104 protein-coding genes, 4 pseudogenes, 1 riboswitch and 3 other annotated features (2 of these 112 cut by a window edge) are annotated in these 115,343 nt (G+C 34.7%); of the genes and pseudogenes, 78 read left to right on the forward strand and 30 right to left on the reverse strand.

Annotation, left to right across the window (positions count from 1 at the left end):
• The 4 genes from KFD70_RS02165 to KFD70_RS02180 form a co-directional block, all read right to left on the reverse strand.
• On the reverse strand, positions 1-267 hold the beginning of the coding sequence (locus tag KFD70_RS02165; RefSeq protein ID WP_336451866.1) for a dienelactone hydrolase family protein. 336 nt of this gene lie to the left of the window's left edge; only the first 267 of its 603 coding nucleotides appear in the window; the start codon lies at positions 265-267; its stop codon lies off the left edge, out of view.
• Between the two features lie 3 nt (positions 268-270).
• Complete coding sequence (locus tag KFD70_RS02170; protein ID WP_336451867.1) at positions 271-606, reverse strand: antibiotic biosynthesis monooxygenase family protein; 336 nt, start codon at positions 604-606, stop codon at positions 271-273.
• A 242-nt stretch (positions 607-848) separates the two neighbouring features.
• Positions 849-1,028 (reverse strand): H-type small acid-soluble spore protein, encoded by a 180-nt coding sequence (locus KFD70_RS02175; protein WP_006094378.1) that lies wholly within the window; start codon positions 1,026-1,028, stop codon positions 849-851.
• A gap of 68 nt (positions 1,029-1,096) precedes the next feature.
• Positions 1,097-2,311, reverse strand: coding sequence for a helix-turn-helix domain-containing protein (locus KFD70_RS02180; protein WP_336451868.1), 1,215 nt, complete (start codon positions 2,309-2,311; stop codon positions 1,097-1,099).
• 117 nt (positions 2,312-2,428) lie between these two features.
• Here KFD70_RS02180 and KFD70_RS02185 point away from each other — a divergent pair, with 117 nt between their 5' ends.
• From KFD70_RS02185 to KFD70_RS02205, 5 genes are all read left to right on the forward strand, one after another.
• Positions 2,429-3,697, forward strand: coding sequence for an MFS transporter (locus tag KFD70_RS02185; RefSeq protein ID WP_336451869.1), 1,269 nt, complete (start codon positions 2,429-2,431; stop codon positions 3,695-3,697).
• A 177-nt stretch (positions 3,698-3,874) separates the two neighbouring features.
• Positions 3,875-4,399: a hypothetical protein gene (locus KFD70_RS02190; RefSeq protein ID WP_336451870.1), complete on the forward strand. Its 525-nt coding sequence runs from the start codon at positions 3,875-3,877 to the stop codon at positions 4,397-4,399.
• A gap of 159 nt (positions 4,400-4,558) precedes the next feature.
• Entirely contained in the window at positions 4,559-5,353 is a 795-nt protein-coding gene (ucpA, locus tag KFD70_RS02195) for an SDR family oxidoreductase UcpA (RefSeq protein ID WP_336451871.1), read from the forward strand.
• 168 nt (positions 5,354-5,521) lie between these two features.
• Entirely contained in the window at positions 5,522-5,683 is a 162-nt protein-coding gene (locus KFD70_RS02200; protein WP_241815458.1) for a peptidase, read from the forward strand.
• A 149-nt stretch (positions 5,684-5,832) separates the two neighbouring features.
• The gene (locus tag KFD70_RS02205; RefSeq protein WP_336451872.1) at positions 5,833-5,961 is read left to right on the forward strand and encodes a hypothetical protein; all 129 of its coding nucleotides are present in this window, start codon (positions 5,833-5,835) and stop codon (positions 5,959-5,961) included.
• Positions 5,962-6,081: 120 nt separating this feature from the next.
• Here the strand turns inward: KFD70_RS02205 and KFD70_RS02210 are convergent, their stop codons facing one another.
• Complete coding sequence (locus KFD70_RS02210) at positions 6,082-6,675, reverse strand: TetR/AcrR family transcriptional regulator (RefSeq protein WP_336451873.1); 594 nt, start codon at positions 6,673-6,675, stop codon at positions 6,082-6,084.
• Between the two features lie 308 nt (positions 6,676-6,983).
• Here KFD70_RS02210 and KFD70_RS02215 point away from each other — a divergent pair, with 308 nt between their 5' ends.
• The 4 genes from KFD70_RS02215 (at position 6,984) to KFD70_RS02230 (ending at position 11,153) form a co-directional block, all read left to right on the forward strand.
• A complete protein-coding gene (locus tag KFD70_RS02215; RefSeq protein WP_336451874.1) occupies positions 6,984-7,721 on the forward strand; it encodes an ABC transporter ATP-binding protein in 738 nt (245 codons plus the stop codon).
• Between the two features lie 315 nt (positions 7,722-8,036).
• Positions 8,037-9,911, forward strand: a complete 1,875-nt coding sequence (locus KFD70_RS02220; protein WP_336451875.1) for an ABC transporter permease — start codon at positions 8,037-8,039, stop codon at positions 9,909-9,911.
• A 169-nt stretch (positions 9,912-10,080) separates the two neighbouring features.
• A complete protein-coding gene (locus KFD70_RS02225; protein ID WP_336451876.1) occupies positions 10,081-10,647 on the forward strand; it encodes a histidine phosphatase family protein in 567 nt (188 codons plus the stop codon).
• Positions 10,648-10,763: 116 nt separating this feature from the next.
• Positions 10,764-11,153, forward strand: coding sequence for a hypothetical protein (locus tag KFD70_RS02230; RefSeq protein WP_336451877.1), 390 nt, complete (start codon positions 10,764-10,766; stop codon positions 11,151-11,153).
• Between the two features lie 42 nt (positions 11,154-11,195).
• Here the strand turns inward: KFD70_RS02230 and KFD70_RS02235 are convergent, their stop codons facing one another.
• Genes KFD70_RS02235 through KFD70_RS02245 form a run of 3 tightly spaced genes read right to left on the reverse strand, consistent with a single transcriptional unit; the run spans position 11,196 to position 12,861 of the window.
• Positions 11,196-12,125, reverse strand: coding sequence for an alpha/beta hydrolase (locus KFD70_RS02235; RefSeq protein ID WP_336451878.1), 930 nt, complete (start codon positions 12,123-12,125; stop codon positions 11,196-11,198).
• A gap of 12 nt (positions 12,126-12,137) precedes the next feature.
• On the reverse strand, positions 12,138-12,467 hold the full coding sequence (locus tag KFD70_RS02240; RefSeq protein ID WP_336451879.1) for a DUF3147 family protein: 330 nt from the start codon (positions 12,465-12,467) through the stop codon (positions 12,138-12,140).
• Positions 12,451-12,861: a MarR family winged helix-turn-helix transcriptional regulator gene (locus KFD70_RS02245; RefSeq protein ID WP_336451880.1), complete on the reverse strand. Its 411-nt coding sequence runs from the start codon at positions 12,859-12,861 to the stop codon at positions 12,451-12,453. Before KFD70_RS02245 ends, KFD70_RS02240 begins: the two co-directional genes overlap by 17 nt.
• Positions 12,862-13,020: 159 nt before the next feature.
• Here KFD70_RS02245 and KFD70_RS02250 point away from each other — a divergent pair, with 159 nt between their 5' ends.
• The gene (locus KFD70_RS02250; RefSeq protein WP_336451881.1) at positions 13,021-13,815 is read left to right on the forward strand and encodes a PP2C family serine/threonine-protein phosphatase; all 795 of its coding nucleotides are present in this window, start codon (positions 13,021-13,023) and stop codon (positions 13,813-13,815) included.
• Positions 13,816-13,866: 51 nt separating this feature from the next.
• Here the strand turns inward: KFD70_RS02250 and asnB are convergent, their stop codons facing one another.
• Positions 13,867-15,690, reverse strand: a complete 1,824-nt coding sequence (gene asnB / locus KFD70_RS02255; protein ID WP_431612884.1) for an asparagine synthase (glutamine-hydrolyzing) — start codon at positions 15,688-15,690, stop codon at positions 13,867-13,869.
• Between the two features lie 316 nt (positions 15,691-16,006).
• On the opposite strand from asnB, the pseudogene KFD70_RS02260 reads away from it, so the two are divergent.
• Positions 16,007-16,345 (forward strand): annotated as a pseudogene (locus tag KFD70_RS02260) (DUF4179 domain-containing protein); the annotation flags it as partial.
• Between the two features lie 271 nt (positions 16,346-16,616).
• Here KFD70_RS02260 and KFD70_RS02265 read toward each other — a convergent pair.
• Positions 16,617-17,690 carry a WD40/YVTN/BNR-like repeat-containing protein gene (locus tag KFD70_RS02265; RefSeq protein WP_336451884.1) on the reverse strand — a complete coding sequence of 358 codons (1,074 nt, stop codon included), beginning with the start codon at positions 17,688-17,690 and terminating at the stop codon, positions 16,617-16,619.
• 223 nt (positions 17,691-17,913) lie between these two features.
• Between KFD70_RS02265 and KFD70_RS02270 the strand changes: the two are divergent.
• Both KFD70_RS02270 and fbpA read left to right on the forward strand, forming a co-directional pair.
• A pseudogene (locus tag KFD70_RS02270) lies at positions 17,914-18,815 on the forward strand (cation diffusion facilitator family transporter).
• A gap of 193 nt (positions 18,816-19,008) precedes the next feature.
• Entirely contained in the window at positions 19,009-19,179 is a 171-nt protein-coding gene (fbpA, locus tag KFD70_RS02275) for a Fur-regulated basic protein FbpA (RefSeq protein ID WP_336451885.1), read from the forward strand.
• A 62-nt stretch (positions 19,180-19,241) separates the two neighbouring features.
• Here the strand turns inward: fbpA and KFD70_RS02280 are convergent, their stop codons facing one another.
• Positions 19,242-19,913 (reverse strand): GntR family transcriptional regulator, encoded by a 672-nt coding sequence (locus KFD70_RS02280; RefSeq protein ID WP_336451886.1) that lies wholly within the window; start codon positions 19,911-19,913, stop codon positions 19,242-19,244.
• Between the two features lie 16 nt (positions 19,914-19,929).
• Complete coding sequence (locus KFD70_RS02285; protein WP_431612885.1) at positions 19,930-20,895, reverse strand: DMT family transporter; 966 nt, start codon at positions 20,893-20,895, stop codon at positions 19,930-19,932.
• Between the two features lie 166 nt (positions 20,896-21,061).
• On the opposite strand from KFD70_RS02285, the gene KFD70_RS02290 reads away from it, so the two are divergent.
• A complete protein-coding gene (locus KFD70_RS02290; protein WP_336451888.1) occupies positions 21,062-21,370 on the forward strand; it encodes a DUF3784 domain-containing protein in 309 nt (102 codons plus the stop codon).
• Between the two features lie 54 nt (positions 21,371-21,424).
• On the opposite strand, the gene KFD70_RS02295 is transcribed toward KFD70_RS02290, so the two are convergent.
• Positions 21,425-22,612 carry a GTP-binding protein gene (locus KFD70_RS02295; protein ID WP_336451889.1) on the reverse strand — a complete coding sequence of 396 codons (1,188 nt, stop codon included), beginning with the start codon at positions 22,610-22,612 and terminating at the stop codon, positions 21,425-21,427.
• A gap of 172 nt (positions 22,613-22,784) precedes the next feature.
• Between KFD70_RS02295 and KFD70_RS02300 the strand changes: the two genes are divergently transcribed.
• The 5 genes from KFD70_RS02300 (at position 22,785) to fumC (ending at position 29,105) form a co-directional block, all read left to right on the forward strand.
• The gene (locus KFD70_RS02300; protein WP_336451984.1) at positions 22,785-23,777 is read left to right on the forward strand and encodes a permease; all 993 of its coding nucleotides are present in this window, start codon (positions 22,785-22,787) and stop codon (positions 23,775-23,777) included.
• A 12-nt stretch (positions 23,778-23,789) separates the two neighbouring features.
• The gene (locus tag KFD70_RS02305) at positions 23,790-24,656 is read left to right on the forward strand and encodes a TIGR03943 family putative permease subunit (RefSeq protein WP_336451890.1); all 867 of its coding nucleotides are present in this window, start codon (positions 23,790-23,792) and stop codon (positions 24,654-24,656) included.
• Positions 24,657-25,249: 593 nt separating this feature from the next.
• The gene (gene nhaC / locus KFD70_RS02310) at positions 25,250-26,653 is read left to right on the forward strand and encodes a Na+/H+ antiporter NhaC (RefSeq protein WP_336451891.1); all 1,404 of its coding nucleotides are present in this window, start codon (positions 25,250-25,252) and stop codon (positions 26,651-26,653) included.
• Positions 26,654-26,822: 169 nt separating this feature from the next.
• The gene (locus tag KFD70_RS02315) at positions 26,823-27,608 is read left to right on the forward strand and encodes a TerC family protein (protein ID WP_336451892.1); all 786 of its coding nucleotides are present in this window, start codon (positions 26,823-26,825) and stop codon (positions 27,606-27,608) included.
• Positions 27,609-27,716: 108 nt separating this feature from the next.
• Complete coding sequence (fumC, locus tag KFD70_RS02320) at positions 27,717-29,105, forward strand: class II fumarate hydratase (RefSeq protein ID WP_336451893.1); 1,389 nt, start codon at positions 27,717-27,719, stop codon at positions 29,103-29,105.
• 118 nt (positions 29,106-29,223) lie between these two features.
• Here the strand turns inward: fumC and KFD70_RS02325 are convergent, their stop codons facing one another.
• Complete coding sequence (locus tag KFD70_RS02325) at positions 29,224-29,844, reverse strand: hypothetical protein (RefSeq protein ID WP_336451894.1); 621 nt, start codon at positions 29,842-29,844, stop codon at positions 29,224-29,226.
• Between the two features lie 330 nt (positions 29,845-30,174).
• On the opposite strand from KFD70_RS02325, the gene KFD70_RS02330 reads away from it, so the two are divergent.
• From KFD70_RS02330 to KFD70_RS02340, 3 genes are read left to right on the forward strand one after another with little or no spacing between them, the layout of a single operon-like run.
• Positions 30,175-30,939, forward strand: a complete 765-nt coding sequence (locus KFD70_RS02330; protein WP_336451895.1) for a DUF2087 domain-containing protein — start codon at positions 30,175-30,177, stop codon at positions 30,937-30,939.
• A gap of 16 nt (positions 30,940-30,955) precedes the next feature.
• Positions 30,956-31,309: a GIY-YIG nuclease family protein gene (locus tag KFD70_RS02335; protein ID WP_431612886.1), complete on the forward strand. Its 354-nt coding sequence runs from the start codon at positions 30,956-30,958 to the stop codon at positions 31,307-31,309.
• Positions 31,310-31,327: 18 nt separating this feature from the next.
• Positions 31,328-32,737 (forward strand): MATE family efflux transporter, encoded by a 1,410-nt coding sequence (locus tag KFD70_RS02340; RefSeq protein WP_431612887.1) that lies wholly within the window; start codon positions 31,328-31,330, stop codon positions 32,735-32,737.
• Positions 32,738-32,803: 66 nt separating this feature from the next.
• Here KFD70_RS02340 and KFD70_RS02345 read toward each other — a convergent pair whose 3' ends face one another.
• Positions 32,804-33,502: a Type 1 glutamine amidotransferase-like domain-containing protein gene (locus tag KFD70_RS02345; protein ID WP_336451898.1), complete on the reverse strand. Its 699-nt coding sequence runs from the start codon at positions 33,500-33,502 to the stop codon at positions 32,804-32,806.
• A gap of 356 nt (positions 33,503-33,858) precedes the next feature.
• Here KFD70_RS02345 and KFD70_RS02350 point away from each other — a divergent pair, with 356 nt between their 5' ends.
• Genes KFD70_RS02350 through KFD70_RS02370 form a run of 5 tightly spaced genes read left to right on the forward strand, consistent with a single transcriptional unit; the run spans position 33,859 to position 37,129 of the window.
• The gene (locus KFD70_RS02350) at positions 33,859-34,272 is read left to right on the forward strand and encodes a BlaI/MecI/CopY family transcriptional regulator (RefSeq protein ID WP_336451899.1); all 414 of its coding nucleotides are present in this window, start codon (positions 33,859-33,861) and stop codon (positions 34,270-34,272) included.
• Positions 34,273-34,276: 4 nt separating this feature from the next.
• Positions 34,277-35,089, forward strand: a complete 813-nt coding sequence (locus KFD70_RS02355; protein ID WP_336451900.1) for a M56 family metallopeptidase — start codon at positions 34,277-34,279, stop codon at positions 35,087-35,089.
• A 55-nt stretch (positions 35,090-35,144) separates the two neighbouring features.
• Entirely contained in the window at positions 35,145-35,858 is a 714-nt protein-coding gene (locus KFD70_RS02360; RefSeq protein ID WP_336451901.1) for a cytochrome c biogenesis CcdA family protein, read from the forward strand.
• 18 nt (positions 35,859-35,876) lie between these two features.
• Positions 35,877-36,431: a TlpA family protein disulfide reductase gene (locus tag KFD70_RS02365; protein ID WP_336451902.1), complete on the forward strand. Its 555-nt coding sequence runs from the start codon at positions 35,877-35,879 to the stop codon at positions 36,429-36,431.
• 14 nt (positions 36,432-36,445) lie between these two features.
• The gene (locus KFD70_RS02370) at positions 36,446-37,129 is read left to right on the forward strand and encodes a prolipoprotein diacylglyceryl transferase family protein (protein WP_336451903.1); all 684 of its coding nucleotides are present in this window, start codon (positions 36,446-36,448) and stop codon (positions 37,127-37,129) included.
• Positions 37,130-37,295: 166 nt separating this feature from the next.
• Here KFD70_RS02370 and KFD70_RS02375 read toward each other — a convergent pair whose 3' ends face one another.
• Entirely contained in the window at positions 37,296-37,841 is a 546-nt protein-coding gene (locus KFD70_RS02375) for a helix-turn-helix domain-containing protein (RefSeq protein WP_336451904.1), read from the reverse strand.
• A gap of 147 nt (positions 37,842-37,988) precedes the next feature.
• Here KFD70_RS02375 and dsdA point away from each other — a divergent pair, with 147 nt between their 5' ends.
• The 8 genes from dsdA to KFD70_RS02415 all read left to right on the forward strand — a co-directional run bounded on the left by dsdA (position 37,989) and on the right by KFD70_RS02415 (position 47,814).
• Positions 37,989-39,335 carry a D-serine ammonia-lyase gene (dsdA, locus tag KFD70_RS02380; protein WP_336451905.1) on the forward strand — a complete coding sequence of 449 codons (1,347 nt, stop codon included), beginning with the start codon at positions 37,989-37,991 and terminating at the stop codon, positions 39,333-39,335.
• Between the two features lie 326 nt (positions 39,336-39,661).
• Positions 39,662-40,909 (forward strand): DUF445 domain-containing protein, encoded by a 1,248-nt coding sequence (locus KFD70_RS02385; protein ID WP_336451906.1) that lies wholly within the window; start codon positions 39,662-39,664, stop codon positions 40,907-40,909.
• Positions 40,910-41,379: 470 nt separating this feature from the next.
• Entirely contained in the window at positions 41,380-42,018 is a 639-nt protein-coding gene (locus KFD70_RS02390) for a response regulator (protein ID WP_336451907.1), read from the forward strand.
• Positions 42,019-42,022: 4 nt separating this feature from the next.
• Positions 42,023-43,126 (forward strand): sensor histidine kinase, encoded by a 1,104-nt coding sequence (locus KFD70_RS02395; protein ID WP_336451908.1) that lies wholly within the window; start codon positions 42,023-42,025, stop codon positions 43,124-43,126.
• A 132-nt stretch (positions 43,127-43,258) separates the two neighbouring features.
• A complete protein-coding gene (locus KFD70_RS02400) occupies positions 43,259-44,197 on the forward strand; it encodes an ABC transporter ATP-binding protein (protein WP_336451909.1) in 939 nt (312 codons plus the stop codon).
• 36 nt (positions 44,198-44,233) lie between these two features.
• Positions 44,234-45,343, forward strand: a complete 1,110-nt coding sequence (locus KFD70_RS02405) for an ABC transporter permease (protein ID WP_431612889.1) — start codon at positions 44,234-44,236, stop codon at positions 45,341-45,343.
• 1 nt (position 45,344) lies between these two features.
• Complete coding sequence (locus KFD70_RS02410; RefSeq protein WP_431612890.1) at positions 45,345-46,490, forward strand: ABC transporter permease; 1,146 nt, start codon at positions 45,345-45,347, stop codon at positions 46,488-46,490.
• A 112-nt stretch (positions 46,491-46,602) separates the two neighbouring features.
• Positions 46,603-47,814 (forward strand): phospholipase D-like domain-containing protein, encoded by a 1,212-nt coding sequence (locus KFD70_RS02415; protein ID WP_336451912.1) that lies wholly within the window; start codon positions 46,603-46,605, stop codon positions 47,812-47,814.
• A 91-nt stretch (positions 47,815-47,905) separates the two neighbouring features.
• Here KFD70_RS02415 and KFD70_RS02420 read toward each other — a convergent pair whose 3' ends face one another.
• Positions 47,906-48,337, reverse strand: coding sequence for a GNAT family N-acetyltransferase (locus tag KFD70_RS02420; protein WP_336451913.1), 432 nt, complete (start codon positions 48,335-48,337; stop codon positions 47,906-47,908).
• 353 nt (positions 48,338-48,690) lie between these two features.
• On the opposite strand from KFD70_RS02420, the gene KFD70_RS02425 reads away from it, so the two are divergent.
• On the forward strand, positions 48,691-49,359 hold the full coding sequence (locus KFD70_RS02425; protein ID WP_336451914.1) for a nucleoside/nucleotide kinase family protein: 669 nt from the start codon (positions 48,691-48,693) through the stop codon (positions 49,357-49,359).
• A 170-nt stretch (positions 49,360-49,529) separates the two neighbouring features.
• On the opposite strand, the gene pyrH is transcribed toward KFD70_RS02425, so the two are convergent.
• Entirely contained in the window at positions 49,530-50,273 is a 744-nt protein-coding gene (gene pyrH / locus KFD70_RS02430) for a UMP kinase (protein ID WP_336451915.1), read from the reverse strand.
• A gap of 670 nt (positions 50,274-50,943) precedes the next feature.
• Here pyrH and KFD70_RS02435 point away from each other — a divergent pair.
• From KFD70_RS02435 to KFD70_RS02460, 6 genes are all read left to right on the forward strand, one after another.
• Positions 50,944-52,215: a cation:dicarboxylate symporter family transporter gene (locus KFD70_RS02435; RefSeq protein ID WP_336451916.1), complete on the forward strand. Its 1,272-nt coding sequence runs from the start codon at positions 50,944-50,946 to the stop codon at positions 52,213-52,215.
• Between the two features lie 20 nt (positions 52,216-52,235).
• The gene (gene aspA, locus KFD70_RS02440; RefSeq protein ID WP_336451917.1) at positions 52,236-53,678 is read left to right on the forward strand and encodes an aspartate ammonia-lyase; all 1,443 of its coding nucleotides are present in this window, start codon (positions 52,236-52,238) and stop codon (positions 53,676-53,678) included.
• A gap of 52 nt (positions 53,679-53,730) precedes the next feature.
• Complete coding sequence (malS, locus tag KFD70_RS02445; RefSeq protein WP_431612905.1) at positions 53,731-55,464, forward strand: oxaloacetate-decarboxylating malate dehydrogenase; 1,734 nt, start codon at positions 53,731-53,733, stop codon at positions 55,462-55,464.
• A gap of 76 nt (positions 55,465-55,540) precedes the next feature.
• Positions 55,541-56,851 (forward strand): ATP-binding protein, encoded by a 1,311-nt coding sequence (locus KFD70_RS02450; protein WP_336451918.1) that lies wholly within the window; start codon positions 55,541-55,543, stop codon positions 56,849-56,851.
• Between the two features lie 4 nt (positions 56,852-56,855).
• A complete protein-coding gene (locus KFD70_RS02455) occupies positions 56,856-57,788 on the forward strand; it encodes a response regulator (RefSeq protein ID WP_336451919.1) in 933 nt (310 codons plus the stop codon).
• A 130-nt stretch (positions 57,789-57,918) separates the two neighbouring features.
• Positions 57,919-58,557 (forward strand): LysE family translocator, encoded by a 639-nt coding sequence (locus tag KFD70_RS02460; protein ID WP_336451920.1) that lies wholly within the window; start codon positions 57,919-57,921, stop codon positions 58,555-58,557.
• Between the two features lie 131 nt (positions 58,558-58,688).
• Here KFD70_RS02460 and KFD70_RS02465 read toward each other — a convergent pair whose 3' ends face one another.
• A complete protein-coding gene (locus KFD70_RS02465; protein WP_336451921.1) occupies positions 58,689-59,186 on the reverse strand; it encodes a YndM family protein in 498 nt (165 codons plus the stop codon).
• Between the two features lie 532 nt (positions 59,187-59,718).
• Here KFD70_RS02465 and KFD70_RS02470 point away from each other — a divergent pair.
• From KFD70_RS02470 to KFD70_RS02480, 3 genes are all read left to right on the forward strand, one after another.
• Positions 59,719-60,039 carry a WGxxGxxG family protein gene (locus KFD70_RS02470; protein WP_431612891.1) on the forward strand — a complete coding sequence of 107 codons (321 nt, stop codon included), beginning with the start codon at positions 59,719-59,721 and terminating at the stop codon, positions 60,037-60,039.
• Between the two features lie 316 nt (positions 60,040-60,355).
• Complete coding sequence (locus KFD70_RS02475; protein WP_336451923.1) at positions 60,356-62,029, forward strand: ribonuclease J; 1,674 nt, start codon at positions 60,356-60,358, stop codon at positions 62,027-62,029.
• 158 nt (positions 62,030-62,187) lie between these two features.
• A complete protein-coding gene (locus KFD70_RS02480; RefSeq protein WP_336451924.1) occupies positions 62,188-65,403 on the forward strand; it encodes an SNF2 helicase associated domain-containing protein in 3,216 nt (1,071 codons plus the stop codon).
• A 157-nt stretch (positions 65,404-65,560) separates the two neighbouring features.
• Here KFD70_RS02480 and KFD70_RS02485 read toward each other — a convergent pair whose 3' ends face one another.
• Positions 65,561-65,695, reverse strand: coding sequence for a DUF3934 family protein (locus tag KFD70_RS02485; protein WP_017152329.1), 135 nt, complete (start codon positions 65,693-65,695; stop codon positions 65,561-65,563).
• Between the two features lie 191 nt (positions 65,696-65,886).
• Between KFD70_RS02485 and KFD70_RS02490 the strand changes: the two genes are divergently transcribed.
• From KFD70_RS02490 to cyoE, 7 genes are all read left to right on the forward strand, one after another.
• Entirely contained in the window at positions 65,887-66,027 is a 141-nt protein-coding gene (locus KFD70_RS02490) for a hypothetical protein (RefSeq protein WP_336451925.1), read from the forward strand.
• A gap of 131 nt (positions 66,028-66,158) precedes the next feature.
• Positions 66,159-66,419, forward strand: a binding site (T-box leader).
• A gap of 70 nt (positions 66,420-66,489) precedes the next feature.
• On the forward strand, positions 66,490-67,473 hold the full coding sequence (asnA, locus tag KFD70_RS02495; RefSeq protein ID WP_336451926.1) for an aspartate--ammonia ligase: 984 nt from the start codon (positions 66,490-66,492) through the stop codon (positions 67,471-67,473).
• A gap of 376 nt (positions 67,474-67,849) precedes the next feature.
• A complete protein-coding gene (locus KFD70_RS02500) occupies positions 67,850-69,865 on the forward strand; it encodes a class I SAM-dependent methyltransferase (RefSeq protein ID WP_431612893.1) in 2,016 nt (671 codons plus the stop codon).
• 623 nt (positions 69,866-70,488) lie between these two features.
• Positions 70,489-71,379: an ABC transporter ATP-binding protein gene (locus KFD70_RS02505; protein WP_336451928.1), complete on the forward strand. Its 891-nt coding sequence runs from the start codon at positions 70,489-70,491 to the stop codon at positions 71,377-71,379.
• Positions 71,363-72,940, forward strand: coding sequence for a hypothetical protein (locus KFD70_RS02510; protein WP_336451929.1), 1,578 nt, complete (start codon positions 71,363-71,365; stop codon positions 72,938-72,940). Before KFD70_RS02505 ends, KFD70_RS02510 begins: the two co-directional genes overlap by 17 nt.
• A 12-nt stretch (positions 72,941-72,952) precedes the next feature.
• The gene (locus tag KFD70_RS02515) at positions 72,953-73,756 is read left to right on the forward strand and encodes a DUF4097 family beta strand repeat-containing protein (RefSeq protein ID WP_336451930.1); all 804 of its coding nucleotides are present in this window, start codon (positions 72,953-72,955) and stop codon (positions 73,754-73,756) included.
• A gap of 228 nt (positions 73,757-73,984) precedes the next feature.
• Positions 73,985-74,902, forward strand: a complete 918-nt coding sequence (cyoE, locus tag KFD70_RS02520) for a heme o synthase (RefSeq protein WP_336451931.1) — start codon at positions 73,985-73,987, stop codon at positions 74,900-74,902.
• Positions 74,903-75,004: 102 nt separating this feature from the next.
• On the opposite strand, the gene KFD70_RS02525 is transcribed toward cyoE, so the two are convergent.
• The 3 genes from KFD70_RS02525 to KFD70_RS02535 all read right to left on the reverse strand — a co-directional run bounded on the left by KFD70_RS02525 (position 75,005) and on the right by KFD70_RS02535 (position 78,189).
• Positions 75,005-76,096: a sensor histidine kinase gene (locus tag KFD70_RS02525; protein WP_336451932.1), complete on the reverse strand. Its 1,092-nt coding sequence runs from the start codon at positions 76,094-76,096 to the stop codon at positions 75,005-75,007.
• On the reverse strand, positions 76,093-76,812 hold the full coding sequence (locus KFD70_RS02530) for a response regulator transcription factor (RefSeq protein WP_336451933.1): 720 nt from the start codon (positions 76,810-76,812) through the stop codon (positions 76,093-76,095). Before KFD70_RS02530 ends, KFD70_RS02525 begins: the two co-directional genes overlap by 4 nt.
• Positions 76,813-76,959: 147 nt before the next feature.
• A complete protein-coding gene (locus KFD70_RS02535) occupies positions 76,960-78,189 on the reverse strand; it encodes an aspartate kinase (RefSeq protein ID WP_336451934.1) in 1,230 nt (409 codons plus the stop codon).
• A gap of 231 nt (positions 78,190-78,420) precedes the next feature.
• Positions 78,421-78,607, reverse strand: a riboswitch (Lysine riboswitch).
• Between the two features lie 199 nt (positions 78,608-78,806).
• Between KFD70_RS02535 and KFD70_RS02540 the strand changes: the two genes are divergently transcribed.
• The 4 genes from KFD70_RS02540 to KFD70_RS02555 all read left to right on the forward strand — a co-directional run bounded on the left by KFD70_RS02540 (position 78,807) and on the right by KFD70_RS02555 (position 83,321).
• Positions 78,807-79,715 (forward strand): DoxX-like family protein, encoded by a 909-nt coding sequence (locus KFD70_RS02540; RefSeq protein WP_336451935.1) that lies wholly within the window; start codon positions 78,807-78,809, stop codon positions 79,713-79,715.
• A gap of 4 nt (positions 79,716-79,719) precedes the next feature.
• Positions 79,720-80,331 carry a DUF4166 domain-containing protein gene (locus KFD70_RS02545; RefSeq protein ID WP_336451936.1) on the forward strand — a complete coding sequence of 204 codons (612 nt, stop codon included), beginning with the start codon at positions 79,720-79,722 and terminating at the stop codon, positions 80,329-80,331.
• 5 nt (positions 80,332-80,336) lie between these two features.
• Positions 80,337-81,953, forward strand: coding sequence for a YndJ family protein (locus tag KFD70_RS02550; RefSeq protein ID WP_336451937.1), 1,617 nt, complete (start codon positions 80,337-80,339; stop codon positions 81,951-81,953).
• Between the two features lie 105 nt (positions 81,954-82,058).
• Positions 82,059-83,321 (forward strand): MFS transporter, encoded by a 1,263-nt coding sequence (locus KFD70_RS02555; RefSeq protein ID WP_431612895.1) that lies wholly within the window; start codon positions 82,059-82,061, stop codon positions 83,319-83,321.
• A gap of 35 nt (positions 83,322-83,356) precedes the next feature.
• Here KFD70_RS02555 and KFD70_RS02560 read toward each other — a convergent pair whose 3' ends face one another.
• On the reverse strand, positions 83,357-83,818 hold the full coding sequence (locus KFD70_RS02560) for a hypothetical protein (protein WP_431612896.1): 462 nt from the start codon (positions 83,816-83,818) through the stop codon (positions 83,357-83,359).
• A gap of 566 nt (positions 83,819-84,384) precedes the next feature.
• Between KFD70_RS02560 and KFD70_RS02565 the strand changes: the two genes are divergently transcribed.
• The 6 genes from KFD70_RS02565 (at position 84,385) to KFD70_RS02590 (ending at position 90,885) form a co-directional block, all read left to right on the forward strand.
• Entirely contained in the window at positions 84,385-84,948 is a 564-nt protein-coding gene (locus KFD70_RS02565) for an undecaprenyl-diphosphatase (RefSeq protein WP_336451940.1), read from the forward strand.
• A gap of 178 nt (positions 84,949-85,126) precedes the next feature.
• Entirely contained in the window at positions 85,127-86,398 is a 1,272-nt protein-coding gene (locus tag KFD70_RS02570; RefSeq protein ID WP_336451941.1) for an MFS transporter, read from the forward strand.
• A gap of 475 nt (positions 86,399-86,873) precedes the next feature.
• Complete coding sequence (locus KFD70_RS02575; RefSeq protein ID WP_336451942.1) at positions 86,874-87,383, forward strand: DUF3995 domain-containing protein; 510 nt, start codon at positions 86,874-86,876, stop codon at positions 87,381-87,383.
• A gap of 936 nt (positions 87,384-88,319) precedes the next feature.
• Entirely contained in the window at positions 88,320-89,069 is a 750-nt protein-coding gene (locus tag KFD70_RS02580) for a metal ABC transporter ATP-binding protein (RefSeq protein ID WP_336451943.1), read from the forward strand.
• The gene (locus KFD70_RS02585) at positions 89,066-89,932 is read left to right on the forward strand and encodes a metal ABC transporter permease (protein WP_336451944.1); all 867 of its coding nucleotides are present in this window, start codon (positions 89,066-89,068) and stop codon (positions 89,930-89,932) included. Before KFD70_RS02580 ends, KFD70_RS02585 begins: the two co-directional genes overlap by 4 nt.
• Before the next feature lie 17 nt (positions 89,933-89,949).
• Complete coding sequence (locus tag KFD70_RS02590) at positions 89,950-90,885, forward strand: metal ABC transporter substrate-binding protein (protein ID WP_336451945.1); 936 nt, start codon at positions 89,950-89,952, stop codon at positions 90,883-90,885.
• Between the two features lie 97 nt (positions 90,886-90,982).
• On the opposite strand, the pseudogene KFD70_RS02595 reads toward KFD70_RS02590, so the two are convergent.
• Positions 90,983-91,099, reverse strand: a pseudogene (locus KFD70_RS02595) (arsenic resistance protein); the annotation flags it as partial.
• Between the two features lie 245 nt (positions 91,100-91,344).
• Between KFD70_RS02595 and KFD70_RS02600 the strand changes: the two are divergent.
• The 6 genes and pseudogenes from KFD70_RS02600 to cysK all read left to right on the forward strand — a co-directional run bounded on the left by KFD70_RS02600 (position 91,345) and on the right by cysK (position 98,186).
• The gene (locus tag KFD70_RS02600) at positions 91,345-91,473 is read left to right on the forward strand and encodes a hypothetical protein (protein ID WP_336451946.1); all 129 of its coding nucleotides are present in this window, start codon (positions 91,345-91,347) and stop codon (positions 91,471-91,473) included.
• A gap of 321 nt (positions 91,474-91,794) precedes the next feature.
• Positions 91,795-91,962: pseudogene (locus KFD70_RS02605) on the forward strand (UDP-galactose-lipid carrier transferase); the annotation flags it as partial.
• 522 nt (positions 91,963-92,484) lie between these two features.
• A complete protein-coding gene (hflX, locus tag KFD70_RS02610; RefSeq protein WP_336451947.1) occupies positions 92,485-93,744 on the forward strand; it encodes a GTPase HflX in 1,260 nt (419 codons plus the stop codon).
• 330 nt (positions 93,745-94,074) lie between these two features.
• Entirely contained in the window at positions 94,075-95,649 is a 1,575-nt protein-coding gene (locus KFD70_RS02615; protein WP_336451948.1) for a Vga family ABC-F type ribosomal protection protein, read from the forward strand.
• A 395-nt stretch (positions 95,650-96,044) separates the two neighbouring features.
• Complete coding sequence (locus KFD70_RS02620) at positions 96,045-97,253, forward strand: MFS transporter (protein ID WP_336451949.1); 1,209 nt, start codon at positions 96,045-96,047, stop codon at positions 97,251-97,253.
• A gap of 15 nt (positions 97,254-97,268) precedes the next feature.
• Positions 97,269-98,186 (forward strand): cysteine synthase A, encoded by a 918-nt coding sequence (cysK, locus tag KFD70_RS02625; protein WP_336451950.1) that lies wholly within the window; start codon positions 97,269-97,271, stop codon positions 98,184-98,186.
• 64 nt (positions 98,187-98,250) lie between these two features.
• Here cysK and KFD70_RS02630 read toward each other — a convergent pair whose 3' ends face one another.
• Together KFD70_RS02630 and KFD70_RS02635 are read right to left on the reverse strand one after the other, a co-directional pair.
• Complete coding sequence (locus tag KFD70_RS02630; protein ID WP_336451951.1) at positions 98,251-98,898, reverse strand: hypothetical protein; 648 nt, start codon at positions 98,896-98,898, stop codon at positions 98,251-98,253.
• 78 nt (positions 98,899-98,976) lie between these two features.
• Positions 98,977-100,611, reverse strand: a complete 1,635-nt coding sequence (locus KFD70_RS02635; RefSeq protein WP_336451952.1) for a putative polysaccharide biosynthesis protein — start codon at positions 100,609-100,611, stop codon at positions 98,977-98,979.
• Between the two features lie 228 nt (positions 100,612-100,839).
• Positions 100,840-101,064, forward strand: a binding site (T-box leader).
• A gap of 305 nt (positions 101,065-101,369) precedes the next feature.
• Here KFD70_RS02635 and KFD70_RS02640 point away from each other — a divergent pair.
• A complete protein-coding gene (locus KFD70_RS02640) occupies positions 101,370-102,707 on the forward strand; it encodes a sodium-dependent transporter (RefSeq protein WP_336451953.1) in 1,338 nt (445 codons plus the stop codon).
• 51 nt (positions 102,708-102,758) lie between these two features.
• Here the strand turns inward: KFD70_RS02640 and KFD70_RS02645 are convergent, their stop codons facing one another.
• Positions 102,759-103,457: a polysaccharide deacetylase family protein gene (locus tag KFD70_RS02645; protein ID WP_336451954.1), complete on the reverse strand. Its 699-nt coding sequence runs from the start codon at positions 103,455-103,457 to the stop codon at positions 102,759-102,761.
• Between the two features lie 329 nt (positions 103,458-103,786).
• On the opposite strand from KFD70_RS02645, the gene KFD70_RS02650 reads away from it, so the two are divergent.
• The 4 genes from KFD70_RS02650 to speB all read left to right on the forward strand — a co-directional run bounded on the left by KFD70_RS02650 (position 103,787) and on the right by speB (position 107,522).
• Positions 103,787-104,053 (forward strand): CD3324 family protein, encoded by a 267-nt coding sequence (locus tag KFD70_RS02650; RefSeq protein WP_336451955.1) that lies wholly within the window; start codon positions 103,787-103,789, stop codon positions 104,051-104,053.
• A 139-nt stretch (positions 104,054-104,192) separates the two neighbouring features.
• A complete protein-coding gene (locus tag KFD70_RS02655; protein WP_336451956.1) occupies positions 104,193-104,831 on the forward strand; it encodes a FusB/FusC family EF-G-binding protein in 639 nt (212 codons plus the stop codon).
• Positions 104,832-105,017: 186 nt separating this feature from the next.
• Positions 105,018-106,346, forward strand: a complete 1,329-nt coding sequence (locus KFD70_RS02660) for an MATE family efflux transporter (protein ID WP_420792343.1) — start codon at positions 105,018-105,020, stop codon at positions 106,344-106,346.
• Between the two features lie 231 nt (positions 106,347-106,577).
• Positions 106,578-107,522, forward strand: a complete 945-nt coding sequence (gene speB / locus KFD70_RS02665) for an agmatinase (protein WP_336451958.1) — start codon at positions 106,578-106,580, stop codon at positions 107,520-107,522.
• Positions 107,523-107,596: 74 nt separating this feature from the next.
• Here the strand turns inward: speB and msrA are convergent, their stop codons facing one another.
• Both msrA and KFD70_RS02675 read right to left on the reverse strand, forming a co-directional pair.
• On the reverse strand, positions 107,597-108,133 hold the full coding sequence (gene msrA / locus KFD70_RS02670; protein WP_336451959.1) for a peptide-methionine (S)-S-oxide reductase MsrA: 537 nt from the start codon (positions 108,131-108,133) through the stop codon (positions 107,597-107,599).
• Positions 108,134-108,223: 90 nt separating this feature from the next.
• Positions 108,224-108,982: an SDR family oxidoreductase gene (locus KFD70_RS02675; RefSeq protein WP_336451960.1), complete on the reverse strand. Its 759-nt coding sequence runs from the start codon at positions 108,980-108,982 to the stop codon at positions 108,224-108,226.
• Between the two features lie 238 nt (positions 108,983-109,220).
• Positions 109,221-109,466, forward strand: a binding site (T-box leader).
• Positions 109,467-109,930: 464 nt separating this feature from the next.
• On the opposite strand from KFD70_RS02675, the gene ilvE reads away from it, so the two are divergent.
• The 5 genes in view from ilvE to ilvD are tightly spaced (at most 35 nt apart) and all read left to right on the forward strand, a layout consistent with a single transcriptional unit that may run on beyond the window.
• Positions 109,931-110,830: a branched-chain-amino-acid transaminase gene (ilvE, locus tag KFD70_RS02680; protein WP_336451961.1), complete on the forward strand. Its 900-nt coding sequence runs from the start codon at positions 109,931-109,933 to the stop codon at positions 110,828-110,830.
• 24 nt (positions 110,831-110,854) lie between these two features.
• Positions 110,855-112,579, forward strand: coding sequence for an acetolactate synthase large subunit (gene ilvB, locus KFD70_RS02685; RefSeq protein ID WP_336451962.1), 1,725 nt, complete (start codon positions 110,855-110,857; stop codon positions 112,577-112,579).
• On the forward strand, positions 112,576-112,806 hold the full coding sequence (locus tag KFD70_RS02690) for an ACT domain-containing protein (protein ID WP_336451963.1): 231 nt from the start codon (positions 112,576-112,578) through the stop codon (positions 112,804-112,806). The genes ilvB and KFD70_RS02690 overlap by 4 nt, the downstream gene beginning before the upstream one ends.
• A 15-nt stretch (positions 112,807-112,821) precedes the next feature.
• A complete protein-coding gene (locus tag KFD70_RS02695) occupies positions 112,822-113,844 on the forward strand; it encodes a ketol-acid reductoisomerase (RefSeq protein WP_336451964.1) in 1,023 nt (340 codons plus the stop codon).
• A 35-nt stretch (positions 113,845-113,879) separates the two neighbouring features.
• Positions 113,880-115,343, forward strand: the 5' portion of a protein-coding gene (gene ilvD / locus KFD70_RS02700) for a dihydroxy-acid dehydratase (RefSeq protein ID WP_431612897.1). Its footprint extends 210 nt past the window's final position; 1,464 of the gene's 1,674 nt are visible here — the first part of the coding sequence; it begins with the start codon at positions 113,880-113,882; its stop codon lies off the right edge, out of view.

Consider the following 115,343-nt stretch of genomic DNA (forward strand, 5'->3'; position numbering starts at 1 on the left):
AAAACCTATGAGACCTATGTGTAGATAGTCTTTTGAAAGTGTTTGAATCATTTCTTCAATTTTCTCTTTTCCATGTTGAAATCCAACGTTTTTCATAAAATGGGAATAAGCTTTTTGTTCATCATAATGAAAAGGAGAATCTAGTTGTAAAAGATTCGGGCAGAATACATCAACCGATGTTGAAGAAAAACGTGATACTATATTCTGCATATGTTCATTTACGCCATATATTTCATGTACAACAATAAGAGCCACTTTTTGATTCATAAATTACACCCCTTTCCTATGAAAATCGTATTCTTTTTCAACACGGCAAATCCGCATATGGAACTGTTCATACCATTGTTCACGACCTCTTTGTCTTGCTATAGTATGTGCTGCATTTTCTCTCCATTGTTTAATTGCTTCAAGTGACTCCCAATATGAAATTGTAATCCCAAAGCCAGATGTATCCCGTATGCTTTCAACGTCTATAAACCCAGGTTGTTCTTTAGCGAGCTTCTCCATTTCCTCAGCTACATCGCTATAATCAGCCGTTTCTTGTGAAAGCTGGGAAGTGAATATGACTGCATAATAAGAGTTATTACTTTTCTTTGTATCCTTCATCGTATCCCTCCAAATATACTTATGGATTGTATCATATCATAAAGATTAAATCGTGTGTTTTTTGGGTATGAAAATGTTTTTTTGAAATATCACGTACCGTATTAGATGTGTATTAAAAAAATGAGGATTTATGCTGTTTGTGCAGTGATGGTAAAAAGATTTGGAAAGACAAATTAGTAGCCCTTCATTTCATACGGTACAAAAGAAAAATCCCACTTCAAATAAAACTGAAGTGGGGTCTCTTATATTTCTTCTAGGCTATTAACTGGAACGGTTAATTCGCGATCTGGATTCGTTGCATCATATATGCGGGCAGTTTCGTTACTTTCATCAACATGTTGAATCATAACAGGCATACCTTGAAAACTAACATGTGCTTGTTCTGATGACTCGGAAAGCTCTTTTGCACGTTGTACATTCATTCTTACATTCCTCCCATCTTTATTATTTTTGCTAAATAGGAGGAATAATATACCATTTTGAGATAAGTTTAAAGTTTTCGTATTATTTGTAATGTTTCTTTAATAAACGCAGTAAATGTCGAATCAGGGAACTCTTGTATCGCATGAAAGGCTTCTGTTGCTTCTTGAAGTGCTTTTTGATTATTTTGGAGCTCCATGTAACAAAGGGCACGATAAGCTCCTCCGGTTATGATCCATGCTTGATCTAGTGGATGGAACATATAATCTGGAATTGTTGCTTGTTCTAATGCTTTTAATGCTTCTTCGTATCGTTTGAGACCATATAAAGATTTTCCCTTTTCAACGTAGTATGCCCCATCTTCTCGGAACAGTTGTTCATCTTTGAGTTTTTTTCTGAACATTTCCAGATGTTCTAGGGCTAATGTGTATTCATTTGTAATTGTGTTATAGTAATAAGCTTTTAATATGTCTACAATCGCAAGGGATAAAGTGTTTTCCGTAAAAATAGCGAATTGCTCGGATTTTTTTATATAGTGTAAATATTTCTCTTTATCGGCTACTAGTACATTTTGATAAGAGAGAATTCGATAAAATTCGTCTGTTTTATAATACACTTGATTTTCTTTTGAGAAATCAAGGGCTTGTAAGATGATTTTTTCGCATCCCTCATAATTACCGTATGCGAGTAAAACTACTGCTTCACATAAGAAAAGTTCTATTTGTATAATCAAATCCATTTCTAATTGTTTTTCTTCATATTCCTTGCGAATAGAGGTAAGAAGTTTGAGGCATTCTTTGTATTTTTTCTGAACAAATAATAAATAACAAAGCTTTAAACTCGTTTGTGTACTCTCACGATATAAAGTATACTTTTGAAAAATTTCTACGGCTTTTTCAATATAGGAATGAATATTGTAATCTTTCATATGAAATGCAACGCTTATAAATTGTTTATATAAACGAGCTGTACTTAAAGTAGGTGGCAACTCTTTTTGAACAATGGGCAGTAGTATATGAAACACTTCTTCAAATTGATTGTTTTTTATAGCTTGTTCCATTTTGGGAATCAGCTTTGTTACTTCTTCATTGTCTTCCTCAAGTAAAAAACTTGCTTCACATTCAAGCTTACTAGCAAGATATTGTAATGTCTTCATGGAAGGCGTTGCTTTCCCATTTTCAATTTGACTCAGCATGCTTTTCGTCAATTCTGAGCCAGCTAATTCCGTTTGTGTCAGACGTTTTTCTTTTCGCAATGCTTTAATTTTTTCACCAAGAGTAGCCATGTAGTTGCTCCTTTATCACAAAAAGTTAAATACAATTAAACTTTTTGTTGTCAAAATTTGAAAAGTAATTATATAATAAGTTTAACACAATTTAACTTTTAAGGGGAGAGTGGCATAATGGCAGATGCAAGCATAAGTCAAAATGATTCAAGAATGAAAGTCGCAACAAGAAATATCATTTTGATGATGATTGGAAAAATGAGTTCTTTATTAGGAGCAGGTATTTATACGTTTGCAATGGGGTTATATGTTTTAAAAACAACAGGGTCAGGAGTTGGATTTGCAATTACACTTATTTGTGGTTCTGTTCCGAGGGTGGTATGTGGTCCAATTGCTGGAGCGGTAGCGGATCGTGTGAATCGGCGGTGGCTTATTATTGGTATGGACTTGTTAAGTAGTTTAACAATGATTACAATGTTTATTCTTTCTACTGTATTTGGAGCATCGCTTCTATTCATTTATATTTCGGCAGCATTATTATCTATTTATGCAAGTTTTTATTCTGTATCATTTACTTCCTCTATTCCAAGTTTAGTAGATGTAGGACGTATTCAAAAAGCGAGTGCTTTAAATCAGACAGCTGATTCATTATCAAGAATTTTGGCACCAATAATTGGTGGGATAATATTTGGATTATTTTCTATTACATCCTTTTTTCTTTTAAATGGAATTACATTTTTTTTAGCTGCTATTGTACAATTATTTATCGTATTTGATTTGTATAAAAAAGAAGTGGAAGAGGAGAAAGGAGATTTTTTTGCGAGTATAAAAGAAGGATTGTTATATGTGAAACAGCAGCATGAAATATATGGACTTATGAAGGTCGCTCTTTGGGTAAACTTTTTTTCTAGTGCACTTTTTGTTGCGCTTCCCTATATTATTGTGCAAAGCTTGCATTTAACTTCTAAGCAACTCGGCACTGTAGAAGGTATGTTAGCGGTTGGAATGTTAATTGGTGCAATTGTTTTATCTGTTCGTAAGGAAGTAAATAACCCGTTTCGATCTATTTATATTAGCTTGTTTTTGTTTGCAAGTTTAAGTTTATTTACTGTCTTTCCATTAATCGTTGAGATTCCAAAGGCAGCAAGTTTTATTTATTACATTGTTTTTATGCTTCTTAGTGGTATTTCAATGATGGCAGTAAATATTCCAATGCAAGTACATATTCAAAAAACAACAGATCCAGGATACTTAGGTCGTGTTTTTGGGCTACTTGAAACAATTGCTACTGCAATTGCCCCGCTTGGTATGATTTTGTTTGGTTTTTTATTGGATATGCTCCCAACGAGTATCGTAATGTTAATATTGGGAAGTGGGCTATTTTTAGTAGTTCTTGTAGGAATGAAGCAGTCTAGAATGAAAAAACAAGTAGATGTATCGGCTTAAATTATCGAATTAATCATTGTTTTAAGAGATAATATGAAAGGGAACTTGTAATTTCATTATTTATATGTAAAAAAATCATTCGGTTATATTTACTGGATGATTTTTTCTTTTTGAAAGTATGTTTTAGTTATGATACATTTAATAAAGTGTGTAACAAAGAAAGAGGAGAAAAACAGTATGAGAAAAATAAGTTTTGTTATGTTTTGTTTATTTTTTCTAATGACTGGCTGTAGTAACTACGATACGTATATTGAAACAGGCATGCAATCATTACAAGATGAAAAATATAGCGATGCAGTTATGTGGTTTGAAAAGGCTGAAGAGGAAAAATTTACGGAAGAGACAAAATCCTATAAGGACGTTGCTAAGCTGATGGATCACGGTGCATCGGCGTTAAAAGATGGTAAATATTTAGAGGCAAAAGATGATGCAAATCAAGTGTTGCAAGCGAAAAAGGATGCTATCCTCGAGAAAGCTGTAAAATCAAATGCAGAAAATATGCTTCAGAAGGCAAAGGACATTGAAGAAAAAGAAAAGGAAAGAGTTGCGAAGCAAAGAAAAGTGGATGAAGAAGGTATTGATAAAGTAATCAAAGCTGTAGATAATATTGATGAAGCAAGGGAAAAACAGAAAAAAGTTGGAGAAGCATTGGATAAGGCTGAAAATGCAAAAGAAAAAATAGAAGCGAAGAAAAATCAATAGAATAATAATTTAAAAGCTATGTATGAGCTGTCGTTTGTTACGACGGCTTTTCTTTTTGAACGTTTTTTGACAAATGGAACAATTTCAAGAATATCAGGTAATATTTGGTATGATGAGGTTGTTGAGAAACTTTTCTACAAATCATAAGGGGGCTATGAAATGGGAAAATTAGATGGAAAAGTAGCTTTTGTTACTGGTGCCGCAATGGGAAATGGCGCGGGAATTGCACATGTGTTTGCAGAGTTAGGAGCAAAAGTATTACTTGTTGATATTTCAGACAAGGTTCATGAGACGGCAAAAGAAATTATAAGTAAGGGGCTAGAAGCAGCTAGTTACCAAATAGATGTAACAGATTTTACAGCTGTAAAAGAAATCGCAAAAGATGCATACGAAAAGTATGGGAAAATTGATATATTAGTGAATAACGCAGGGGTTATCCGACTCGCTAATTTTTTAGATATGTCAGATGAGATGCGTGATTTTCAATTTCAAGTGAATATTAATGGTGTGTGGAACTTTTCTAAAGCTGTCTTGCCATACATGATTGAGAGAAATTATGGGAAAATCGTGAATATGTCTTCTGTAACAGGAACGCTAGTTGCAGATGAAGGAGAAACAGCCTATGCAACGACAAAAGCAGCAATTTGGGGATTTACAAAAGCGTTAGCTCGTGAAGTAGCGAAGCACCATATTACGGTGAATGCAATTTGTCCAGGTTATATTATGACGCCAATGGCAGAGCAAATTGCAAATGAATCTGATCCAAATGAACCGAATCATGTTATTGATGGAATCGCTTCAGGCGTTCCACTAGGACGTTTAGGAAAGATTGAAGAAGTTGGGCAATTAGCTGCTTTTCTTGCATCTGACGAATCAAGTTACATAACAGGCACACACATTGTAATTGATGGTGGAAGTACATTACCAGAAACGATTTCTGTTGGTGTAGAATAACATTTCAAATATGGGGGAAACCTTAATTTCCTATGGTTTCTCCTATTAATGGTAATATTTTTTGTATAATTAGAAAAAACAATTTTGTTACAAAAACTTGAATTCGCACCATTTCATCAAAAAAAGGAATATAATAAGTACATAACCTATTACAAGGAAGTGTAATTTATGCATACTGTAACGATTGTATATGGCATTATTCTTTCTACTATTTTCACTTTATTTGTTGTTGGAGTATCACGTTATATCCATAAATGGAAAGAAGGGATTGCAAAGTTAAATCATATTGAAGAAGAATTTGATGATTTAATGTTACATCACAGTAAGTAATATGGTTTTATTTTTTAATTAAACAATGTGAAGTGTATCACAAAACATGCTGACATTCTGGAGCATGTTTTTTGTTATATAAAAACATAGATAGGCACAGCAGTTTCATTTTTATCATACGATACAATGTTAAATATGAGGAGCCTGTTGTGATTGGGCCACCGAATTCACAGCGTCTTATGGAGAAAAAACGTCACGCAGATTCTGATATAGTTGTGTTAATAAATGGAGAAATCGCTTCTTGTGAAATAAAGCAGCCCTTATTTTCATTTAAATGAGGGCTACTTTATTTGCTTCGGGCTAGCAAGCAGCTAGTAAAATTACGAAACTAGTAACGAAAATTTCGTGTTAATTTAGATTTAGGATCATTATAAAATTTTTCTATAGTGAAATAAGCATTAAGCTTTTTTCTTATTAAAAATTAAAACACGTAAATTTTCAAATTCATAATTAATTTGTGCCTCTGTAAGTGTAGTAGTAAGCGATTGTATAAAAAGTCCTTCTAAAATAATAATAATGTGATTCGTTAGTTGCTCTATTTCCTGCGAACTTTTACGAACATTTAGAGAAAGAAATTGATTAAGATAAGTATATACATAGTGGTAATGTTTTTTCAGTTTTTGGCGACGTTCCGTGTTGTCTAAGCTTAGATAATACTCATAAATGATGGGACGTAAAGATTGAACTTGCCCTAGTAGTTCTTTTTTTTGTTCATTCAAAAATATGTTAAATATTTCAACGAAAGAATATGAAGAAGAATTTAAGGGAAGTAAAGAAAGGTCATCAGCTCGTTGTACATATGCTATTAAATTGAGGAAAATTTCCTCAACCGATTGATAGTAATAGTATAATCCTCCTCGTGAAATTCCACTTTCTTGAACGATATCATGCATAGTTACATTGTTATAACCTTTTCTCATAAAAACCTTTTTTGCTGATTCAAGAATTAGTGTTTTTTTCATTTCAGATTTTTTAACTTCGTTTTTTGTCATACCTTTTTCTCCTATACCTGCATTGAACTTTTAATGTATATCGATTCTTAAAATCAACATTTTATATCTATAAGGGAATAAAATTGCGATGAAAGAAAATTGAAATTCATATATTCATACGAAATATAGAATGTACGTCTTTGTAATTCTATAATAAAAAACAAAATAATTCAAAAAGTTAATTTCCCTAAAAATGTAAAATGTATTGATGGGGTATTTTTAATATGATACTATCAAATCAAAACCGACATAAGTGTCGGAAATGTGTTTTTACATAATCTAAATAATTGAATGGAGTGTAGAAGCGTATGAGTGTGACAGATCAAATTATAAAGTTGAATCACGTAACAAAAATATTCAATAATCAAAAAGTACTAAAAAATATTAGCATAACAATAAAAAAGAATCAGTTTACAGTGGTTGTGGGGCCAAGTGGTTCAGGAAAATCAACTATGCTTAATGTGATGTCAGGATTATTAACACCAAGTTCAGGAGAAGTGATTTTAGACGGTAAAGATATTACAAACATGAGTAAAGATCAAATTCGACTTTTCAGAAGAGAGCATGTTGGACAAATTTTTCAAAGTTATCATCTACTTTCCTATCTTACGGCTAGAGAAAATATTGAAATTGGGGCTTTTAAGAATCAAGATTTAAAAAATTTGGATCAATTAGCGAACTTATTAAAGATTAATCATATATTAGATAAATTTCCAGCGGAACTCTCTGGTGGAGAACAACAAAGGGTCGCTATAGGAAGAGCATTAATTAAAAAACCTAAAATTTTATTTTGTGATGAGGCAACAGGAGCCTTGGATGAAGAGAATAGTAAAAACGTAGTGAAATTAGTTCATAATGTGAAAAAAAAGTTTAATATTACGATCGTTTTTATTACTCATAATCTTGAAATTGCTAAAACAGCTGATGAAGTTATTACAGTAAATAATGGAGAAATATATTCTGTTTTAGAAAATAAAAATCCTTTAGATCCAGATAAAATGAATTTGAGATATAGGGAGGACAAAATTATTGGACAATATAAATAAGCAAATGAAAACAACACTATTACATAATAAAAAATATATTGTTATTTTGCTTTTACTGTCATTTTTAACTTCCTTTATGTATTTTTTCGTCAGATGTTCAATTGACAATAACCTTAATAAAGTAAGAACATATTATCAAAATCAGAACCAAGAAGACTTTAGGTTTTCATTACAGGGTGATAATGAACATACTTTAATGAATTTAGAGCAGGAGTATCAGTTTTATTCAGAGAAAAGGAAAATGAAAAAAATTACTGAACAAGGAAGTGTATATTATTTTATAAATACCCCTCAAAAAATAAATTTCCAATTGTTATGAATGGAAATTTACCCAAAAATAAATATGAGATTGCAGTATTTCCAGAGTATTTAGAGCAAAAGAAACTAAAGATTGGTGATACTGTGAAAATTGATGGGGAAAAGTTGAAAATTACTGCTTCAGTGTATTTACCGGATTATCAAATTTTCATCCCATACGACGATACGGAACAAGACTTAACAAAGGGAACAATGTTTATAACCTCAAATGACACAATTCACGAGATAACAGGAAAAGCACAAGTTTACTATTCTGCGAAATATAAGAGTAATCCTACTATGAATGAAAAGAGAATTTTGAGTTCAAAAGATATTACAAATTATGCTAATAAATATGATATGAAAAGTGAATCCGAATTAGAAAAGAGTTTAGAATCCAATAAAATATTAGCGATTGTGTTTTTAACTTGCTTTTTACTCATTACGCTATTTATTTACTTCGTGTTCTTAAAAAAATATTTTGATATGAATCGTGTGGATATAGGTATTTATCACGCACTTGGCTTTACAGACAGAGATGTCTCCAAAGCGTTTCTTGCATTTTCTTTATGGATTTCATTTATAGGGTCCGTTTTAGGTTTAATAATAGGGTACCCAGCTTCCACTGTGATGATTAATTTGTATAAGCAATCTTTTCTTTTTCCTTCTTTTGAGAAAAGTGTTGCTCCTATCACCATATTGATAGGAGTGGTATTACCAGTATTACTGGTCTTACTTTTTACATATGTAATTGTTATAAGGTTTCAAAAACAAGAAACAACAAACTTCTTAAATAATGTTTCAATTGAAAGTGAGAGTTGGATAGAAAGAGTAATCTGGAAAAATACGGTTAAACTACCGAGAAATATTGGTATGTCATTACGATTTGTTGTAAGAAGATGGAGTTCTGTTTTTTTATTGCTTCTTACTATATTTATAACAAGTGTTTTATTTATAACAAGTTATTCTTTATATAAATCTAGTGGGAAGCTATTGGAATTACAAACGAATGGAGTAGATTACCGGTACTCGGCTTCTTTTCGTGTGCTTCAAGAAAAAGATTTGGAAGATAAGAACATTACAAAGGGAATAGAAAAAAATGTGACGATACTGAAAGATAATGAACGAATTTCAACTAAAATATTAGGAGTTAAATCTGAAGTTGATCATTTTAAATTATTAGATGAAAAGAATAAAGTAATAGACATACAACAAACGAACGGTATCATCATGAATCAAGCATTAAGTGAGATTTATAATATTAAGATAGGTGATACAGTTCAAATTGTTCTTGATTCTGAAAAGTATGAGAAAAAAGTAATAGATATTTGCATGAATGGTAATCTGAATATGATTTATACAAAAAAAGAATCACTTGCAAAATGGTTGGGTATTCCAGGAGAATCTTACAATGTTATATTTTTTAAGGATAAGCCTCAAAATGCTAACAACTTAGATGCAAAAGTTACCGGTCAGGAAGATAAAATAAAGACGTTAGAAAAGAATTCGGTTTCTAATCGTGCTAGTGCTGTAATTATTCAAGTACTTGGTGCTGTATTTGGATGTTTATTAATTTACTTTGTTTTACTTTTAAATTTCCAAGATAGTACGAGAGACATTCATGTATTGAAACTGCTAGATTATTCACTAGATGAAATAGATCGTATGATATTAAATGTTTACAAGCCACTGATTTCGTTGTTTTATTTGATTGTTCTACCTTTTAGTATTCTAGTATCTGATAAAATTCATCATATTATATCTATCCAAACAAAGGACTACATGCCTTTCACTATAGATATATTCAGTGCTGTAGGAGTATTTGTAATTGTTTATATTCTCTATTTAATCGTGCATTATTTATTTAAAAAGGGGGTTAGCCGAACAATTTAAATTATACAGTAACGATATTTTAAAAAAATATAGAAAAATAATTTTATTATGTAAACAAAAGATGCGTGTTGTAGGGCACTTTTTGTTTTTGAACAGTGAAAACTAGTGAAAGAAATTGCTCTAGATGGAATCGAAATAATTGAAATAGAAAATAAAAGGAGGGAATTTCATGACTCAAATATATTTTGTCCGCCATGCCCATTCTACATATACCCCAGAAGAAAGAGAACGTCCATTATCTGAAAAAGGATGGGAAGATGCACAAACTGTGACAGGTTTATTAAAAGAGGAACAAATAGATGTTGTATTATCTAGTCCATATAAACGAGCCATTCAGACCGTTCAAGGGGTTGCCGAACACTTTAACTTACCAATACAGATTGAAGAAAATTTACGGGAAAGACTATTAAGTAAAGAGCCAGTAATAGATTTTAAGAAAGCAATGATGAAAGTATGGGAGAATTGGACCTTTTCCTTTGAAGGGGGAGAATCAAATGATACGGCGCAGAAGAGAGGAATTCAGTGTATACAACATATATTAACGCGATATAAAGGGGAAAATATCGTAATTGGAATGCATGGGAATATTATGGTGTTAATGATGAATTATTTTGATGCTCAATACGGTTTTGATTTTTGGAAAGAATTAGAGATGCCAGATGTATATAAATTATCATTTGTTGGAGAAAAGCTTATATCTGCGAAAAAGATGGAAATGAGTAAGACAGCACAATAATCTGGTCATCTGTTGAATATTTTGTAATTTTTTATCAAAAAAGAAGGAAAGAGAGCGGCTGTTAGAGAAATATGCCTTTGTACCATAAAAATTTTGTTATAAAGGAGGCTGTTTACATGTTTGAAAAAGAGAAGGGGTTAGTAGATCATCCAGAAGGACTCGTTGAAGTTCATAACGTATATGAAATTGTACCACCTGACGGAACAATTATTGGAATGGCAACGCCAGAAGAGATGGAAGTTGCTGCTGAACTAGAATTACAGCACTATGCCTATTCTCGTTTGCTAGAAGCAAATGTTCAGTTAGACGGTTCCTCCTATAAAGACATACTCCAGGAATTCCAAGAGTATGAAAGAAAATCAATGGAATTTTGGCGCGCGTTACATAAACGGTTAGCTGTACCTTGGGCATGGGTACTTCGTGTTGATGTTGCCAATGGACCTATATATGTGAATAATGGAAACTCGTATTATGATGGTGATGAAGACGAGGAAGATTATGAATAGATGAGTGGGGAAGCAGTGAGAACTGCTTCCTTTTTTCTAGATTTAATTGAAATATTCATGGTTTCTAATGTTACTTTTTTCGCCTCTTTGTATGGAATGAACTGCATCAATAATAATATCTGGTCTATCATGTTCAATCCCATGACTAGCATGTTGAGCGAAGATATACCGGCTATTTTGGGAGAGCATAAGTTGTTCTTGAATAAGTTCTTGCCACATATTTTCAAGCTTTATTGCTTCTTCAGATGGCATTCCACTCTCAACCATTTGTTCAATGGAGTAATTTGGATCCCTCCCGATGATAATCAATGGAGTTTTTAATGTTACTTCAAGTTGTTTCATTTTCTTTGCACAGGTTTTCCAATTCAAAAGCTCTGAAGCAGTCGCTTTATATAATGATGGTGAAGTAGAGAAATCCATATATTGTTTTTGGTCATGAGATGTTAAATGACTATATTGGTTTGATAACATAGATTGTAATTCTGTATAGAGAGTGCTTTGATCCATCTTGGAATAGGCAATGTATTTTTGTAACCATATTTCATCCGAGTCGGTTTGATCCGAGACAGGTAAATCAAGATCACCTAATCGATGTAAATCCATAGAAGTAGAATCCACAAGCACAACAGCGTTTAATTGTTCTGAGTGCAACATAGCAAACTGCTGTACACATAGTCCTCCATAAGAATGCCCAACTAAAATAATGGGTTGTCGACTCGTAAGCACATGTAATAATTCGCGTAATTCTTTTGCTGCTTGTAGTGTTGTACGCGGCTCGTCACGAAGTTCGCTTTTCCCATAACCGGGGCGATGAAAGAGAATAACTTTATAATGGAGAGCAAGCTTCTCTGCAATTGGCATCCAATCATAAAAAGAACAGCCCATTCCGGTTTGAATCACTACGATTTGAGAACCAGTTCCTTTTATACAAACTTCCATCTTCTTTCCGAGTACTTCTACAAAATGATTCATCGTAATTCTCCTCTAGGATTGAAATATTTTTTGACAAGCAAGTGCGATACACCAAATACCGATACCGAATAGTACAGATGTACTTAGCGAAAAAGAATTTTTTAGTCCAATATAAACAATAAATAATAGGAGTGCTGATGCAGGAAATCCATATAATACTCCTAAAGCAAATTGACTTAACTCTTGTTTGCTCCCGCCTTCAACAGAAATCCAAAACAAGCTGAGCAAACTAATAAGTGGAAGGGCAGCTATGAAACCGCCAAGCGTACTATAATGCTTCGCAAATTCAGTTACACCGCCAATAATTAAAGCAGAGACGATGACTTTAACGAGGAAATGCATATTTTGACTCCTTTGCTAGTAATGAAAAGGCCTTTTCGATTAATTGTTGTTCTTCTTTTGAAAATTGGGATTCTAATACTTTTAATTTTTCTTCATCTAATAATGTATGTTTCGTTAACACTTCTTTACCTTCTGTAGTCAATGCAAGATTAACGACTCGCTCATCATGTTTATTTCGCTCTTTTATAACGAATCTTTTTTGAATAAGTCGTTTCACATGTTCGGATGCTGTATTATGAGATAACCCTAATTCAGATGCTACTTTGCCGATTGTAGGTTCCGTCTCTCGGAAAATGATTTGTAGAATTCGGATGGCTTGGTGAGAAAGATTGCCTTCATATTCATATCGTAAGTGATAATAAATGGTTTCCCAGTTTGCATTAATACTTTTCATATTTAAGTTCCTCCATTAGTTTTTATATCTTATAATACGATATATTCGTTTTGTAAGATTTAAATTCCTTCTATTTTACATAGAAAAATTGAAAAAGTTTATTTTTCTTGCAATATACGGTACTCTTAGTGTAAAGGCATACAAATAGCAAGAGAGAGGATGATTGAAGTGCATACATTTAAATGGATTAGTCATGAAAAGATGTATTTAGACCAAGTGCATGTTGAAAAATGCGGTCCTCTTTCAGTTGGTATATATGGCGGGAATCAAGAGAGCGATGCGTATGAAAGAGGAGATGCAGTCCTAGCTTGGTGGGACACGCAATTAGAATTTGAATTTGTTATGATTTTTGACGCTCATCATAAAACGAAAAATATACATTATATAATAGAAGCAATTTCTGAAAGAAAAGAGAAGTTACAGGAATTGTTCTCATACCCAATTCATCTTGCATTTCATCATACACATATGTATTTATTGGCGTTATTTACAGATGAATCGTTTATTGAGAAAAGTGAACAAGAAAATGAAGAACTAGCTTGTTTAATCTGTTTACGAAAAGGTGAGTTCTTGTATTGGTTATCAGTAGGAGAGTGCTTTGCTTATTTATTTCATTCAGAACAATTACAGAATGGAAAAGGGAGATTAAATAAACGTAAATTCTATGAGTATATTGGAAGAAAAAATGTGTTTGCTGCTAATACGCCATGTTTCACTTCTGGGGTTCGTGGATTAGAGAAGGGAATCAATCATATTGTTTTGGCGACAGACGGTGTGTTAGAGTGTGATAAGCAAACGTTTGATGATGATCGCTCCTTACTTGAAGTGCTATATAAAGGAGATTGTCTTCAAATTGAGTCTGCATTAGCGAACGTGCTTGAATGGAAGGGAAGAGATTGTGCGACTATTATTGGGTGGTCAATTGATACAGAAAATAGAGAATGTGCAAACTAATATACGAATAAAGAGAGCTTAGAACATATAGATTCTAAGCTCTCTTTATTATTAATGAATATGAATGTGATAGGTTTTTAACCATTCATTGATTTGTAGCATGTATTCCATTACACTTCTCGCTCCAAGGTCATCGATTTCCTTGTTTGTTTGATTAGCCATTGTAAGCAGTATGGAATGATTGATGAGAGAGAAGATGGGATTGTTTTTATTGCTGCACATATCGAGCGTCAAATTACGGATGGACTGTAAATAATGCGGATCTTGTGAAGTAGGATAGGCACTTTTTCTTCTGTTTCGGACATCGTCAGGTAATGCACCTTGCAATGCTCGGCGTAAAATTCCTTTTTCAATATTATCAATACTTTTCATATCAAAAGGTATGTTCCATAAGTATTCAACAAGCCGGTAATCACAAAATGGTACACGAACTTCAAAACCAACAGCCATGCTCATGCGATCTTTTCGATCAAGTAAAAATGGCAGAAATCTTGTTAAGAATAAATAAAACATTTGACGCTGTTTTGCTTCTTTTTTACTTTCCCCTTCAAGGATAGGGACTTCAAGAACAGCCTCTTGGAACCGATTATTGATATAACAATCGAGATTGCACTGCTGCCGTACATCGTCTAATAAAATGAAGGATGAATGTTGCCAATTTGTGAGCCAAGGGAATTGATCGACATATAAAAGCTCCTCTTGATGAAACCAAGGATATCCACCAAATACTTCATCAGCAGATTCGCCAGAGAGAGCAACAGTTGCATCCTTTTTCATTTCTTGAAATAGTAAATATAGTGAAGTTTCCATCTCACCTGCACTTGGTAAATCCTTTGCATGTAGAGGAACGAATAAATGATTTGCTAATTCTTCTGCATTTACAACAATATCGTGATGAGCAGTTCCAACATGCTCGGATACGCGTTTTACCCAAGGAGCATCCAAGCCGGTACGAGCAAACGTTAGTTCAAAATCTTTGGCGCTGTTTACAAAATCAATTGAATAGGTGTGAAGCGTTTTGTTGTGTTTAGCAAATTCTATACCTGCTAGAGCGGTAATGCCGCTAGAATCTAGACCACCGGATAACATACAAACGAGAGGTACATCAGCAATTAATTGTCTTTTTACTGTATCTTGTAAGATGGAAAAAATATGTGAAGCCGTATGCTCTGAATTATCCATATGATGTCTACTTTCAAGTTTCCAATATTTTTTCATTTCTTTTTTATCCCGAGTGAATGTTATATAATGCCCGGCACGTACTTCTTTAATATGTTTAAATACGCCGCATCCTGGAGTCCGAAACAATCCTAATCCAAATATTTCATTGATACCATCTGTGTCAAGTTCAGCAGAGACAGATGGATGAGCGAATAATGCTTTTATTTCAGAACCAAAAATAATGCTTTGATTATGCTCTGTATAAAAGAGTGGTTTGACACCTAAATGATCTCTTGCTAAAAAGAGCTGTTGTTTGTGATCATCCCATATTGCAAATGCGAAGATCCCATTTAAATGTTGTACACAATCTTCCTGCCATTCTAAATAAGCGTGCAATAGTACTTCTGTATCTGAATGTGTCTGAAATGTATGACCACGTTTTTGGAGCATTTCTCTCAGTTCGCGGAAATTGTAAATCTCCCCATTATATGTGATGGCGAAGGTGTAATCACCCGCTTTAAATGTTTTTGGCTGCGTCCCACCTTTTGGATCAATGACAATTAAACGACGATGTGCAAATGCAGCTCGCGGTGAAAACCAAAAGCCTTCTGCATCAGGACCGCGATGCTCAATACTCTTTGACATAGCTTTTAAAACATGATGTTGATTTGAAAGATCCTCTTGCCAATCTACCCAACCCGTAATTCCGCACATATACATCTCATCTCCTAAATTTAAATTGTAAAATGACAATAGATTAATGAAATAAAATGTACACAAAATTAAAAAATAATATCATAAATAGTATACTATATTAAATAAATCGTAGACTTGAGAAAATTTTCTCCGATTCCATATTTGTATGAGACAATAGGACAGAGGAAGGGATAATATTCCAATTAATTAAATTCATTCATAAAAGATGAGATAAAAATTTATCCTGTACGTTATATAAGGTATAAGAACTTTTACAAAAAAATAAGGGGAATTGTGAAATGAAATCAAACGATAGAAATTTTGTAAAAAGGCTGCAACGCTTGGATTGGGATTTCCTACTTATGCCGGAAGTCTTCCAATAGTAGGAGATATTTTTCAATTTTTAGATAATGGCAGAACAGGTCTTTATGAGAATCATAAAACGAATACAGATGGAAAAAATGGGCCTCATTATGATTATAAACAGCATGCCACGGAAATAAATATGACAAAAGAAAGTAACGGAATTAAAGTTACGGTAAATGATGCGGTTTTTGATGAGAAAACAGTTTCATTAACCTATTCTATAGAAAGTAATCAGGACTTAGGGCAAAATCCTAGCACTTTTGATTTTCTAAAAATAAAAGAATCGGATGGGGTATCAGGAAGTAATCAAATTTTTAAAGTTGATGAAGGGAAATATGTAGGTTTAGTGACCGCAAGTTATTTTGCTGGTAGTAAAATAACTTGCGGTAAATATTGAGTGGGATATACAGAGTATAAATGTTTCAGAAAATCAAAGAGAAATAAAAGGAGAGTGGAATTTTAGTCTTAGTCTACATGCGCCGAAAAGTAGAGATATTGTTTTAGCTGATATTATAATTGATTTAAAGAAATAAAAAAGGAAAGGACTGTCTTGTAAATAAGCAGTCCTTTTTCTTTTATTAAGAAGTTGTAACTAATAAGGCGTGGGGGTGCTGCGTTTTATATTCTTCTTTCCAAGGAATGTTTAATTGCTCCCAAGTCTGCCCGCTATCTAATGATTGAAATACACCATTATTATTTAAAGTATAAAATGTATGAGGTTCGGCAGGATTTGTTGCAAGCATAGAGATGACAGTTCCGATTGCTGACGATAGCCCGTGTTGCACTTTTTGGAAAGGAGTGTTTTTTGTTTTTCGATAAATATAAGATTCATAAGGTATACGATGGTGAGCTAGGTCAGCATTTGGTGCAGCAGAGACAAGTATCGTATCACAATCACCTGGATCGATAGCCATACTATATAAATAGTGATGTTCTAAGCCCTCGCTACAAGAAATCCAACTGTTTCCGCTATTATAACTTTCGAGGTATGCACGTTCAGAACCACTCATAAACCCATCGCCACATGATGCGTAAAGACGATTTGGAGCCAGTGGGTGCATAAGTAGTTGGTGAGCATCGATAGGAGCACCGAATTTTTTATCCTCCCATGTTTGGCCATTATCTTTACTTTGGATAACAGCTCCTGCTTCAATTGATACATGTAGCGTATCTTGTTTATTTGGATCGACTGTAATCCAGCGAACATGATGTGTAAATGGGCGTGGTGGAAATGCCCATGTATATGAGGAAAGTAATGATTTCATATTTTTACACTCGCTCCATGTTTCTCCGCCGTTTTCTGAATAAAACAAAGCACTAGGTTCTGTTCCTACATAAACAACACCATAGCCATTAACTTGTTTAATAGGACTTATAGAGATAGAAGTAATAGCAGAATGTAAAATGCCATCTTCTTTAGGAAAGTCAAAATAACGATAAGAATCTCCAATTGGTCTCCAAGACTCGCCCCTATCATCGCTTAGCCATAATCCCCGGCCAAATGTTCCACAATATATACGATTTGGTTGAAATGGGTCAACCGCAATACAAGTAGGTTGCATATTTTGTAAGTGATATTGAACTTGAAGTTCTTCATTTCTTTCTTCCACGACAAGAAGTTCACGTTCCATACAAAGGAATAATCGCTTCAATTTTATAGCCTCCTTTTCATTTCTTAACAGTATTAAATAATATGAGAAAGAAAAAGAAGTAGTCTTATTTTTGATTGAGAAAAAGGAAATAGTAGTAGGAATAACGAAAGGGGTATAAGTGAAGGGGTGGATCGTAGATAGGGGTATAAGTGAATAGACTTGGATAAATTAGTAAGGTTTGTCACATGATAATATGTAGATATTGTTTTTGAAGGGGATCTACATGGGACATTCACATCATCATGGTCATTCACAAAATAAAAAAGCATTAATGATAGCATTCATATTAACGACGGGATTTATGATTGCCGAGGTCATTGGCGGATTTGTAACGAATAGTTTAGCACTTTTATCAGATGCTGGGCATATGCTAAGTGACGCAGTATCTCTTGCTTTAAGTTTGCTGGCTTTTAAAATTGGAGAAAAAAAACGACTTTAGAAAAAACGTACGGGTATAAGCGAATTGAAATGTTAGCCGCATTATGTAATGGTGTCGTTCTTATCGTTATTTCGATATACATTTTTATCGAAGCAATTCGCCGTTTTCAAGAACCAGTAGAGATTGCTAGTAATGGGATGTTACTCATCGCTGTTCTTGGGTTATTTATTAATATTACATCAGCATGGATTTTAACGCGAGGCGGAGATGTAAAAGAAAATTTAAATGTACGAAGCGCATTTTTACATGTATTAGGTGATTTGCTAGGTTCAGTAGGAGCGATTATAGCTGCATTACTCATTAAGTTTTTTGGATGGACGGCTGCCGATCCAATTGCCAGTATCCTCGTTTCCATATTAGTCATAATAAGTGGCTGGCGTGTAACACGTGATACCGTTCATATATTGATGGAAGGTACACCGGGGCATATTAATATAGAAGAAGTGAAAGATACATTATTAAACATTGCAATTGTAAAAGAGGTCCACGATTTACACATATGGTCGGTGACATCGGATTTTCAAGTTTTAACTTGTCATCTTGTTGTAGAAAAGGAAGATGATACACAAGTTGTATTAGTTCAGGCATCAAATGTATTGAAAGAAAAGTTTCATGTAGAACATGTGACAATTCAAGTGGAAGTGGAAGGGAAATTTAGTCATATTGAAGCAGACTGCGTATTATGAAAGAAAAAAGATGATAAAAAGTGTCATAAACATCCTCTGGTAACATACATATATATAATGTGGCCACAAACAGTTTGTAAGGTAAATATTTCATCAAATTACTTTACTTATAAAGTATCATCTTTTATAATCAAAGTGGTAATTGACAAAGATTATCATTTTCAATAATTGTAGAAAGGAGTTTTTTAAAAAGATGAGTAGTCAACTCCGTTTTGCTGTTGAAAATCGTAAAAGGCAGTTAATTGATCAGTTAATTGGGGCAGGGGTGTTTAAAGTTCTCGACCGACAATTATACGAGCTTTCCTTAGAGGAACTAGAAAAAGAGTATAGCGACATTGAGAAATATGCCGAGATTCGTGCATAGTCATATAGAATTGTAAAGAAAGAGCCGTTTGTGTTGAGAGAATACGTAAACGGCTCTTTTCATTATTCCATAGAGATTATTTTTTGGATTTCTTTCATCGGCCGTAGCCAGTTTTGAGACATGATTTGTTCTATATGTGCTGCATCCTGGTTTTTTAATGCTTCGATGATTAAATTGTGTTCTTCAATCGATTGACGTGCAGGAATGAAGTTCTGGAAAAAAAGGTATTCAAGACGTAATACATGAAGTTGTATGTTTGCTAAGAAGGGTTCGATATATGTATTTTTAGCGATGGATACGATTGTATTATGAAATTGTATATCTAAGTGTAATGCTTGTTTTGAATTTTTTTCATCTATGGCATTTTGAAACGCTTTGTTTATTTCAGAAAGTCTTATCAGGTCAGTTTCGTTTATTTGATGAATTGCTTGTTTTCCAATAATAGTATGAAGGCCAGCGATCGTTTCATAAATGACAGATACATCTTTTAATTTTATAGGAGAAATTTTCGTTTTTTGACCAGGGATCATCTCCACTAGACCCGAAAGCTCTAAGACTTGTAACGCCTCTCTAACGGGTGTTCTACTGACACCTAAGGCTTCTGCTAGCTCTCCATCATTAATTTTTTCATCAGGTTGTAAAACACCTTCAATAATCCAATTCTGTAATTGATTTAACACAAGTGACTTAGCGGATACTCTTTCTTGCTTTCGATAGTTTGGAGGAATAGGCATAATAAAATATTTCCTTTCATTTAATATTTTGCTTTTTTGTCTCGACAAGTTGTAATTTAGGTTTTCCTTCATCTGGTTTTTGGCTTAGTACAAGTACCATTACAATAACGCAAAGAGCGCCTAATAATTGAAATGATTGAAGCGGAACATGCAAAATTAAAATCGAAGAAATGATAGCTGCTAGTGGCTCTGTACAACCAAATAATGTAGTTTCTTTTGGTGTAAGATACCGTATGCTGTCTAAATATAAATAAAATGCGATGAGTGTTCCGAAAATCACAACGAATACAATGAGAAACAGGTTGTTAGGCTGTAAATATTTCATGCCTGATAATAAAATAAACTCGTTCGTGGATAAAAAGTGTAAGGTGGTTACACCAATTCCTCCAATAATCATGCTCCATCCAACAATGACAGATGAAGACCATTTCTCTAATAATTCCTTTGAATAAAGGCTGTAGAATGCTAGTGACAGACCAGATAAAATACCCCAAATGATAGCCGGTGTTGAAACAGCCAAATTATCAATGGATCCATTCGTTAGTAAGAAAAAGGTTCCGATTAAAGAGAGGGCGATAGAAATAAAATCGATTTTCGTAGGACGAATATTCCATTTAAAGATAAGGTAAACAGTGATAAATATCGGCGCTAAATATTGTAATAATGTTGCAACTGCAGCATTACCTTCCTTAATAGATGCAAAATAGGTGTATTGTACTGCAAGCATTCCTAACAATCCAAACAGAATCATTTTGTTTGCATCGGCCTTTTGTTTCCAAATGCCGAATACTTCTGATTTTTTACTACCAAATGAGGAGAATAAGAGCAGAATACTTCCGGATATAAGTAAGCGGATTGTAACTAACCATTCTGTAGAGACATTTTCTTGTTGAAAAAGTTGTTGTGCAGCAGTTCCAGATAATCCCCATAAACTTGCCCCCGTAATGACCATAATAATGCCTTTCAATCTTCCTGAATCCATAGATAAATCCTCCTTTCGGAAAGGAAATTTAATTTGAATATTGAATACAATATGCAATATATCACAAGTAATGTAAAAAATAAACGGAATTTTAAAACATTTAAAACATTTAAAACAATAACTGCTAGATGTAATTATGATAAAATATTGTAAAGGGGGGGATTTGATGATTGGCGGATTTATCATTTGTTTTCTTGTAGGTATGTTAATTATTATTCTAGGATACCAAACTCATATAAAAAAGAGGTTATTTCTTCTTACTGGATATCAAGAAGAGACGTTTATAGGAGATAAGAAAAAACTTGCTAAAATAGCAGGGTTTTTTTCTTATGTAATAGGAATTGCTACCGCTCTTTTGCCATTTGGATTAGAAGCAATTGGTGACGCTGCGGAGATTAGCTATGGGGTTTTTGTTGTGATAAGTACAATTGTACTTATTATATGGGGGAATGTAATAAATAAACCTAAAAAATAATTTGAAATAAGATGATAACCATTTAAGGAAACCATCTTATTTTTTTACTTTATATTATGATACAACGGTGAAAGGTGGAATTGGATCAACAAAATTGTCCCAATTCTGTTTCATTTCTTCTTCGGTTAATAAGCACGTATCTAAAGAACGTTCAATTTCATATTGATTCATTTCAACTCCAATAAAGACTAGTTCTGTTATTCGATCTCCGTACTGCTCATCCCAATTCTTTAGTATTCCGGGCTCTTCTATAAGTATTTGCTGCTGCTCAGCTTCTGGTAATGCTGCAATCCATTCACCAGCTCCCTGGATGGTAATCGAAGAACCAGCTTGAGATAAAAGTCCCATCATATGATTACGAGATGCGAGCCAAAAAAAGCCTTTCGCTCTTACAACATCCAAAGGCCATTTTTTTAACCAATGCATAAGTCGAACAGGATGAAATGGACGCTTGCGGCGATAAACAAAGGAACTAATGCCGTATTCTTCTGTTTCTGGCGTATGGTGATCATTATTTAACTCTTGAATCCAACCAGCTGCTTGACTTGCTTCATCATAATTAAATAAATTCGTATTTAAAATTTCATTTAGTGGTACTGTGCTAAATGAAGATTCAATAATTTTTGCACTAGGATTTAATTTTTGTAATAGAAGATGGAGTTCGAGGATATCTTCTTTTTCTAGTAAATCCACTTTGTTCAAAAGAATAACATTTGCAAACTCAATTTGATCTATTAGTAGATCGATAACTTCTCGTGTATCACTTTCATCGATTGCTTGCTTTCGATCTAGTAAACTTTCCCCGGCAGCAAAGTCATCCCAAAATCGATTGGAGTCGACTACAGTAACCATTGTATCAAGGCGACATGTACTTGTTAAATCAATGCTAAGTTCTTCGTCCATATATGTAAATGTTTGTGCAACAGGAATTGGTTCACTAATTCCAGAAGATTCAATCACAATATAGTCAATATCTCCTGCCTCAACAAGACGATTTACTTCAATGATTAAATCTTCTCGAAGTGTGCAACAAATGCAACCGTTTTGAATCTCTACTAATTTTTCTTCTGTACGAGAAAAACCTCCTTGTTTCACAAGAGCAGCATCAATATTTACTTCGCTCATATCATTTACAATGACAGCTACTTTTAAGCCCTCTCTATTTGTCAAAATATGATTCAATAATGTTGTTTTTCCAGAACCTAAAAAACCACTTAATACGGTAATGGGTACCTTTTTCATTGTATATTCCTCCTTTTAAATCGTAATGATTACGTTTTATGATAAATGACTTTATAAAGAAATGCAAGAATAAATCATAATGGTTCCGATTTGTGAATAAAAATGAAGTATGAAAAATGTTTGGGTGTTGTCATAGAAAAAGAGGACAAGCATACGTTTAAATATGAATAAAATGGAGGCGGGGAAGTTGGTTTTTAATAGAATTTCAAAAGAGTTAATTGGCACGTTCCTCATTGCAATCTTTCTTTTTTTATTATTTTTTGTAGATTTTACAAGTTTATCAAACTTACACAAGAGTATTCCGAAAGAATGGCTGAACGTAAATACAATTTTTTTAAGTATTTTCTTTGAGGCAGTACCTTTTATTTTATTAGGAGTTCTTGTTTCTTCAGTCATTCAAGTGTTTGTGACAGAGGAGATGATTCGAAAAATATTACCAAAATCAGCAATTGTTGCGATGATTCCTGCGGCATTTGTTGGTGCCCTTTTTCCTATGTGTGAGTGCGTCATCATTCCTGTAGTAAGACGTCTCATTCAGAAAGGTTTACCCACGCATATAGGAATAGTGATTTTAGTAAGTGCTCCAATTTTAAATCCAATTGTGTTTTTATCAACGTATTATGCATTTCGAACAAATCTTCATATTGTATATGCTCGTTTTGGATTGGCTCTATTCGTTGCGTTATTGATAGGTTTAGTTATGTATTATGTTTACCGCAATAAAAGCATTGTGAAAGAGCAAAAGGTCATTTCTCATGATGAGAAGAAAAAAAGTTGGCGAGATGTAATAAGTCATGGCGTGGATGAATTTTTTGATACAGGCAAGTATTTATTAATTGGTGCGTTCTTAGCCAGTTTATTTCAGACATTTTTAAATCGTAATGTGCTTGCAGAAGTTGCAAATAGTGAAGTGATTTCACCATTTGTTATGATGGCATTTGGATATGTACTATCACTTTGTTCAGAAGCAGATGCATTTATCGCAGCATCATTTGGTCATATATTTTCAGTAAAAGCACTCGTTGCTTTTCTAGTATTTGGTCCGATGTTAGATTTGAAAAATACATTGATGTTATTTGCTTACTTTCAAAAAAGATTTGTTTTCTTCTTTATTGGAATTGTCACGATGAGTGTATATATCGTTGTTCAGTTTGCGATGAGTTAGGAGATGATGATAATGAAAAAGCAAAGTAAACAAGAATTTCATGCATATATTCGAGGTGTTATTTTACTTGGGTTTGCAATGCTCTTGTTCAAATTATTGGTAACAGGGAATATTGCTAATTTTATTGCACCTAAAATGATAAAATTTATCTATTTCGCGTTTTTTCTTTCGCTCATTTTAGGTTGCTTACAAGTATGGAATGGGAAAGGGGAGAAAAAAAGAAAATGTGATTGCTGCGAAAATCATACCGTGCCAAAATCAAAAATTGGAATTTTTACGTTATATGCAATATTTTTTATTCCAATTGTAAGTGCCTTTTTATTTTCTAATGTAACAATTGATGGTAGCGTAGCAGCAAATCGTGGTATGAATCAAAGTGCAGGAGCGAAGCAACAGTCCAAAAATTCCGACTGGAGAGAGATATTAGTTGATCAAGAAGAAGAACCCATTCAAAAACTTCCTAAACCAAAGCAGTCGGAAGAAGAATTAGAAAAAAGCTTAATGAAGCAAAATACAATTCAAGTAAATAATGAAACTTATATTCAAACGATGAATGTAATTGGTCAAGATGTGCTTGGATTTAAAGGGAAAGAAATCACATTTACGGGTTTTGTTTATCATGATAAAGAAGTAAAGGGGGATGAAATAGTAGTTGCTCGTTATGGAATTACATGTTGTGTTGCTGATGCTTCTGTTTGGGGAATGATTGTTTCAGGTAAAGATGTGAAAAATCTTCCAGAAGAAATATGGGTGAAAGTAACAGGGACACTAGATGAAACGACATATAAAGGGACGCTATTTCCACTTGTAAAACTAAATAAAGCAGAAAAAATAGAAACGCCGAAGGACCCATATGTGTATGATGCTTTGCCGCAGTGATAATTTGAAATAGTTATTAGTACTGCTAAGGAATAAAGGTAGAAGACGTAAAGAAATATATATAAATTATTAATTAAAAAAGAATAACAGAATATATTCGGAAGTTTAGGGCTATCCTTGAATTCTTATTACATTTTTGGTTACACAAAGTTTCATGAGAAAATCTTAAATCATGATGGTGTACTTTTAGGAGTGGGAATTTTAGTTTTACACTTTTCAATTTTTTTAGCATTAAGCTTGTATGATTTTAAAAGAAAAGACCTGGTGCATTAATGGAGGTTTTCTTTCATATATTAAGGGGATATCTATATAATGAAATGATAGAAAAAACACAAAACTGTTGAACGATTTAGTTCAGCAGTTTTTTTGCCTTTTAGGTTGTTTTTAGGCAAGTATAAATAAAAATACGGTTTTTTAATAATTTTCATTGCGAAATATCGGCTCTACTTTTACAATAGAAAAGGTGTATATTTATTATACTAAAAAAACAAATCGGAATAATGTGAAAATTGTATTTTGCTTGTGTGCATTTTATACAAAAGTACATATTAGGCGACATACATCATGTTATCGACTTGTAAGGAGAGAAGCAAATGAAAAGTGTAAGATTACCATCGATTCCAGAAATCATTATTCTTTTATTACTGTTTCTTGCTGTTGTCTTTTCCTTTCAAACGATCTTTAATTTGCCTATCCAATTAGCGCTATTTATTTCATGGTTTTTAGTAATTGCGCTTGGACTAAGGCTAGGGTTTCGTTATCAAGAATTGCAAGATGCAATTACAAAGGGAATTTCCAACGGATTAGAAGCTATTCTCATCTTAGTTGCTGTAGGAGCACTAATTGGAACATGGATTGCTGGCGGTGTTGTACCGACATTGATTTACTACGGATTAGAATTCATTCATCCGAGCATATTCTTATTAGCAACATTAATTATTTGTTCCATTACTTCGATTGCAACAGGTACATCGTGGGGAACAGTTGGTACAGCTGGTATTGCCATGATGGCAATCGGTGAAGGTCTTGGCTTACCACTTCCATTAGTTGCCGGAGCAGTACTTTCAGGAGCATACTTTGGGGACAAGTTATCTCCGCTTTCTGATAGTACAGTACTTGCTGCTTCAATGGCAAAAGTAGATGTTATTGCGCACGTTCGTGCGATGCTTGTACTAGATGTTCCAGCGTACATTATTACCGGAATTATGTTTACAGTTGCTGGTTGGATGTATGGTGGAGACAATGTTGATTTAAACAGAGTTGAATTTTTAAAAGAGGCATTATTAAAGCAATTTGATATTAAAATATGGATGCTTGTTCCAGCTGTTATTGTTATTGCACTATTAGCAATGAAAAAACCATCAATGCCAACAATTGCGATGGGTGCGCTTCTCGGTGCAGTTTGGGCAACATTGTTCCAAGGTATGCACTTTGGAGATGCAATTGGAACAGCATATAACGGTTTCTCTATTGAATCAGGTGTGGATTTCATTGATAAGTTGCTAAATCGCGGCGGAATCAATGGTATGCTTGGTTCAGTAGCTGTTATTATTTTTGGATTAGGTTTCGGAGGGTTACTTGAAAAACTAGGTGTTTTAAAAGTAATTGTATCAAAATTTGAGAAGAAACTAAACTCTGCAGGAAATGTAACGCTGTCTACATTAATTGTTGCTTTCCTAGCAAACGTATTTGGCTGTGCGATGTACGTATCACTTATTTTAACACCAAAAATTATGCAAGACAGCTATGATAAATTAAAACTTGATCGCCGTATATTAGCACGTAATTCAGAGGTAGGTGGAACGCTAACTTCAGGTATGGTTCCATGGTCTGATAATGGTATCTTTATGGCTGGTATTTTAGGTGTCGCAACATTATCATACATTCCATTCATGTGGATGAGCTTCGTATCATTAGCACTAGCAGTTATATACGGATATACAGGGAAATTCATCTGGTATGTTGATGATGCTAAAAAAGGAAAACAGGCATCATAATATATAGAATTATCTCTATTATTGGTTCATTAGAGATGTTTTTACCTTATAATATTAAGTCAACCCGTAAGTTCAATGCGAACTTACGGGTTGTTTCGTTTCTGGTGATATTCGTATATTTCCCCTATGAGAAAGCAAAATATATAGTATCAAAAACAGGAGGAGAGCTATGGCCGAATCATTATTGTTGGAGTATGGGGGAATTATATTAATTCTTATCGCATTAGAAGGGGTTTTATCGGCGGATAATGCTCTTGTGCTTGCTATTATGGTTAAGCACTTACCTGAAGATGATAGGAAAAAGGCATTGTTTTATGGATTGTTTGGAGCATTCCTATTTCGATTTGGATCATTATTTTTAATTTCATTTCTTGTGAATGTATGGCAGATGCAAGCGATTGGTGCGATTTATTTATTGTTTCTTTCTGCTAGAAGTTTGGTTAAAGTATATCGAAAAAAGAAGTGGCAAAGAGAAAAGCGTGGAGAGCAGGGAAAAAAGATTGAAGAACATACTTCGAAAAAGAAAAGTGGTTTTTGGTTAACAGTTCTGAAAGTAGAGATTACAGATACTGCATTTGCGATTGATTCAATTTTAGCTGCAGTGGCTCTTACTTTAACTATTACACCACTAAATAAAGGGATGGTAGGTGGTCTTGATGCAGGAAGATTTTTCGTCATTTTAACTGGTGGAATGGCTGGTTTAATTATTATGCGATTCGCAGCTACCTACTTTGTGAAGTTGTTGCGTGAAAGACCTGGTCTTGAAACAGCGGCATTTATGATTGTTGGGTGGGTTGGTGTGAAGCTTATTATTTCAACGTTAGCACATCCTATGGTTGGAATCATCGATAAGGATTTCCCTCAATCAGTTACGTGGAAAGCTATTTTTTATATCGTATTAATTGCGATTGGCGTTTGCGGTTGGTTTTTATCACCTGATCCATCTGAAACATAATTTTTTAAATATAGAATTATGAGTAAATAAGAGTGAGAATCCTTATCATTTGAAGGGAAGTCTGTTACAATAAAAACGTAGCAATTATATTTTCAAGGGGATGAAAACATGGAGTACAGAATTGAAAGAGATACTTTAGGAGAAATGAAAGTTCCAGCTGATAAATTATGGGCAGCGCAAACACAACGCAGTAAAGAAAACTTTCCGATTGGAACGGAGCATATGCCACTTGAAATTGTGCAAGCATTTGCAATTTTAAAGAAGAGTGCAGCAATTAGCAACGAGAAGTTAGGAAAGTTATCCGAGGAGAAGGCTCATGCAATCGTAGAAGCGGTTGATGAAATTTTAGCAGGAAAATGGAATGAACATTTCCCACTTGTTGTATGGCAAACGGGTAGCGGAACACAATCGAATATGAATGTGAATGAAGTAATCGCAAACCGAGGAAATCAAATTTTAAAAGAAAAAGGACTTGATGTACATATTCATCCAAATGATGATGTGAATATGTCCCAAAGTTCAAATGACACATTTCCAACAGCGCTTCACGTTGCTTGCGTGATCGCGGTAGAAAATCAAGTGTTACCAGCAATTATAAAATTAAAGGAAACGTTAGAGAAAAAAGTAAATGAGTTTCAAAATATTATTAAAATCGGTCGTACGCATTTGCAAGATGCAACACCTTTAACATTAGGGCAAGAAATTAGTGGTTGGCATCGTATGCTAGAAAAAACGGAGCGTATGATTGCTGATAGCAATACATATATGAAGGAACTTGCGATTGGTGGTACTGCAGTTGGAACAGGCATTAATGCTCATCCTAAATTTGGTGAGATGGTAGCAGAGGAAATTAGCCAGTTTACAGGTAAGCAATTTGTATCAGCGCCAAATAAGTTTCATGCATTAACAAGTCATGATGAGGCTGTGTTTGCACATGGTGCATTAAAAGCATTAGCAGCTGACTTAATGAAAATTGCAAACGATGTACGTTGGCTCGCAAGTGGTCCACGTAGTGGTCTTGGTGAAATTATTATTCCTGCAAATGAGCCAGGAAGTTCAATTATGCCGGGTAAAGTAAATCCAACGCAAAGTGAAGCATTAACAATGGTGGCAGCGCAAGTTATGGGAAATGATGCAACGATTGGCTTTGCAGCGAGCCAAGGTAACTTTGAGTTAAACGTATTTAAACCGGTAATTGCATATAATTTCTTACAATCAGCTCGTTTATTAGCCGATGCGACGATTTCGTTCAATGATAAATGTGCGGTCGGTATTGAAGCGAATGAAGAAGTGATTAACCAGAATGTAAATCGTTCTTTAATGCTAGTTACAGCATTAAATCCACATATTGGATATGAAAATGCAGCGAAAATTGCGAAGCATGCTCATAAAGAGGGATTAACGTTAAAAGAAGCAGCATTACAATCAGGATTATTAACAGAAGAACAGTTCGATGAAATTGTAGATCCGAAGAAAATGATTGCACCGAAAGAATAAGCATTAATGAATAATGAAGAGCCAAGATTCTAAATTGAGAATTTTGGCTTTTTTTATGGTGAAATAATGAAAAAAGACTAACCAAAAGAGAGAGTTAGTCCTAAAAGAAGATTAAAAGTTAATATTTAAACTGTGGTTCTGTTTGAAGATAATAGCCATTTCTTACATGACCAGTCCAGTTTGCAAAAAACTGCCTCCATGAAACACTATTAAAAAATGAATCTATGGATTGTGTTTCAGAATTCCAATCTAAAATTAAAAATGGAGCATTTCCTAATTGCCAAATTCCTCTGTTAACATCAGTTCCTGTTTCTCGAATTAATAATAACGGAAGCCCATATTGATACCCCATGGAAGGTTCAATCTGTGAAAAAGGAGTTCCTTCCCAAAATGGATCTTGAGGTTGAAATGCTCCTACATTGGTTCTAATTCCTTGCACAAAAAACATTTGGAAATTTACTGCTACTAAACCATAACTTGATAAAATCATTCGTCGTATACTTGTTAATGGTGACTCAGGGTATTGATCACTTCGTGGGATTGTACGTGGGAAAAGAAGAGCTTGTTCAATTTCAAGAATCAATCGATCTAGAAATTGTTGTTGTAGTTGGTTAAGCGTATTTATAGTACTTAAAAATACAGGGATTCGAAAAGCTTGATCTATAGCAGCCTGAAGTTTTAATGATGTAAATACACCTTGTCCAGTGTTTACATAAGGTTTATTGTCTGTATTCTCCATTATATTCCTCCTTTCTTAATTATTTATAATATATGCATATGGAGGTTTAAAGTGAGGAATTGTACATTTTTATTAAGTTAACTATATTTTGTTTATAAGTAAAGACCCGCTAATACTATTTATTAGCGAGTTTATCTAATACTTTCAAATGGGGATATTTTTCCTTTAATAGGGATTTGTTTTTTATCTAAACGATTTTAAAAATGTTTATAAAATGGATAAACAAAATATTGAAATGTTTATTTTAGTTGTGTTAAGATGATGAAGTGATAATAAACGATATCGTGATTTGTTTGTGTTTATAATAAACTACTTGGAGGATTGTTTAGTATGAATGATATTTCAGAGAAGTTTTGGGATGCGTCAATCGAAGAATTAAAGAAAGGGTATGTGTTTGAAGAAGAAGCAGAAGAATATATTTGTTTAGCTTGTGGGGAGTCATTTATAAAAGGTGTAATTTATCAAGACAATCAAGTTTTATATGAAGCCGAGAAGTTTGTACAATTACACATTCAAAATGAGCATACGTCTATGTTTGATTATTTATTGAACCTTGATAAAAAATATACAGGTTTAACGGATTTGCAAAAGAAGATGGTTCAATTTTTTTACATGGGATTCAATGATAAAGAAATTGTGAAAGAGATGGATGGGGGCAGTACATCGACAATTCGTAATCATCGCTTCACATTGCGTGAGAAGATGAAGCAAGCGAAAGTATTTTTAGCACTCATGGAACTGTCCGAAGAAAAATCAAAAGTGCCATCTAAATTTGTACCTATTCATAGAACAGCTACGATGGTGGACGATCGGTACAATATTACGGAAGAAGAAAATGATGAAGTATTAAAGTTGCATTTTACAGAAGGATTAGACGGTCCACTGGCAAAATTTCCGAAAAAACAAAAACGTAAATTAATTATATTACGTCATTTAATAAAAAAATTTAATAGTAACGAAAAGTACACAGAAAAAGAAGTGAATGAAGTTTTGGAAAGTGTATATCCAGACTTTGTAACTTTAAGAAGGTATTTAATTGAATATGGTTTTTTAGATCGAACGCCTGATGGAAGTCAATATTGGGTGAAGTTATAAGGAAGGGGAAAGGAAAATGAATAGAAGAGCAGAATTAAAACAACGATACAAAGAGATAGAGGTTAAAGCAGGTATTTATCGTATTACAAATACAAAAAACCAAAAAATGTATATTGAGAGTACGACGAATTTAAAGACGATGAGTGGTAGACGTTTTGAACTCAATGTAGGTTCTCATACAAATAGAACATTGCAAGAAGACTGGAAGCAATACGGTGCAGATGCCTTTGAATTTGAAGTGCTAGAAGTCTTGAAAAAGAAAGAGACTGGGTATTTTAATGCTAAGGAAGAATTGAAAAAATTAGAAGAGAAGTGGCTGGAGGAATTGCAGCCATATGGAGAGCGCGGGTACAACCGAGCAATCTCTTAATAAAAGGAGAAATGAAAGTTGAAATCACCGGCAAATAATATTCAAGAAGGTGTAGAATCACAAAATCAACAAAAAGAAGGGAAGCCAATATGGAAATCAATGTCCATGTTTTTAGTTCCCTTACTTTTAAGTAATGTATTACAATCAGTTGGACAGTTGTTTGGGATGGTAGTGGTAGGACGATGGCTTGGTGAACAAGATTTAGCTGCTATTTCAGCATTCTTTCCATTGTTTTTCTTACTTGTTTCGTTTGTAATTGGAATCGGATCTGGTAGTTCCATTTTAATTGGTCAGGCTTTTGGAGCGCGTAATGAGGAGCGTTTAAAGGCTATTGTTGGTACAACACTTACATTTACGTTTATCATAGGAGTTGTTTTGGCAGTAGTAGGAAATGTATTTGCCATGGATATTATGCGCTTTATGGGGACACCGGAAAATATTATTGATATGAGTGTACATTATGCACGTATTTTATTTATTTCCATGCCGGTTTTATTCTTATATTTTGCATATACAACATTTATGCGAGGTACAGGAGATTCTAAAACGCCATTTTATTTCTTGATTGTTAGTACAGTACTGAACATGATATTATTACCTATTCTTATTTTTGGCTGGCTCGGAATGCCGAAGCTTGATGTGTATGGCGCTGCTTATGCCTCTGTTATATCAACAATTATAACATTTGTTGTCATGCTTATTTATTTAAAGAAGAAAAACCATCCATTGCAATTGGATGAAACAGTCCGAAAATACCTTCGTATGGATTGGGAATTATTAAAGTTATTATTACGCCTTGGTATTCCTGCAAGTATTAATATGATCTTAGTTTCGTTATCTGAAATTGCAGTAATTGCATTTGTAAATCGCTTCGGTTCTGATGCGACTGCAGCCTATGGAGTCGTGAACCAAGTCGCAAGTTATGTACAAATGCCAGCAGTTAGCCTTGGGATTACTGTATCTATTTTTGCTGCACAATCCATTGGTGCGAATCAATTCGATCGATTACAGAAAGTCGTTCGAGCTGGGATTGTGCTGAACTATATTATCGGTGGTGTATTAATCGCTCTAATTTACATGTTTTCAAGAGAGATTTTATCACTGTTCCTAACAAATCCAGATACAATTGAAATTGCGCATAGTTTAGTTATGATTACGCTTTGGAGTTATTTAATTTTCGGTCATGCACAAATTATTGGTGCGACGATGCGGGCGAGCGGAACCGTACTATGGCCAACTATTATCGGTGTTGTATCGATTTGGCTTGTGGAAGTACCGGTTGCTTATTTCTTATCATACCATACGGATCTTGGTATAGAAGGTATATGGATTGGATATCCAGCAGCGTTTATTGTAAGTTTAATTTTACAATACGCGTACTATAAATTTTCATGGCAGAAGAAACGGATTGCGAGGCTTGTTAGTTAAATAGAAAACAAATAAAAGTGTCCCTGGGCTTTCTAGTTTAGGGACACTTTTATTTTATATGAGTACTCATAAATAACTTTTTAAAGTTACATCGAAATGGTGTCTCATGAGTGTTCCATCATGCATATAGAATTCCCAAGCTTTCTCTGGATCTCCGATAATCTCAAAGGAATTTTCGGTTATATATAAAGCACAGTTATCCTCTAAAGCGATTCCTTCGATGTTACGTGCGTGGTTTTGTAAGAATAGATGGAAGGCGGTTGCTCTATCTGGCTGATTGTAATGAGGACAGAGATGTTTATTTATTATATTCCAGCCATCGCTTTCTACATAACCATCTCCTTTATAATTAGAACGAAGCCCGGTTGTAAACCAGCACATAGCACCAGCGCTATACCCTGCAATGAATGTTTCATTGTGCAAGGCAGCTATTAACTTTTCATCTATTTTGTTTTCCTTCCACTTTTCAAGCATATTGATATAATTTCCTCCGCCTAGATAGATAAGGTCCGCAAAATGGATCATTTCACTTATTTTATCTTCGCTAGGACATTCTTTTATGCAGCATAGAATGTGAACATCACATTGTAACTGCTTTTCAAATGTTTCTCTAAAGTCTTTTATATACTCTTCATCATCATTGCTTGCTGTTGGGATAAACAATACTCTTGGAGATTGTTTCCCAGTTACCTCTATAAGTCGTTGATTTATATGGAAATGATCTGTTTGTTCAAAGTAACCTCCACCAATTACAGCTAATTTCATAATGAATCACCACCTAATAGATTTTTGTTATTGATAAAGTTTCGCTGTAGAGAAGTTTCTTTCCTTCTGTAACAAAAGATGAAAATGAAAAAGCGTGCATGAATAAGGAAAAGGGATGTACGGTATTTTAACATATGTTCCGAAAAGAAGTCCCCTTCCTCAAGGAACGAGAAGGGCGTGGCCCAGCGAGTAGGCTTGTGGAGGAGAATTAGCAATAAAAGAGAAAGTCTGTTGACTTTTGAAGCTCCCACTTCAAACAGACTGTAAGGTCGTTAAGTGGTGGGTAGTTCACTAAATCTATATTTGACCTTTCGTTTATTTTATACTACAATTTGTAGTGTGAAAGGAGACATAGTATGTTTACCCAAAACTATAAATTAAATGAGCAAGGATTAAACCATTTCTTTGGACCGCTCGAAGCGAAGATTATGGAGATTATTTGGAATACCCCGGATATTACCATCAAAGAAGTTCAGCAAAAACTAGGTGAAGATTCTCCTGTGAATTTTAATACAGTAATGACTGTAATGAATCGCTTAGTAGAAAAAGGACACTTGCAAAAACAAATGGTAAAAAGAAGCGGTGTATACCGTGCTGTACAAACAAAAGAGTCCTTTTTATCAAATCAAACAAAGAAAATGACACAGGAATTGATGGGGGAATTTGGTGATCTCGTTGTGAATCACATGTTAGATGAACTAGACCAAGCTGATCCAGTTTTAATAAAGAAGTTAGAAGAAAAACTCAATCAACTGAAAAAAGAGGACTAGTGTGATGAAGTGGCAAATACGAAAAATGATATTGTTAGCAAGCATCATTAGTATTCTCTTTTTTGGTATGTTAGTGTACTACGTTACATATCCATTTTTCTTCGGAAATAAGGCATTTTTTCTATCACAGTTTTGTCTATTTGAGTTGCAAAAGCACATGAGAGAATTATCAATCATTCGCATCGTAATGGGAAGCTTGTTATTATTCACCTTATTTGTTATGTGTAAAAGAGTATGGAAGCAGTTTTTCTATAGCCAAAAATTAAAGAGGAATCTAGTTAGGATTACTCGTAAAGAAAAACAATTGTACTTGTTGCCGTCATTAGAAGTTGCAGCATTTACTATCGGAGTCATTCATCCAAAAATTGTCCTTTCAGAAGGTCTATTTCAATCTTTTTCAGAAGAAGAAATCGATGCAATTGTATTACATGAGGAATATCATCAAAAAAATCTTGATCCCTTAAAATTGTTTCTGTTTACGGTGTTAGCTGAAGGAATGGTATATATCCCGGTATTGAAAGGGATGTTACAGCGTTATCATACGTATCAGGAGCTATTGGCGGACAAATATGCGATGGATCAAATGAAATCATCGTTTGAATTAGGTAGTGCACTGTTAAAATTAATGAAAATAAAAACAGCATCTAATCCGTTTATAACAGCTTCTTTTGCGAAGACGGCAATCAATTTACGTATTGAACAAATTGTTAGCCCGTCATCTATAAAGCTCAGCATGCCGTTACATACGAATTCTGTTTACATGACTATGGGGCTATTTCTTATTTCGTTTGTACTGATTATTGGAGAGTGCATATAGCCTCTTTTTTTAATATCGAACACTACTTTTTGTAGTGTTTTGTAGGAGGAGTAAAATGAACGCAGCAGATTTAACGATATGGCTTGTAGTAGGTGCAGGGATTCTTTCGTTTGTATCACCCTGTTCGTTGCCACTATATCCATCTTATTTATCGTATATTACAGGTGTTTCTATTCAAGATTTAAAAGAAAAACGCGGTATGATGCAAAAAACAGCACTGATGCACACATTGTTTTTTATAATCGGTTTTTCCGTTATATTTTATGCATTAGGTTTATCTGTAAGTTGGATTGGTGTAACATTTTCATCCAATCAAAGACTTATTCAACAAATCGGTGGAATCTTTATTATTATTATGGGTTTATTTATGACAGGGCTCATTCAACCGAAATGGCTTATGTCTGAAAAGAAATTTCATTATAAAAGTAAATCAACTGGATATATTCGTTCTATTTTTGTTGGTATGACATATGCAGCTGGATGGACACCATGCGTGGGACCAATATTCTCAGCAGTATTAATGCTCGGTGCAACTAACCCAGATGAGGCACTTCTTTATATTACAGCTTATACACTTGGGTTTGCGGTTCCGTTCTTTGTTATGGCATTTTTTATAAGTAAGGTCAAATGGATCGTTACATATGCCAGTGCCATGATGAAAATTGGCGGTAGCATGATGATTTTGACAGGTATTTTACTTTATACGAACCAAATGACGAAAATAACAGCATTCTTTATCAGGTTATTTGATGGATTTACAGGATTTTAAAAAATAGGGGGAAAGAAAGTGAAAAAACTAATTGCAATTATACTGGCTGGAGCACTTATTTGGGCTGGAGTTAACTTTTATAATTCCAAGCAAGAAGAAAAAGAACGGAAAGCGAAACAAGCAGCACAGCAAGAGAAAGAAGTATTACCTCAAGTAGGATTTAAGGCACCGAAAATTACACTTAAAGGATTAGATGGAAAGCTTTATTCATTAAATGATGCAAAAGGTAAACCGTATATTATTAACTTTTGGGCATCATGGTGTGGTCCATGTGAGATGGAAGCACCGGACTTAGTACATCTTTATGATAAATATAAAGGAGAAATCGAAATTTTTGCGGTTAATGCAACGGTGAGCGATCCAGTACAAGAAGCAAAGGCATTTGCGGATCGTTTCGGATTTAAGTTTCCTGTTTTACTAGACATGGATGGAGTGGCTGGTCTTGATTATAAAGTTTTTTCATTACCAACAACGTTTTTTGTTGATAAAGATGGAATTATTGTAGACCAAGCACGCGGAGTATTACCCCCGGATCAATTGGAAAAGAAATTTAAACAATTGATTGAGCAGTAAAAGGAGTTCATGGAATGATGGAATGGATGGTAAAAATACAGCCGATTTCTCCCATAGTGGGAAGTTTGTTTGGACTCATGCTCATGAAATTAAAAATGAAAAGTCAAGGTCTTTTATATGAAAGAATGATGGATGCCATAACAAATGGATTTTTAATCATTATTTTAACATGGAAATTCGCACCAGTAATTTTGAATCCAGGGTGGGCTTTTCAATCGCCATGGCAAGCGTTATTAGCTGTAGGGAGTACTCATCACATTATAATTGGTTGTTTCATTGCAAGCGGATATATTGTATGGCGTAGTAAAAAGGTTGATTACTCGCTTTCTATTTTATTAGACATACTTCCATTTGGAATAGGGAGCATCATCATTTTCTATTTTTTATTCCATCAAAAGGTTGGTTTGCAGACAACAATGCCGTGGGGAATGAAACTTTATGATTCAAAGTTTTCTTATCATCCTATATACATGTATGAAATCATTATAGCAATTTGTATAATGGGATGGTTGTGGGTACAAAAGGAGAGACTAGGAACTAGAAAATACATAAGTTATTTTCTAATTGTAGAAGGAACTGCCCATATTTTTATTTCGCTTATAAGTGATCAAGTTCCGTTATTATTTGGTCTATCTATGCAGCAGTTACTTATTTTTGTTATGATTAGTATAGGTATTGTATTGCTTCCGAAAAAATAAAAACAGCAACACGCGAACGATTATTCGTGTGTTGCTGTTTTTTTAGTATTTTTATACATTGTATGAACCGATATCTTTTTATTTTGTCTCTCTTTACAACCATCAGTAAAAGGGCAATACATATTATTTATATATTGCCCTTTTACTGTATTTTTAGCTGAATGTATTAGAAGATAGGTGGGGTAACTGAAAATAAGACAACTGCATTTTGATTAAAATTATTTATCCATTTATGTTTTAAATACGCTGGTATCTTTACACTATCACCAGTTTCTAATATATACTCTTCTTCATCTAAATACACTGTAATCTTCCCTTCTAAAACAAATGCAACTTCTTCTCCTTTATGCTCTAGAAGATTTTCCGAGGAAGAAGTGTTCGGAGGCACAGTCATAAGTGTTGTTGCTAAATTTCCTGTGAAATCTGGTGATAACAATTCATAGGATAAATTATCAATAATCATTTTTTTTCGTTGATTGGACCGTACGATTAAATCATCTGTATTTGTTTCTTCGAGTAAAAAACTAAATGTTGGAACATCAAGAGCTTTAGCTAATACTTTTAATGTTTGGATGGAAGGGTTAGCGGAACCACGTTCAATTTGACTTAGCATAGACGGCGTAATTTCAGCCATCCTTGCTAGTTCTTTACTACTTAAACCTTTGACTTTTCTTTGTTTTTCGATCTTTTTACCGATATCTATATTTTCCATGATAGATTCTCCTTAATAAGATTTAATTATATTTAAAAAAATTAAATTTAAATTAACGTAAATGCGATTTTATGTTAAACTGTATTAAAATTAATTTAATTATAATTTATTATATAGCTGGCTACAAGGACATGAGGAGGAAGAGAAATGAAGGGGATAGAGGAATTGAAAGAACAATATCCACTATTAAACAATCTAATTTCATTGGAAGAAATATTTTGGGTGAATCCGAACATTGGAAATTTCCAAACAGCGATACAAGCTTCTCCGCTTACGGAGGACGATGTAAAAGGTGCTGAAGAGAGATTAAAGCGTTTCGCACCATATATTGCAAAAGTTTTCCCAGAAACGAAAGGGACGAATGGGATTATAGAATCTCCTTTAGTTAGAATACCTTCTATGAAACATTCTTTGGAGAAAAATTACGGGCAACCTCTATTAGGAGAAATAGTATTAAAATGTGATAGTCACCTTCCGATATCAGGCTCAATCAAGGCTAGAGGTGGCATTTATGAAGTGTTGAAACACGCAGAAGAATTAGCTTTTCAGCACGAAATGTTAACGGAGCAAGATGATTATTCAATTTTAGATAGTGATAGATTCAGAGACTTTTTCGCAGAGTATTCTATTGCGGTAGGATCAACTGGGAATTTAGGGCTTAGTATCGGCATTATGAGTGCTAAGTTAGGCTTTAATGTAACTGTTCACATGTCAGCTGATGCGAAACAATGGAAAAAAGATTTACTAAGAAGTAAAAATGTAACGGTTATTGAATATGAAGCGGATTATAGTAAAGCGGTAGAAGAGGGGAGATTGCAAGCGGAGGCAGACCCTCATTGCTATTTTGTTGATGATGAAAATTCTCATGATTTATTTTTAGGGTACGCGGTGGCAGCATCTCGATTGCAAAAACAGTTAGAAGGGTTAGACATTGTAGTAGATGAAGAACATCCTTTATTCGTTTACCTTCCGTGCGGGGTAGGTGGTGGACCTGGAGGAGTCGCATTTGGTTTAAAGTTATTGTATAAGGACAATGTCCATTGCTTTTTTGCAGAGCCTACTCATTCACCATGTATGTTACTCGGTTTAATGACTGGGCTTCATGATAAAATTGCGGTTCAAGATATTGGTATCGATAATGTAACAGATGCGGATGGTCTTGCAGTAGGAAGACCATCTGGATTTGTCGGTAAAACGATGGAACCGTTTCTAAGTGGGAATTACACAGTTAGCGATGAAGAGTTATATAAGTTGTTAAAAGAGCTTGCTGATACAGAAAAAATCTACTTAGAGCCTTCTGCACTAGCAGGTATGATAGGACCAGTTAAATTATGTAAAGAAGGAAAAGAGTATTTACAAAAGCATCATTTAACAGAAAAAGCAAGAAAAGGTACACATATCGTTTGGGGAACTGGTGGCAGCATGGTTCCAGAAGAAGTGATGATGCAATATTATCAAAAGGGTTTGAATTTAGCGTTAGAGGAACGAAAGTAAAAAAGATGAAGCTTGGATAATCTGTACTCTTTGTAAAGGATATTTTAAAAAAGTTATGCAACATCAAGAAGATGATTTCTGTATTCAACAGGAGTCATCTTTTTTATTTAAATAAGATTACTGATATTTAAAGGAGTGGATGGAAAGTACTCTAACTTGCTACATATTTAATTAGTAGTTGTAGCAAATACTAAAATTCTTTGTTATTTTTAAAGCGGTTCATTATAGTATAGGTATAAGCTTTTATAAAATATAAAGAGTTACTAATATGAATTGAATACAATGAAGAAGCTTCATTTCATATAACAAGAGGGTGTGTGTATACAATGTCATTACAGTCAAAATATTTAGCAGGTATTTCACTTGGGGTGATGGGAGTTGGTTTTGCTGCAACAATCCCGTTTCAAGGAACAGTAGCAGGAGAGATTATACAAGGTGGATTTGAAGCGGGATTAGTAGGTGGACTGGCTGACTGGTTTGCTGTTACAGCGCTATTTCGTCATCCGATGGGGATTCCAATTCCGCATACAGCGCTGCTCCCTAAAAATCGGAAACGGGTTACAAAGGGGCTCATTTCTACACTGGAAAATGAGTGGCTGACGAAGGAAAGCATAACAGGTAAAGTGAAAGAAATGCAATTGACGCAAATGGTGTTACAAATTGCTGAAAGAGAGATGCAATCGGATACTGTAAAAAAAGGGATTGTGACAATTGCTGAAAAAGCAATTCTTCAAATGAATACCGAAAAATTAGCTATTGTAATTGAAAAAGAATTAAAAACATATTTATATACGATTAATACAGGAAATATACTGCAAGTTCTTATTGATCAATTGGTTGTGCAAGAATACGATGAAAAAACACTTGATTATATGTTAGTTAAAGCGAAAGAGTGGACAGCCCAAGAGGAGGCTCGTTATCAGCTTGGAAGCTTAGGAATGAAAGCGATGGAAAATATAAAGGTAGATGGATTTTTGCAGTTTACTCTTAAATCGTTCATGAATATTGTGGATGAAGAAAAAATTGGAAGTATATTGCAGAAGTTTGTAATTAGTAATATTAGTAGTTTGCAGGATCCTGATAATAGTACGAGACAACTTATATTAATGAAAATACGTCAAGAACTTATGAATGTTAAGGAAAATGAGGCGGTATTACAGGAATTAGAGAATTGGAAAGAAAATTGGATTACAAATTGGAATGCTGCTGAGAAAATAACAGAATTGTTAGGACAAGCACAAGAAAAAGCAGTCGCTTTTATTAAAAAAGAAGAATTTGCAGATCAATATCTTCTTCCATTTTTAACGAAACAAATGAACAAATTGAAAGAAGATCCGGTAACAGTTCAAAAAATGGAAGACTGGTTGCAAAAGCAAATTGTAAACCTTGTTGAAAACAATCATTCTAAGATTGGAAAGCTTGTACAAGAAAATCTTGATAAGTTAGATGATCAAACATTAATTGAAATGATTGAAAATAACGTCGGCAAAGATTTGCAGTGGATTCGAGTGAACGGTGCTGTTTGTGGATTTATGATTGGGTTGGTGTTAGAAGGATTGAAGGCTGTGATATAAGCTGAAGGTAGGTCATATTAATTATAAAAAATAAATCAAAAACCTTTTACATGATATAACAAATGTGAAAGGTTTTTGATTATAGATTTTTAATTTTCAAGAACATTCACATTCAAATTATAAGTTTTTTGGATATATATAAATGATGAGCACCGTTCCCAACCTTTAATGTATTTTTATACCATTGTTCTTGCTTGTTTGTATCAGGATATTCTTCTGAAGAATTATTCGTATTTTTCTTTAATTCTTCTACACCCTCCCATCCTATAGTTCCTTCAGATTCTTTTTGGTTGGTGATTGCTGATAGTGTTATATCACTATTTTTGTAAAAAGAATAATATATTTTGCGTATACAAACCACTTCGAAAATGTAAAAAAATAGTTTAGTGCAGTATATAATAGGCGATAGGGAAATGTTACATAGAGAAAGGATGTGAACGTTAGTAGGGAGGAGGCCTCTACTAAGGACCATGAAAATAAAAATATTAATAGCGGATGATAACTCATTTATTAGAGAAGGCATGAAAATTATTTTAAATACATATGAAGAGTTCGAAGTATTAGATACTGTAAATGATGGAAAAGAAGCTGTAGCGTATTGTAAAAAATATGAAGTTGATATTGCACTTTTAGATGTTCGTATGCCAAACATGAATGGTGTAGAAGCGACGAAGTTAATTTGTGAAGAGACGAAAACGAAACCGCTTATTTTAACGACGTTTGATGATGATGAATATATCTTGGACGCAGTAAAAAACGGAGCGAAAGGTTATTTACTAAAAAATAATGATCCAGAGCGTATTCGTGATGCAATAAAAGGAGTATATAACGGCCAAACTGTTATGCAAGATGTTGTTCTTGATAAAATTAAGAGTAATTTACTCGAAAATAAAGAAGCGGAGCCTAAAATAGATAAGAGCCTTTTCACAGAAAGAGAGCTTAGTATTATCGCATTAATTGCAAAAGGATTTTCTAATAAAGAAATTTCGAAGCAACTTTTCATATCAGAAGGAACCATTGCAAATTATATTACATCTATTTTAGGGAAAACTGGACTTGAACATCGCACGCAAATTGCGATTTATTATTTAACAGGGAAAGTAGATTAATGTTATGGAATTTTGGTTAACTGTAAGTAAATTCATTGTCTTTTTATATATTGTGTTTAGTTACATTCACTCAAATGTTACGAACTTACCGTGGGTTATATTTACGTTGCTTTTATATCTTTCTGTAAACGTGACGATTTCTATATTAAAGAAAGATACGTATAAAAAAGTATTAATCTGTGCGTCAATAGGTGTAGTCATACTATTTACATGGAAGGTTCATCCGTTTTTTATTTTATTTTTATCTTTGAACTTATACGAAGTCGTAAGTTATTACATAGAAAAGAAGTGGCAAATCTTTTTCATAATGATCCTTCCCATCATTTTTATAGGTGATGATATTCAAATGACATATGGGCTCATTAGCGCATTTTGTTTTCTCGCTTTAACGATAGCAGACCGTTATATAGCTCACTTACTAAAGTTAGAAATACAAAATGATAAGATGCGAAAAGATATGCAAAGACTTACGAAAAGTTTAAATGAAAATAAAGAGTACATAAGGCAATCAGAATATACATTTAAATTAGAAGAGAGAAACAGGTTATCACAAGAAATTCATGATAAAATTGGTCACTCGATGACAGGTGCTCTTATTCAAATGGAGGCTGCAAAGAGGTTAATGGAAATTGATAAAGTGAAAGCGGAGGAGTTATTACAAAATGCGATTCATATTTCAAAAGATGGGATTGAAAGTATTAGAATTACTTTAAAGAATATGAAACCACCAACTGAACAAGTTGGAATTCATCGTATGAAATTATTCATAGATGAATTTGCGAGCAAGCATGATGTAAAGATTCCTTTCGTATATAAAGGGAATTTAGATATGATTTCCCCAATTCAGTGGAAAATCATCGGTGAAAATGTTACAGAGGCGTTAACAAATGCGATGAAGTATGCAGAGGCAACGGTCATTTCAATTGATTTGCATGTTCTTAATAAGGTAATTAAAGTGCATGTGAAAGATAATGGGAAAGGAGCATCTCTTGTAAAAAAAGGGCTTGGTATTATTGGGATGGAAGAGAGAACAGCATCAATTAACGGGAAGATAATTGTAGATGGAACGGATGGTTTCTCGATAACGACGCTATTACCGATTTCCTAAATGAAGATTGTATGAATGATCTCATATGAAAAAAGTGAATAATCTCATGTGAAAAGAATGAACTTCTGCACTGAGCAGGTTCATTCTTTTTGTTTATAATAACAGCAGAGAAATCGAAATAGGGGTGAAATGATGAATACATTAGAAATAAAAAATTTAACGAAAAAATTTGGTGACTTCATCGCAGTAGATAATATGTCTTTATCAATTAAAGAAGGAGAAATATTTGGATTCTTAGGATCGAATGGTGCTGGTAAGAGTACAACAATTAATATGATTGCTGGCTTGTTAAGAAGTAATGAAGGTGAAATTAGCATGCTAGGAAAAAATATAAAGAAACATAATCGATTTGCGAAAATGAACATCGGCATTGTTCCACAAGATATAGCAATATACGAGGAGCTAACTGCCTATGAAAATGTGAAATTTTTTGCTGGATTGTACGGACTAAGAAGTGCTGAACTAAAAGCGAGAGTAGAGGAAGCACTTCAATTTGTAGGGCTTAGTGATAAACAGAAAAGTTATCCGAAAAACTTTTCTGGCGGGATGAAAAGAAGACTGAATATCGCTTGTGCAATTGCGCATAGACCGAAGTTAATTATTATGGATGAGCCGACAGTTGGAATTGATCCGCAGTCAAGAAACTATATTCTTCAGTCTGTCCGAAAATTAAATGAAATGGGAAGTACGGTTATATATACGAGTCACTACATGGAAGAAGTAGAAGAGATTTGTACGAAAATTGCAATTGTCGATCACGGTAAAGTGATTGCAGAAGGCACGAAAGAACAGTTAAAAGCGATTATTACAGACACGAAAGATATTTGGATTGAAGTGAAGTCAGTAGAAAATTTAGATGTAGAAAAGTTAAAAGAGATAAACGGTGTGAAAGCTGTTCAAATCGAAGAGAACGTAATTAAAGTAAACTCTGATGCAGGATTAAACAACTTAAATAAAATTATTCAACACTGCATTAATCATGATATTGAAATTCGTTCGTTAGAGGAGCAGGCTCCGAACTTAGAAACGGTATTCCTTACGTTGACTGGAAGAAACTTACGAGATAAATAAAATTGAATGAAGAAAAGGAAAAGGGAGGTTCATCGATTGAACATCTTCAATATTGCAGTTATGCACATTAAGAGAGATTTCAGGGACGTAAGAACTTTAGTTTTTATGTTAGCATTTCCGGTTGTGCTTATGCTTGTGTTAGGAACAGCGTTAAGTAATGCATTTAATAGCGATAGTCATTCGATTAAAGAAATACAAGTGCTTTATAAAGATGAAGCAAGTAGTACGTTTTCTCAATCATTTGAAGTATTTACGAAAGAAGTCGATAAATCAGGTATTCACTTTAAGAAAATTTCCGAAGGGATAGATGGGAAAGAAGAAGTGAAGCAAAATAAATATGCTGCTTATGTAGAATTAAATAAAGATGGTGCGAAATTTTACGGGAGCGACAGAAGTAGTGTCGAGGGAAGTATTGTGGAAGGAATGCTTACAACATTTGTTTATAAGTACAATGTAGCGGCCGAAGTTGTAAAAGTAGATCCTAGTAAGGTTAACGCAGTTATTTCAAATGGAAATCATAACGATTATATAAAGGAAACATCTTTACAAGCTGCTAAAAAACCAGGTTCTATGGATTATTATGCAGTTGTAATGACAACGATGATAGCGCTATATGCTGCAATGGGAGCGAGTTCTTTAATTCGAGGAGAACGAATACGTAAAACAGGAGATCGTCTCATTGCTGCGCCTATAAGTAAAGCTGAAATTTTCATTGGGAAAGTGCTCGGCAGTCTTGTAGCGAATGCGCTGTGTATATTGCTTGTCATTTTATTTAGCAAATTTGTTTTTCAAGCAAATTGGGGTGATCATCTCGGAATCATATTTCTTATTTTACTAACAGAAGTTTTTCTAGCAATTAGCTTCGGTTTAGGAATCGGATATATGACAAAAACAGGTGAAGCATCTAAAGCGATTATTATGGTTGTTGTGCAATTAGCTTCTATTTTTGGTGGGGCATACTTCGTAGTAGAAGAGAATTTCGTTACGAATTTATCGCCGTTAACTTGGTCCAATACAGCTGTTATAAAAATTATTTATGCAAATGACATAGGAGCGTCATTGCCAGTAATCTTTTTAAATATCGGAATTTCAGCACTCTTTTTATTAATTGCGATTATTGCATTACGCAGACGGGAGGGGCTATAGTATGAAAGATATTTTATGGCTTATACAAAAAACGTTATCTGTACTTTTGAAAAATAAAAAAGGGTTACTAATTATTATTAGTTTGCCGATAATAGGAACGCTTATCTCTTTTTCGATATATGGAAATGTAGGGCAAGGGACGTTAAATATCGGGGTTATAAATAAAGAAAATCAGCCGATAGCAAATGATACGGTGAAATTTTTAGAAGGGTTAAATCATGTAAAGGTAAGTAAAGTTAAGGAGTCTGAAGTAGAAGATAAACTTACTTCAAAAAAACTTGATGGTGTTATAACATTTCAGTCTGGTTTTTCACAAAGTGTTCGAGATGGGAAACCGAGTCGTATTGAGATTTCATCGATTAAAGGCGATCAAGTAACAGTATTTATAAAATCGTATTTATATAACTATGTTGATAATATCGCAGCGATTAGTAAAGTGGCAGGGACGGATCAAAGTACGTTTGATAATATGTATGCAGGGTACCAAAAAAGTTCATTTAAAGTAAAGTCTGAGACAATTGAAGATACTTCGAAAAATAAAGATATGACAAATCAAACGATGGGCTTCCTTATAGTGTTTATGCTATTTTCAGCGGTGAACTTCTCAGGATTTATTTTAAAAGAAAAAGAGAATAGAACGTATTTTAGATTATTATCAACACCGATAGATGGGAAGAAATTTATAGGATCTAATGTCGCGGTGAATATGATAATATTAACGATACAAATTGTAATTGCAGTATTATTTATGACGAATGTTTTTCATACGAATATAAATATGCCTTTCATAGTAATGGTTGGTGTACTTATGATATTTGCTTTAATAGCAATTGGTTTATCGTTAGTAATTGTGTCTTTTGCAAAAAATTCTACTGCTGCAAATGCGATGCAAAATATAGTTATTGTCCCAACATGTTTGCTCGCTGGATGTTATTTTCCGTATGACATCATGCCGAAAACAGTACAGAAAATAGCAGATTTTCTCCCACAGCGCTGGCTATTAGATACGATAGAGAAATTACAGCAAGGTATTCCTTTTTCTGAGTTATATTTAAATATTTTAATTTTATTCGCTTTTGCGATTGCTTTCTTCTTAATTGCTATCTATAAGTTTGGTAGAAATAATGATGCGAGGAATTTTATTTAATAGAAAGAGGATGCGGTATAATGCTGCATCTTTTTTTTGAAATTGTTCATAAAATATAATCTCTATTGCAATACTATCCGAAGACAATTATTTTGTACGGAAGGAAAACAAAATGGTGAAAAAGGTATTACGTATTATGTTTATTATCATGAGCATAGTAATTTTTCTCTTTATTTGGATGCATATTGATGTAACAATGGGGAGAAAGATAGAGAATGGGGAAAATCAACCGAAAGAATATGCTCCTCATTATAGTGACTTTCAATTATATGTGGAAGGTAAATCGTTATATAAACAGCTGTTTTCTGATATAAAAGAGGCGAAACATTCCATTTTCACTTTTTTCTATATTATTTCTGATGATGAAAGCAGTCATTCCTTTTTAAATTTGTTGAAAGAAAAAGCAGAGGAAGGAGTTCAAGTTTATTTATCGATTGACTGGATCAATGATCTATCATTCCAAAGAAAGCTTAAGAAGGAATTACAAGCAAGTGGTGTCCATTTTACATATAGTAGAAAGCCTGATTTTCCATTCTTTTTCTATTCATTACACCATCGTAATCACCGCCGTATTACAACGATAGATGGCAAAATAGGATATAGTGGTGGATTTAACATTGGTAATGAATACTTAGGGAAGGACAAGCGCTTTGGCTATTGGCGAGATTATCATGTGCGCTTGCAAGGAGAAGGAGTAAATGATTTAGAAGAACAGTTTGCGTTAGATTGGAAACGAGATACTTCAGAAGAAATTACGAGAGCAGCTCGACCAAATGTCAAAGGAAAAACGCTACATACGATGTCTAGTTATAATGGACATAAAGTTGTTGCGAAATATATGGAATTAATAAAACAAGCAAAGCATTCCATTGTGATTGCTACATCTTATTTTATACCGAGAGATAAAGAGCTCATGAATGCTTTAATTCAGGCGAGAAAACGCGGTGTATCGGTAAAGGTACTTTGGTCTTACAAACCAGATATTCCACTTATAAAAGAAGCAGCATATCCATATATCCGTCAGTCATTGCAGAATGGGATTGCTGTATATGGATATAAAAAAGGGATGTTTCATGGGAAATTAATGTTTATTGATAATGAAATGATAGCTATCGGAACAACAAATTTTACTTCGCGTGGTTTTCATATTAATGATGAAATGGATTTCTATATATATGGTGGTTCGATGATTCAACAAGTGAATCAAGCGTTAGAGCAGGATTTTCAAGATTCGAAAGAAATCACTTCATCATTTTTTGAACATTTATCATTCTTAGAGAAGTGCAAAGAAAAAATAGCGTGGGTGTTTAATTACTATTTATAATAAAGTAATTTGTATTTAAAAACGCTTAGAGAATAAACTCGAAGCGTTTTACTTTTTATTGTATAGGATTTTCAATTCAAGCTCTTAAAAATCAAACCATCGATAAGTCTTTTTTCAAATAGTAATGCTTAAAGTCTCTGCCGACATGATCAAGGACACCAAACACTTGATAACCGTGCTTTTTATAAAAATCTAATGCTTGAAAACTTAAAGTATCTACTTTTATGAAATCACAATTCTTTTCTAAAGCTATTTGTTCGATTTCCAATAAAAGTTTAGTTCCGTAACCTAGTTTGCGTATGTCTTCATCAATTATAAAAGTATGAATCTCTAACCAATTCCAACAAATTTCACCTAATATTCCTCCGCGGATCTTGTTGTCTTCATCTTTAAGAAATAAATGAATCTCCTGATACCTCCCTCTTAGATCTGTTGGGAAATACTTTAAATTATATTCATAAAGTTTATTATTAATGTTGTTTTTATTAGTCGTATTTAATTCTTTCGTAATATGTAAATCCATGTATTTTTCCTCCTGTAATTTCTTGTGAAATGATGAATATGAAATGAATTTCTCTTTTGAATAAGTTTTATCATCTCAATATACTTATTCTAACATAAAGTTCTTAATGTTCAGTTTTTTTATTTTCTAATATTCAAAAATGATAACTCGACCTAGCCTTCCACTTAGGCGTATAACGTCTTATTATTAACTCATGGAAAGTAATGCTATTTCGAGTTTTATTTTAACGGTTCAAATCATATAACATGTAAAAAGCGAGAATAAAATCTATAATATTTCACACTCGGAATCGTATTTTTTCATTAAAATATTCTTTGAAGGATAAATAGAGCTGTTTGAAGGAGGATTGGAATTTGAATCGTCAAATTACTATTCGTGAGATTGTAGAGCGCATACTCATGTTTAAACTAGACCATCCATTAAGAGTCGGTGTTGGTGGTATAACAGCATCTGGGAAAACAACATTTGCAAATGAGCTACAAAAAGAAATTCATCTGCAAGGAAGAAAAGTTGTTCGGGCGAGTATAGATCATTTTCACAATCCAAGGGCAATTAGATATTCACAAGGCAAAGAATCAGCTAAAGGATATTATGAAGATGCTCATGATTATAGATCATTTGCTGAGCGATTATTGATTCCGTTAGGACCTGCTGGAGATATGCGATATATGATGAAATCACATGATCTAGAAACGGATATGTATATGAAAACAGACCCTATAATCGCTTCAAAAGATACGATATTTATAATAGATGGTACTTTTTTATTTAAAAAAGAGCTTCAACATTTATTCGATTATAAAATATTTGTAGAAACAGATTTTGAAATCGCGAGAGAACGTGGTTCGAGTCGAGAAGCGAGAGCCTTTGGGAGTAAGGAGAAGGCAGAGGAAATGTTTTTACAAAGATATCATGCGGCTTGTCATATGTATATGGAAGAGCACGCGCCAAAGCAATGTGCAGATGTAGTTTTTCTAAATAATGATATTGAAGATCCGAGGGTTATATTTCCGAATTTGTGATTTTAGCAATAGTATTGGTAGCAGTTAACATAAGAGTATTTCATGAATTATGGATAATAGGGACGTTATTCTTTTACATGCCGTTACGATACTACTTTTTAGAAAGTGTATAGGTGTGCTGAAATATCACACCTATAACACAGTATTGTATTCGAGTTATTTTTGAAAAATTAATTTTCTTCTACGAGTTCTGATAACTCATGATTAATTAGCGTACCAATATGCTCACCTAAACATATTTTTTTCATAACTCCTGGTTCATCGAAGTTAAAAACATGAGCTGGTAAATGATAGTCACGAGCAAGTAATAAGGCTGATTGGTCCATCACTTTGATGTTGTTTCGAACAACATCATTATAATTTAAATGACGATACATTTTTGCTGATTTATTTCGTTTCGGATCACTTGTGAAAACACCATCTACACCTTGTTTTGCGACCAAAATCGCATCGCTATTCATTTCAATTGCGCGCTGGACACTTGGGTAATCTGTTGTAACGAATGGTTGCCCGTTTCCCCCGCCAAAGATGACAATATGCCCTTTTTCTAAATGGTGAACGGCTCGCAAACGAATATAGGGCTCTGCCACTGCTGTAAACGGAATAGATGTCATAACGCGCACTTCTTTATTTGTCTTGCTTGTGAGTACGCCTCGTAGCATTAAACTATTCATAATTGTACCTAATGTTCCTATATTATCTGCTTCAACGCGATCAATTCCCCATTCCTCAGCTAAATTGCCTCTGAAAATGTTCCCCCCGCCAACGACAAGAGAAACTTCAATACCTAAATCGACAATTGATAAAATCTCAGTTGCGATATGTTCTAAACGTTTGGAACCAAAACTATTTCCATCTTGATCAGCGAGAGCACCGCCGCTGAGTTTAATTAAAACACGATTGTAGGGTTTCAATATCATCTCTCCTTATTTAAAGTAAAGTTTTTATCCCGCATTAACGGGCAGTAATACTCCCACCTCAAAATTCGGCGAAAGCAAAGAAGGTAGGTGGGAGATAAACTGCCCGTAACCGCCCGATTGGTGAGGGCTAATAATCAGTGGGGGAGGAAGAAAACCTCCACTGATTAAAGTTTCACTTTATCAGTGGAGTCCGTAACCATCACCGAGAATTAGTCTTCATCATATTAGGTTCTTATAGGTAGTTTATTCCTGACCTAATTGCTTTGCTAATGTGGCATTTTTCTGTATGTTACAAGCATATCAAGTTGCAATAAAAAAGGAGCAGAGGCGAATGCCTTTGCTCCTTTACAAGAAAGTAAAATAGAAAAGGAAGAGTTATAATGAAATCTTTCTTACGATTCTTCATAATATCCACTCCTTTTCATCTTATTTATGTTCGAATAAACTTATCTTTTAGATTATACAAAGAAATCAGATATTTTATCAATGTTATTTTAACTTTTTTATCGTCAAAGGGTGTCAATGAATAATTAAAGAAAAAAATTCGAATTTTTTGTGACGAACATGTAGGTTTTTGTCTGATTTTGTAGGTTTGCTTATATCATGTGGATAAGCTTTTATAAATACAAATTGAAAGCGTTCGCATGAAGGGGATGAAAAACATATGAAAAAATTCGGATTGGCAGCACAAATTTTTGTTGCACTTGTTTTAGGGATTGTAGTAGGGGCAATCTTTTATGGCAATAAAACAGCGATTTCTTATATCACACCAATTGGGGATATATTTATTCATTTAATCAAAATGATTGTTGTGCCTATTGTTATTTCAGCACTGATTGTTGCAGTCGCTGGTGTAGGGGATATGAAGAAACTTGGAAAACTAGGTGGTAAGACAATCCTCTATTTTGAAATTATCACAACAATTGCGATTTTAATGGGATTAGTTGCAGCAAACGTGTTCCAACCAGGAACTGGCGTTGATATGAATAATTTACAGCAAAGTGATATTTCATCATACAAAGAAACAGCTGATACAACGCAGAAAAAAGGTTTTGCAGAAACAATTGTTCATATTGTACCAACGAATGTAATTCAATCAATGGCACAGGGTGATCTATTGCCAATTATCTTCTTCTCCGTTTTATTTGGCTTAGGAGTTGCGGCAATTGGTGAAAAAGGAAGGCCTGTATTTAACTTTTTTGAAGGTGTACTTGAAGCGATGTTTTGGGTTACAAACCAAGTAATGAAATTCGCTCCGTTTGGCGTATTTGCGTTGATTGCAGTTACCGTTGCAAAATTTGGTGTAGCAACACTACTTCCTTTAGGAAAATTAGTGCTAGCTGTGTATGTAACTGTTATACTATTCGTTATTGTTGTATTAGGTATTAATGCACGAATGGTAGGAGTAAATATCTTTACATTAATGAAAATTTTAAAAGAAGAACTTATTCTTTCATTTACAACAGCAAGTTCAGAAGCGGTTTTACCTAATATAATGAGAAAAATGGAAGAGTTCGGTTGTCCGAAGGCGGTTGCCTCTTTCGTTATTCCGACAGGTTACACATTTAACTTAACAGGATCGGCGATTTATCAAGCATTAGCGGCACTATTCGTCGCACAAATGTATGGTGTGCATATGTCGCTCACACAGCAAGTTACGTTATTATTCGTTTTAATGTTAACGTCAAAAGGAATGGCTGGAGTTCCAGGTGCTTCATTTGTGGTTGTCCTTGCAACATTAGGTTCGATGGGATTACCGCTTGAAGGAATTGCTTTAATTGCTGGTATCGACCGTGTTTTAGATATGATCCGTTCATCTGTTAACGTTTTAGGAAATGCATTAGCGGCTATTGTTATGTCGAAATGGGAAGGTGAATTCGATCAGGAGAAGGCAAAACAATATGTAGAAACAGTCAAACAAACAGAAGTAGCTTAAGAAATAGATAAGGAGTGGTAATGGTGGCAACATTAACTGAAACTACCAAAAATGTACGAATTGAAAAAGATTTTTTAGGTGAAAAAGAAGTACCAATGCATGCTTATTATGGAGTTCAAACAATGCGTGCTGTAGAGAACTTCCCAATTACAGGCTATAAAATTCATGATGGTCTAATTAAAGCATTTGCGATTGTGAAGAAAGCAGCAGCACTTGCGAACGTAGATGTAGGAAGATTGGAATTGAAAAAAGGTGGTGCTATTGCCGAAGCTGCACAAGAAATTCTTGAAGGGAAATGGCATGATCACTTCATCGTCGATCCAATACAAGGCGGTGCAGGAACTTCTATGAACATGAATGCAAATGAAGTCATTGCCAATCGTGCTCTTGAATTATTAGAGATGGAAAAGGGAGACTATCACTATATTAGTCCAAATAGCCACGTGAATATGGCACAATCAACAAATGATGCATTTCCAACAGCAATTCACATTGCGACATTAAATGCACTAGAAGTGTTATTGCAAACAATGGGCTATATGCATGATGTATTTGAATTAAAAGCAGAGCAATTTGACCATGTGATTAAAATGGGGCGCACACATTTACAAGACGCTGTACCAATTCGTCTTGGACAAGAATTTAAAGCGTATGCTCGTGTGCTTGAACGCGATATAAAACGAATTAAGCAATCTCGTCAACATTTATATGAAGTTAACATGGGGGCAACAGCAGTTGGTACAGGATTAAATGCAGATCCAGAGTACATTGAAGCAGTAGTGAAACATTTAGCTTCAATTAGTGAGTTACCTCTTGTTGGAGCGGAAGATTTAGTAGATGCAACGCAAAATACGGATGCGTATACTGAAGTATCAGCAGCGCTGAAAGTATGTATGATGAACATGTCTAAAATTGCAAATGATCTTCGTTTAATGGCATCAGGTCCGCGTGTTGGATTAGCAGAAATTATGCTTCCAGCTCGTCAACCAGGTTCATCTATTATGCCAGGGAAAGTAAACCCTGTTATGCCAGAAGTGATTAACCAGATTGCGTTCCAAGTAATCGGAAATGATCATACGATTTGTCTTGCTTCAGAAGCTGGTCAATTAGAACTAAACGTTATGGAGCCAGTACTTGTCTTTAACTTACTTCAATCCATTAGCATTATGAATAACGGTTTCCGTGCCTTTACAGATAATTGTCTAAAAGGAATTGAAGCAAATGAAGGACACTTGAAAGAATATGTTGAGAAAAGTGTAGGAATTATTACAGCTGTGAATCCTCATATTGGTTATGAAGCAGCGGCTCGTGTTGCAAAAGAGGCGATTGCAACTGGACAATCTGTTAGAGAACTTTGTGTGAAAAATGGTGTATTATCACAAGAAGAATTAGATTTAATTTTAGATCCATATGAAATGACACATCCGGGGATTGCGGGAGCAACTCTTCTAAAGAAAAACTAAAAGAAGAGGGGACATTCCCCTCTTTTTTGTTTACAATATAGAAATGGCATAGATAAATAAAGGTAGGGATGGTATGAGTAAATTTACGGTTTCCTCTAATGGTGCATTAGAAACAACATTAAGAGGAGTAGAAGTATTAGCAACGCCAATTTTAAATAAGGGTGTCGCTTTTACAGAAGAAGAACGAGAAGAACTAGGATTAAAAGGGTTATTACCGCCAGCGGTATTAACATTAGATGAACAAGCACGCCGTGCATATGAACAATTTAGTTCACAGCCAGATGACTTATTAAAGAATGTATATTTAACAGCACTTCATGATCGAAATGAAGTATTATTTTATCGTTTATTGACAGATCATTTACGAGAAATGCTTCCAATTGTGTATACGCCAACTGTTGGGGTAGCGATTCAAAGGTATAGTCATGAGTATCGTAAACCACGTGGAGTTTATTTATCCATTAATGATCCTTCTGGTATAGAAGAAGCGTTCTCTAATATTGGTGCAACGGCTGACAATGTAGATTTAGTCGTTGTAACAGATGGTGAAGGAATATTAGGAATTGGTGACTGGGGCGTTGGTGGTATTAATATCGCCATTGGAAAACTAGCTGTTTATACGGCAGCAGTTGGAATCGATCCTAGTCGTGTATTACCTGTAATTTTAGATGTAGGAACAAACCGAGAGGATTTATTAAATAACCCGTTTTATATCGGAAATCGTCATCCACGTATAACAGGTGAAGCCTATGATACGTTTATTGATACATTCGTAAAAGCTGTATGTAATAAGTTTCCGAAAGCGTTACTACATTGGGAAGACTTTAGTTCACGTAATGCACGTAGAATTTTAGATAAATACCGTAATGATGTATGTACATTTAATGATGATATTCAAGGAACAGGTGCCGTTTCACTTGCTGCTGTATTATCAGCAGTGAAAGCTTCTAGTGTTCCTTTATGTGAACATCGCGTTGTTGTATTTGGTGCTGGAACAGCCGGAATTGGAATTGCAGATCAAGTGCGAGATGCGATGGTTCGTGCGGGCTTGTCAGAGAAAGAAGCAAACGAGCGATTTTGGTGTATTGACCGCAATGGTTTACTTACAGATAGCATGAAAGATCTTCTTGATTTCCAGGTTCCATACGCACGTAAGGAATCTGAAGTAAACGAATGGAAGCATGGGGACATGATTGGGCTTGCAGAAGTTGTGAAACATGTAAGACCAACAATTTTAATTGGTACATCAACAGTTGCTGGTGCCTTTACAGAGGAAATTGTAAAGGAAATGGCTTCTCATGTAGAAAGACCAATTATTTTACCAATGTCTAATCCAACGCCACTTGCAGAAGCAAAGCCGGTTGATTTGATAACTTGGACAGAAGGCAGAGCGCTTGTAGCAACTGGAAGTCCATTTGAGCCAGTTACGTATGATGGTGTAACATATGTAATTGGACAATCAAATAATGCCCTTATCTTCCCGGGGCTCGGTCTTGGAACAATTGTCGTTCGTGCGAGTGTAATGACAGATGGTATGTTTGCAGCAGCAGCAGAAGCAGTAGCAAGCATGGTAGATACAAGTCAGCCAGGAGCACCTATTCTTCCAGAAGTAGAAGAACTGCGTAACATTTCAGAGATAGTAGCGATTGAAGTAGCCAAAGCAGCAGTTGCTGAAGGGGTTGCTCGTAAGGAACTCGGTGATAACGATATCAGAAAAGCTGTGAAAGAAGCAATGTGGCAGCCTGTATATCGAGAAGTAAAAGCAGCTAAACAGGTAACACTATAGAAATAAAGCCCGTTTATATAAAATAAGCGGGCTTTCCTTGTTCATTTTTTGAAAAATTATATTTCATAAATAGGAAGTGGCATCTTTGAATTGGAATCAATTGTGGAAGAAAGATATGTCCCTTTTAATTATTTTAGTGTTAATTGTTCCAATAGCAGGAGAATTAAATTTTCATCCGTTTAATGATACATTTCGTGTGAGTTTTGGAACACCAATCTTTTTCTTTTTGTTACTATTTTTACGGAAAATACCAGGTGCTATAGCGGGTTTACTCGTTGGGCTATCTGTTGCCATATTTCGAATTAGCCTGGATTGGATGATGCAAGGGAACTTTGATTTAGCAGAGTCTTTTTATTTGCGTTATCCAGTTTTCTTTTATTATTTTATTTATGGAAGTTTGTTCTCATTATGTAGAGTAAATAAATTTCATCAAAAACCATTCATCATAGGATGTTTTGGTATTTCAATTGAAATTATATCGAGTATGTCGGAACTTGCTTTTAATCATTTTTTGATACTTGGTACAACGATCGCGGTTTCAGAAGTAAATAAACTGATTATTATTGCTGTTTTTCGAAGTTTCTTTGCCCTTGGATTTTTAAATATGATGAGTTTATATGAAACGAAATTAAAAGAAGCACAAGTTCGAAAAGAAAATGAAAAGATGTTGATGCATCTTTCTAATTTATATGTGGAATCTGTTCATTTAAAAAAGACACTTCAAAATGCAGAATTAATTACACAAGAAGCATATCAATTATATCGAAATTTACAAGCTAGTAATGATGCAAGTAGCATAGAAATACATAGTAAAAAAGTACTGAAAATTGCTGGGGAAGTACACGAAATTAAAAAAGATAATCAAAGGATTTTTGCAGGATTATCAAAGCTTCTATTAGATAAAAATCTTTCTGAATACATAGAAGGGCATGAATTAGCAGAAATGATTGTCAGGATAAATGAGAAGTACGCTCAGCTATTAGGGAAAGAGATAACATTTTCTAAAAGTATAGAAGGTGAACACAATGAGTACCATGTGTACACTGTATTGTCCATTTTAAATAATTTAGTTGCAAATGCTGTAGAGGCAATAGAGGGTGTTGGTGTAATTGTAATACATGCCAACAAGCAAGAAGAAAATGTAATATTCGAAGTAATAGATAATGGTCCTGGTATTGCACCAAAATATAAAGAGTTAGTATTTAAGCCGGGATTTACTTCGAAGTATGATCAAACAGGGACACCATCAACGGGAATAGGCTTGTCCTATATAAAAGAGATGGTTGCAGAACTAGGAGGAGAAGTGAACCTTCAGGACGGAGAAAATGAAAGAGGATGTAAATTTGTCGTACGTTTACCTGTGTCTAGTTTAACAAGGGGAGGGTGATAGAATGTTTTATTACATCGTAGATGATGATGAAGTCTTCCGCTCTATGCTATCACAAATTATTGAAGATGAGGATCTCGGAGAAGTGGTAGGAGAAGCGGAAGATGGTGCTTTTGTTGAAGCGGCTCAGCTAAATTTTAAGAAGGTAGATATTTTATTTATTGATTTATTAATGCCAATTCGGGATGGAATTGAAACAGTACGTCATATTCTACCGACGTTTACAGGAAAAGTGATTATGATTTCTCAAGTTGAATCGAAACAATTAATTGGAGAAGCTTATTCTTTGGGTGTTGAATATTATATTACAAAACCATTGAATAAAATTGAGGTTGTATCTGTTGTACGAAAGGTGATGGAACGTATTCGATTAGAACGATCAATACAGGATATTCAAAAATCATTGAATAACGTCTTCCAATGGGAACAACCACAAGTTCGAAATGAACCCGTGAAAGAAGAGAAAAAAATAGCGGACTCAGGTCGTTATTTATTATCGGAACTCGGAATCGCTGGAGAGAATGGAAGTAAAGATTTACTGAGTATGCTGGAATATTTATTAGGCCAAGAAAAAGAAAAAACATTTGAATATGGCTTTCCAGCACTGAAAGACATTTTTCACTATATTACGGTCAAAAAATTAGGAGGGACGGCTTCAGAAGCAGAAATTGATAAAGAAAGAAAGGCTTCAGAACAAAGAGTACGTCGAGCGATTTATCAATCTTTGAACCATCTAGCTTCCCTTGGTTTAACAGATTTTTCGAATCCGAAGTTTGAAAGCTATGCGCCGAAGTTTTTTGATTTTACCATTGTTCGTAAGCGTATGACAGAAATGACGAAAGAAGAGCTAACAACATCAGGGCATATAAGAATTAATACGAAAAAGTTTATTCAAGTGTTGTATTTTGAGGCGAAGAGATTAATGGAGATAGAATAGAGGATGCTTCTAAATGAGCATCCTCTTTTTATATGTAAAATTCTGAATTTTTGTTGTTTTATGGTAATAAAAGGGTATAATTGAATGTAAATTTGTTTTGGAATACATATATAAGGATGTGAAATGAAAAATGATAAGTACCATTTTTAGTTACTTGTTGCTGGGGATTTCTCTATCAGCGCCTGTCGGACCAATCAATGTTGCTCAAATTAATAAAGGAATAAAAAATGGCTTTTTAAGTGCATGGCTTGTTGGAGTAGGAGCAATGTCAGCAGATGTTATTATGATGCTTTTAATTTATTTCGGGGTTTCTGTCTATTTAACAACCCCTGTTGCGAAGTTGATCATTTGGATATTTGGTTTCTTTACGCTGTTGTATCTTGGATACGAAAGTATAAAAGATGCTTCTAAGCAGGTCGAGAGTAAAGGGAATGAAGAAAGAGAACATCCAATGAAATCATTTGTTTCAGGCTTTTTAATTGCAATCTCTAACCCGCTTAATATTGTATTTTGGATTGGAATTTATGGAGCAGTTTTGACAAGTGCAATTGGCACTGTAGGTAAAGAAAAAGCGCTATTATATAGCATTACAATATTTGTTGGGATTATGATTTGGGATTTATTTATGGCGACTTCCATTCATTTTGGCAGAAGGTTTGTAAATAACCGTATAATGAAATGGATTTCTATTTTTGCGGGAATTGTTTTAGTTGGGTTTGGGCTGTATTTTGGATATGAAGCAATTAAAGGAATTGGGGATCTCATATAAGAGAGAGTTGCATTGTGAGGTTGTATTAAATTTTATAAATGACTTGATAAAAGAGAGTATTTATACAAAAACAATGTTCTTTTAAAAAATATAATTGGATCATGCCGTTTGGGGATGATCCAATTATGTTTTTATTTTAATGTATCATTTGTATCTTCCACTTTTTTAGGTGAATGCACTTTTGGTATTTTAGAATGATCCACATATTCATCTGAAAACTCCATAGCATACTTGTCATGATGATGTATGTTAGATGACGTGCGTAAATCTCCATCTTCATGCAAAACCATTCTTTTCATATAAATATGAAAAAATATCTCTACTATACCAATGAGAAGAGCCGCCCAAAAGGAGGATGCTGTAATATTACGAGTTAGATCTATATTTGTAAGAAGATAAGTTAATACCCAGATTCCTAAAAAACTTAACCCAAAATCTACAATTGTCGCAACCGTATTTCCATACTTAGGTAAAATAAACAAATCTCCTATTAAATAGGCCGCTCCTGTAATTACTAAAGAAATAAACAATATCCTAGGGATTGAGATATCTTGAAAAATACCTAATATCATAAGTAGTACAGCACTAACTGCAGTATATTTAATTAATAAGGCCACAACATGTTTCATTAGTGTCCCTCCATTTTTTTACTTTGTAAGTAAGGATAAAATATTTATCAACATACTCTATATTAGGTTGTGTTGATACTAAAAAAAAATACAGGAAATTATCAACATAAAATCGATGCAATAACCTCATGACAGATTGGTTTTATCTTCATTAAGAACAGCTGATTTATCCCGCTACTTTAGGGCAATAATACTCCCACCTCAAAATTCGGCAGGAGCAATGTCCAGCTCTAGCGTCCTGCGATTCTGAGTGAGCCGCTTCCGCTTTTCTAAAGAAGTTAGGTGGGAGACAAACTGCCCGTAACGGCCCGATTGGTGAGGGCTAATAATCAGTGGGGGATGAAGAACCCCCCCCACTGATTAAAGTTTCACTTTATCATGGTTTGTTTAATTTCACTGTATTTGTTCGTTTTTTAGTGATGAGGATTCAAGATATTTATCATATTTTTTAAACGAAGCGGTTTTATATAGCCTTGAACGAATAATACCTAAATAAGCTGGAGACATTACTAATTATGAAAGGAGGGTAAACATGAAAAAATTATCATCTATTTTAGGAGCATTAGTGTTAGCTATTATGGTTTTTGGTACAAATGTCCATGCTGAATACGATGGCAATAACATGAATCGAATTAATAATAATGACATCACGAATAGAGTTAATGACAATAACATGAACAGAGTTAATGACAATAACATGAACAGAGTTAATAATGATATTAGAACTCGAAATGTAAATACAACAAATGATTTGAATAATGATCGTGATAATCGTAATAATTGGGCATGGCTTGGTTTATTAGGACTAGTAGGTTTATTTGGTCTTAGAAGAAGAGAAAAAGAAACACGTTAATGCAGAACATTGTATGTAATTTTAACAGATACTTATTGATTAAAAAGAATGGAAAAAGCAAAAAATAAAAACCGTCTTTAATAAGGCGGTTTTTTAATTTCTAAAATTAATAATTATATGGAAGAAAACCCCCACTGATTAAAGTTTCACTTTATATAAATAGTGAAGCTAAGGAAAAACATGTTTTATAACATAAGGAAAAAATATGTATTCGGCTATAAATCAGAATAATCTTTAGTTGGATGGGTTAATCATAAAAAAAGCATTCCATATTTCTTCGAATATATTTAAATGTTTTCCAAAAGGAGGATTAATTTTGAGCACAGTAGAAAATACACTATCCATTTTTGCTTTAGGTGGAGTAAATGAAATAGGGAAAAATATGTATGCCATACAATATTCAAACGATATTGTGGTAATTGATTGTGGTTCTAAGTTTCCAGATGAAAGTTTATTAGGAATTGATCTAATTATCCCGGATATTACATACCTGCAAGAAAACAAGGATAAAATTCGAGGTTTAGTTGTTACACATGGACACGAAGATCATATTGGAGGCATACCTTATCTATTAAAGCAATTAAATGTACCAATCTATGCAACAAAATTAACAATCGGTTTAATCGGTATTAAATTAAAAGAACATGGGCTTCAAAGTTTGACGCAACTATTTGTTATTGATTCTGAATCGGTTATTGAGTTTGGTTCAATTAGTTTGACATTTTTTAAAACGAATCATAGTATTCCTGACTGTCTTGGTATTGCTTTTCATACACCAGAAGGTACTGTAGTACATACAGGCGACTTCAAATTTGATTTGACGCCTGTAAATAATCAATATCCAGATATTCATAAAATGGCTAAAATTGGAAGTGGTGGCGTTTTAGCCTTACTCTCTGAAAGTACGAATGCAGAACGTCCTGGATTTACTCCATCAGAACGATCTGTCGGTGAGCGCATTGAAGAAGCGTTCATCAAAGCTCGTAGAAAAGTCATTATTTCTACCTTTGCTTCTAATGTGAATCGTGTACAGCAAGTGGTAGATGCAGCTGTAAAAACGAATAGAAAGCTTGCTTTGCTTGGGAGGAGTATGGTAAATGTGGTGTCTGTTGCTCTAGAACAAGGTTATTTGAATATTCCTGAGGGAATGTTAATAGAAGCGAATGAGATCAATCAAATGGATCCAGAAAGGGTAGCTATTCTTTGCACTGGAAGTCAAGGTGAACCTATGGCTGCTTTATCACGTTTAGCCAGTGGAAACTATCGACAGGTAGATATCCTATCTGAAGATACTGTTATTTTAGCTGCAACTCCTATCCCAGGAAATGAACGTAATGTTTCACGTATTATAGATAATTTATTTTTATTGGGAGCCAATGTGATTTATGGATCGGGCAGTTCAACGGGAATGCATGTTTCCGGACATGCCTATCAAGAAGAATTAAAATTAATGCTTACTTTAATGAAACCTAAATATTTCATTCCTATTCATGGTGAATTTAGAATGTTACATCATCACAGTCTATTAGCAGCATCCGTTGGCGTTAAGAAAGAGAATATTTATATTATTCGTAATGGTGATGTTGTTGACATAAAGAACCAAGTCGCTTGGAACTCCAGACGAATACCTGCAGGGAATGTATATGTAGATGGATTGGGCATTGGAGATGTTGGAAACGCTATTTTACGCGATCGTAAACAGCTTTCTGAAGATGGTATGCTTGTGATAGTGATCACTCTTAGTAAAACAGAAGGAAAAATTATTTCTGGTCCGGATACGATTTCTCGTGGATTTGTATATGTTCGTGATTCGGAAGAATTTTTGCAGAGCATTAACCAACTAGTTGTAACAACCATTAATAACTTACAAAAAGAAAACGTGAGTAGGTGGAATGTTCTTAAAAAAGAAATAAAAGAAGTACTTGGACAGTTTGTATACTCACATACAAAAAGAAAACCGATGATTCTTCCTATAATAATTGAAGTTTAAACTGACTGTTTTAAATAATTGCTGTTTGATATTACTGTGTATACATGTAAAATGTTATATAAGAGCAGATAAAAACATTAGAAATGCTTGTATTCTAATGTTTTTTTTATATAACGTTAAGAAAGATGAATTTTTATTTTTAGGGAAGGGTCAAAATAATGAGCTTTGCATTAAATAAAACAATAATTAAACGATTATGTGGAGAAACCTCATATAAAAAAGGTGAGATCTATTATAAGACAAACAAAGTTGATATTACGAATTATGATGCTCAGAGAAATATTTGCGAGGCAACAGTGAAAGGAAACGGAGATTTTTATGTCAAGATAGAAACCGCTAATAATGGTGATATTGTTGGGGAATGCACCTGTCCTTCACTAGCTTCTTTTCATACATACTGTCAACATATTGCAGCTGCATTACTATATATAAATAATTTTCAACAAAGTGGTGGGTCATTAGAAGCTAGTTCAAAAGAGGATTCCATGAACGCTAGAGATGAGCAACTAGCGAATGGTATGTTGAATATATTTGATGAAAAGCCGCTGCGACCTAAAAGCAAGCAACATAGATTTGATACGCGAAAAATACTTGATGTGGAATTCATTTGTACTCCAGTTGCTTCAAAAAATGGGGGAACGTTGTTTGGGATTCAGGTAAGGCTGGAGAATTTATATCCTGTCTATAAAATTAGAGAGTTTCTTAATAGAATCGAACAAAGAGAGCCTTTTATATGTTCAAATGATTTTACGTATACACCAGAAGTCTACAGCTTTCAACAAGAAACAGATGCTGTTATTCAACTGCTGATTCAAATGTATCGGAATGAAAAAATGTATGTAGAATCGTTGCAAATGAGCGCTGAACAAAATGAAAGTATGATCTTAATTCCACCAGCTTCTTGGAAGGAAATGCTTTCTCTGCTTTCTAGTACTTCATTTGTAAGGCTATATTATGATGGGAAATCATTTCATGGTGTCCATGTCTCAAAAGGGTTACTACCCTTAGATTTTGAGTTCAATAAAGGTACAAATGGAGGGTATACACTTCAGATTGATGGATTACAACAAGTTCAAGTAATGGATACATATGGTTATGCTCTTTTTGAAGGGAAGCTATATCATTTAAACATGGAAGATTGTAATCGACTCATTGAATTAAAAAGAATGATGAATCGTTCTCGTAGTAATCAATTTCATATTCCTGCTGAGAAAATGGAGCATTTTGTAGCGAAGGTAGTACCAGGTTTAATGAAGCTAGGAAATGTTCGAATTGATGAGGTTATATCAGAGCGTATGGAAACACCTCCTTTGAAAGCAAAACTATTTTTAGACCGAGTTAAAAATCGCTTATTAGCAGGACTAGAATTTCAATATGGAAATGTGGTTATCAATCCGTTAGAAGAGGATGGACAACCTTCCGTCTTCAATCGCGATGAGAAAAAAGAACGAGAAATTGTAGAAATGATGAATGAAAGTGCCTTTGCGAAGACTGAGGGCGGTTATTTTATGCACAATGAAGAAGCGGAATATAATTTCTTATATCATGTTGTTCCGAAATTGAAAGGTTTACTGGAGATTTATGCAACTACAGCAATCAAGTTGCGAATTCATAGGGGGAATAGCGCGCCTATTATAAGGGTACGGCGTAAAGAACGCATTGATTGGTTATCATTCCGTTTTGATATAAAGGGAATACCAGAGGCTGAGATTAAAGGTGTACTAGCAGCACTTGAGGAAAAACGTAAATATTACCGATTAGCGAGTGGTTCGTTGTTATCGCTAGAGAGCGATGAATTTAATGAAGTTAACCAGTTTATAAAGGAATCGAGTATTCGCAAGGAATTTCTAAAAGGAGAAGAAGTGAATGTACCCCTCATGCGCAGTGTGAAATGGATGAATTCACTTGAAGAAGGGAATGTTCTAAGTTTAGATCAATCGGTTCAAGAATTAATGGAAAACATTCGGAATCCTAAAAATCTGAAATTTGCTGTACCAGACAGTTTGGTCACAGTACTTAGAGAATATCAAAAAGATGGATTCGAATGGATGAAAACACTTGCACATTATCGTTTTGGCGGTATTCTAGCAGATGATATGGGACTCGGTAAAACGCTGCAAAGCATTACTTTTATCGCTTCTGTTTTACCTGAAATTCGAGAGAAAAAACTACCTGTACTAGTTGTATCACCATCTTCTTTAGTTTATAACTGGCTCAGTGAGTTGAAAAAATTCACTCCAAATATACGAGCTGTTATTGTAGATGGAAATCAGGCGGAGCGCCGAAAGATTTTAAAAGATACTACAAAGTATGACGTCATTATTACGTCATATCCTTTATTACGAAGAGATGTAAGGCTATATGCTCAGCCGTTTCATACGTTATTTTTTGATGAGGCACAAGCGTTTAAAAATCATATGACGCAAACCGCAAAGGCAGTGAAAACGATTCAAGCAGAGTATCGTTTTGCGCTAACGGGAACTCCGGTAGAAAATGCTTTAGAGGAACTTTGGTCTATTTTCAATGTAGTATTTCCAGAATTGCTTCCGGGAAGAAAAGAGTTTGGAGATTTAAGACGTGAAAGTATAGCAAAGCGGGTGAAGCCGTTCGTATTACGTCGTTTGAAAGAAGATGTCTTAAAAGAATTACCTGAGAAGATTGATCACTTACAGTCTTCGGAATTACTTCCAGAGCAGAAAAAATTATATGCAGCTTATTTGGCGAAGTTGAGGGAAGAAACGTTAAAACATTTAGATAAAGATACGTTGCGTAAAAATAAAATTAGAATCTTAGCTGGTTTGACGAGACTTCGGCAAGTTTGTTGTCACCCAGGTTTGTTTGTGGACGGCTACAAGGGGAGTTCAGCTAAATTTGAACAACTTCTTGAAATTATAGAGGAATGTAGAAGTACGGGGAAGAGAATCCTTATATTTTCTCAATTTACGAAGATGCTTGCTATTATTGGACGCGAATTGAACCGTCAAGCTGTACCGTATTTTTATTTAGATGGGAATACGCCATCTTCTGAGCGTGTTGCACTATGCAATCGATTTAACGAGGGAGAAGGTGATTTATTCCTTATTTCTTTAAAGGCTGGTGGCACGGGACTAAATTTAACTGGTGCTGATACTGTTATACTATATGATTTATGGTGGAATCCTGCGGTCGAACAGCAAGCGGCAGATCGGGCTTATCGAATGGGTCAAAAGAATACTGTGCAAGTAATCAAATTAGTAGCACATGGCACGATTGAAGAAAAAATGAATGAGTTACAAGAGAGCAAGAAGAATTTAATTGCAGAAGTGATTGAGCCAGGACAAGAAAAATTCTCTTCTATTACGGAAGAAGAGATTAGAGAAATTCTTATGATTTAACATAAGAGAAAATGAAAAAAGCTATTCTTTCACAAATGTGAAAGAATAGCTTTTTTTCATTATGAACGTAATAATTCCATTTTTCTTTGCTTAAAGTAAGTGGACATTAGCGCTAGTTATAATGTATCGAATTCCTTGCTTTTATCATGTTTTTTAATTATTTTTTTGTACCTTTACTTTTATAAGGTTTCGCATTTTTCTTTTTCTTAGCACTAGATTGCCAACGGTTCCAGCCCTTACTTCCTGTTCCTTGACCGGTACCTTTCTTAGCTTTTGCTTTCGTTTTACTCATATTATCACTCCGTTACTATTCTATAAAAAATCTACTTTGATAGCAGTCAATGTCTTTGAAATATAATCTCGAGATATGACTATGTTTGTTCCTATTCGTTATGAATCAGAACAAACAACTGAATGATATAGTATATCATAAAATCGACAGTAATTTGCATAGATCTATTCAAATTGTAGAACGTTAGACATATGAAAAGAAGTACAAAGGAACTGAAAATGATGAGAAATACAATGGATTCTATTTTTCGAATGCTTACCCTTCTTGTCATATATATGATGGTTACTTTAGGTAAAGTGTTTTTTGGAGCGAAGCCACAAAAGAAGCGATAACTCTCATAAGGTTTTAAAGAATCGATAAAGAAATAAAATAAAGAATTGAAAAATATTTTTAAATTTTTGTTGACTTTCTTATTTTTTTGTATAGAATAATCATTAATAAAATGTTTCAGAGATGTGACAACAAAACGACTGTGAAAGGACGAGTAGTAGTAGGACGTAGTCAAAGCGAGTCAGGGGTGGTGTGAGCCTGATACGAAGCCTGTTATGAAGAACCTCCTGGAGTCGCTAACCGAAATCCTTTAGGGGAAAGTAGACTTAGCCGGGAACTTCGCCGTTACAAGAAGAACAGTATCGAGATTTCTCTAATCTCCGTACTGAATAAGTGAGCAACCTCTGTTGCTAATTTGGGTGGTACCGCGGAACTAAAGCCTTTCGTCCCAGTTTTTTGGGAAAGAAGGGCTTTTTTTGTTGGTTTCTTTCCACTACATCCAAACATTTTAGGAGGAAATAGGTATGTATCAATCATTAATGACAGTAAGAGAGACACAAATTGCAATTAAGGAAGTTAAAACATTTTTTGAGGATCAATTAGCAAAACGTCTGGGATTATTCCGTGTATCTGCACCATTATTCGTAACGAAAAAATCAGGTTTAAACGATCACTTAAATGGTGTAGAACGTCCAATTGAATTTGATATGCTTCATTCAGGAGAAGAGTTAGAAATTGTTCATTCACTAGCGAAATGGAAACGATTTGCCTTGCACGAATATGGCTACGAAGCTGGTGAAGGTTTATATACAAACATGAACGCGATTCGCCGTGATGAGGAACTTGATGCAACACATTCAATTTATGTTGACCAATGGGATTGGGAAAAAATTGTTCAAAAAGAATGGCGTACAGTAGATTATTTACAAGAAACAGTACGAACAATTTATGGAATATTCAAAGAGTTAGAAGATCATTTATTTGAAAAATATCCGTTTCTTGGTAAGTATTTACCAGAAGATATTGTATTTGTTACATCACAAGAATTAGAAGATAAATATCCAGAGTTAACACCGAAAGATCGTGAACACGCGATTGCAAAAGAGTACGGTGCAGTCTTTATTATCGGAATTGGTGATGCGCTTCGCTCTGGTGAAAAACATGATGGACGCGCAGCTGACTACGACGATTGGAAATTAAACGGAGACATCTTATTCTGGCATCCAGTACTGCAATCTTCATTTGAGTTATCATCAATGGGAATTCGTGTTGACAGTAAATCACTTGATGAGCAGTTAACAAAGACAGGTGAAGATTTCAAACGTGATTACGATTTCCATAAAGGTATTTTAGAAGACATACTTCCACTTACAATTGGTGGTGGTATTGGACAATCAAGAATGTGCATGTACTTCTTACGTAAAGCGCATATCGGTGAAGTTCAATCTTCTGTATGGCCTGATGAAATGCGTGAAGCTTGTAAGAAGGAAAATATTCATTTATTTTAATGAAAAATGAATTGAATTATTTTTTGAATATAACGATTTATAGGTCTAAAAAAAGAATGATTTAAATTCACTTTACCTTTTTAATGGTTTTGAAGTGTGAAGTTCTTCAAAAAAGCATCCGAAATATCAAAGGTTATCTTTTTCTGTTGAAGATAAAGCAGAAGAAAAGAGATACATGATATTTTTGGATGTTTTTTTACGTTTCATAAATTGGAATACCGTATATGATTAAAAGAAGTAACAGCTAATTGTATGATAGACTGAAGTTTAAAATAACATGTATAGAGTAATGAATCTATTAGGATGCAGATTACGCATTTGCTTTATAGATGTCTCTGACAGAATATGCATTGAATAACCAAAAGGGGAGTAGAGTATGTTACATAGTTTACATGCAATAGAAGAAGTACGAAACGGAAACATATATACGAAAGAAGCAAATATATGGTTAGGGTTTTTATTAGAAGAATATGGGACAGTAAGTATAGAAAGAAATTACCAGAGTGTATTAGAGTATGTGGAACGGACGCTAAGGCATTTAGAAAAAATGAATGTTTCATATGGTATTCGTGCTCGTGTAGAAACTGTATTGTGCTGGAGTGAAGTATCTAAGTGTGGTTCTGTAACGCAGCGCAAGAAGTGGAAGGATTTAGGGGTATCATTTTTAGCACATAACGAAGATTCAGCTTATATTTATAGACGCTATTTTCCATATGATGATGTAACGTTTACACTTATTCGTACACATGGATTAATAGGGCAAGTATTACGAGGAGAAGTATCCATGAATTCTCATGATGAATTGGTAAGATTATGGAAGCGAGGTGTGATTCAAAAAGATGAACTGCGTGAAGTGCTTCGTGTTTTAAATGAATGTATTGTTACTGGGGTATCTGATAAGTTATGGAAAAGAGTACAAGGAGAGGTATATGAACGTATTGAACAAATACTTTGTGGAGAACTGATTGAATATAGTGTAAAGGAACGAATTCGGCGGTTACGTACGAATGCTTCACCTAATGATACATATTTTGTTCAAGAATATGATTCAATTATGAATGATAGGTTAGAAGAAATGTTTACAGTTCTATTTGATTATGACCTTTGGTATGTAGAAGCAGCATTAACTCATTTTAGTTTTGAGGAGTTCGTGAAAGTGTTTGCATTAGCCTACCAACGTATTACTGAGAAGAATGTAGATCATATCAGTTTCCAGCCTCTTATGGGCGCATTGTATTATGAGAGAGAGGAGGGAAAATACTTAAATATTTATACGAAACGAGCAATTGAAAAAGTATTGCGAAGTGTATCAATAGTAGAATTGCTAAATATGACTCAAATTCCTCAATCAGAAATGTATCCTGAATTAAAGGAAACTGAAAATGTATTAACAATTGGTTTTGGAACAAGTGAAGTTGGAAAAACACTCATCGAGTTTTGTTTAGCTTGTAAAAAAGAAAATAATGCTCATTATGAACAAGCAGTCATAATGTTATGTGAAATATTTGGCTTACGCAGGGATGTGTTTGATCGGTTGGAAAATGAGGAAGAATATCTTTCGCATATGAATGGGAGTGTAGATGATAAAGTTGCGGTTCTTCTATATGTAGTAGGAGATATAATAGTAGAAATTGGTCCCGGTGGGGGCGCAATGATAAATAAATTTAAAGAAGTTTATCCGAATAAATCGGTTATTGGTGTAGATTTGTCACGAAATGTAATTGAAAAGTTAACAAGTGATAAATACGAAAAAGGCTACGACTGGGAAGTTACACTAGGCGATGCTTTACACCTTGCTGAAACATTTCATCCGGAAAGTATTTCTACAGTTCATTGTGGCTCAGTGAATCATGAAATCTTTTCTTATGGAGAAACAGAAGGTAAGAAGTTTAATATTGCAACAATGGAACGTTTAGTGAAGAGTGTATTTCAAATATTGACTCCTAGGGGACGTTGGATTATTCGTGATGGAGTGAAAACAGAAGGTGAAGGATGGTGTGAATTGCAGTTTCATGATGAAGCCGCAATGCCTTTCTTGAAAAACTATCAACGTGATTTTAAAGGAAGACAAATTCAAGTTAATACATTAGACGTCGATCGGGTAAGGATGCCGGTTAACGATGCAATGGAATTTTTATATACGTATACGTGGGGGGAGGAAGCATACCCACATGAAGTACAGGAACAATTTGGTGTATTCACCCTTCAAGAGTATATTGACTTTGTAGAGAATGTTGTAGGTTCAGAGAATGTAAAAGTAATCGAAGCAAAGCAGTACCTTTTAGAAGGATATATAGAACATTTATCATCGAAAGTTACATTGTTTGATGAGCAAGGTGAACAAATAGCATTGCCAAATAGTACATGTTTGCTTGTATTTGAGAAAATATAAATTTGTTTGATGTTTGTACTTTATGATACATTAATGAGCGGTAAATTCCTGTTGATTAAAGATTTACTTTATTATATAGGTGATTAAATACCATGAAAAATATACAGGAAATATGTATGAACAGATTAAATCGTTAATTTGGCATATATTTCAATAGGTATCATCACAGCATGTCATTCTATAATTGAAAAGAGTTTTGTAGAGGGAAAAATAAGAAGGTTTTGGTTGTTAGTAGGTTTGTTATTACATTTTATATTTTAGGTTTTAAGAATTATTGTCGAAAGGAATAAGGTGTGAAAAAAGATTCCGAAACAGAGTCAAAAATAATCTGTTTCGGAATCTTTTTTTAGAACATACATTGAGTTTTAGAAGTTTTATCTCATAATAAACTAACAGTAAAATTCCTACCTCGTAATTCAGTGGGAAAATTAGGTGAGAGGTGACTAGACAATAAAATACGAGTTAGTACGGGCTGAAGATACTCTTAATGATTTAAGTTTCAATGTATATTTTAAGCTAATTTTCTCTAGATTTTACTTAGATTTTACTTTCACCACCTACAATGAAAATAAGAAAACGTAAGTGTTAAAAAATGACGTTTCATAAGGCGAGGAGGTAACATGATGGAATTAGTAATTGACCACGTTACAAAAAAATACGGTGGGAAAGTAGCATTGAATGAATGTAGCTTACATTTAAAGCCTGGTATATTGGGACTTTTAGGACCAAATGGAGCAGGGAAATCTACCCTTATGCGTATATTAGCAACAATTGAACAACCGACGAGTGGTAGTGTGATATGGAATGGGGAAAACATTCAAAAGAAACCAAAGTTGTTACGTTCACAGCTTGGTTATTTACCACAAGATTTTGGGGTATATCCAAATATGAATGCCGTTGAGTTCTTAGAGTACATCGTAGCGATGAAAGGTTTAGCCATGAACTCTTCAAAAAAGCGGATTAATGAGCTACTTGATGCGTTAAATTTAACGAATGATAGAAAACGACTATTAGGTGGCTACTCTGGAGGAATGCGACAACGAGTCGGCATTGCGCAAGCTTTATTAAATGATCCGAAATTATTAATTGTAGATGAGCCAACAGTAGGATTGGATCCTGAAGAAAGAATTAGATTTCGAAATTTATTATCTAGTCTTTCTACGGATAGAATAGTTATTTTATCAACGCATATTGTAACAGATATTGAATCAATTGCGACTGATATTGCTTTGTTATCAAAAGGGAATGTATTAGCTCATATGCGACCTGAGCAACTATTAAAGCATGTAGAGGGAAAAGTATGGGAGTGGGTTATACCAGTTTCTGAATTACAGCATGTTCAAAAGAAGTGTATCGTAAGTAGTGCGGTTCACCGGAGTGATGGTATTCATGCTCGTATTGTTTCAAATCATGCGCCTAGTAAAAACGCATATATGATCGCAGCCTCTCTTGAAGATGCTTATCTTTATTATGTTTCTTCGAGAGGAGGGCAGGAAATTGAACAATGTATATAATCTGTTTTATTTTATTAAAAGTAATTTGATTAGACAAATGAGAAGTTATCCGTTCTTAATTGTAATCGGATTAACGATTTTTTTAGGCTATGCGTGTGTTCCTGCAGCTTCTTCTGGTTATGAAGTATTTCAACTTGGTGGTGTGAGAGGGGTATATAATTCGAATTGGCTTGGTGGTATGGGAGCGATGATTTCATCTTTATTCTTATGGTTGTTTGGTTTTTATATGTTAAGAAGTCAAATTTCAGATGATCAGCAATTAGGAATAGGACAATTGATTGCCACTGCACCTATAAGTAAATTTCAATATATTTTTAGTAAAACAATTTCTAATTTTGTTGTTTTAGTTGTCATTGAAATCGTGTTTATAGTTGCTTTTATCATGATGCAATTTATACGAGGAGAAAATTTTTCGTTTCAATTAGGTGGTTATGTATATCCACTTATTTATATTGTGTTGCCTTCGTTGGCACTTTTAGCAGCGTTGACTACTTTCTTTGATGTGTTTCCCGGTTTAAAGGGCGTGATAGGAAATGTTGTTTTCTTTTTTTTATGGGTCTTCTTAGGAATTATGGCGATGGAGCAGCCGAATGATTATTGGGATGTCTTTGGTTTAAATATAATTAGTTCTGATATGTTTCACGATGCAGCAAGTAAATTTGAATTTTTAAGCAAGGGTGAAGAAAATCGTAGTTTTGGTTATTATCCGATAGAAGGGAAGATGCAAACCTTTCAATGGGATGGAGTACATTGGACAAGTGAAATATTGATAACGCGTTTTATTTGGCTTGGAATTACATTGTTCCTCATTTTGCTTACTTCTCTTGTATTTCATAGATTTGGTATGTCTAGTAAAGGGGAAAAGAAGATAACAGAGTTAAGACAGGAGAAAGAATTAATTGCTATGAGTGAACGTAGTAATAATTTAGTTGCATTGACTTCCATAGCGAGAACAAAGGGTATTAGCATGTGGCGTTTAGTAAAAGCTGAGTTATCCATTATGTTAAAAGGCTTTACAATCTGGTGGTACATTATTGCGGTTGGGCTTATAGCATTTGGATTGATATGTCCGGTAGATGTAGCAAGAGAGTGGCTATCTATCGTTATGATTTGGCCAATTGCAATTTGGTCACAGATGATGACGAGAGAAAATTATTATGGAACGGATCAAATTATTATGTCGAGTTGTTCTCCATTTTATAAGTTTTTTGCAACATGGATTTCAGGTATTATAGTGGGTTTTATTATCTCTAGTGGTGTTATCATTCAATTTATATTAATTGAAGATATTTCGCTCTTGCTTTCTTGGCTTAGCGGTATAGTATTTATTCCAACGCTAGCCTTAGCATTTGGAGTATGGAGTAGGACACGTAAATTGTTTGAAGTGGTGTATATGCTTTTATGGTATTTAGGGCCAGTGAATCATCTTCCATATGTAGATTTTCTGGGAGTATCAACGTCATATGCTATTTTGTATATAGGATTATCTATCTTATTGCTAAGCATTGCATTAATAGGACAGTTACAGAAAATGGGAAGATTACGGTTGCTATTCAAGTAAGTAGTCAAGGGGATGAAAGCCATGAAAGAGAGAATATATGTATTTTTACTTATAAGTATAATCACTTTAAGTCTAGTCGCATGTGGTACAAGAGAGAATGAATCGTCAGTTTCCAAACAGTTCACCGCGAAACATATAAATGAGATTTATATAAAAACTGTAGGAGAAAACATTAAAGTTCATTCTACAGCAGAAAAAGATATTAAAGTTGATACAGGAGAGATGAAAGATGTAAAAGTGAAAGCGGATGGAGATAAATTAGAGATTATTATAAAAAACTCCCCATCAATTGTAAATTTGAAAACAGCAACTGTGCAAATATACCTTCCAGAAAAAATATATAAAAAAATAGATATTGAAACAGAGTCAGGTGAAATTATAGGTGAAAATATGTCATCTAAACAATTGGATTTGTACAGTGATTCAAGTGATATGACAATAAAAAATTATAAAGGGGACGAGATAAAAGGAGTTTCTAAATCAGGAGGGATTACGTTACAGGAAGTGGAGGGTAGCTTCGATATTCAAAACAATACCGGGGAAGTTAATGTATCAACTGCTTCCAACTTAAAAAATGAAAATATAATAAAAACTGAATCATCTCATATAAATATAAAGCTAGAAAAAGAGCCGGAAAATCTTGAATTGGATTTGTCGACACAGGCAGGGCGAATCAAAAGTGATTTTTCACTTTCATCTGGTGAAAGAGGGAATGATCATAAAGTAAAAGGCCGTATAGGAATTGGAAAAGAGAATGATACAAAGTTAACAGTGAAGTCTATGACAGGAAAGATTGAGTTAAAGCGCGATAAATAGTGAGAGTATGAAACGGATGTTCATCTGTTTAGAATAAGTTTTTCCTGTATAAATCTCTTTTTCCTGTATTTACTAGGGGATTTTCTAATTTTCATAGATTAACCTTCAATGGTGCACTGTATACTCTCTTTTTCTTGACATGCATATCATATAGTATTAATATACCGAGGAGTATGTTAATACTATATGTATGGTAGAAATACCTGAGGAAAAGGAGTACAGAGTGTCATGGGAAGAAAAAAAGAATTAACAAATTCGAAACGACAGTTATCGGACATTTTATCTCAAACTGTGAAAACTGGAATTATTAAATCGAATTTGGTCCCGATGTTTGCTGGATTGACATTGGCTTTATATAAATATAAAATTAGCCCGTTTGAAAAAATTCCAGAAATTATATTTGCTATGATTGGTTCGATTTTAATCATAGGAGCAGCAGGAGCTTTTAACAATCTGTATGATCGTGATATTGATTCGATTATGGACCGAACAAAAAATAGACCGACTGTAACGGGAGAAATCAGTTTTAAAGCTGTATTATGGCTTGGAATATTCATGACGATTTCTGGCTTAGCATTTCTTGCGCTAACGACATATTTAGCAGCGTTATTAGGGTTTTTAGGTTTATTTTTGTACGTTGTACCATATACAATGTGGAGTAAAAGAAGAACAATTTACAATACAGAGATAGGAAGTATTTCAGGAGCAATGCCACCGCTTATCGGTTGGGCTGCTATGTATCCGGATATTACACATCCAGCTATTATTGGTCTCTTTATCATTATGATTATTTGGCAAATGCCTCATTTCTATGCGATAGCGATTCGGAAACATGATGAGTATAAAGCTGCGAATGTGCCGATGCTTCCAGTAGTGAAAGGAATTAAAAGAACATATATACAAACAAATGTATATTTAATTATATTAATTATTATCAGTTTTCTTTTAGGTTCGTTGAGTATTGGTCTTATGTTAGTATCGCTTCTTTTAAGTATTTTGTGGCTTGCTTTAAGTATTTATGGTTATAAAAAAATGGATTCAGAGAAATGGGCAAAATCATTGTTTATTTTTTCTCTGTTCCATATGACGATTTTATTTTCCACAATTATTATTTATTCGTTAGTGGGTATCTTTTTTGGGAATTGATCTATAAAGAATAAAAAACAACTTCTCCTGTATAAAAGGGGAAGTTGTTTTTATATGAAAGATACATTTCATACGTATTCTTTTGATTATTTCACAATAAGCCTAGTGATTTGGGAGTATAATATGAATTTTTGTGCCTTTACCGATTTCACTCGTAACATGAATTGTCCCATTATGTGCTGTTATAATTTTATGAGCAATTGCCATTCCGAGACCTGTTCCTTCGCTTGAAACATTTGTAGTTGTCCCGCGGTAGTATTGCTTAAATAAATTTTGAACAGTTGCTTCATCCATGCCAGCGCCAGTATCTTCTATTATAATACGTATATTTTCTTGTAATAGAATAGAGGTATGGATCTTTGTTTCCGGAGGATTGTGTAAAATAGCGTTCATAAACAAGTTTTGTAAAGAACGGTGGAATAATTTTGTATCAATTGGAATTATTATGTTTGTATTATTTGATTCAAAACTAAAATGATAATGCTGAGAGCGTGGATCGTTTGTTATATCAGCTATCAGCCTTCTTGTAAATTCAACGATGTTTATTTCTTCTTTTCTTAATGGAATTTGTGAATCTTGAAGACGAAAGGAAAGGTTTAAGTCTTCAATTAATTCTTTCATGTGATCTCCCTTTTGCTGAATTTCTTGCAAAAACTTTTCTTTTTCTCCGTGACTCCAAGTATGATCTGGTGATAACATAAGCGCGCTGTATCCTGTAATATAGGTAAGTGGTGTTTTAAGATCATGAGAGATTCCTGCTATCCATTCATGTTTCATTTTCTCAAGTTGTTCACGTTCATTTTCTATTTCTCTTAATCTATTTGTTAAGTGCTCTATATTTAGAAAGACGTCTTTATATAGGCGGTAAGGCCCTTTTAATTTCCCTGTTTTTTTCTTGTACATTTGTTTCGTGCTTTCTGGTGTCACGTAAGACCCTTCTGCTAGTTGGTTAATCCAAGAAATCATTCGGAATAGAGGCCTACTAATATGCCAGCCATACATAATGGCACCGATAAGAAGAGTACATATAAAGAGGGAAAAAACGATAAGAGCTTCTGTATCCTTGTTATCTTTGCCTATTCCCATAAGAGGTAGTATGCCTTCCATAAAGATCACCATAAAAATCCCCATAAAAAAAGTACCAATACATAAACTACGAATAAAATGAAAGCCTAACCTAAAACCAATTTTCATTTTTGTTGCTCCTTCGTATGCGGGATAAATTTATAGCCAATTCCTCTCAAATTGACAATGTATGTAGGAGATTTAGGGTTTTCTTCTATTTTTCTACGCAATTTAGAAATATGCATGACGACTGTTTTATCATCACCTATAGAGGTCAGTCCCCATACTTGTTCGTACAATTGTTCAGCAGTAAAAATTCGGTTTGGGTGTGTACATAAGAAAGTAAGTAATTCTAGTTCCTTAGCGGTGCAATGTACAGATTTATCGTTTACTGTTAGCAATCCTTCGCTAGGATATAGAGAAAAGGCTTCGAAATGTAGGTTTAATTTTTCTTCATTGCGCTGTTCTTGTATCATATGTTGTCTACGTAATTGGACGTTAATTCGGGCAGCGACTTCTAAAGGATTAAACGGTTTTGTTATGTAATCATCTCCACCAATTCCTAGTCCTGTTAATTTATCTAAATCGCTAGAACGCGCTGTTACAAATAAAATAGGGGTATTTGTATAGTTTCGAATCTGTCTGCATAGTTCAAATCCATCAATATCAGGTAGCATCACATCGAGTAAGATAATATCGAATGGGCGACTCTTAATAAGGTGTAACGTTTCAGCTCCATTGATAGCTGTTGTTATATGCGTGAAGTTTTCTTTTTTTAGCGTAAGTACTAACATATCTAATATGCCTTGTTCATCATCTACTAAAAGGAGTTTTTCTGTTCTCATTATGGAATCCACCTTTACACGTTTTTCGAACCTGTTAGAAAGATATTTGGAAAATATTTCACATGTAATAGTGTAACATAATACCATTTTGTTAGATAAAAAAATAACAACAAAGAGAGATTCCTTGTTGTTATTTTCATAATCAAATTAATTCATTTGTACCAATGGTTCAATTTTTGCCATAAATGATTGGTGAAGTGCTTCTACGCCATCTACTAAATGAAGGCGATCGATGACAACAGATACTTTAATTTCAGAAGTACTTACCATTTTAATATGAATATTTTCTTCTTTTAGTGTAGAGAACATGCTAGCCGCAACACCTGGATTAGATACCATGCCAGACCCTACAATAGACACTTTAGCTAGGTGATTTTCATATTCTACCGATTCATAATGTAGCGTTTCTTGATTTTGTTCTAATACTTCTAATGTTTCTCTTAAATCACTCGAATGAATAGAGAAGGATAAGTGTACAGTACCTTCATTGGTAATGCTTTGAATAATAATATCAACATTAATATGAGCGTTAGCTAATGTAGAGAAAACAGTTGAAAGCGATCCTTGTTCTAATCCTTTCATTGTTACACGTGTGATGTTATCTTCAAATGCAATACCTTTTACGATTGATTGTTGTTCCATGTTACATTCTCCCCTTACAATTGTTCCGTTTTCTTGTTCCATACTTGAACGAACTTCTAAAACGACGTTATGATTTTTTGCAAATTCAACAGCACGTGGATGCAGTACACCAGCTCCAAGATTTGCGAGTTCTAACATTTCATCATAAGAAATTTCATCTAATTTATATGCGTCTTTTACAACGCGTGGATCAGTTGTGTAAACGCCTGTGACGTCTGTATAAATATCACATTTTTTCGCTTTAAGCGCAGCTGCTAATGCGACAGCAGTTGTATCAGAACCACCGCGGCCAAGTGTAGTAATTTCGTTCTCTCCACTTAATCCTTGGAAGCCAGCAACGATTACAATTGTTCCTTCTTGTAAATAAGATTGAATACGTTCTGTGTTAATATTAGTGATCCTTGCGCTTCCGTGTACAGATTCAGTTGTAATACCAGCTTGCCAGCCTGTTAGTGAAATAGCATGATATCCTTTTGCTTGCAATGCCATTGTTAATAAGGAAATTGTTACTTGTTCGCCAGTTGTTAGGAGCATGTCCATTTCGCGTTTACTTGGATTTTCAGTAATAGCCGTAGCAAGTGCAACAAGCTCATCTGTGCTTTTGCCCATTGCAGAAACAACTGTAACAACGCCGTTTCCTCGTTCATATTCTTCAATAATTAAATTTGCTACATGTTGAATGCGCTGAATACTTCCGACAGAAGTACCACCGAATTTTTGAACAATCGTTTCCATTACAAATTCCTTCTTTCGTCCATTTTTATTCATTAATCAGGAAAGGCGTAAAAAACATATAAGAGAGATGTATAAGTCCCTAAATATTCCTGTAGTTACCGGAAAGAAAAACAAAAAACACCATCTCAAATAGGTGAGGATGGTGCTGTTACAGGAAAAAGGAAACAGAAAAAGGAGCTAATAAAAAAACCGCCAAAAAAGGAATATCATAATAAAGCATGATATCTCTTTTTTGTAGATAGCTCTTCATACATACACGTCTGTATATATGACAGTTCTGTTTCTATTCGAAAACAGCCCCAATTGATAAATGCAGAGAAATTTATCAATTTCGGCAACGATTCCTTTTTTCTAAACTCATCGACATCTCTGTGTCTCCTTTAGAATACTTATAAGCGTTGCAACCTCTATCTCACGTTTTGGGCGAGAGTGTTTGGTTTATGAAGTTATTTGGTAACATTTGTTTTATAATAATTAAAATATTATAGGAAATCAAGTGCTTTATAAAAATTTTGAAAATTAAATCTATTTATAAAATGAAAGAATTATTTGAAAAATATAGATGAAATCATATTTTACATATAAATTAGTATATAGAGGGATTGGAGGGAGAGAGGATGAAGAGACAGAAACCGATTTATGTTCAAACAGAAATAGAAACATCAATGGAGGAACTATGGAAGTATACGCAAGATCCAATGTTACATGCAGAGTGGGATGCGCGGTTTACTGAAATATCATATTTAGAGAGAAAAGAAGATGAACCACAACGTTTTTTATACAAAACAAAAATTGGTTTTGGACTCGAAATAGCTGGTGAAGGAGAAGTGGTAGGGGAATTACAAAAGGAAACAGGAGAAAGGATATCTTCGCTAAAATTTTGGACAGGCAGTAAACTTTCATTGATAAAAATAGGAAGGGGCTATTGGAAGTATACACCGAATGGGAAAAATATTTGCTTTGAAACGCAGTATGATTATGATACGAGGTTTGGCGGTGTAGGGAGAATTATAGATTCATATATATTTCGGCCACTATTAGGGTGGGCGACAGCATGGAGCTTTGATGCTTTAAAATTATGGTTAGAAAAAGGGTTTCATCCCAGCTTGCTAATAAGGAAATCGATTACGTATTGGTTTATTTGTTTTATATTTTCTTTTGTATGGGTGTATCAAGGGCTTGTGCCAAAAGTATTATTTAATCATCCAGAAGAGGTACGGATGCTTTCTGTACTTATTGGTTCGAACGAAAATAGCATTTTTGCTCTTGAAATAATTGGGTTTTTAGAGATAGGATTCGGGATCATATGGTTGTTGCCATTTCAAAAACAGAAGTTATTGCTGCTACACATTATTATTTTAATTGGTTTAACCATTGCAGCAGGATTCACAAATATCTTGAGTTTTATCCAACCATTTAACCCTATTACCTTAAATTTTATATTAATTGGATTATCAGTTATTGGTTATATGAACAGTGATGATTTACCAAGAGCGAAAAATTGTAAGAGAAAAAGGAAGGGGTAAATGCGTGACTAACATCTATGAACGATTATTAGGAGAATCTTATCAGCAGCTACATCCAAAATTACAAAAACGTTATGCAATTACGGAAAACAATCCTTTTATAGGTGAAGGGAAAATGGATGAAATTGATGAAGGATCGTTTCTTGTTAAAATATTTTTACGAGTTGCATCGAAATTTCACATGTTTTTTTCAGAAAGAGGAAAAGAGGTACCGTTTACGATACATAATACTGCTGAAAAGGATGCGAAAGGAACTATCTTTGTAAGGTGGAATAGGATGTTTCTGTTTGGCAACAAAAAACGTTACTTCAATGCTGTTATGTACTTGGATACGAAGCAGAATGAAATTATTGATTACTTTGGTGAACCGCATTTGCTTGTATCAACACTTGCATTTTATGTGGATAAAGAAGGAGCAATGCATATCTCATCAAAAAAACAATGGTTTTACGTATTTAGGAAGAAAATACCACTACCAAAATTTTTATATGGAGAGGCGAAAATTACAGAGAGCTATGATGATGTGTTAAATCGTTACAAAATTCATGTTCAAGTACGAAATCCATTGTTTGGGCCGCTTTTCTCTTATAAGGGAACGTTTATAGAAGGGGATTAAAATCGATGAAAAATATAGTTGTTGGACTTATTTGTTATATGATTTTTCTTATATTGGAATGGCCCGTACTAAATCCCGTTGAATCAATTATATTGCTATCTATTCTTCTATTCATACCAATGTCACTTTGTATTATTGATAAGGAGAAAAGAGATGGATCTCAGGTTTTATTTTATAAAACTGTATCGTTACTTTATCCAGTTGCTGCAATCAGTGCAATGTTGGCTTTTGCAACGGGTTATTTTTTCTTTGCAGTTATATGGTTTATGTATACAGGCATGATTGCATTGTTCGGTGTAAATAGATTGTTAGAAAGAGGTTGGAAGCCACTAGAAGAGACGGCAATTGATAGTGGGTTTATTTATTTGTTTTTAGGTGGTTTTTGGTTTTTTGCCTCTGTAGCAAATCTATCAATTATGCAGTTTAGTTCTGATATCGTTTTGCTTACAGCAGCTCACTTTCATTATTCTGCATTTTTACTTCCCTTATCTATAGGATTACTCGGGAGAAAGCAACAAAAGAAAAGTAAACGATTTGAGATGGTTATGTTTGTTATTATAATTTCTCCGATGACAGTAGCAATTGGTATTACTTATTCGAGGACATTCGAGTTCTTTGCGGTATTCATTTATCTCATTTCCCTTTATGCTTATGGTATTTATGTATGGAAAACAAAATTCACTTCGATAAGTACAAAAATCCTTCTTATCATTTCATCAAGTACACTTATGATAACGATTCTGTTTTCACTCGTATACTCATATGGAAACTTGAAACAAGTTATGACAATCACCATTGCACAAATGGTTTGGATTCACGGTGTTGTGAATGGGATTGGGGTAGCGTTGCCTGCCTTTATTGCTTGGATGCTTGAAAGGAATACGCCAGCTTATATTCATTATGGAAAACCGATGAGTCGTATGAAAGGGAAAATGAAAGTAGAAGGAACAGATTTTATAGAGGAGAATGTATATACAGGCCTTGTAAATCAAATGAGTGATTTTCATAGCGTGCAGTTTGATGAAAGAAAAGTATCTCCACTTATTATAGATTTTTATAAGCATACGAAACATTATCAATTAAAAGCGAATATTAAGTGGTCCCGCTGCTTTCGCCCTTTTGCCTTTCTCTATGAAAAAATGAGTAGACGTATGCAACAAATTCATTTAGGAATGGGGAATAGATGGGAATCTATGCATGGGGATATCATTGCGATAAATGATGAGTGCGATGGTAGAGAAGATGTGAGGGGATGGGTTAGAAAAAATGAACAGGATGAAACGATTTTTATAGCCCTTTACTCGCAGCATACATATAGCGGAGAAACATATATGAATATTGCATTGCCATTACCTTATTCGAATATGACAGGTATTTTAAAATTACGTAATGATAACAACGACCTTATCATTACTAGCAGGTTAAGAGAAAGTACAAAAGGAGATGAAGGGATTTACTTACATACTCGTTTCTTTACACTTCGATTACCGTTAGCTGAGACATTTACGATAAAAGAAAAAAATGATGAGATTTTAACAGCACATCATCAAATGTGGATCTTTGGCGTGAGGTTTTTAGAGATTGATTATGAGATTGAGAGAATGGAAGAGAGATGTCATTGAAATAACTTTTTGATATATATATAATTTAATTGTTAGAAAAGAGGAAAAATTTAATGTTATAATAAAAGGAAAAAGAAGGAAGGTATTTAGGGGAAGGTGATACATATGCAAGGAGAGGTGCAGACAGAAAATAAGGGGAGTTATGTAAGTAATTTATTGTTACCTGTTACAAAATCACGCCATTTTACTTTTTTATGGATTGGACAGCTTCTTTCCGTTCTAGGAAGTTCTATTACGATGGTAATCCTTCCGGTAGTTGTATATACATTAACTGGATCCACAGTTGTTATGGGAACGACGATGGCTATGTATATGCTACCGAATATTCTCGTTTTACCGTTTTCTGGGCTAATTGTTGATCGTATAAATCGAGTGAAGTTAATGTTGTTTACCGATATTGTTCGGTGCATATTAATGATCACACTTGCGGTACTTATGTTTACAAATACTTTAACAACCACGATTTTATATGTGCTAGTAGCGATATATGGACTAATGGAGGGGATATTTCAACCTGCATATGCAGCAGTGCGAGCGAGGGTCTTTGTACCGGAAATTCGTAATGCGGCTAACGCATTAACACAAATGAGTAATCAAGGCGTTCGCTTAATAGGTCCAGCCCTTGGTGGTCTTATTGTTTCGGTTGCATCAGCGGGAATTGGATTTGGTTTAGATGCATTGACTTATTTCCTATCTTTTATCTGTCTATTGTTTTTAAAAGATGTAACAGCTAAAAAGGTACAGGAACAAACAAATCAAAAAATGAATTTCAAAAAAGATTTTACAGAAGGTATTGTTGTCTTAAAAAGCCATCCGTGGCTTTGGATTACAATTTTAGCATTTTCATTTATTAATATTTGTCACGCAGGAATTATCGTTGTATTAATCCCTTGGCTATTTCATATACATCATCAGTTTGAACCGTTTGTCTATGGGATTGGAATGGCATGTTCTGGAGTGGGGGCTGTTGTGGCAGCTCTTATTTTTGGAGGGAAACAGAAGTGGAAGAAAAGGGGATTGCTTGCCTATGGAGGTGTCCTCATTAGCGGAATGTCACTATTTCTAATGTCTTTTGTTTCGTGGGCGCCAGGGTTAGTAGCGTTAATGGCGTTAGAAGGGTTTGGAATCATGATTTTCGGTTTAATTTGGGAAACGAGCTTACAAGAACTTGTACCAGAAGAAGCGTTCGGAAGAGTAGCAAGTCTTGATATGTTAGGGTCTTTTGCATTATTACCGCTAGGGTATATCGTTGTTGGCTGGTTGGCAAATATAATTGGTGGTACTGTGACGATTACGATTTTAGCCATTGCAGCTATTGCGGTAGTAGTAATCGCGCTCCTTGTTCCAAGTATTCGTCAGTTTGATTAATAGTGAAAAAAGTAAGTTCTGCTAAACGGCAGAGCTTACTGTTCGTGAAAGAAAAAAATTTGTGTATGCTGTTTTGCTGTGCTTTCAGGGTGACCGTTATAACTAAATTGGTCCTCGTCCCAGCTAATGACGATGTCAAATGAGTTTGTGTCCTCAGATAATGGGAATTGCATTTTTGGAAGCCGAGTTTGACTATATGCTACACGTATGTCGGACTTATTGAAAGGACTAAAAACGGCTTCTGAATTTGGGTTGTTGTCGCGTACTTCAATAGATACGTTACTTACATCTTTACCGATATTTTTAACAAGTAAGCTGTATGTATGAAACATACCTTTTTTTGATTGCCGTGCTGTAGAATCTTTCGTTTTATCAACTTCAATATACCACTGATTAGATTTTGATATAACAGGAAGTTCTGTAAAAGTTACAGCGCTTGTTTGAAGTGGAACTGCAAAACAGAGGAAAGTAAGTAAGAATAATATTTTTCTTTTCATGAATCATTCTCCAATTCACTATTGCTGATTTTTTATTTTGTTAGCATGTACGAATTAAAATGGAACTATGCATGTATTTGTGATTCGAAATACGAGAAGGATAAATATGAGTTTTGGCTGGATGATAAAGAACAGGTTGCGTTCATTCGTTTTGATGATGCCGATGTTCAATGAATAGGCTTAATGTTAGGAGGCTAGTATAGATAGTCTCTTTTTTATGTCTAAATTCTTGCAAGTAAATTAAAATGGTCATATTTTATCTTACCAGTAATTATTAACGTAACGGTATTGATTCAGCGTTTATGAGTCATACATGTTTTACTAAAATAGATTGATGAAAACTCCTTATTGACTTTCTGTAAAGAAAATAGATGTAGTTCTTAAATTGAACAATATATAGAACGAGTTAAGTAGTTGAATGTAAACTTTAAATAGGAACCTTACAAAAATGTAATGTTTATGTCATGAAAGAAGATAGTACATTACGAATCATTCTTTTAAAATGAAGTAGATTATGCTTTTTGGTTACATATAGCATAGGTTAAAGAATTAAAGGAGATTATGTAATGAGTTTTCAGAATTTAGATTATGAATGGTTCCATTTTATAAACAGTAAAGTGCAACAATATCCACTGATTGACAATGTAATGATACTACTTGCAGAATATGTACAATATGCTTTCGTGCTATTGCTTGCTCTATTATGGATAAGGAATAAACCTAATTTTCGTGTAATGGCTTTTCAAGCGATGGTCGCATTTACTTTAGCGTATTCGATGAATAGAATCATTGAACAATTTCTTTATAGAGATCGACCTTTCGTTTCACACAACATCACACAACTCGTAGATCACGCTGCTAACTCTTCTTTTCCAAGTGATCATGCAACATCAGCAGTCGTGATTGCAGCTACATTATTGCTATCTGCATATCGTTTTAAGTATACTTGGTTTTTCTTAGCACTAGGTGTAGCTTTCTCGAGAGTGTGGGTCGGAGTACATTATCCATTTGATGTAATTGCAGGAATTGTACATGGAGTATTGGTAGCGCTATTTACACAGTATGTTGTATTTAAAATACGTCCTGTCGCTACGTTAATTGGAAAACCTATTTTTCAAGGAAAAAACTAGTTTTATAAAATGAATATATTTGTACCTAACAAAAAACTGTCCTAAATCAAAATATTTAGGACAGTTTTTTGTTGTTCTTTTTTAGGACTAAAAGAATGGATGAAAATGTTGTTGAATATGAAATGTTAACCATAGTACATTTAACAAGGGAAGAATTTTTCATAAAGAAGGTGAGGAATTGCTTAATGAAGCAAATGGCCTAATAAGGGGGCATATGTATACAGCAGAAGAACAACAAAAGCTGTATAAACGAACATTAATCATTGTAAGCATTTCACAAATGTTTGGAGGTGCAGGCTTAGCCGCTGGAATTACAGTCGGGGCACTGCTTGCACAGCAAATGCTTGGAACAGATGCATTCGCGGGACTGCCAACAGCGATGTTTACAATGGGATCAGCAGGAGCGGCTTTCATAGTAGGGAGGCTCTCACAACGTTATGGGCGCCGGATTGGGCTTGCGTCTGGGTTTATGGCAGGAGGAGTTGGTGCTATTGGTGTCGTAATGGCAACTCTAACAAATAGTATTATCCTTCTACTAGCTTCCTTACTCATTTATGGGGCAGGAACAGCCACAAATTTACAAGCTCGTTATGCTGGTACGGACTTGGCGAATAAGAAGCAGCGGGCAACAGCCATTAGTACGACAATGGTTATGACAACTTTTGGAGCGGTCGCTGGACCGAACCTGGTCGGGATAATGGGAAATATCGCTCTTTCCATTGGGATTCCGAAACTTGCGGGGCCGTTCTTATTATCAGCAGCTGCATTTTTACTAGCAGGGCTCGTACTTTTTATTATGCTTCGCCCAGACCCATTAATAGTAGCGAGTGTAATAGAAACATATAAACAGAAGCAAATAAAGAAAGAAAATTCAATGATTAAGACGTCGATAGAAAATAAAAGAGGCGTTATAGTTGGTGCGGTCGTTATGATACTTACGCAAATCGTAATGGTCGCAATTATGACAATGACTCCTGTACATATGAAGCACCATGGCCATGGCTTGCATGAAGTGGGCCTTGTTATTGGTTTCCATGTAGGGGCAATGTATTTGCCATCACTTGTTACAGGAATTTTAGTTGATAAGGTTGGTAGGATGACAATGAGTATCGCTTCTGGGGTAGTATTACTTAGCGCGGGAGTGATAGCTGCTGTCGCACCAAGTGACTCTTTAATTCTCTTAGTCGTTGCTTTAGTTTTACTTGGGTTAGGATGGAACCTTGGTTTAATAAGCGGTACTGCTCAAATTGTTGATGCAACAGAACCTTTAACACGCGCAAAAACACAAGGGAAAATCGACGTTTTAATTGCATTAGCTGGCGCTTCCGGTGGAGCGATGTCTGGCATGGTAGTAGCAAATTCAAGTTATGCAGCATTATCATTAGCTGGAGGAGCCTTGGCCTTGTTACTTATTCCTGTTGTGATTTGGTCTCGGAAAGGGAATAGATAGCGTTCACTAAAAGAATATAAAAGTGTTTTTTATAAAATGGTGAGGGGTATGTCTCTGTTTGGGGGAGATACCTTTCTTTTGATTCAAGTTGTAGTTTCTTAGAGGGCTTGTCTGTAATCATATTAGTAATATGATGTGTAGTGATTACAAAGAAAAGAAGTGCGTTTCGCGCTTCTTTTTGAGATCACACCAACAAAACGTGGATTTTATACGCTAAGGATATGCAGGATTTCATACAGGCTACGAGAACGGGTTGAACTGCCAAATGCTGTTATGACAGGGATGTATGAAATCTTGCATACAACGGAAGGTTGACAAACTCGTGGTATGAATGGCTTTCTAGGATTTGGTTACTGCTGATAATTTGACTTTATGTAAACTAAAAATGTATAGAGTATTCATTGCGATATTCTCTTACAAACCGGTCTTGGTTGCCTTGATAGCAACTGCATATAATGATAGTGGGGTGGAAAAATTGAAGTTTAATCAAATGAAATGGGCTGGTTATGCTGCGTGTATTTGGTTAATATTGTATATTCCGATCCACATTTATTGGGCATTGGGAGGAACGACATTAATGCCTGGGCTTTGGAGAGATGAGGCGAAGTGGGCAGCAGTAAACTGGGGAGCATCTGTAGTGTTGTTAGTAGCATCAATATTTGCACTATTACTGGTTCATCCTTGGGGACAAAAGATCTCAAGATATTTGATGCTTGCAATGGGTTGGTTTGCTTGCATATTGCCAATCGTGCATGCTGTCTACGGATATATTACAAAAGGACTTTTTCTAGCTGGTATTATTCCTTTAAAATTTTTTGATTTCTCAGTATGGGAAACATTAGATGGCGATTATATGATCTTAATAGATTTGTTACTTTTCGAACCTTGGTTTTTAATCGCAGGCGTCTTATTCGGGTCAGCTACTTTACAGTATCAAAGTAAGATAAAAGAAGTAATGGATCAACAACAAACTATTATTAAATAAAGATCTTCGATAGAAGATTCTTATTCGTATACCGATAACACTGATTATGTGAAAAGAGAGTAGTCCGTAATCCTGTTAATAATACAATACAAAAGCTAGGGGTTAAAGGGCGTTTGTAAGCGGATATTGGGCTTTTTCGTAGGGGAGAACTCGAATTGTAATGATTGGGAGATGTCTTATAAGTCGTTAAAACCGACTTATGGGCAGCTCTCTTTTTTTATCCCGCTACTTTAGGGCAGTAATACTCCCACCTCAAAATTCGGCGGGAGCAATGTCCAGCTCTAGCGGCTAGAATCTCCGGTCGCCCGCACCCCCTCGGACGAGGCAAAAAGCGCCTCTCTATCGGGGGTGCGGGCGTCCTGTGATTCTGAGCGAGCCGCACTGATTAAAGTTTCACTTTATTTTCCTATTTAGACCTTGCAATTGACTATGACCTTATCCTGCACCAATGCGTCCTTTTAAAGATTCAACGTTTTTTGCCATATGAATGCTCCTGCCCTATGTGCTGATTGTTGTATGTTTTATATTATTTTGTACGAAAAACAATCATTAGATTTTTAGGAAAAGTATAATCCGTTATAAAACGAATAACTATTAAATAGGGGGATTAACTATGTCGTACAGTGACTTTAAATTACTTTTTTAGAGGGAGTTATCTGGAATAGTGGAGCTTATAATAAAAGTTGTGTGTATTGAGGTGAAAGTAATATATTTTAGATGAATTTTAAAAGGGTATTCATAAACTAATAAAAATAGTTTACAAATTTGCATCCAGCTTATATAATTTGATTCATATAAAAAAGTTTCCTTAAGGAAACATAAGTTCAAATGTACATTATATGTATAATATAATTTATCTTATATTTTTTTGCCTTAAAGTTGCCTTTGTGCAAAATACTTATCCTAACGAAAAAAAGAAAGGGGAATGCATAAAAAATGACTGAGGCTGTAGTTGTAAAGGATTTGTTTGTATCATATCAAGGGAATCAAGTGGTCCAAAACGTTTCCTTTGATATTGAAAAAGGAAAACTCGTTGGAATTATTGGTCCAAACGGGGCAGGGAAATCTACTTTGATGAAAGCTGTATTAGATTTAATTCCAAATGATAAGGGATATGTTCGGATTCTTGGAGAGGATATTCGAAGCGCTAGAAAGCGGATTGCGTATGTACCACAAAGAAGTGATATAGATTGGGATTTCCCTATTACAGTTTTAGATGTCGTGCTAATCGGAACGTATCCATCTTTAGGTATGATAAAAAGACCAAAGAAAGAACATCGGGATTGGGCATTTGAATGTCTAAAAAAAGTCGGAATGGAAGAGTTTAAAAATCGCCAAATTGGTGAGCTTTCAGGCGGACAGCAACAACGTGTCTTTTTAGCAAGAGCTTTAGCGCAAAAGGCGGAGATTTTCTTCTTAGATGAACCATTTGTTGGAATTGATGTAACAAGTGAAGAGACAATTATTAAAATTCTTAGAGAGTTACGCAAAGAAGGAAAAACGATTGTTGTTGTACATCACGATCTAAGTAAAGCAGAGTCCTTTTTTGATAAATTACTATTATTGAATAAAAGCTTAATTCATTATGGAGAAGTACAACAAGTATTGGAACCAACTGTTATGTCAAAAGCGTATGTGAATCAGGGAATATTCTTTAATAATTCAGCGGAGGTACATTCATCATGAAGATTGTAGAATTTATAGATGCATTAATGCAGTACGGTTTTCTGCAGAAGGCGTTATTAACTTCCGTTATGGTAGGAATTATATGTGGTGTAATTGGATGTTTTATTATTTTACGAGGCATGGCATTAATGGGTGATGCCATTTCACATGCCGTTCTTCCAGGAGTAGCGCTTTCTTATATGATTGGAATGAATTATTTTATAGGTGCGGTTTTAACAGGGGTTATTACTGCAGTAGGAATTGGATTTGTAAGTCAAAACAGTCGTATTAAACATGATATGGCGATTGGGATTATGTTTACCTCTGTATTTGCTGTAGGGATTATCTTAATTACCTTTATGAAGAGTAGTTCTGATTTGTACCATATTTTATTTGGGAATGTCTTATCGGTTCGTTCTTCTGATATGTGGATGACACTTAGTATCGGAGTTGTTATTATTGGTCTTGTGTTTCTATTTTACAAAGAATTATTGGTGTCTACATTTGACCCGACAATGGCACAAAGTTATGGATTGCCGAACAAATTGATTCATTATGGCTTAATGATTCTTCTTACGATGGTTACAGTTGCTTCACTTCAAACTGTAGGGATTATTCTAGTTGTCGCTATGCTTATCACACCAGCGGCTACAGCGTATCTATTAACAAACCGTTTGTGGGTCATGATCTATTTAGCAGCGGGTATTGGTGCACTTTCATCTGTAGTAGGGCTATACTTTAGTTTCTCTTATAATCTTGCTTCAGGTGCAACAATTGTTCTTGTTGCAACATTCTTGTTCGGATTGGCATTCTTTTTCTCACCGTCACAAGGTATGTTTTGGAGAGCTATAAAAATTAGAAAAAATAGAGCAGAGTTGTCATAATTGATTGGAGGATAAAGATGAAATTAAAAAATGTGTTATTTTCGATACTTTGTATTTTTGTTTTTGCACTAACAGCTTGTTCTAGTAATACAACTGGAAAAGAAGAGAAAAGTGGAAAATTAAAAGTTGTAACAACATATTCCATTATATATGATATGGTAAAGCAAATTGGTGGAGATAAGGTTGAAATTCATAGTCTTGTTCCAATTGGCGCTAATCCACATGAATATGATCCACTGCCAAAAGATGTTATGAAAATGACAGATGCAGATACGGTATTTTACAATGGTTTAAATTTAGAAGAAGGTGGAGCGTGGTTTAAAAAGCTATTAAAAACTACAAATAAATCAGGGAAAGATGCACCTGTTTATAAGGTAAGTGAAGGTGTAGAGCCGATTTATTTAGAAACAAAGGGATTAGAAAAAGAACCAGATCCACATGCATGGATGAATATAAGAAATGGTATTCTATATGCTGAAAATGTGAAGAAAGCATTAATTAAAGAAGATCCTAAAAATAAGGAATTGTATACTGAAAATGCGGAAAAGTATATAGCAGAACTGCAGAAATTACATGATGAAACGGTGAACAGAATCCATCAAATCCCTGAAGAAAAACGTTTCCTAATCTCTAGTGAAGGTGCTTTTAAATACTTTGGAAAAGCATATGGAATTAAGACGGGATACATTTGGGAAATTAACTCAGAGAATCAAGGTACTCCAGATCAAATTCGAGACGTTGTAAGTTTAATTCAAACGAATAAAGTTCCAGCTTTATTTGTGGAAACAAGTGTAGATCGACGTAGTATGGAAACTGTTTCAAAAGAAACGAATGTACCGATTGCCGGTACAATCTTTACAGATTCACTTGGTAAATCAGGTGAAGATGGAGACACTTACTTGAAAATGATGAAGTGGAATACAGATACCATTATTAATGGATTACAGAAGTAGTATTAAGTTGAATAAAACAATAAAACAAGCACCTACTCAGGTGCTTGTTTTATTTGTATTACTGAGGTGTAGTTTCTGCTACTTGTTTCTTCTTCCTGATTAGTAATAGAACTACGTTCATGTTTTGTAATAGGTATTTACCTTGTGAGGCAAACATTGCAACAATTGCTAAACTTAAAAATAGAATTTGAGCAGAACTGAATAATGGAAATATTACACACCTTATTAGAATTTATTTTTATAATATTTTACATACGGTTTTTAATGAGTTAAAAAATTTTCGTATGAACCAACTACCTACATGAGTGAATCCGTGTGTTACTTTAAAAACTCATTAACCTAAAACTAGTTTACTATAGTTCCGAAAAGATAGGAATCATTGAATGAAGAAAGGGTTAAATAGACGGATTAAAAAATTAATAGTAAATCATTACAAATTTCAAATTAATAGGAGGGTTCATGAAATATGAGGTAAAGGGAGAGAAATATACAGGTATTAAAATGTACTCTCGTATTTATAAGATTACAAAGGAAGAAAAAGGGCAAAGTACACGGTTAGCTGAAGTGTTGCAGCCGCCTCTTGATTAATTCTATAGTATTTGGAATTAAGCTTTTGTCATATAGGTTGACGAAAAAGGTCTCGATCGTATATAAGATCGAGACTTTTGCTATTTATTTCGGGTATAAAGCGTTAAAAGTGTTTCAAGAAACGAATAATATTTATCGTATACTACATGCTAAAACGATTTGCCATTCATCTTATAAGGGATGGAGAATATAAGGTAAGTGAAACTATCTTATTAGAGATGCTAGATGATGCTGAATTAATACAGGATGAATCAGAAGCAGCAAGAACTTTGCATAATTTAGGTTTTTTGTATTATTGGCAGAAAAAGAAAATAAAAGCATTGGAATATTATTGCGAGTAACGATAAATTATATGCGCGTGTGAAAACATTGAAAGTAATTATTGCATTAATTGAAGATTATTTTGTAGAGCATGGAATCGAATTTCCATCATACTATCATGAAATGAAAGAGAACATGCAAGAGGAAGGCGAACAAGTACAAAATTAATTTAGGCCCTATTCACCATAAGAAGTGTACGCAAAAAATGGAGAATCCACTAGAAAATTGATGATTTTGTTTATGCCCATAATTGAAGTTTATTCTTGTGGAAAATATATAATTATGCTAAGATTTATGTAACTTTTAATGAACGGAGGGGTCTCCTTTGATTTTAATCAGATTACGTCTCAATACTTTGTGCCGATAATTGAATAGCGCTCAAAGGCTCTGTCTGTGTGCAGAGTGAACGGGATTGGTCTGCCTATTTTAAAGGAACCCTTTATTGAACTAATATGTGAAAAGAGGGAGGGACGAATACGCCCTCTTTTTGTTTTGCCTTTATAATAGAATGATGTGATATATGTGTATGTTTTTTAGGGATACGTATATCATTTGTGACGTATTGACCATGTAGCAATTTGAAAGCTATGCTTTCTTTTGTTTATTTGTCGTACTCTCATCCGTTTACGAAAAACACAGGCAGTGACCTGTGTTTTTTATTTTACGTAATCGAAATGGAGGAATTAATATATGGAAGAACTAGTACAAAAAGCAATATTAGTCGGAGTGAATTTAAATAATGAAAGTGATTTTGAATATTCAATGGAGGAGTTAACAAACCTTGCAGAAGCTTGTGATGTGGAGGTTGTAGGGCAAGTTACGCAAAATTTAAACCGTGTGAATCCATCACATTATATTGGAAAAGGGAAAATTGAAGAAGTGTCTGCTTTTGTGAAGGAAGCAGATGCGAATATGGTTATTTTTAATGATGAATTATCACCTTCGCAAATTCGAAATTTAGAAGCTGATTTAGATTGTAAAGTTATTGATCGTACCATTTTAATTTTAGATATTTTCGCGCAGCGTGCTAAGACGAAAGAAGCACAGCTGCAAGTTGAAGTCGCGCACCTTCAGTATATGATGCCACGTTTAATTGGCCTTCGTGAATCTTTAGGAAGACAGAGCGGCGGAGTTGGTACAAAAAATAAAGGTGTCGGTGAAAAGAAATTAGAGTTAGACCGTCGTAAAATTGAAGAGCAAATTGCAGTATTAAATAAAGAGTTAGAAGCGCTTGTCGCGCAGCGTCAAACGCAGCGTAAACAGCGTAAGAAAAATGAAATCCCTGTTGTTTCATTAGTAGGATATACAAATGCAGGTAAATCAACCATTATGAATACGATGCTGGAGATCTTCAATGGTTCTACTGAGAAACAAGTATTTGAAAAGGATATGTTATTTGCGACGTTAGAAACGTCAGTGCGAAATATTGAACTTCCAGATAATAAATCGTTTTTATTAACGGATACAGTTGGTTTTGTAAGTAAATTACCGCATCACCTTGTTAAGGCCTTCCGTTCTACGTTAGAAGAAGTGGCGGAGGCGGATTTATTGATTCATGTGGTCGATTATGCAAATCCAAATTATGAACAATTAATTGAGATTACAAATCAAACACTAAAACAAATTGGTGTTGAAAATATCCCGACAATATATGCGTATAATAAATCAGAGATGATGGATGTTGAAATCCCCAAAATACAGGAGGACCGAGTATATCTGTCTGCAAAACAACAAATTGGGATTGAAGAACTTGTAGAAATGATTCGTTCGCACATTTACAAAGAATATACAAAGTGTGAGATGTTAATTCCTTATGATCAAGGGCAAGTTGTTTCTTATTTTAATGATTATGCACATGTTACATCTACAAGTTATGAAAATGAAGGTACGAAGATTTCACTTGAATGTAAGACGAGTGATTTTGAAAAATACAAACGTTTTGTTATTTAAAATGAAAAAAACATTGATTTTATTTGAAATTTCTAGCTATACTAAAAGTAGCGTTAATGAAATTAAAAGAACGGAAGGGTGACCCAATTACATGAAGTACTAATCCTATTTACGAAAGCAAACAATTGAAGGTTTTTTAGCAGACGATTACGCTGTTATTTGTGATGCCTTCAATTTGCGTTTTTCAGAATAGGATTGGCTTTGTATAGTTGGATCTAAAAGGGGTAGTCTCTTTTGGTGTACACCTATATAATGATTTATGCCTCCTATTCTGAATGGATATAGGGGGCATTTTTTGTCTCCTAAACTTGATAAAAAGGAGATGTTACTATGTTTTTATTAGAAGCAAATCATATAAAGTACTATGTACAGGATCGTTTATTATTAGATGTGGATCAACTGCAAATTCAGCAAAATGCTCGAATTGGGTTAGTCGGTAGAAATGGAAGCGGGAAAACGACGTTACTTCAAATTCTAGCTGAAAAGATTTCTCCAGAAGAAGGGAAAGTGACTCAACATACTCGTTGTGAACTTTTACCCCAGCTGAAACGAACAGATACAACAAAAAGTGGTGGGGAAGTGACGCAAGAATATATTCAAAAGGCTCTCATTAAAGATCCAGAGCTGTTACTTGCAGATGAACCGACAACAAACCTCGATACAGAACATATTGAATGGTTGGAGAAGAAGCTGAAAAAGCGGCAAGGAGCATTTATCATTATTTCACATGACCGTGCATTTTTAGATGCTCTTTGTACAACGATATGGGAATTGGATGAAGGAAAGATAAAAGAGTATACAGGCAACTATAGCGATTATGTAAAACAAAAGGAAATAGAGCTCAATCAAGAACAATTAGCGTATGAAAAGTATGAGAAAAAGAAAAGGCAGTTGGAAGAAGCATTGAAGTTAAAGGAGAAAAAAGCGGAAAGAGCAACAAAGACTCCAAAAAAGGTGAGTAAGTCAGAAGCGAAAATTACAGGAGCAAAGCCATACTTCGCAAAAAAGCAAAAGAAGTTACAAAAAACAGCATCGGCCATTGAAACGAGATTAGAAAAGCTTGAAAAGGTAGAAAAAGTAAAAGAAATTCTGCCGCTTAAGATGAACTTGCCGAATGCAGAAACATTTAAAAATCGAATTATTGTTCGTGTAAATGATGTAACTGGAAAAGTTGGTGAGCGTGTACTTTGGAGCAAAACGAGTTTTCATATTCGAGGTGGGGATAAGTTAGCAATTATCGGTTCAAATGGGAGTGGGAAAACGACACTTGTCAAAAAAATTATGAATCAAGAGTACGGTATTAGGCTTTCTCCAGCTGTGAAAATCGGCTATTTTAGTCAAAATTTAAACATATTAGATACGGAAAAATCAATTATCGAAAATGTACAGTCCTCTTCAAAGCAGGATGAAACATTGATTCGAACGGTTCTTGCGAGAATGCATTTCTTCAGAGATGATGTTTATAAACTTGTAGGAGTTTTGAGTGGCGGTGAACGAGTGAAAGTAGCATTAACAAAGCTATTTTTAAGTGATATTAATACGTTAGTTTTAGATGAACCGACAAACTTTCTTGATATGGCAGCTGTTGAAGCGTTAGAATCTCTTTTAAAAGAGTACGAAGGGAGTGTAATCTTTGTTTCACATGATCGCCGGTTCATTGAAAATATCGCTACACGAATTTTAGCGATTCATGATCAAGAAATTAAGTTATTTGATGGAACGTATCAGCAATATAAACTAGGTCAAGTGGAAAAGACGCGAGATACGAAAGAAGATAAGCTTCTTTTACTTGACACAAAAATATCGGAAGTGCTAAGTCGCTTAAGTATTGAACCGTCTGAAGAATTAGAAATAGAATTTCAAAAACTTTTAAAAGAAAAAAGAGAATTGGACATAGCTGAATAAGTTTGAACGGTATTCAAAAATAAAGAGTACATCACGACTAATTGAGTGATGTACTTTTTCATATGATAAGCAATATTGATGTGGGGAGGTCACCATTTATCAGTTGCTAAAGGTATGAAAAAGAAATGTTTTCCATAATTTTTTTAGTTTGTTTCTACATTTTATCTGTATTTCAGTGTAAAAAAGACAGAAGTATCCACGATTAAACCTAATGTATATTATTTTGGTATAACAATTATATATATGAATATTAAAACGGAGTTGTGTTACTGGAAAAAGAGATAAAACCATTATAGAATAGGAAATATTTCAAAAATCAGAACTTATTACATATTACAGTAAGTGTACTGTTAATAAGTTATACTTTCTGTTTTTAGGGAAGGAGAGAGGGAACTATGCAGGCGGTGTCAAAGGAAAATACAGTAGCCTCACCTACAATTTATCGCATTTTATTTGCAATTAGTTTCGGTCATTTTTTAAATGACTCGATGCAGGCTGTTGTACCAGCGCTATTTCCTATTTTGGAAAAATCGATGAATTTGTCCTATATGCAGGTAGGGTGGATTGCATTTGCACTCAATATGACATCATCGATTATGCAACCGGTATTTGGGATGTATTCAGATAAGAAACCATCACCATTTTTACTACCACTAGGTATGTTTTCAAGTATGCTTGGGATGATTGGACTTGCGTTCGCACCAAACTTTATTATCGTTATTATTTCTGTTCTATTTATTGGATTAGGATCAGCGGTCTTTCATCCTGAAGGAGCACGCGTTGCTTATATGGCAGCGGGTGCGAAACGTGGGTTAGCGCAGTCCATTTATCAAGTAGGAGGGAATACAGGGAATTCTCTTGCACCAATTTTTACAGCGCTAATTTTTGTTCCGTTTGGGCAAATTGGATCACTGGGATTTACAGCTTTTGCAGCGGTAGGTATTGTACTATTAACTTTCGTTTCAAACTGGTACAAAAATGAGTTAGTAAATGGTGCAGTACGAAGAAAGAAAAGAGCTGCACTTGAGGCTGAAAATGCAATTGTGAGTACACATATTAAATTTGTAATTGTTCTTCTTGTTTTCTTAACCTTTGTTCGTTCTTGGTATGGAGCTGGCATCGGGAATTTCTATCAATTCTATTTAATAGAGCATTACGGCTTGTCTATTAAAAATGCGCAGTACTTTGTGTTTGCATTTATGATTGCTGGGGTGCTTGGCACATTCTTTGGTGGACCTTTGGCAGATCGATTTGGTAAGAAAAATATTATCGTATTTTCCATGCTAGGTTCTGCACCACTTGCACTTTTATTACCGTATGTTTCTTTAGCATGGGTTGTACCGTTATTTTTATGTATCGGTTTTATTAGTTCTAGTAGCTTTAGCGTTATCGTTGTTTACGCACAAGAGCTTGTTCCTGGAAAAGTTGGAATGGTGTCAGGCTTAATTGTCGGTCTTGCATTTGGGCTTGGAGCATTAGGTGCCGTTGTTCTTGGAAAATTAGCAGACGTGTATAGTCTACAATTTATTATGATATTATGTAGTTGTTTACCGTTAATCGGACTTACATCATGGTTACTACCAAGTGATCGAAAATCACGATAGAATAGGGGATACGCTATGAAACTATGTCACAATGTTACAGAATTAATTGGAGATACACCAGTCGTACGATTATCACGATTTGTTCCAGAAGATGCAGCTGATGTATACGTGAAATTAGAAATGTTTAACCCATCTCGGAGTGTGAAAGACCGCGCTGCGTACAATTTAATTTATATGGCGGAAGAGCAAGGTCTCATTAAGCCAGGTGATACGATTATTGAACCAACAAGTGGGAACACGGGAATTGGTTTAGCAATGAATGCAGCTGCGAAAGGATACAAAGCCATTTTAATTATGCCGGATAATATGTCAAAAGAAAGGATTAATTTGCTAAAGGCATATGGGGCAGAAGTTGTGTTAACGCCGGCAGAACAAAGAATGCCAGGAGCAATTGCAAAAGCAGTAGAACTGCAAAAAGAAATACCAAATAGCTTTATTCCGCAGCAATTTGAAAACCCAGCAAACCCGAACATTCATCGCTATACAACAGCTCTTGAAATTTATGAACAAATGGGTGGGGAATTAGATGCATTTGTAGCAACTGCTGGAACAGGTGGAACCATTACAGGAACGGGAGAAACATTGAAAGAGAAACTACCAAATTTATATATTGCAGTAGTTGAACCGAAAGGATCTCCTGTTTTATCTGGTGGTGTGCCGGGTCCTCATAAATTAGTTGGAACAAGCCCGGGATTTATTCCAAAAAACTTAAATACGGAAATATATAATGAAATCATTCAAATCGCTGATGAAGAAGCGCTTAGTACAATGAGAAATCTAGCAAAACAAGAAGGGATACTAGTAGGATCCTCTTCAGGGGCTTCCGTCTATGCCGCAATTATGATAGCGAAACGATTAGGTGCTGGTAAGAAAGTGTTATGTATTGCGCCTGATACGGGAGAACGTTATTTAAGTATGGGATTGTTTGAGTAAGCAACGTATTAAAAGAGATTGTATGCCATATACAATCTCTTTTTTGTATTTTAAGAGTATAATTTTAGTCTATGTCCTCGAGCGTTGTTCCTTTAGGTAAATTAGCACATAAACTTTCTAATGTTGAATATTTTTCTAGATTAGAAAATAAATAATAACCTAAACCATCGTGAGCAATTGTAATAAAGGTGGTGTCCTTTTCTATTTTGAAGTAGGGAACTGAACGCTCTTTCTTCCTCCTAAACTCATAGATCGTTTCTAATGAAAAAGATAGATTTTTAGAATTAGAGATTGCATAAAACTCATTTTGAGACGCTAGCCAAAATGTTTTTTCTAAAGCGAGTGCCAATACATTTGAATTATCAATTTGTATTGTAAAGCAAGGTGGGGGATAGTGTATATGTTGGCCAGAAGTCCAATATGTCTGTACTTCATCTAAGAAAGTTAGCGTATAGATGATACCTAATGTATCAAGTGTAGATTGTATCGCTTCATAGTCATCGTAATAAGCAAATGTAAGGTATAGAGGGTATGTATTGTGGGTAATTAAGAAATTTTGCAAAAGTGCTTTATTGTGTTCAACATAATCTCCTTCAATACCTTTACTCATAAAATAAATAGCACTTATATGCCCATCTATTTTTAAAGAACGATTGAGTTTGTCTAAAAAATGCTCATTCATTTCTTCTTTTTGAATCCATACTTTTGTCATGGGTTCCTCCCTATAAGGAATAATTTAATAACGAAAGAAGAGGTGTAACATTCATATAAGTTACACCTCTTCTTTGTTTTATTTTACTAATTTTTTTAATACGGGTAAACGACTAATTCGATCACCAAGGATATGGGATGCTAGACCACTTGTTAATACGAAAGCGAGATAAACAACTCCTCCAACCGCGCCGCATATGATAACGATGAGTAATGATTCAATATAAGGTTGTCCAGGAATTAGCCATCCGATAATCGCTTTTAATCCCATTACGACAGCGGACATTGCTGCCGAGTAAATGGTAATAAGAAATACTGTTTTAGCTGTTTCGGCAATATCAAACTTCGCAAATTTGACAATGCAATATAGCATAATGATATCAGAAATAAGATATCCAAGAATTGTTCCAAGTACGGCACCATGTCCACCTAATAAGTATAGAAGTGGTGTATTCACTATAACTTTTACAAGAATACCAATGGAGAAGGCAATCATTGTTTTTCGTTGATAATCAATGCCTTGTAAAATAGCTGCTGAAACAGTGAAAATCGCACTTAATACAGCTGATGGTGCATAAGAAATTAAATATTGAGACCCACCTAAAGCTGTATCAGAACTCATATATACCATGCGGAATGCATCGTATGCGATGCTAGCAAGTCCAAAAGCAGCAGGGATTGTAAAGAACAATAGCACTTGGAAAATCTTTGTGATTTGTTCTTGTAATTCTTCTAATTTCCCGCTTGTAAATGATTTTGTTATCGCTGGAATAATTGTAAGTGAAAATCCAGTTGCGAGTGAAGCCGGAATCATAATTAATTTTTGGGCATAGTTCGTTATATAAGCAAAAATCGCGTTAGCTGTTTCAAGCGGTGTCCCAATTGCTCTTAGTGCGTCAGCAACTGTATATTGATCCACTAAAGTATAAAGTGGAATAGCGATTCCTACGAAAACAATGGGGATTGCGTAACGAAGTAGCTCCATATAAATGTTTTTTAATGAAACGTTTGAAGCTCTTGTTTTTCGTTCGCCTGTAGGTGGTTTCAAATGATTATATTTTTTCCAATACATGATTAAAATTGAAACGCTGGCAATTGCTCCGATAACCGCACCAAATGTAGCAACTGCAACGGAAGAAGCAACAGACCCACCTAATAATTTTGAAACGATAAAACTACCCACTAAAATGAAAACAACGCGTGCAATTTGTTCTACAACTTGAGAAACAGCACTTGGCTTCATATGTTGGAACCCTTGGAAGTATCCACGTGTGACACTCATCGCTGGAACAAGAATAAGTGCGAAACTTAGTGCTCGCATTGTCAGTGTTACATCAGCGATAAATCCCGGATCTGGTGTTTTTGAGCGAATAATAAACTGTGATACGTAAGGCGCTCCGATAAATAAGATTAAAAATCCAGCGAACCCCATAAGCAGCATGATTTTTACACTAGAATTATACAGTTTCTTACTTGTGTTATAGTCACCTAATGCATTATATTTAGCAACAAATTTTGACACGGCAATTGGAATGCCAGCTGTTGAAAAGCTAAGTAAGATGCCGTACCAAGAATATGCATACGCATATAAAGCAACCCCCTGTTCGCCAACTAATAGTTGAAAAGGGAAGAAGTATATAAAACCTAAAATACGTGAAATCATTGTGGCACCACTTAGTAAAGCGGTTCCTTTTAAAACTTTTGAAGTAGACAAAACCTTTCCTCCTACTCGTGCTCTCATACAACCATCCTATATTACTATAAACCTGCTGATGTATTTAATAAAGTATAAACCATAAGTGATGTAATAGTATTCATGGAAAAGTCAGATTTTGAATTTTTATAGCGAAAAATAGGAGTATAATACATAAAAATTCAAAAAATTAGTTGACACTATTTTTAATGTATGATAAAAATGATAGTAATCAATTCGGAAAATAATATTTGGGCAATGAAAGGGTAAAGTAGTGAAAATCTCCCTATATCAGAGAGCTGGTGGTTGGTGTGAATCAGTATATAGATTATTCATGAAGTTCGTCCTGGAGCATCTTTCATAAATCTCATATTGTGAGGAAATGAAAGACGGTAGTGTATACCGTTATCAAATAAAGTGGTGAAGAATTTTTTTCACAACTAGGGTGGTACCGCGATATATATCGTCCCTACGTATTTACGTAGGGACGTTTTTTATTTAGGTCTTACTTGTGTTGTATCTTCATAACTAGGGTGGTACCGCGATATTTTATCGTCCCTACGTATTTACGTAGGGACATTTTTTATTTTGGTAGTTTCTTAGTATTCTTCACAACTAGGGTGGTACCGCGATATTTTTATCGTCCCTACGTTTTCGTAGGGACGATTTTTTATTTCTGAAAGGAAGTGATTGCATTAGAAAGAGAAGAGGATAGAACAATAGATATAAGGATGAAATGTCATAAAAAGAAAAAATAGAAGAAGAGAGGAGACAGAAAGATGAATTCACAGCAATGGACATCGAAATTAGGTTTCGTTTTAGCTGCAGCAGGTTCAGCGATTGGTCTTGGCGCAATTTGGAAGTTCCCATATATGGCCGGTATTGGAGGGGGCGGTGCGTTCTTTCTTATTTTCATCGGTTTTACTTTACTGATTGGTTTACCTTTATTATTAGCAGAATTTGTGATTGGAAGAAGCACGCAAAAAGAGGCTGTTGATGCATATAGAGAAATCGCTCCTAAAACATTATGGCCGTGGCTTGGTAAATTAGGAATTGTAACATGTTTCATATTGCTTTCTTTTTACAGTGTTGTCGGCGGATGGATTTTATTATATTTATGGAATGCAATTACAGGGAGACTATGGGAAGGAAACGGTGCATATGAAGCAACATTTGGTGAAATCATTTCCAACCCATATTTAGCAGTTGGATCACAGCTATTATTTATTCTTATTACTATTTTTATCGTAAGTAAAGGCGTACAAAACGGTGTAGAAAAGGTAAATAAATACTTTATGCCAGCACTATTCGTTTTATTCTTTGTGTTGATTGTTCGTGCACTTACACTAGATGGAGCAGGAGAAGGTGTTCGCTTCTTCTTACAACCGGATTTCTCGCACGTAACGTCTGAGATTGTTTTATATGCGATGGGACAATCATTCTTCTCATTATCAGTCGGTGTAGCCGTAATGGTAACGTATAGTTCATACTTGCCGAAAGAAGAAAGCTTACCACGTTCAGCATTTTCAATTGTTGGTTTAACACTTGTGATTACATTGCTTGCGGGGCTTGCGATTTTCCCAGTTGTATTCGCATTTGGGATGGAACCATCTCAAGGTCCAGGGTTATTGTTTATTGTACTACCAGCTATTTTCAGTAAAATGGCATTTGGAAAACTATTTTTCATTATTTTCTTATTGTTATTTTTCTTTGCCACTATCACATCAGCAATTTCTATGTTAGAAATCAGCGTTGCTTCTTTAACAACAAAAGGTAAAGGGAAGCGCGAAAAAATGGCATTGATTGTTGGGTTATTAATCTTTGTGGTGGGAATTCCATCAGCATTATCGTATGGTGTATTAAGTGATGTGAAGCTCTTCGGAAAAACAGTCTTTGATTTAGCAGACTTTGCAGTAAGTAACGTACTTATGCCGCTTGGAGTATTGTTAGTTGCGATTTTTGTTCCATTAAAGATGAAGAAAGATGTATTAATGAGAGAACTTGGTGTAAGTAAAAATAAAGGATATAAATTATTTGTACTATGGTTATTCTTGCTTCGCTATATAGCACCAATTGCAATTATAATCGTGTTTTTAAATGTAATTGGAGTAATTTAAAATACAAAATTCCCTAGCATAACATGATGCTAGGGAATTTTCACTGTAGAATTATCTTGTTTGTAATTCATTTACAGTTACAAATTGATAGCCTTGTTTTGATAAAGAATCTAAAATACCTTCAATAGTTTGTAGGGCATTACCAGAATCGTCGTACATCGAATGTAACAAAATGATAGAACCTGGTGTTACATGTTTATTTACATAGTTTATTTGGTCGGCAGGAGAAGAGTAATACGTATCGGGTTCAAGATCCCATGTAATTGTTTCGATATGTTGTTTGTTTAAATAGTAAGGCAAACCGATTAGTTTTTTTCCATTCGGTGGCCGGAAATCAATTTGATCTGTATATCCTGCTGCGCGAATCAATGTATTTGTTTTTGCAACTTCTTCTTTAATAAAAGAAGGTGTCTTAAAAATCATTCGATTATGAGAATATGTATGATTTCCAAGTTGATGTCCAGATTTTACGATTGCCCGTCCTAATTTTAAGTTTTTCTCTAATTCATTTCCAATAACAAAAAAAGTAGCTTTCGCATTATATTTATGTAAGAGTGGTAATATCTTTTCTACATTTTTTGTAGGTCCATCATCAAAGGTTAGAGCAATCACTTTTTGATTTGTGTCTACTCGATTTGTTAATTCACCAAATAACTGATAGGTTCTTGAGTTCATTAATTTATAGGTTCCGTATAGTGACAGAAAAATAGCTAAGAGTACAATTGCTGATATAATGATTCTTTTTTTCATAAAGCGACCTCACATTGTCTTTAATTTCAATTCTTACGTATTATATCAAAATAAATGTATTGCTGCTTGTTTAAAAATCATTAGGATGCAAGAAAGAAAAAGTTGTCATATAATAAGAATCAAAAGGTATATTAGGAGGTGTTCATATGGCGATTACAACACAATTGCCAGACACTGCAGCGTCTCATGCAAAGCCAAGTATGGAAATGGCGATACTTTGCGTGAGGTAGACAAGTAATATACAATCGCCAAAATGAGCTCGTATCATTTTTTATATTTGGCTTTGCACCTTATTGAAATGAATCAGAAAAAATAAGGGGCGAGCAGAAATGAGATACGTAAAAGCAGCGGCTGTTTTACCAGAAAGCTTAATTGTAGAAATCCAAAAGTATGTCCAAGGTGAAACAATTTACATTCCAAAACAAGAAACTGCGCATTATAAATGGGGTACACGGTCTGGTGGAAGAAAGCAAATTGATACGCGGAATAGAGAAATTAAAGATGCTTTTAAAAATGGAACTTCTATTGATCAATTAGCGGAGGAATACTTTCTTTCTACGGAAACGATAAAAAAAATCGTGTATTCAAAATCATAATAAAAAGCACTGATTATTTGATTGGAAATAATCAGTGCTTTTTATGTATACTTTGTTTATGAACGGTTTTCGGCATTTTATAAAATAAGTGTATTGTATACAATAAAAAAAGATTAACAATTTGTATGGAGTGATAGCAATGGAAGCATTTATTAGAAGTGATCAATATAATTTTATAAAATTACAAACTCATATTTTAGCGCATGGACATGCCACGGCAAATGATAGAGGAGTTATTGCTGCTCTGAAGTCTCTCGCGATAGAAAAAGTGTTACATGTTTTTGAAAATCTTACCGATGAACAGAAAGAATTAATTGATACGATTTTGACGGTTGAAAATAGGGAGGATGCAGAAGCGTTTTTACTCAAGTTAAATCGATATGTTATTCCTTTTCAGGAAGTTACACCGCAAGCGTTAAAAAAATTATTTCCTAAAGCTAAAAAGCTGAAACTTCCTGAAATGGACGAAATAAATATGAAAGAAATGTCATATTTAGGTTGGATTGATAAAGGAACAGGCAGAAAGTTTATTATAGCAAAAAATAAAAATAAGCTTGTTGGTTTGCAAGGCACATTTCAAAGTATAAACAAAAAAGGCATTTGTGCATTGTGCCATGGTCATGAAGAAGTAGGTATGTTTCTAGTTGAAATAAAAGGGGATATACCAGGTACTTTTGTCAAAAAAGGGAACTATATTTGCCAAGATAGTACAGCGTGTAACCAGAATATGACTTCGCTAGATAAGTTACATGATTTTATTGAGAGGTTGAGAAAATAATTTACAGAGAAAGAGGTAACAAAAAAGATGATATTATTTTTTCATCTTTTATATAGAGAACTTTGATATATTCAGGAAACTTCTTAACAAAAGGAGCAATGAGGTTTGGAATCACCTATAAATAACACCCAAGAAGGTGTAGAATCACAAAATCAACAAAAGGAAGGGAAGTCGATATGGAAATCAATGTCCATGTTTTTAGTTCCCTTACTTTTAAGTAATGTATTACAATCAGTTGGACAGTTGTTTGGGATGGTAGTGGTAGGACGATGGCTTGGTGAACAAGATTTAGCTGCTATTTCAGCATTCTTTCCATTGTTTTTCTTACTTGTTTCGTTTGTAATTGGAATCGGATCTGGTAGTTCCATTTTAATTGGTCAGGCTTTTGGAGCGCGTAATGAGGAGCGTTTAAAGGCTATTGTTGGTACAACACTTACATTTACGTTTATCATAGGAGTTGTTTTGGCAGTAGTAGGAAGTGTATTTGCCATGGATATTATGCGTCTTATGGGGACGCCAGAAAACATTATTGGTATGAGTGTTCACTATGCACGTATTTTATTTATTTCAATGCCAGTCTTATTCTTATATTTTGCATATACAACATTTATGCGAGGTACAGGAGATTCCAAAACGCCATTTTACTTTTTAATAGTTAGTACAGTATTGAACATGCTATTATTGCCTATTCTTATTTTTGGTTGGTTAGGAATGCCGAAACTTGATGTTTATGGAGCAGCTTATGCCTCTGTTATATCAACAGTTATAACATTTGTTGTCATGCTGATTTATTTAAAAAAGAAAAGTCATCCATTGCAATTGGATGCGACAGTTCGGAAGTATCTTCGTATGGATTGGGATTTATTAAAGTTATTATTACGCCTCGGTATTCCTGCAAGTATCAATATGATTTTAGTTTCGTTATCTGAAATTGCCGTAATTGCATTTGTAAATCGCTTCGGTTCTGATGCGACCGCAGCCTATGGAGTTGTAAACCAAGTAGCAAGTTATGTACAAATGCCAGCGGTCAGTCTTGGAATTACAGTATCCATTTTTGCCGCGCAATCCATTGGTGCGAATCAATTTGATAGGCTGCAGAAAGTTGTTCGAGCAGGAATTGTGATGAACTATATTATTGGCGGTGTATTAATTGCTCTTATTTACATGTTCTCAAGAGAGGTCTTATCACTCTTCCTCACAAGTCCAGATACAATTGAAATTGCTCATAGTTTAGTTATGATTACGCTTTGGAGTTATTTAATTTTCGGTCATGCACAAATTATTGGTGCAACGATGCGGGCGAGCGGAACCGTACTATGGCCGACCATTATCGGCGTGGTATCGATTTGGCTTGTGGAAGTACCGGTTGCTTATTTCTTATCATACCATACGGATCTTGGTATAGAAGGTATATGGATTGGATATCCAGCAGCGTTTATTGTAAGTTTAGTTTTACAATATGGGTATTATAAATTTTCATGGCAGAAGAAAAGAATTACACGACTGGTTAGTTAGAATAGAAAGTAAAGAATGCTCCTGTTATGAATAGGGGCATTTTTGTTATATAAGAGTAACATTCTATTCAATAAGGCATGAATTATTCAATTGTGCATAGATAAAAAAGATGAACAGTAGGAAAAGGGTCATTTTTTACATGGCATAATTTTTGCATTGTAATAAAAGAAAATGTAATTAAGGAAAGTTTCTTTTGGATGTAAAAATCATGTTTAAAAGGGGAAATGAGGAATGAAATATCCATTAACGCCAGATGTAAAACCAGAATTTTGTACGACAGGTTCATTTATGAGATTGCCTTCAAGTCATGATCAAGCTAAGGTTGCTATACTAGGAATGCCATTTGATACGGCAGCTTCATTTCGCGTTGGTGCGCGTTTTGCCCCGCAAGCCATTCGACAAGCATCAATGACGTTGTTTCCATATCATCCAATTCACCATGTATATCCATTTGATGACACAAACGCGATTGATATTGGAGATGTTTCTGTCATCCCACATAATATTCATCGCAGCTATGATTTAATTGAAGAAGCTGTTTTTGGGTTAATGAAGCAAGGAATCATTCCAATCGGGCTTGGTGGAGATCATTCAGTTACATTAGCAAGTTTACGTGCAGCAGCAAAAGTTCATGGTCCAGTTGCGATGATTCATTTTGACTCACACACAGATACATGGGATACATATTATGAAGAAAAATATTGGCACGGTTCTCCATTTATTCGTGCACATGAGGAAGGGTTATTACAGCCAGATAAAGTATTCCAAATTGGAATTCGCGGAACATTGAATCATCCTGGTGATATAGATGCTAGTAGCGATTTAGGATATAACGTCATTACAACAGCGGAACTATGTAATCGTGGTTTTGAAAGCGTTCTTCAGCAAATGAGAGAAACGATTGGCGATACACCCTGTTTCTTAACATTTGATATTGATTTTGTAGATCCATCGTGTGCGCCAGGTACAGGTACACTCGAGGTAGGGGGATTTAATAGTCGAGAGACACTGAATATGGTACGTTCATTAAGCGGTTTTAATTATATTGGTTTTGACTTAGTAGAAGTATTACCGCCATATGATCAATCGCAAATTACGTCGCTTTTAGCGGCCACGCTTGTACATGATTTTGCTAGTTTAATTGCGCTGCAGTTGAAAAATGAAGTGAATAAGTAAAAAGATAATTATTATACTGAAATAAAAAAAGACCGATGAAACAATTTTTCATTGGTCTTAAAGGTGCTCATTTATTATTTTTGTTGCCAATTCTCTTTAATAAAGTCTTCACGGCCAGATTCTTTACGTTCCTGGGCATATTTCTCTGGATTCTTTTTATAAAAATGTTGATGGTATTCTTCAGCTTCAAAGAAAGGAGCCGCTGGACGAATTTCCGTCACGATTGGATCTTTGAACATACAGCTTTCTACTAAAGCTTGTTTTGATTTTTCAGCTAGCTCTTTTTGTGTTTCATTGTGATAAAAAATAGCTGTACGATAGGATGGACCGCGGTCAAAAAATTGTCCTCCATCATCGGTTGGATCAATTTGTGGCCAATATAAATCTAGTAATTTTTGATAAGGGAAAATAGAAGGATCGAATGTAATTTGAACAACTTCTAAATGTCCAGATGTTCCAGATTTTACTTGTTCGTATGTTGGATTTTTGATATGGCCACCAGCATAGCCTGAGACAACTTTTTGAATACCAGGTAGTTCATCAAATGGTTTTACCATGCACCAAAAGCAGCCGCCTGCAAAGGTTGCGAGTTCGTATGTTTTTTCTGTCATTGCTGTAATCCTCCTAAATAGATATGTTTTATCTAGTATTATATAAATTGTTTTATTGCGCAATAAAAAAGATTTGAAACTATATGTTTTTTATAAGCAAGAACCACCGCTCACATCAATTAATTGTCCAGTAACCCAGCGACTGTCAGGAGAAGCGAGAAATGCAGTAGTATCTGCAATATCTTCTACTTCTCCTAAACGGCCGAAAGCAGAGATTTCAGTTGCATAGCGTTTCATCATCGGATCACTTAGGAGTTCAGCATTCATATCTGTTTTAATAAAGCCTGGGAGTATCGCATTCACTGTTATACCTCTTGCTCCAAGCTGCTTTGCAAGTGTGAAAGTCATTGTGTTGATTGCTCCTTTTGTCATGCTATAGGCAACGAAATCAGGTAAAGAAATTCGTGTTGCAGCCGATGAAATATTGACAATACGGCTATTATCACGTAAACGCGGCAAGGCTTGTTGGATGATGAAGAAGGGTGCTTTTGTATTTATAGAAACGATTTGATCAAAAAAATCTTCAGTTGTTTCCTCGATAAAAGCTCCAGGTCCAATTCCAGCGTTATTTACTAATATATCAAATTGAGTCTCACCAGTGCGCTTTTGTAATTCGGAATCTAAAGATTTGTAAAGAGATTCTACACCATGCAATGATTCAAGATTTGCTCCAATAGAAAAAGCAGAACCGCCATTTGATTGAATTTCCTGCACTGTTTCTTCGGCATCACTTTTACGATTTCCATAATGAACAGCGACTAACGCACCATCGTTTGCTAAGCGTTTCGCAATAGCACGTCCAATTCCACGACTTGCCCCAGTAACCAATGCAACTTTTCCTTTTAACATATTCACATCATCTCCTTAATAAATTTACATATGTATGAAGCTGGCTTTTCTAACAGACAAGCCTTAAGTAATATATGAGTGTTGGATTGAGATTCATTCCTTTTTTATTTTGATAAAAATATTTAAATTATAAATTTAAAAAAATTCAAAAAAACATGTTGACAATGAAAAGAACAAAGTCCTATAATACGTGTAACAACTTAAAAGTTAATTAAGAATTTTCTAACTTTTATATATAGTATGTGCAAAGAAGAGGAAAGTAGATGATTATGATAGTTTCAGAGAGCTACCCCATGGCTGTGAGGGTGGTAACAATCGAATCATTGAAGATCACCTCGGAGCATCGCTTGCGAAAGGGAAACTGAGTAGAGAGCGGCGGTATCGTCTCCGGTAAATGGACGAGGGTCTGACAGGACCTATAGAGCTTATATTTCGTGAGAAGTATAAGGAAGCTGAGTGGTAACGCGAAACTCTCGCCTCAGCAATCAAAAACTACTATGATGTAGTAATTGATTGCTGAGGCGAGAGTTTTTACTTTAGAAAAGAGAATAGAAGAATGCAAAGAAGAGGAGAGTAAACGATATACATTGTTTCAGAGAGCTACCCCGTGGCTGTGAGGGTGGTAACAATTGTATCTGTTGAAGATCACCTCAGAGCACTGCCCTCGAAAAAACTGAGTAGAGAGCAGCGGGGTTGTTCACGATAAAAGAACAAAAGTCTAATAGGACTTGCAGAGCTTGTATTTCGCGAGAAGTATAAGGAAGCTGAGTGGTACCACGATTCCCTCGTCTCAGCAATGGATTGCTACACGTTTGTAGAAAATCGATTGTTGAGACGAGGATATTTTTATAATTAATTTACAGAAGATTTAGATAAAATGTTCTCTTCTCAGCAATCGATACAAAGATGGATTGCACATAAATAGATAAAAAAGAGGAGCGATGTAGGATGGGAAACCAGTATATCTATATGAATGGAGAATTAGTAGAAAAAGAAAAGGCTGTTGTATCTGTTTATGATCATGGATTTTTGTATGGAGATGGCGTATTTGAGGGGATTCGTAGTTACGGCGGAAATGTATTTTGTTTAAAAGAACATTTAAAGCGTTTATATGAATCTGCGAAATCTATTTTACTAACGATCCCAATGTCAATCGAAGAAATGGAACAAGCAGTTTTACAGACACTACAAAAAAATGAATATGCAGATGCATATATTAGATTAATTGTTTCAAGAGGAAAAGGGGATTTAGGGCTGGACCCAAGAAGCTGTACGAAACCAAGTGTCATCATCATTGCTGAACAGTTAAAGTTGTTCCCGCAAGAGTTTTATGATAACGGTCTTAGTGTTGTATCTGTTGCGTCTCGCCGAAATATGCCAGATGCACTTGATCCACGTATTAAGTCGATGAATTATTTAAATAACGTATTAGTAAAGATTGAAGCAGCACAAGCAGGTGTGCTAGAAGCGCTTATGTTAAATCAGCAAGGGTATGTTTGCGAAGGATCGGGAGATAACGTGTTCGTTGTGAAAGATGGAAAAGTAGTAACGCCACCTGCATATTTAGGGGCTCTTGAAGGGATTACAAGGAATAGTGTCATTGAACTTTGTGAAAGGCTAGGTATTCCTTGTGAAGAAAGACCATTTACTCGTCACGATGTATATGTAGCAGATGAAGTATTTTTAACAGGAACAGCGGCTGAATTAATTCCAGTTGTAAAAGTGGATTCAAGAGAAATCGGAAGTGGAAAACCAGGAGAAGTAACGAAACAGTTAACGGAAGAATTTAAAAAGTTAACGAGAGAGCGAGGAGTGCGCGTTCCGGGACTAGCAGAAAGTTTAGCTTAATGAATAGGGGAAGGAGTTAGTGAAATGGAAAAGCAACAAGCAGTGTGTGATGAAGCATATGGCGTAGAAATAAAAAAAGTAACAGGTGCCGGACATGTGATTCAATGTTTAAAGAAATTAGGTGTAACAACCGTGTTTGGTTATCCTGGCGGAGCTATTTTACCAGTTTATGACGCACTGTATGGCAGTGGCTTAAAACATGTATTAACGCGTCATGAACAAGCGGCCATTCACGCTGCGGAAGGATATGCGAGAGCTTCTGGAGAAATCGGGGTAGTATTTGCTACCTCCGGCCCAGGAGCTACAAACTTAGTTACTGGTTTAGCAGATGCGTATATGGATTCGATTCCTTTAGTGATAATTACAGGTCAAGTAACGACATCTCTCATTGGAAAAGATGGATTTCAAGAAGCGGATGTTGTGGGAATTACAATACCGGTTACAAAACATAATTATCAAGTACGAGATGTAAATCAGTTATCACGTATATTGCAAGAGGCATATTATATCGCTAAAAGTGGACGGCCAGGCCCGGTATTAATTGATATTCCAAAGGATATTCAAAATTCTATTGTAACGAACTTTTTTGAAGGAGAAGTTCAAGTTCCGGGTTATAAGCCACGGATTGACCCAGACAAAATGCAGCTGAAGAGCGTGGCAGAGGCAATTTCAAAAGCAAATCGCCCGCTCCTGTATATCGGAGGCGGTGTCATTCATGCAGATGCATCCGAAGAGCTTCTAACATTTGCAAGAGAAAACCGTATTCCAGTCGTTTCAACTTTAATGGGACTGGGTGCTTATCCACCTGGAGATCCGCTATTTTTAGGGATGCTCGGTATGCATGGGACATATGCTGCAAATATGGCAGTAACGGAATGTGATTTGCTTCTTGCATTTGGAGTCCGTTTCGATGACCGAGTCACAGGAAAGTTAGAACTATTTTCACCTCATTCGAAAAAGGTACATATTGATATTGATCCAGCTGAGCTTCATAAAAATGTAACGGTAGAATATCCGGTTGTAGGGGATGTGAAGCGGTCGTTACACATGTTAAGAAATATGAGAGTAGAGTGCCAAACTGATGCATGGATAGAGAGAGTAAGAGTATGGCAAGAAGAATATCCACTGTCATACGAACAACAGGGAGGAAAATTAAAACCACAACATGTAATTGCTTTACTAAGTGAACTAACAAATGGTGAAGCAATTGTGACCACAGAAGTCGGCCAGCATCAAATGTGGGCAGCGCACTTTTATAAGGCGCAAAAACCGCGAACATTCCTTACATCTGGTGGATTAGGAACAATGGGGTTTGGATTCCCAGCGGCAATCGGTGCTCAGCTTGCCTTTGAGGATAAGCCAGTTATCTGTATTGCGGGAGATGCTTCATTTCAAATGAACATTCAAGAATTGCAAACAATTGCTGAAAATAATATTCCAGTGAAAGTTTTTATTATTAATAACAAGTTTTTAGGTATGGTAAGACAATGGCAAGAGATGTTCTATGAAAATCGTTTATCAGAATCACAGATTGGATCACCTGATTTTGTAAAAGTAGCAGAAGCATATGGAGTAAAAGGTTTGCGTGCTACAAATTCGGTTGAAGCAAAACAAGTCATGTTAGAAGCACTTTGTCATCAAGGTCCAGTTGTTGTTGATTTTTGTGTAGAAGAGGGCGAAAACGTATTTCCAATGGTCCCTCCTAATAAAGGGAATCATGAAATGATTATGAAGAGGTGGGAAGAATGAGTCATACTTTTTCACTCGTTGTTAATAACGACCCTGGAGTTTTACTAAGAGTAAGTGGAATTTTTGCTCGGCGTGGTTATAATATTTCTTCTTTAAATTTAAATGAAGGAGAAAAAAGAGAGGTTTCGGAAATGAAACTTACAGCAGTTTGTACAGAAAATGAAGCGACACTGCTCGTAAATCAGTTAAAAAAGTTAATTGATGTCTTGCAAGTAAATACATTATAAGGAGTGTATGAAAAGATGAAAACATACTATGAACAAGATGCAAATTTAGAGGTATTAGCAGGAAAAACAGTGGCAGTAGTTGGTTATGGATCACAAGGTCATGCGCAAGCGCAAAATTTACGCGATTCTGGCGTTCATGTTGTAGTAGGTGTTCGTCCAGGGAAATCTTTCGAGGTAGCGAAAATGGATGGTTTTGAAGTAATGTCAGTTTCAGAAGCCGTGCGAACCGCAGATGTTGTGCAAGTATTATTGCCAGATGAACAGCAAGCACATGTATATCGAAATGAAGTAGAAAAAAATCTTCGTGAAGGACAAATGTTACTTTTCTCACATGGATTTAATATTCATTTTGGACAAATCGAGCCGCCAAGTTACGTAGATGTAGCGATGGTTGCACCAAAAAGTCCAGGACATCTTGTTCGCCGCGTATTCCAAGAAGGAAACGGGGTTCCAGCTCTAGTGGCTGTTTATCAAAATGCGACTGGAAATGCTTTTGATGTTGCTCTTGCATATGCGAAAGGAGTTGGCTGTACACGTGCTGGTGTAATCGAAACATCTTTCCAAGAAGAAACAGAAACAGATCTATTTGGCGAACAAGCTGTACTTTGCGGCGGAGTAACTGCACTTGTGAAAGCTGGTTTTGAAACATTAACGGAAGGTGGATATCGCCCAGAGATTGCGTATTTTGAATGTTTACACGAGCTTAAGTTAATCGTTGATTTAATGTACGAAGGCGGTTTAACAAATATGCGCCATTCTATTTCAGATACAGCAGAGTTTGGGGACTATGTAACAGGATCTAGAATTGTTACAGATGAAACGAAGAAAGAAATGAAACGGGTTCTTGCGGAGATTCAGCAAGGCGAGTTCGCAAAGAAATGGATTTTGGAAAATCAAGCAGGACGCCCTACGTATAATGCGATGAAAAAGGCAGAGCAAAAGCATCAACTTGAAAAAGTAGGGGCAGAGTTACGAGAAATGATGACTTGGATTCAGCAGCCTAATGGAAAAGAGTTAGTGAAAAATAGTAGGAAATAGATAAACGGAAATGAACAGGAAGGGATTTGAAAAAGATGAGAAGCGATATGATTAAAAAAGGTTTTGATAAAGCACCACATCGGAGTTTATTGAAAGCAACTGGCTTAAAGGATGAGGATTTTGATAAGCCATTTGTAGCGATTTGTAATTCTTTTATTGAAATTATTCCAGGGCATAAACATTTAAATGAATTTGGTCGGCTTGTAAAAGAAGCAGTACGTGCAGCGGGAATGGTTCCATTTGAGTTTAATACAATTGGGGTAGATGACGGGATTGCGATGGGGCATATCGGTATGCGTTATTCGTTACCAAGCCGTGAGATTATTGCTGATTCAGTTGAAACGGTAGTAAATGCACATTGGTTTGATGGGATGATCTGTATTCCGAACTGTGACAAAATTACACCAGGTATGATGATGGCTGCTATGCGTATTAACATTCCAACTGTATTTGTTTCCGGTGGTCCAATGGCTGCAGGGAAAACATCGAAAGGAGAAGTAGTGGATCTAAGTTCCGTTTTTGAGGGAGTAGGAGCCTATCAATCTGGAAGAATTTCAGAAGAAGAGTTAAAGGATATTGAAGATAACGGTTGTCCATCTTGTGGTTCTTGTTCAGGTATGTTTACTGCAAATTCAATGAATTGTTTATGTGAAGTATTAGGACTTGCACTTCCTGGTAATGGTAGCATTTTAGCAACGGATCCAAGACGGGAAGAATTAATTAAACAAGCAGCTGAAAAATTAAAAGTATTAATTGAACGCGATATTAAACCAAGAGATATCGTAACAGAAGAGGCGATTGACGATGCATTTGCATTAGATATGGCGATGGGTGGATCAACGAATACGGTATTACATACACTAGCAATCGCACAAGAGGCGGGACTTGATTATGATATGAGCCGAATCGATGCAATTTCAAGACGCGTGCCACATTTATGTAAAGTGAGCCCAGCTTCCAATTGGCATATGGAAGACATTGATCGTGCGGGTGGCATCAGTGCTATTTTAAAAGAATTAAGTAAAAAAGAAGGTGTCCTTCACCTAGATCGTATTACAGCTACCGGACAGACATTAGGGGAAAACATTGCCTATGCAGAAATTCAAGACAAAGAAGTCATTCATTCTCTTGAAAATCCTCATAGTGAAGAAGGTGGCCTACGTATATTAAAAGGAAACCTTGCAAAAGATGGTGCTGTCATTAAAAGTGGTGCAACAGAGGTAAAACGATTTGAAGGACCATGTGTTATTTTCGGATCTCAAGACGAGGCGCTTGCAGGGATTATGCTTGGAAAAGTGAAAAAAGGAGATGTTGTTGTTATTCGTTATGAAGGACCAAGAGGTGGCCCTGGTATGCCAGAAATGTTAGCACCAACTTCAGCAATTGCAGGTATGGGGTTAGGTGCAGATGTTGCACTACTAACAGATGGTCGCTTTTCAGGTGCATCACGAGGTATTTCAGTAGGACATATTTCCCCGGAAGCTGCTGCTGGCGGAGAA

Source organism: Bacillus pfraonensis, assembly GCF_050768835.1.
Lineage (GTDB): Bacteria > Bacillota > Bacilli > Bacillales > Bacillaceae_G > Bacillus_A > Bacillus_A pfraonensis.

Coding starts and splice junctions, on each gene's coding strand:
- KFD70_RS02170 (WP_336451867.1), bottom strand. CDS start 606: ATGAAGGATACAAAGAAAAGTAATAACTCTTATTATGCAGTCATATTC.
- KFD70_RS02175 (WP_006094378.1), bottom strand. CDS start 1,028: ATGAATGTACAACGTGCAAAAGAGCTTTCCGAGTCATCAGAACAAGCA.
- KFD70_RS02180 (WP_336451868.1), bottom strand. CDS start 2,311: ATGGCTACTCTTGGTGAAAAAATTAAAGCATTGCGAAAAGAAAAACGT.
- KFD70_RS02185 (WP_336451869.1), top strand. CDS start 2,429: ATGGCAGATGCAAGCATAAGTCAAAATGATTCAAGAATGAAAGTCGCA.
- KFD70_RS02190 (WP_336451870.1), top strand. CDS start 3,875: ATGAGAAAAATAAGTTTTGTTATGTTTTGTTTATTTTTTCTAATGACT.
- ucpA (WP_336451871.1), top strand. CDS start 4,559: ATGGGAAAATTAGATGGAAAAGTAGCTTTTGTTACTGGTGCCGCAATG.
- KFD70_RS02200 (WP_241815458.1), top strand. CDS start 5,522: ATGCATACTGTAACGATTGTATATGGCATTATTCTTTCTACTATTTTC.
- KFD70_RS02210 (WP_336451873.1), bottom strand. CDS start 6,675: ATGACAAAAAACGAAGTTAAAAAATCTGAAATGAAAAAAACACTAATT.
- KFD70_RS02215 (WP_336451874.1), top strand. CDS start 6,984: ATGAGTGTGACAGATCAAATTATAAAGTTGAATCACGTAACAAAAATA.
- KFD70_RS02220 (WP_336451875.1), top strand. CDS start 8,037: ATGAATGGAAATTTACCCAAAAATAAATATGAGATTGCAGTATTTCCA.
- KFD70_RS02225 (WP_336451876.1), top strand. CDS start 10,081: ATGACTCAAATATATTTTGTCCGCCATGCCCATTCTACATATACCCCA.
- KFD70_RS02230 (WP_336451877.1), top strand. CDS start 10,764: ATGTTTGAAAAAGAGAAGGGGTTAGTAGATCATCCAGAAGGACTCGTT.
- KFD70_RS02235 (WP_336451878.1), bottom strand. CDS start 12,125: ATGAATCATTTTGTAGAAGTACTCGGAAAGAAGATGGAAGTTTGTATA.
- KFD70_RS02240 (WP_336451879.1), bottom strand. CDS start 12,467: ATGCATTTCCTCGTTAAAGTCATCGTCTCTGCTTTAATTATTGGCGGT.
- KFD70_RS02245 (WP_336451880.1), bottom strand. CDS start 12,861: ATGAAAAGTATTAATGCAAACTGGGAAACCATTTATTATCACTTACGA.
- KFD70_RS02250 (WP_336451881.1), top strand. CDS start 13,021: ATGATTGAAGTGCATACATTTAAATGGATTAGTCATGAAAAGATGTAT.
- asnB (WP_431612884.1), bottom strand. CDS start 15,690: ATGTGCGGAATTACGGGTTGGGTAGATTGGCAAGAGGATCTTTCAAAT.
- fbpA (WP_336451885.1), top strand. CDS start 19,009: ATGAGTAGTCAACTCCGTTTTGCTGTTGAAAATCGTAAAAGGCAGTTA.
- KFD70_RS02280 (WP_336451886.1), bottom strand. CDS start 19,913: ATGCCTATTCCTCCAAACTATCGAAAGCAAGAAAGAGTATCCGCTAAG.
- KFD70_RS02285 (WP_431612885.1), bottom strand. CDS start 20,895: ATGGATTCAGGAAGATTGAAAGGCATTATTATGGTCATTACGGGGGCA.
- KFD70_RS02290 (WP_336451888.1), top strand. CDS start 21,062: ATGATTGGCGGATTTATCATTTGTTTTCTTGTAGGTATGTTAATTATT.
- KFD70_RS02295 (WP_336451889.1), bottom strand. CDS start 22,612: ATGAAAAAGGTACCCATTACCGTATTAAGTGGTTTTTTAGGTTCTGGA.
- KFD70_RS02300 (WP_336451984.1), top strand. CDS start 22,785: ATGGAGGCGGGGAAGTTGGTTTTTAATAGAATTTCAAAAGAGTTAATT.
- KFD70_RS02305 (WP_336451890.1), top strand. CDS start 23,790: ATGAAAAAGCAAAGTAAACAAGAATTTCATGCATATATTCGAGGTGTT.
- nhaC (WP_336451891.1), top strand. CDS start 25,250: ATGAAAAGTGTAAGATTACCATCGATTCCAGAAATCATTATTCTTTTA.
- KFD70_RS02315 (WP_336451892.1), top strand. CDS start 26,823: ATGGCCGAATCATTATTGTTGGAGTATGGGGGAATTATATTAATTCTT.
- fumC (WP_336451893.1), top strand. CDS start 27,717: ATGGAGTACAGAATTGAAAGAGATACTTTAGGAGAAATGAAAGTTCCA.
- KFD70_RS02325 (WP_336451894.1), bottom strand. CDS start 29,844: ATGGAGAATACAGACAATAAACCTTATGTAAACACTGGACAAGGTGTA.
- KFD70_RS02330 (WP_336451895.1), top strand. CDS start 30,175: ATGAATGATATTTCAGAGAAGTTTTGGGATGCGTCAATCGAAGAATTA.
- KFD70_RS02335 (WP_431612886.1), top strand. CDS start 30,956: ATGAATAGAAGAGCAGAATTAAAACAACGATACAAAGAGATAGAGGTT.
- KFD70_RS02345 (WP_336451898.1), bottom strand. CDS start 33,502: ATGAAATTAGCTGTAATTGGTGGAGGTTACTTTGAACAAACAGATCAT.
- KFD70_RS02350 (WP_336451899.1), top strand. CDS start 33,859: ATGTTTACCCAAAACTATAAATTAAATGAGCAAGGATTAAACCATTTC.
- KFD70_RS02355 (WP_336451900.1), top strand. CDS start 34,277: ATGAAGTGGCAAATACGAAAAATGATATTGTTAGCAAGCATCATTAGT.
- KFD70_RS02360 (WP_336451901.1), top strand. CDS start 35,145: ATGAACGCAGCAGATTTAACGATATGGCTTGTAGTAGGTGCAGGGATT.
- KFD70_RS02370 (WP_336451903.1), top strand. CDS start 36,446: ATGATGGAATGGATGGTAAAAATACAGCCGATTTCTCCCATAGTGGGA.
- KFD70_RS02375 (WP_336451904.1), bottom strand. CDS start 37,841: ATGGAAAATATAGATATCGGTAAAAAGATCGAAAAACAAAGAAAAGTC.
- dsdA (WP_336451905.1), top strand. CDS start 37,989: ATGAAGGGGATAGAGGAATTGAAAGAACAATATCCACTATTAAACAAT.
- KFD70_RS02385 (WP_336451906.1), top strand. CDS start 39,662: ATGTCATTACAGTCAAAATATTTAGCAGGTATTTCACTTGGGGTGATG.
- KFD70_RS02390 (WP_336451907.1), top strand. CDS start 41,380: ATGAAAATAAAAATATTAATAGCGGATGATAACTCATTTATTAGAGAA.
- KFD70_RS02395 (WP_336451908.1), top strand. CDS start 42,023: ATGGAATTTTGGTTAACTGTAAGTAAATTCATTGTCTTTTTATATATT.
- KFD70_RS02400 (WP_336451909.1), top strand. CDS start 43,259: ATGAATACATTAGAAATAAAAAATTTAACGAAAAAATTTGGTGACTTC.
- KFD70_RS02410 (WP_431612890.1), top strand. CDS start 45,345: ATGAAAGATATTTTATGGCTTATACAAAAAACGTTATCTGTACTTTTG.
- KFD70_RS02415 (WP_336451912.1), top strand. CDS start 46,603: ATGGTGAAAAAGGTATTACGTATTATGTTTATTATCATGAGCATAGTA.
- KFD70_RS02420 (WP_336451913.1), bottom strand. CDS start 48,337: ATGGATTTACATATTACGAAAGAATTAAATACGACTAATAAAAACAAC.
- KFD70_RS02435 (WP_336451916.1), top strand. CDS start 50,944: ATGAAAAAATTCGGATTGGCAGCACAAATTTTTGTTGCACTTGTTTTA.
- aspA (WP_336451917.1), top strand. CDS start 52,236: ATGGTGGCAACATTAACTGAAACTACCAAAAATGTACGAATTGAAAAA.
- KFD70_RS02455 (WP_336451919.1), top strand. CDS start 56,856: ATGTTTTATTACATCGTAGATGATGATGAAGTCTTCCGCTCTATGCTA.
- KFD70_RS02460 (WP_336451920.1), top strand. CDS start 57,919: ATGATAAGTACCATTTTTAGTTACTTGTTGCTGGGGATTTCTCTATCA.
- KFD70_RS02465 (WP_336451921.1), bottom strand. CDS start 59,186: ATGAAACATGTTGTGGCCTTATTAATTAAATATACTGCAGTTAGTGCT.
- KFD70_RS02470 (WP_431612891.1), top strand. CDS start 59,719: ATGAAAAAATTATCATCTATTTTAGGAGCATTAGTGTTAGCTATTATG.
- KFD70_RS02480 (WP_336451924.1), top strand. CDS start 62,188: ATGAGCTTTGCATTAAATAAAACAATAATTAAACGATTATGTGGAGAA.
- KFD70_RS02485 (WP_017152329.1), bottom strand. CDS start 65,695: ATGAGTAAAACGAAAGCAAAAGCTAAGAAAGGTACCGGTCAAGGAACA.
- KFD70_RS02490 (WP_336451925.1), top strand. CDS start 65,887: ATGAAAAGAAGTACAAAGGAACTGAAAATGATGAGAAATACAATGGAT.
- asnA (WP_336451926.1), top strand. CDS start 66,490: ATGTATCAATCATTAATGACAGTAAGAGAGACACAAATTGCAATTAAG.
- KFD70_RS02500 (WP_431612893.1), top strand. CDS start 67,850: ATGTTACATAGTTTACATGCAATAGAAGAAGTACGAAACGGAAACATA.
- KFD70_RS02505 (WP_336451928.1), top strand. CDS start 70,489: ATGGAATTAGTAATTGACCACGTTACAAAAAAATACGGTGGGAAAGTA.
- KFD70_RS02515 (WP_336451930.1), top strand. CDS start 72,953: ATGAAAGCCATGAAAGAGAGAATATATGTATTTTTACTTATAAGTATA.
- cyoE (WP_336451931.1), top strand. CDS start 73,985: ATGGGAAGAAAAAAAGAATTAACAAATTCGAAACGACAGTTATCGGAC.
- KFD70_RS02525 (WP_336451932.1), bottom strand. CDS start 76,096: ATGAAAATTGGTTTTAGGTTAGGCTTTCATTTTATTCGTAGTTTATGT.
- KFD70_RS02530 (WP_336451933.1), bottom strand. CDS start 76,812: ATGAGAACAGAAAAACTCCTTTTAGTAGATGATGAACAAGGCATATTA.
- KFD70_RS02535 (WP_336451934.1), bottom strand. CDS start 78,189: ATGGAAACGATTGTTCAAAAATTCGGTGGTACTTCTGTCGGAAGTATT.
- KFD70_RS02540 (WP_336451935.1), top strand. CDS start 78,807: ATGAAGAGACAGAAACCGATTTATGTTCAAACAGAAATAGAAACATCA.
- KFD70_RS02550 (WP_336451937.1), top strand. CDS start 80,337: ATGAAAAATATAGTTGTTGGACTTATTTGTTATATGATTTTTCTTATA.
- KFD70_RS02555 (WP_431612895.1), top strand. CDS start 82,059: ATGCAAGGAGAGGTGCAGACAGAAAATAAGGGGAGTTATGTAAGTAAT.
- KFD70_RS02560 (WP_431612896.1), bottom strand. CDS start 83,818: ATGAAAAGAAAAATATTATTCTTACTTACTTTCCTCTGTTTTGCAGTT.
- KFD70_RS02565 (WP_336451940.1), top strand. CDS start 84,385: ATGAGTTTTCAGAATTTAGATTATGAATGGTTCCATTTTATAAACAGT.
- KFD70_RS02580 (WP_336451943.1), top strand. CDS start 88,320: ATGACTGAGGCTGTAGTTGTAAAGGATTTGTTTGTATCATATCAAGGG.
- KFD70_RS02585 (WP_336451944.1), top strand. CDS start 89,066: ATGAAGATTGTAGAATTTATAGATGCATTAATGCAGTACGGTTTTCTG.
- KFD70_RS02590 (WP_336451945.1), top strand. CDS start 89,950: ATGAAATTAAAAAATGTGTTATTTTCGATACTTTGTATTTTTGTTTTT.
- KFD70_RS02600 (WP_336451946.1), top strand. CDS start 91,345: ATGAAATATGAGGTAAAGGGAGAGAAATATACAGGTATTAAAATGTAC.
- hflX (WP_336451947.1), top strand. CDS start 92,485: ATGGAAGAACTAGTACAAAAAGCAATATTAGTCGGAGTGAATTTAAAT.
- KFD70_RS02615 (WP_336451948.1), top strand. CDS start 94,075: ATGTTTTTATTAGAAGCAAATCATATAAAGTACTATGTACAGGATCGT.
- KFD70_RS02620 (WP_336451949.1), top strand. CDS start 96,045: ATGCAGGCGGTGTCAAAGGAAAATACAGTAGCCTCACCTACAATTTAT.
- cysK (WP_336451950.1), top strand. CDS start 97,269: ATGAAACTATGTCACAATGTTACAGAATTAATTGGAGATACACCAGTC.
- KFD70_RS02630 (WP_336451951.1), bottom strand. CDS start 98,898: ATGACAAAAGTATGGATTCAAAAAGAAGAAATGAATGAGCATTTTTTA.
- KFD70_RS02640 (WP_336451953.1), top strand. CDS start 101,370: ATGAATTCACAGCAATGGACATCGAAATTAGGTTTCGTTTTAGCTGCA.
- KFD70_RS02645 (WP_336451954.1), bottom strand. CDS start 103,457: ATGAAAAAAAGAATCATTATATCAGCAATTGTACTCTTAGCTATTTTT.
- KFD70_RS02650 (WP_336451955.1), top strand. CDS start 103,787: ATGAGATACGTAAAAGCAGCGGCTGTTTTACCAGAAAGCTTAATTGTA.
- KFD70_RS02655 (WP_336451956.1), top strand. CDS start 104,193: ATGGAAGCATTTATTAGAAGTGATCAATATAATTTTATAAAATTACAA.
- KFD70_RS02660 (WP_420792343.1), top strand. CDS start 105,018: ATGTCCATGTTTTTAGTTCCCTTACTTTTAAGTAATGTATTACAATCA.
- speB (WP_336451958.1), top strand. CDS start 106,578: ATGAAATATCCATTAACGCCAGATGTAAAACCAGAATTTTGTACGACA.
- msrA (WP_336451959.1), bottom strand. CDS start 108,133: ATGACAGAAAAAACATACGAACTCGCAACCTTTGCAGGCGGCTGCTTT.
- KFD70_RS02675 (WP_336451960.1), bottom strand. CDS start 108,982: ATGTTAAAAGGAAAAGTTGCATTGGTTACTGGGGCAAGTCGTGGAATT.
- ilvE (WP_336451961.1), top strand. CDS start 109,931: ATGGGAAACCAGTATATCTATATGAATGGAGAATTAGTAGAAAAAGAA.
- ilvB (WP_336451962.1), top strand. CDS start 110,855: ATGGAAAAGCAACAAGCAGTGTGTGATGAAGCATATGGCGTAGAAATA.
- KFD70_RS02690 (WP_336451963.1), top strand. CDS start 112,576: ATGAGTCATACTTTTTCACTCGTTGTTAATAACGACCCTGGAGTTTTA.
- KFD70_RS02695 (WP_336451964.1), top strand. CDS start 112,822: ATGAAAACATACTATGAACAAGATGCAAATTTAGAGGTATTAGCAGGA.